96 protein-coding genes, 1 tRNA gene and 1 pseudogene (1 of these 98 running past the window's edge) are annotated in these 115,343 nt (G+C 62.7%); 45 read left to right on the top strand and 53 right to left on the bottom strand.

Features of this window, described 5'->3' with window-relative positions; translation table 11 throughout:
- From pqqC to AC07XM_RS06505, 5 genes are all read left to right on the top strand, one after another.
- On the top strand, positions 1-308 hold the 3' end of the coding sequence (pqqC, locus tag AC07XM_RS06525; protein WP_012270176.1) for a pyrroloquinoline-quinone synthase PqqC. 448 nt of this gene lie to the left of the window's left edge; only the last 308 of its 756 coding nucleotides appear in the window; its start codon lies off the left edge, out of view; its stop codon occupies positions 306-308.
- Positions 305-580, top strand: coding sequence for a pyrroloquinoline quinone biosynthesis peptide chaperone PqqD (gene pqqD, locus AC07XM_RS06520; protein ID WP_016484591.1), 276 nt, complete (start codon positions 305-307; stop codon positions 578-580). Before pqqC ends, pqqD begins: the two co-directional genes overlap by 4 nt.
- Positions 552-1,712, top strand: a complete 1,161-nt coding sequence (gene pqqE, locus AC07XM_RS06515) for a pyrroloquinoline quinone biosynthesis protein PqqE (RefSeq protein ID WP_102688932.1) — start codon at positions 552-554, stop codon at positions 1,710-1,712. Before pqqD ends, pqqE begins: the two co-directional genes overlap by 29 nt.
- Complete coding sequence (locus tag AC07XM_RS06510; protein ID WP_070086411.1) at positions 1,678-3,516, top strand: S9 family peptidase; 1,839 nt, start codon at positions 1,678-1,680, stop codon at positions 3,514-3,516. Before pqqE ends, AC07XM_RS06510 begins: the two co-directional genes overlap by 35 nt.
- A 156-nt stretch (positions 3,517-3,672) precedes the next feature.
- Positions 3,673-4,599, top strand: a complete 927-nt coding sequence (locus AC07XM_RS06505; protein ID WP_102688931.1) for a heparin lyase I family protein — start codon at positions 3,673-3,675, stop codon at positions 4,597-4,599.
- Positions 4,600-4,663: 64 nt separating this feature from the next.
- On the opposite strand, the gene AC07XM_RS06500 is transcribed toward AC07XM_RS06505, so the two are convergent.
- Together AC07XM_RS06500 and AC07XM_RS06495 are read right to left on the bottom strand one after the other, a co-directional pair.
- Positions 4,664-4,822 carry a YqaE/Pmp3 family membrane protein gene (locus tag AC07XM_RS06500; protein ID WP_003177654.1) on the bottom strand — a complete coding sequence of 53 codons (159 nt, stop codon included), beginning with the start codon at positions 4,820-4,822 and terminating at the stop codon, positions 4,664-4,666.
- A gap of 153 nt (positions 4,823-4,975) precedes the next feature.
- Complete coding sequence (locus AC07XM_RS06495; RefSeq protein ID WP_102688930.1) at positions 4,976-6,256, bottom strand: aspartate aminotransferase family protein; 1,281 nt, start codon at positions 6,254-6,256, stop codon at positions 4,976-4,978.
- A gap of 210 nt (positions 6,257-6,466) precedes the next feature.
- On the opposite strand from AC07XM_RS06495, the gene AC07XM_RS06490 reads away from it, so the two are divergent.
- Entirely contained in the window at positions 6,467-7,390 is a 924-nt protein-coding gene (locus tag AC07XM_RS06490) for a LysR family transcriptional regulator (RefSeq protein ID WP_016484586.1), read from the top strand.
- A 280-nt stretch (positions 7,391-7,670) separates the two neighbouring features.
- On the opposite strand, the gene AC07XM_RS06485 is transcribed toward AC07XM_RS06490, so the two are convergent.
- The 9 genes from AC07XM_RS06485 to bioB all read right to left on the bottom strand — a co-directional run bounded on the left by AC07XM_RS06485 (position 7,671) and on the right by bioB (position 18,076).
- The gene (locus AC07XM_RS06485; protein WP_102688929.1) at positions 7,671-9,449 is read right to left on the bottom strand and encodes an acyl-CoA dehydrogenase C-terminal domain-containing protein; all 1,779 of its coding nucleotides are present in this window, start codon (positions 9,447-9,449) and stop codon (positions 7,671-7,673) included.
- 124 nt (positions 9,450-9,573) lie between these two features.
- Positions 9,574-10,857, bottom strand: coding sequence for a GGDEF domain-containing protein (locus AC07XM_RS06480; RefSeq protein ID WP_016484584.1), 1,284 nt, complete (start codon positions 10,855-10,857; stop codon positions 9,574-9,576).
- 177 nt (positions 10,858-11,034) lie between these two features.
- The gene (locus AC07XM_RS06475) at positions 11,035-12,840 is read right to left on the bottom strand and encodes a phenylacyl-CoA dehydrogenase (RefSeq protein WP_016484583.1); all 1,806 of its coding nucleotides are present in this window, start codon (positions 12,838-12,840) and stop codon (positions 11,035-11,037) included.
- Between the two features lie 288 nt (positions 12,841-13,128).
- Entirely contained in the window at positions 13,129-13,425 is a 297-nt protein-coding gene (locus tag AC07XM_RS06470; RefSeq protein WP_016484582.1) for a hypothetical protein, read from the bottom strand.
- A 192-nt stretch (positions 13,426-13,617) separates the two neighbouring features.
- Entirely contained in the window at positions 13,618-14,298 is a 681-nt protein-coding gene (bioD, locus tag AC07XM_RS06465) for a dethiobiotin synthase (protein ID WP_016484581.1), read from the bottom strand.
- Between the two features lie 10 nt (positions 14,299-14,308).
- On the bottom strand, positions 14,309-15,127 hold the full coding sequence (gene bioC / locus AC07XM_RS06460; RefSeq protein ID WP_102688928.1) for a malonyl-ACP O-methyltransferase BioC: 819 nt from the start codon (positions 15,125-15,127) through the stop codon (positions 14,309-14,311).
- Positions 15,120-15,851, bottom strand: coding sequence for an alpha/beta fold hydrolase (locus tag AC07XM_RS06455; RefSeq protein WP_016484579.1), 732 nt, complete (start codon positions 15,849-15,851; stop codon positions 15,120-15,122). Before AC07XM_RS06455 ends, bioC begins: the two co-directional genes overlap by 8 nt.
- On the bottom strand, positions 15,844-17,016 hold the full coding sequence (gene bioF / locus AC07XM_RS06450) for an 8-amino-7-oxononanoate synthase (RefSeq protein ID WP_023047097.1): 1,173 nt from the start codon (positions 17,014-17,016) through the stop codon (positions 15,844-15,846). The genes AC07XM_RS06455 and bioF overlap by 8 nt, the downstream gene beginning before the upstream one ends.
- A 1-nt stretch (position 17,017) precedes the next feature.
- Positions 17,018-18,076 (bottom strand): biotin synthase BioB, encoded by a 1,059-nt coding sequence (bioB, locus tag AC07XM_RS06445; RefSeq protein ID WP_016484577.1) that lies wholly within the window; start codon positions 18,074-18,076, stop codon positions 17,018-17,020.
- Between the two features lie 89 nt (positions 18,077-18,165).
- Between bioB and AC07XM_RS06440 the strand changes: the two genes are divergently transcribed.
- The 4 genes from AC07XM_RS06440 (at position 18,166) to rarD (ending at position 21,812) form a co-directional block, all read left to right on the top strand.
- Positions 18,166-18,897 carry a ComFC family protein gene (locus tag AC07XM_RS06440; protein ID WP_102688927.1) on the top strand — a complete coding sequence of 244 codons (732 nt, stop codon included), beginning with the start codon at positions 18,166-18,168 and terminating at the stop codon, positions 18,895-18,897.
- Positions 18,898-18,956: 59 nt separating this feature from the next.
- Positions 18,957-19,721, top strand: coding sequence for a TOBE domain-containing protein (locus tag AC07XM_RS06435; RefSeq protein WP_016484575.1), 765 nt, complete (start codon positions 18,957-18,959; stop codon positions 19,719-19,721).
- 164 nt (positions 19,722-19,885) lie between these two features.
- A complete protein-coding gene (locus tag AC07XM_RS06430) occupies positions 19,886-20,860 on the top strand; it encodes a serine/threonine protein kinase (RefSeq protein WP_070086413.1) in 975 nt (324 codons plus the stop codon).
- Positions 20,861-20,924: 64 nt separating this feature from the next.
- Positions 20,925-21,812 (top strand): EamA family transporter RarD, encoded by an 888-nt coding sequence (gene rarD, locus AC07XM_RS06425; RefSeq protein WP_016484573.1) that lies wholly within the window; start codon positions 20,925-20,927, stop codon positions 21,810-21,812.
- A 249-nt stretch (positions 21,813-22,061) separates the two neighbouring features.
- On the opposite strand, the gene AC07XM_RS06420 is transcribed toward rarD, so the two are convergent.
- Positions 22,062-22,580 carry a glycine cleavage system transcriptional repressor gene (locus tag AC07XM_RS06420; RefSeq protein ID WP_102688926.1) on the bottom strand — a complete coding sequence of 173 codons (519 nt, stop codon included), beginning with the start codon at positions 22,578-22,580 and terminating at the stop codon, positions 22,062-22,064.
- Positions 22,581-23,029: 449 nt separating this feature from the next.
- Here AC07XM_RS06420 and AC07XM_RS06415 point away from each other — a divergent pair, with 449 nt between their 5' ends.
- Positions 23,030-25,207, top strand: a complete 2,178-nt coding sequence (locus tag AC07XM_RS06415; protein WP_016484571.1) for a malate synthase G — start codon at positions 23,030-23,032, stop codon at positions 25,205-25,207.
- Between the two features lie 120 nt (positions 25,208-25,327).
- On the opposite strand, the gene AC07XM_RS06410 is transcribed toward AC07XM_RS06415, so the two are convergent.
- Positions 25,328-25,867 (bottom strand): response regulator, encoded by a 540-nt coding sequence (locus tag AC07XM_RS06410; protein ID WP_060517998.1) that lies wholly within the window; start codon positions 25,865-25,867, stop codon positions 25,328-25,330.
- A gap of 116 nt (positions 25,868-25,983) precedes the next feature.
- Between AC07XM_RS06410 and AC07XM_RS06405 the strand changes: the two genes are divergently transcribed.
- From AC07XM_RS06405 to AC07XM_RS06370, 8 genes are all read left to right on the top strand, one after another.
- On the top strand, positions 25,984-27,921 hold the full coding sequence (locus AC07XM_RS06405) for a DUF294 nucleotidyltransferase-like domain-containing protein (protein WP_070086414.1): 1,938 nt from the start codon (positions 25,984-25,986) through the stop codon (positions 27,919-27,921).
- Positions 27,918-28,628, top strand: a complete 711-nt coding sequence (locus tag AC07XM_RS06400; RefSeq protein ID WP_102688925.1) for a 3'-5' exonuclease — start codon at positions 27,918-27,920, stop codon at positions 28,626-28,628. Before AC07XM_RS06405 ends, AC07XM_RS06400 begins: the two co-directional genes overlap by 4 nt.
- Positions 28,629-28,863: 235 nt before the next feature.
- Positions 28,864-29,382, top strand: a complete 519-nt coding sequence (locus tag AC07XM_RS06395) for an RNA polymerase sigma factor (protein ID WP_016484567.1) — start codon at positions 28,864-28,866, stop codon at positions 29,380-29,382.
- Complete coding sequence (locus tag AC07XM_RS06390; protein WP_016484566.1) at positions 29,379-30,335, top strand: FecR domain-containing protein; 957 nt, start codon at positions 29,379-29,381, stop codon at positions 30,333-30,335. The genes AC07XM_RS06395 and AC07XM_RS06390 overlap by 4 nt, the downstream gene beginning before the upstream one ends.
- A 148-nt stretch (positions 30,336-30,483) precedes the next feature.
- Positions 30,484-32,916, top strand: a complete 2,433-nt coding sequence (locus AC07XM_RS06385) for a TonB-dependent siderophore receptor (RefSeq protein ID WP_102688924.1) — start codon at positions 30,484-30,486, stop codon at positions 32,914-32,916.
- 55 nt (positions 32,917-32,971) lie between these two features.
- Entirely contained in the window at positions 32,972-34,084 is a 1,113-nt protein-coding gene (locus AC07XM_RS06380; RefSeq protein WP_016484564.1) for a PepSY-associated TM helix domain-containing protein, read from the top strand.
- On the top strand, positions 34,081-34,266 hold the full coding sequence (locus tag AC07XM_RS06375) for a hypothetical protein (RefSeq protein WP_102688923.1): 186 nt from the start codon (positions 34,081-34,083) through the stop codon (positions 34,264-34,266). The genes AC07XM_RS06380 and AC07XM_RS06375 overlap by 4 nt, the downstream gene beginning before the upstream one ends.
- Before the next feature lie 67 nt (positions 34,267-34,333).
- Positions 34,334-37,120 carry a dermonecrotic toxin domain-containing protein gene (locus AC07XM_RS06370; protein ID WP_102688922.1) on the top strand — a complete coding sequence of 929 codons (2,787 nt, stop codon included), beginning with the start codon at positions 34,334-34,336 and terminating at the stop codon, positions 37,118-37,120.
- 18 nt (positions 37,121-37,138) lie between these two features.
- Here AC07XM_RS06370 and AC07XM_RS06365 read toward each other — a convergent pair whose 3' ends face one another.
- The 8 genes from AC07XM_RS06365 to glnE all read right to left on the bottom strand — a co-directional run bounded on the left by AC07XM_RS06365 (position 37,139) and on the right by glnE (position 47,259).
- Positions 37,139-38,581, bottom strand: a complete 1,443-nt coding sequence (locus AC07XM_RS06365) for a lipopolysaccharide kinase InaA family protein (RefSeq protein ID WP_060518008.1) — start codon at positions 38,579-38,581, stop codon at positions 37,139-37,141.
- Positions 38,581-39,333, bottom strand: coding sequence for a lipopolysaccharide kinase InaA family protein (locus AC07XM_RS06360; RefSeq protein WP_016484560.1), 753 nt, complete (start codon positions 39,331-39,333; stop codon positions 38,581-38,583). The genes AC07XM_RS06365 and AC07XM_RS06360 overlap by 1 nt, the downstream gene beginning before the upstream one ends.
- Positions 39,330-40,064 (bottom strand): lipopolysaccharide kinase InaA family protein, encoded by a 735-nt coding sequence (locus AC07XM_RS06355; RefSeq protein WP_016484559.1) that lies wholly within the window; start codon positions 40,062-40,064, stop codon positions 39,330-39,332. The genes AC07XM_RS06360 and AC07XM_RS06355 overlap by 4 nt, the downstream gene beginning before the upstream one ends.
- The gene (gene rfaP, locus AC07XM_RS06350; RefSeq protein WP_102688921.1) at positions 40,064-40,870 is read right to left on the bottom strand and encodes a lipopolysaccharide core heptose(I) kinase RfaP; all 807 of its coding nucleotides are present in this window, start codon (positions 40,868-40,870) and stop codon (positions 40,064-40,066) included. The genes AC07XM_RS06355 and rfaP overlap by 1 nt, the downstream gene beginning before the upstream one ends.
- Positions 40,867-41,991: a glycosyltransferase family 4 protein gene (locus AC07XM_RS06345; protein ID WP_016484557.1), complete on the bottom strand. Its 1,125-nt coding sequence runs from the start codon at positions 41,989-41,991 to the stop codon at positions 40,867-40,869. Before AC07XM_RS06345 ends, rfaP begins: the two co-directional genes overlap by 4 nt.
- On the bottom strand, positions 41,991-43,049 hold the full coding sequence (gene waaC / locus AC07XM_RS06340) for a lipopolysaccharide heptosyltransferase I (RefSeq protein ID WP_016484556.1): 1,059 nt from the start codon (positions 43,047-43,049) through the stop codon (positions 41,991-41,993). Before waaC ends, AC07XM_RS06345 begins: the two co-directional genes overlap by 1 nt.
- A complete protein-coding gene (gene waaF, locus AC07XM_RS06335; protein ID WP_016484555.1) occupies positions 43,050-44,099 on the bottom strand; it encodes a lipopolysaccharide heptosyltransferase II in 1,050 nt (349 codons plus the stop codon).
- A gap of 226 nt (positions 44,100-44,325) precedes the next feature.
- A complete protein-coding gene (gene glnE / locus AC07XM_RS06330) occupies positions 44,326-47,259 on the bottom strand; it encodes a bifunctional [glutamate--ammonia ligase]-adenylyl-L-tyrosine phosphorylase/[glutamate--ammonia-ligase] adenylyltransferase (RefSeq protein ID WP_102688920.1) in 2,934 nt (977 codons plus the stop codon).
- 383 nt (positions 47,260-47,642) lie between these two features.
- Here glnE and aceE point away from each other — a divergent pair, with 383 nt between their 5' ends.
- The 5 genes from aceE (at position 47,643) to AC07XM_RS06305 (ending at position 56,388) form a co-directional block, all read left to right on the top strand.
- On the top strand, positions 47,643-50,288 hold the full coding sequence (gene aceE / locus AC07XM_RS06325) for a pyruvate dehydrogenase (acetyl-transferring), homodimeric type (protein ID WP_016484553.1): 2,646 nt from the start codon (positions 47,643-47,645) through the stop codon (positions 50,286-50,288).
- 13 nt (positions 50,289-50,301) lie between these two features.
- On the top strand, positions 50,302-51,924 hold the full coding sequence (aceF, locus tag AC07XM_RS06320) for a dihydrolipoyllysine-residue acetyltransferase (protein ID WP_102688919.1): 1,623 nt from the start codon (positions 50,302-50,304) through the stop codon (positions 51,922-51,924).
- A gap of 313 nt (positions 51,925-52,237) precedes the next feature.
- Positions 52,238-54,925, top strand: coding sequence for a putative bifunctional diguanylate cyclase/phosphodiesterase (locus AC07XM_RS06315; RefSeq protein ID WP_016484551.1), 2,688 nt, complete (start codon positions 52,238-52,240; stop codon positions 54,923-54,925).
- A gap of 167 nt (positions 54,926-55,092) precedes the next feature.
- Complete coding sequence (msrA, locus tag AC07XM_RS06310; RefSeq protein ID WP_016484550.1) at positions 55,093-55,761, top strand: peptide-methionine (S)-S-oxide reductase MsrA; 669 nt, start codon at positions 55,093-55,095, stop codon at positions 55,759-55,761.
- A 3-nt stretch (positions 55,762-55,764) separates the two neighbouring features.
- Positions 55,765-56,388 carry a glutathione S-transferase gene (locus AC07XM_RS06305; protein ID WP_016484549.1) on the top strand — a complete coding sequence of 208 codons (624 nt, stop codon included), beginning with the start codon at positions 55,765-55,767 and terminating at the stop codon, positions 56,386-56,388.
- A gap of 142 nt (positions 56,389-56,530) precedes the next feature.
- Here AC07XM_RS06305 and creD read toward each other — a convergent pair whose 3' ends face one another.
- From creD to rloA2, 4 genes are all read right to left on the bottom strand, one after another.
- Positions 56,531-57,859, bottom strand: a complete 1,329-nt coding sequence (gene creD / locus AC07XM_RS06300; RefSeq protein ID WP_095116640.1) for a cell envelope integrity protein CreD — start codon at positions 57,857-57,859, stop codon at positions 56,531-56,533.
- Between the two features lie 107 nt (positions 57,860-57,966).
- The gene (gene creC / locus AC07XM_RS06295) at positions 57,967-59,403 is read right to left on the bottom strand and encodes a two-component system sensor histidine kinase CreC (RefSeq protein WP_016484547.1); all 1,437 of its coding nucleotides are present in this window, start codon (positions 59,401-59,403) and stop codon (positions 57,967-57,969) included.
- On the bottom strand, positions 59,403-60,083 hold the full coding sequence (creB, locus tag AC07XM_RS06290) for a two-component system response regulator CreB (protein ID WP_023048955.1): 681 nt from the start codon (positions 60,081-60,083) through the stop codon (positions 59,403-59,405). Before creB ends, creC begins: the two co-directional genes overlap by 1 nt.
- A gap of 92 nt (positions 60,084-60,175) precedes the next feature.
- Entirely contained in the window at positions 60,176-60,676 is a 501-nt protein-coding gene (rloA2, locus tag AC07XM_RS06285; protein ID WP_095116636.1) for a retropepsin-like aspartic peptidase RloA2, read from the bottom strand.
- Between the two features lie 182 nt (positions 60,677-60,858).
- Between rloA2 and yihG the strand changes: the two genes are divergently transcribed.
- Both yihG and AC07XM_RS06275 read left to right on the top strand, forming a co-directional pair.
- The gene (yihG, locus tag AC07XM_RS06280; protein ID WP_016484544.1) at positions 60,859-61,746 is read left to right on the top strand and encodes a 1-acylglycerol-3-phosphate O-acyltransferase, YihG family; all 888 of its coding nucleotides are present in this window, start codon (positions 60,859-60,861) and stop codon (positions 61,744-61,746) included.
- Between the two features lie 242 nt (positions 61,747-61,988).
- Positions 61,989-63,338, top strand: a complete 1,350-nt coding sequence (locus AC07XM_RS06275; protein ID WP_102688918.1) for an APC family permease — start codon at positions 61,989-61,991, stop codon at positions 63,336-63,338.
- A 115-nt stretch (positions 63,339-63,453) separates the two neighbouring features.
- On the opposite strand, the gene AC07XM_RS06270 is transcribed toward AC07XM_RS06275, so the two are convergent.
- Complete coding sequence (locus tag AC07XM_RS06270) at positions 63,454-64,029, bottom strand: DUF2780 domain-containing protein (RefSeq protein WP_023048954.1); 576 nt, start codon at positions 64,027-64,029, stop codon at positions 63,454-63,456.
- Positions 64,030-64,195: 166 nt separating this feature from the next.
- On the opposite strand from AC07XM_RS06270, the gene AC07XM_RS06265 reads away from it, so the two are divergent.
- Complete coding sequence (locus AC07XM_RS06265; RefSeq protein ID WP_083283738.1) at positions 64,196-65,191, top strand: RHS repeat-associated core domain-containing protein; 996 nt, start codon at positions 64,196-64,198, stop codon at positions 65,189-65,191.
- A gap of 57 nt (positions 65,192-65,248) precedes the next feature.
- Here AC07XM_RS06265 and fdhA read toward each other — a convergent pair whose 3' ends face one another.
- The 7 genes from fdhA to AC07XM_RS06230 all read right to left on the bottom strand — a co-directional run bounded on the left by fdhA (position 65,249) and on the right by AC07XM_RS06230 (position 74,284).
- A complete protein-coding gene (gene fdhA / locus AC07XM_RS06260; protein WP_016484541.1) occupies positions 65,249-66,448 on the bottom strand; it encodes a formaldehyde dehydrogenase, glutathione-independent in 1,200 nt (399 codons plus the stop codon).
- Positions 66,449-66,719: 271 nt separating this feature from the next.
- The gene (purU, locus tag AC07XM_RS06255) at positions 66,720-67,577 is read right to left on the bottom strand and encodes a formyltetrahydrofolate deformylase (protein ID WP_016484540.1); all 858 of its coding nucleotides are present in this window, start codon (positions 67,575-67,577) and stop codon (positions 66,720-66,722) included.
- A gap of 12 nt (positions 67,578-67,589) precedes the next feature.
- Complete coding sequence (locus AC07XM_RS06250; protein ID WP_016484539.1) at positions 67,590-68,222, bottom strand: sarcosine oxidase subunit gamma; 633 nt, start codon at positions 68,220-68,222, stop codon at positions 67,590-67,592.
- Positions 68,223-68,403: 181 nt separating this feature from the next.
- Positions 68,404-71,418, bottom strand: a complete 3,015-nt coding sequence (locus tag AC07XM_RS06245; protein ID WP_016484538.1) for a sarcosine oxidase subunit alpha — start codon at positions 71,416-71,418, stop codon at positions 68,404-68,406.
- Complete coding sequence (locus AC07XM_RS06240) at positions 71,415-71,750, bottom strand: sarcosine oxidase subunit delta (RefSeq protein ID WP_016484537.1); 336 nt, start codon at positions 71,748-71,750, stop codon at positions 71,415-71,417. Before AC07XM_RS06240 ends, AC07XM_RS06245 begins: the two co-directional genes overlap by 4 nt.
- A gap of 14 nt (positions 71,751-71,764) precedes the next feature.
- Positions 71,765-73,015 (bottom strand): sarcosine oxidase subunit beta family protein, encoded by a 1,251-nt coding sequence (locus tag AC07XM_RS06235; RefSeq protein WP_016484536.1) that lies wholly within the window; start codon positions 73,013-73,015, stop codon positions 71,765-71,767.
- A 15-nt stretch (positions 73,016-73,030) separates the two neighbouring features.
- The gene (locus AC07XM_RS06230) at positions 73,031-74,284 is read right to left on the bottom strand and encodes a serine hydroxymethyltransferase (protein ID WP_016484535.1); all 1,254 of its coding nucleotides are present in this window, start codon (positions 74,282-74,284) and stop codon (positions 73,031-73,033) included.
- A gap of 319 nt (positions 74,285-74,603) precedes the next feature.
- On the opposite strand from AC07XM_RS06230, the gene AC07XM_RS06225 reads away from it, so the two are divergent.
- Positions 74,604-75,644, top strand: coding sequence for a threonine aldolase family protein (locus AC07XM_RS06225; protein ID WP_016484534.1), 1,041 nt, complete (start codon positions 74,604-74,606; stop codon positions 75,642-75,644).
- Between the two features lie 105 nt (positions 75,645-75,749).
- Here AC07XM_RS06225 and mcpH read toward each other — a convergent pair whose 3' ends face one another.
- The 3 genes from mcpH to AC07XM_RS06210 all read right to left on the bottom strand — a co-directional run bounded on the left by mcpH (position 75,750) and on the right by AC07XM_RS06210 (position 78,404).
- Positions 75,750-77,687, bottom strand: a complete 1,938-nt coding sequence (mcpH, locus tag AC07XM_RS06220; RefSeq protein WP_016484533.1) for a methyl-accepting chemotaxis protein McpH — start codon at positions 77,685-77,687, stop codon at positions 75,750-75,752.
- 187 nt (positions 77,688-77,874) lie between these two features.
- On the bottom strand, positions 77,875-78,177 hold the full coding sequence (locus tag AC07XM_RS06215; RefSeq protein ID WP_016484532.1) for a cell division protein ZapA: 303 nt from the start codon (positions 78,175-78,177) through the stop codon (positions 77,875-77,877).
- A complete protein-coding gene (locus tag AC07XM_RS06210) occupies positions 78,174-78,404 on the bottom strand; it encodes a hypothetical protein (protein WP_016484531.1) in 231 nt (76 codons plus the stop codon). Before AC07XM_RS06210 ends, AC07XM_RS06215 begins: the two co-directional genes overlap by 4 nt.
- A 276-nt stretch (positions 78,405-78,680) precedes the next feature.
- Between AC07XM_RS06210 and AC07XM_RS06205 the strand changes: the two are divergent.
- The 3 genes and pseudogenes from AC07XM_RS06205 to AC07XM_RS06195 all read left to right on the top strand — a co-directional run.
- Positions 78,681-79,451, top strand: a pseudogene (locus AC07XM_RS06205) (MCP four helix bundle domain-containing protein); the annotation flags it as partial.
- The gene (locus tag AC07XM_RS06200) at positions 79,434-80,306 is read left to right on the top strand and encodes a methyl-accepting chemotaxis protein (protein WP_408981009.1); all 873 of its coding nucleotides are present in this window, start codon (positions 79,434-79,436) and stop codon (positions 80,304-80,306) included. The pseudogene AC07XM_RS06205 and the gene AC07XM_RS06200, both read left to right, overlap by 18 nt.
- Before the next feature lie 408 nt (positions 80,307-80,714).
- Entirely contained in the window at positions 80,715-81,170 is a 456-nt protein-coding gene (locus tag AC07XM_RS06195; protein WP_102688917.1) for an REP-associated tyrosine transposase, read from the top strand.
- A gap of 121 nt (positions 81,171-81,291) precedes the next feature.
- Here AC07XM_RS06195 and gbcB read toward each other — a convergent pair whose 3' ends face one another.
- Positions 81,292-82,392 carry a glycine betaine monooxygenase reductase subunit gene (gbcB, locus tag AC07XM_RS06190; protein WP_016484528.1) on the bottom strand — a complete coding sequence of 367 codons (1,101 nt, stop codon included), beginning with the start codon at positions 82,390-82,392 and terminating at the stop codon, positions 81,292-81,294.
- 308 nt (positions 82,393-82,700) lie between these two features.
- Here gbcB and gbca point away from each other — a divergent pair, with 308 nt between their 5' ends.
- Positions 82,701-83,993: a glycine betaine monooxygenase oxygenase subunit gene (gene gbca / locus AC07XM_RS06185; RefSeq protein ID WP_016484527.1), complete on the top strand. Its 1,293-nt coding sequence runs from the start codon at positions 82,701-82,703 to the stop codon at positions 83,991-83,993.
- A 78-nt stretch (positions 83,994-84,071) separates the two neighbouring features.
- On the opposite strand, the gene AC07XM_RS06180 is transcribed toward gbca, so the two are convergent.
- From AC07XM_RS06180 to AC07XM_RS06150, 7 genes are all read right to left on the bottom strand, one after another.
- Positions 84,072-84,878 (bottom strand): RHS repeat-associated core domain-containing protein, encoded by an 807-nt coding sequence (locus AC07XM_RS06180; RefSeq protein WP_224372423.1) that lies wholly within the window; start codon positions 84,876-84,878, stop codon positions 84,072-84,074.
- 767 nt (positions 84,879-85,645) lie between these two features.
- Positions 85,646-86,416, bottom strand: a complete 771-nt coding sequence (gene etfB / locus AC07XM_RS06175) for an electron transfer flavoprotein subunit beta (protein ID WP_016484524.1) — start codon at positions 86,414-86,416, stop codon at positions 85,646-85,648.
- Between the two features lie 10 nt (positions 86,417-86,426).
- Positions 86,427-87,659, bottom strand: a complete 1,233-nt coding sequence (etfA, locus tag AC07XM_RS06170) for an electron transfer flavoprotein subunit alpha (RefSeq protein ID WP_016484523.1) — start codon at positions 87,657-87,659, stop codon at positions 86,427-86,429.
- Complete coding sequence (dgcB, locus tag AC07XM_RS06165) at positions 87,659-89,611, bottom strand: dimethylglycine demethylation protein DgcB (protein WP_016484522.1); 1,953 nt, start codon at positions 89,609-89,611, stop codon at positions 87,659-87,661. Before dgcB ends, etfA begins: the two co-directional genes overlap by 1 nt.
- Before the next feature lie 164 nt (positions 89,612-89,775).
- Positions 89,776-91,836, bottom strand: a complete 2,061-nt coding sequence (gene dgcA, locus AC07XM_RS06160) for a dimethylglycine demethylation protein DgcA (protein ID WP_016484521.1) — start codon at positions 91,834-91,836, stop codon at positions 89,776-89,778.
- 15 nt (positions 91,837-91,851) lie between these two features.
- Complete coding sequence (locus AC07XM_RS06155) at positions 91,852-92,382, bottom strand: DUF5943 domain-containing protein (RefSeq protein WP_012316656.1); 531 nt, start codon at positions 92,380-92,382, stop codon at positions 91,852-91,854.
- A 76-nt stretch (positions 92,383-92,458) separates the two neighbouring features.
- Positions 92,459-93,436, bottom strand: a complete 978-nt coding sequence (locus AC07XM_RS06150) for a dipeptidase (RefSeq protein ID WP_003255700.1) — start codon at positions 93,434-93,436, stop codon at positions 92,459-92,461.
- A gap of 283 nt (positions 93,437-93,719) precedes the next feature.
- Between AC07XM_RS06150 and AC07XM_RS06145 the strand changes: the two genes are divergently transcribed.
- Complete coding sequence (locus AC07XM_RS06145; RefSeq protein WP_060518030.1) at positions 93,720-94,121, top strand: lysozyme inhibitor LprI family protein; 402 nt, start codon at positions 93,720-93,722, stop codon at positions 94,119-94,121.
- Between the two features lie 161 nt (positions 94,122-94,282).
- Here the strand turns inward: AC07XM_RS06145 and AC07XM_RS06140 are convergent, their stop codons facing one another.
- Positions 94,283-95,227: a GlxA family transcriptional regulator gene (locus AC07XM_RS06140; protein WP_016484519.1), complete on the bottom strand. Its 945-nt coding sequence runs from the start codon at positions 95,225-95,227 to the stop codon at positions 94,283-94,285.
- 146 nt (positions 95,228-95,373) lie between these two features.
- Between AC07XM_RS06140 and choX the strand changes: the two genes are divergently transcribed.
- The 5 genes from choX to AC07XM_RS06115 all read left to right on the top strand — a co-directional run bounded on the left by choX (position 95,374) and on the right by AC07XM_RS06115 (position 99,319).
- Positions 95,374-96,318 carry a choline ABC transporter substrate-binding protein gene (gene choX, locus AC07XM_RS06135; protein WP_016484518.1) on the top strand — a complete coding sequence of 315 codons (945 nt, stop codon included), beginning with the start codon at positions 95,374-95,376 and terminating at the stop codon, positions 96,316-96,318.
- Between the two features lie 123 nt (positions 96,319-96,441).
- Positions 96,442-97,326, top strand: coding sequence for a 3-dehydrocarnitine:acetyl-CoA trimethylamine transferase CdhC (gene cdhC, locus AC07XM_RS06130; protein ID WP_016484517.1), 885 nt, complete (start codon positions 96,442-96,444; stop codon positions 97,324-97,326).
- A gap of 18 nt (positions 97,327-97,344) precedes the next feature.
- A complete protein-coding gene (locus AC07XM_RS06125; RefSeq protein ID WP_016484516.1) occupies positions 97,345-98,310 on the top strand; it encodes an L-carnitine dehydrogenase in 966 nt (321 codons plus the stop codon).
- A gap of 10 nt (positions 98,311-98,320) precedes the next feature.
- A complete protein-coding gene (locus AC07XM_RS06120) occupies positions 98,321-98,791 on the top strand; it encodes a thioesterase family protein (RefSeq protein WP_102688916.1) in 471 nt (156 codons plus the stop codon).
- A gap of 270 nt (positions 98,792-99,061) precedes the next feature.
- On the top strand, positions 99,062-99,319 hold the full coding sequence (locus tag AC07XM_RS06115; RefSeq protein WP_016484514.1) for a hypothetical protein: 258 nt from the start codon (positions 99,062-99,064) through the stop codon (positions 99,317-99,319).
- Between the two features lie 162 nt (positions 99,320-99,481).
- Here AC07XM_RS06115 and gbdR read toward each other — a convergent pair whose 3' ends face one another.
- A complete protein-coding gene (gbdR, locus tag AC07XM_RS06110; protein WP_016484513.1) occupies positions 99,482-100,588 on the bottom strand; it encodes a choline metabolism transcriptional regulator GbdR in 1,107 nt (368 codons plus the stop codon).
- Between the two features lie 493 nt (positions 100,589-101,081).
- On the bottom strand, positions 101,082-102,458 hold the full coding sequence (locus tag AC07XM_RS06105; RefSeq protein WP_016484512.1) for an L-serine ammonia-lyase: 1,377 nt from the start codon (positions 102,456-102,458) through the stop codon (positions 101,082-101,084).
- A gap of 453 nt (positions 102,459-102,911) precedes the next feature.
- On the opposite strand from AC07XM_RS06105, the gene AC07XM_RS06100 reads away from it, so the two are divergent.
- The 3 genes from AC07XM_RS06100 to choV all read left to right on the top strand — a co-directional run bounded on the left by AC07XM_RS06100 (position 102,912) and on the right by choV (position 105,964).
- On the top strand, positions 102,912-103,859 hold the full coding sequence (locus AC07XM_RS06100) for a choline ABC transporter substrate-binding protein (RefSeq protein ID WP_016484511.1): 948 nt from the start codon (positions 102,912-102,914) through the stop codon (positions 103,857-103,859).
- An 81-nt stretch (positions 103,860-103,940) separates the two neighbouring features.
- The gene (choW, locus tag AC07XM_RS06095) at positions 103,941-104,789 is read left to right on the top strand and encodes a choline ABC transporter permease subunit (protein WP_169725175.1); all 849 of its coding nucleotides are present in this window, start codon (positions 103,941-103,943) and stop codon (positions 104,787-104,789) included.
- Positions 104,786-105,964 carry a choline ABC transporter ATP-binding protein gene (choV, locus tag AC07XM_RS06090; protein ID WP_016484509.1) on the top strand — a complete coding sequence of 393 codons (1,179 nt, stop codon included), beginning with the start codon at positions 104,786-104,788 and terminating at the stop codon, positions 105,962-105,964. The genes choW and choV overlap by 4 nt, the downstream gene beginning before the upstream one ends.
- A 117-nt stretch (positions 105,965-106,081) precedes the next feature.
- Here the strand turns inward: choV and hisF are convergent, their stop codons facing one another.
- The 6 genes from hisF to AC07XM_RS06060 form a co-directional block, all read right to left on the bottom strand.
- Complete coding sequence (hisF, locus tag AC07XM_RS06085; protein WP_008091498.1) at positions 106,082-106,852, bottom strand: imidazole glycerol phosphate synthase subunit HisF; 771 nt, start codon at positions 106,850-106,852, stop codon at positions 106,082-106,084.
- Between the two features lie 10 nt (positions 106,853-106,862).
- Positions 106,863-107,600: a 1-(5-phosphoribosyl)-5-[(5-phosphoribosylamino)methylideneamino]imidazole-4-carboxamide isomerase gene (hisA, locus tag AC07XM_RS06080; RefSeq protein WP_016484508.1), complete on the bottom strand. Its 738-nt coding sequence runs from the start codon at positions 107,598-107,600 to the stop codon at positions 106,863-106,865.
- A 27-nt stretch (positions 107,601-107,627) separates the two neighbouring features.
- Positions 107,628-107,888: a DUF2164 domain-containing protein gene (locus AC07XM_RS06075; RefSeq protein WP_016484507.1), complete on the bottom strand. Its 261-nt coding sequence runs from the start codon at positions 107,886-107,888 to the stop codon at positions 107,628-107,630.
- Positions 107,889-108,527 carry an imidazole glycerol phosphate synthase subunit HisH gene (hisH, locus tag AC07XM_RS06070; protein WP_016484506.1) on the bottom strand — a complete coding sequence of 213 codons (639 nt, stop codon included), beginning with the start codon at positions 108,525-108,527 and terminating at the stop codon, positions 107,889-107,891.
- The gene (gene hisB / locus AC07XM_RS06065; RefSeq protein ID WP_023532883.1) at positions 108,528-109,121 is read right to left on the bottom strand and encodes an imidazoleglycerol-phosphate dehydratase HisB; all 594 of its coding nucleotides are present in this window, start codon (positions 109,119-109,121) and stop codon (positions 108,528-108,530) included. It abuts the gene before it with no gap.
- A 219-nt stretch (positions 109,122-109,340) separates the two neighbouring features.
- Positions 109,341-111,002, bottom strand: a complete 1,662-nt coding sequence (locus tag AC07XM_RS06060) for an OFA family MFS transporter (protein WP_102688915.1) — start codon at positions 111,000-111,002, stop codon at positions 109,341-109,343.
- Positions 111,003-111,386: 384 nt separating this feature from the next.
- Between AC07XM_RS06060 and AC07XM_RS06055 the strand changes: the two genes are divergently transcribed.
- From AC07XM_RS06055 to AC07XM_RS06040, 4 genes are all read left to right on the top strand, one after another.
- Positions 111,387-113,633 carry an AsmA family protein gene (locus tag AC07XM_RS06055; protein ID WP_070086619.1) on the top strand — a complete coding sequence of 749 codons (2,247 nt, stop codon included), beginning with the start codon at positions 111,387-111,389 and terminating at the stop codon, positions 113,631-113,633.
- On the top strand, positions 113,630-114,697 hold the full coding sequence (gene mutY, locus AC07XM_RS06050) for an A/G-specific adenine glycosylase (protein WP_016484502.1): 1,068 nt from the start codon (positions 113,630-113,632) through the stop codon (positions 114,695-114,697). The genes AC07XM_RS06055 and mutY overlap by 4 nt, the downstream gene beginning before the upstream one ends.
- A complete protein-coding gene (locus tag AC07XM_RS06045; protein ID WP_016484501.1) occupies positions 114,694-114,966 on the top strand; it encodes an oxidative damage protection protein in 273 nt (90 codons plus the stop codon). Before mutY ends, AC07XM_RS06045 begins: the two co-directional genes overlap by 4 nt.
- 90 nt (positions 114,967-115,056) lie before the next feature.
- Positions 115,057-115,132 (top strand) — tRNA-Phe (locus AC07XM_RS06040).
- The last annotated feature ends 211 nt before the right edge of the window (positions 115,133-115,343 follow it).

The raw sequence follows: 115,343 nt of genomic DNA, 5'->3' as shown, positions 1-115,343 counted from the left end.
CCCCGCAAATCCACCAGTCGCGCCTGGACAGCTGGCCGCAGCACTACCCGTGGATCGACCCGGCCGGCTACGAGTACTTCCGCACCCGCCTGGGCCAGGCCCGCCGTGACGTGGAGCACGGCCTGGCGATTACCCTGCAGCACTACACCACCCGCGCGGGCCAGGAGCGTATGCTGGAGATCCTGCAGTTCAAGCTGGATATCCTCTGGAGCATGCTCGACGCCATGAGCATGGCCTACGAGCTGAACCGCCCGCCTTATCACTCCGTCACCCAGGACCGGGTGTGGCACAAGGGGATCACCCTATGAGTTTTGATCGCAAGCAGGTGCCGAACTGGCGCCCTGGCTACCGCTTCCAGTACGAGCCAGCGCAAAAGGGCCATGTGTTGCTTTACCCCGAGGGCATGATCAAGCTCAACGAAAGCGCCAGCCTGATCGGTGGCCTGATCGACGGCCAGCGTGACGTGGCAGCAATCATCAGCGAACTCGAACAGCAATTCCCCGATGCTCCGGACGTAGCCGAAGACATCGAGCAGTTCATGGAGGTGGCCCGTGCCGAACACTGGATCGTCCTCGCCTGAGTTACCGCCCACGCCCGAGGTCGGGCTGCCGCTGTGGTTGCTGGCCGAGCTCACCTACCGCTGCCCACTGCAGTGCCCGTACTGCTCCAACCCGCTGGACTTCGCCGCCCAGGGCCAGGAGCTGAGCACCGAACAGTGGTTCAAGGTGATGGCCGAAGCGCGGGAAATGGGCGCCGCGCAAATCGGTTTTTCCGGCGGTGAACCGCTGGTGCGCCAGGACCTAGCCGACTTGATCGGCGAAGCCCGCCGCCTGGGTTACTACACCAACCTGATCACCTCGGGTATCGGCCTGACCGAAGCGCGCATCGCCGACTTCAAGAAGGCCGGCCTGGACCATATCCAGATCAGCTTCCAGGCCAGCGACGAGCAGGTCAACAACCTGCTGGCCGGTTCGAAGAAGGCCTTTGCGCAAAAGCTGGAGATGGCCCGTGCGGTAAAGGCCCACGGCTACCCGATGGTGCTCAACTTTGTCACCCATCGGCACAACATCGACAAGATCGACCGCATCATCGAGCTGTGCATTGCCCTGGAAGCCGACTTCGTCGAGCTTGCCACCTGCCAGTTCTACGGCTGGGCGCACCTCAACCGCCTGGGGCTGCTGCCGACCCGCGCACAGCTGGAGCGGGCCGAACGCATCACCAATGAGTACCGGGACCAGCTCAAAGCCGAGGGCAGCCCGTGCAAGCTGATTTTCGTCACCCCGGATTACTACGAAGAGCGCCCCAAGGCCTGCATGAATGGCTGGGGCAACCTGTTCCTCACCATCACCCCGGACGGCACCGCGCTGCCCTGCCACGGCGCCCGCCAACTGCCGGTGCAGTTCCCCAATGTACGCGACCACGACCTGCACCATATCTGGTATGAGTCGTTTGGCTTCAACCGCTTCCGTGGTTATGAGTGGATGCGCGAACCATGCCGCTCCTGCGACGAAAAAGAAAAGGACTTCGGCGGCTGTCGCTGCCAGGCCTTCATGCTGACCGGCGATGCCAGCAACGCCGACCCTGTGTGCGCCAAGTCGGCCGACCACGGCATCATCCTCAAGGCCCGCGAGGAGGCGGAAACCGCCCAGCTCGCCATTGAACAGATGACCTTCCGCAATGATCGAAACTCCCGTGTCATCGCCCGCGGCTGAATTCAGCGCGGCCCAGGCGGTAGCCGCCGGCACCGACTTCACGGAACTCAAAGTCAGTGCCGACGGGCTGTTCTGGATTGAATTTCGCCCGGCCGATGGTGCTTGCCGTATCTGGCACTGGCTGTACCACCAGGCTAGATGCCTGACCCCGGATGGCTTCAGCGTGCGCAGCCGGGTCTACGAGTATGGCGGGGGCAGCTTCTGCCTGGGTGGCGACGGGCTGGTGTTCGTCAACGAAAAGGACCAGCAGGTCTACACCCAGCCGCTGGACGATTTGCCACCGCGTGCGCTCACCCAGGACGGCAGCTGCCGCTACGGCGATGTGCAGTGGCACGGTGGCCAGGTGCTGGCCGTCGAGGAACGCCATGCCGAGCAGGTAGAGCATCGTCTGGTTGCGTTGGGTGACAGCAGCCGCGAGGTGTTGGCCGAGGGCGCCGATTTCTATGCCTCACCCACTGTGAGTGCCGATGGCCAACGACTGGCATGGGTCGAATGGGACCGCCCGGCACAGCCTTGGACCGTCACCCGGCTGATGTGCCGCGTCCGCGACAGCAGTGGCCATTGGGGGCCCGCGCAGTGCGTGGCCGGCGATGACGAATCGCTGCAGCAGCCGCGCTTCGATGACGAAGGCCGTCTCTACTGTCTGTCCGACCGCAACGGCTTCTGGCAGCCCTGGGGCGAAGTCGATGGCCACTGGCAGGTGTTGCCTGCGGAGCTTGCCGACCACGCGGCAGCGCCTTGGCAAATGGGCACCTGCACCTGGTTGGCGCTGGGGCCGCAAAGCTACCTGGCCAGCTGGTTCAAAGACGGCTTCGGGCAATTGGGGCTGCGTGCTGAAGATGGCCGCATGGCGCGTTACGCCAGTGCCTACACACGCTTTCGCAGCCTGGCCATGGACAGCGAACACCTGTATGCCATCGCCGCCTCGCCCATCAGCCCGCCGGCAGTGATTGCCATTGACCGCCGCAACCACGAGGTACGCGTGCTGGCCGGTGGTGCCGAAATACTGCCGGCGGAACAGATCAGCCTGCCGCAGTCTTTCCACTACGGCAGTGAAGGCGAGCAGGCGCATGGTTTCTTCTACCCGCCATCACAGTCGCAGGGCGCCGCACCGCTGGTGGTGTTCATCCATGGCGGGCCGACGTCAGCCTGCTATCCCGTGCTGGACCCACGCATCCAGTACTGGACTCAACGCGGCTTTGCCGTGGCCGACCTGAACTACCGGGGCAGCACCGGCTATGGCCGGGACTACCGCCAGGCGCTGCACCTGCGCTGGGGTGAGAGCGATGTGGCCGATGCTTGCGCGGCGGTCGAATACCTGGCTGCTCAGGGCTTGGTCGACCAGCACAAGGCGTTCATCCGCGGCGGCAGTGCTGGGGGCTACACCACCCTGTGCGCCTTGGCGTTCCATGACGTGTTCCGCGCCGGCGCCAGCCTCTATGGGGTCAGCGACCCGGTTGCCCTGGGCCGTGCTACCCACAAGTTCGAAGGGGATTACCTGGACTGGCTGATCGGCGACCCGCAGCAGGATGCCGAACGCTATCGCCAACGCACCCCTCTTCTGCATGCAGACAGCATCAGGGCGCCAGTGATTTTCTTCCAGGGTGAACTGGATGCGGTAGTGGTACCGGAGCAGACCCGAAAAATGCTCGCAGCACTCCAGGCCAAGGGTGTTCAGGCAGAGGGGCATTTCTATGCACTCGAACGGCACGGCTTCCGACAGGCAAATAACCTGGCGCATGCGCTGGAACAGGAGTGGCTGTTCTTTAGCAACGTGATCAACCCTCAACACAATAAAGTTTAAGTGTGCTTTGCATTCGGCAAACCCACGATTACCTGGCAATTCTGTCAGTAGACGTGTCTTGGTTCAGGCCCTAACGTCGCGGTATTCGCGCCGCCCTTGAATCTGAATGGATGCGCTATCAGGGCGGCGGCTATTGTAAATTGACAATGGGCCGCCATGATGGAAAAAGACGAACACGAAGCACTCCTCAAAGATCAAAAAAATGGCCATAAGCCTTTTGTAATGCGGGCATGGGCGCTATGGCTGCAATGGTTATCACCGTATAAAACCCAAGGTGCAATCCTTGAAAAGAACCAGCCGGAAGTTAAAGAGGAGCGCTGCCCACCCAGTGTCCCTGACAACTTTCTGATGTGGGTCGGGTCAACCACACCCCTCGACCGCACCCAGGAAGATGAGCAGAAAGCACCCAATGACCTGTTCAGAATGGTCGAAACAGGCGGTTCGGACACGGGTGCCAGCCTCAAGGTAGTCCACGATACCGAGCGAGGAAAAGTCTGGCTGTTTGACAAACCCGCCCACCCGACCAATTACCGGTGCGAGTCAAACTCCATCAAAGTGAATGTGGCACCCTACGAGGTCTATGAAGCCTGGGAAGAAAATCAGATTTACGACTTCTGTTGGAGCAGCAAGTTTCCGGACGTCGACAACGCGCCCTATGGCGATTATGTAATCTTTCAGTGGAAGTCCGAGGGCAGCAATATCTACCCTTTCTTCATGAAGGTGCAGGCCGGCCGGTTTGAAATGACGCACTACAACACCCGGCTTGATGGTGAAAAACACAAGGTCGTCTGGTGGACGCGAATTGAAGCGGACAAGTGGTACGACATCCGAATTCGGGTTCTGCTCTCCAGTGACCAAGATATCGGTACCGTTCAGCTCTTTCTGGATAATGCGCCCCAGAAATTCACGGCCGACCGGGAAGGAAAACCCAGGGAACCCGATGAAAAAGATCCTTGTACCCTCGTGTGCCAGACATTCTCTCCTGCCCGGCATTACTTGAAATGGGGCGCTTACAATACCGGGTTCCCACTGAACGCGCTGAAACACTACGTCGACAAACTCATGGTAAAACGCATTGCATAGTCAGCTTCGAAACTGATGGCTGTTGCGGGGGTGGAAGACCGGCATGTCTTCAACCCCGAGCGCCTCAGCGCTTGGCGATGATGTATACCGCGTGCACGATCCCTGGAATGTATCCCAGCAGGGTCAGCAGAATATTCAGCCAGAACGCCCCGCCAAACCCCACCTGCAGAAACACCCCCAGCGGAGGCAAAAGAATGGCAATGATGATGCGAATAAAGTCCATGCGAGTCTCTCCTGAAGGGTTACATCAAAGACTAGCCGCTCGCCACAGAGGTTCCACCAGCCAAAAAAAAACGCCCCGGGCCGAATGAAACAGGCCAGGGGCGATGCGCAGGAACGCCAGACGGTTCGTAGAATTCTCGGTCTTGCTAAACAGCTACGCCGGCACCTCGCGGCGGGCCTGCTGCTGGGCATGCAGGCGCGCAAAGGCGCGTGCCAGGCGCAACAGCATTTCATCGATGTTGCCCTTGCTCACGGTCAGCGCTGGCGAAAAACGCACCACATCCGCTTGCGGCGCATTGAGCAGCAGGCCTTCGTGCAGGGCGGCCGCCACCAGCTCGCGGGCCAGGCTTTCCTTTAGCTGCAGAGCCCACAGCAGGCCTTGCCCGCGTACTTCACCCTGGCCATAGCGCCCGGCCAGGCGGCTCAGGCCTTCGCGCAGGTGGCGGCCGTTATCCTGCACCTGGGCAAAAAAGCCCGGCTCCAGCACGGTGTCCAGCACAGCCATGCCGGCGGCGCACATCAGCGCATTACCGTGGTGGCTGCCTTCCAGTTCGCCAGGCGCGGCGCAGCATGCTGTACCCCGGGCAAGCAACGCAGCCAGTGGCACCCCGCCGCCCAGGCCTTTGCCCAGGGTGATGATGTCCGCGCGCACTCCGTAGAGCTCCTCGGCCAGCAGCGCGCCACAACGACCGATACCGGTCTGCACTTCATCGAGGATCAGCAGGATGCCCAGTTCACGGCACAGCGTTTCCACACCCTTGAGGTACTCCAGCGTGGCGGGGATAACACCCGCCTCGCCCTGGATGGGCTCCAGCATGATGGCCACGGTGCGCGAATCCACTGCGGCGTGCAGGGCAGCCAGATCATTGAACGGCACCTTGCTGAAGCCCGGCAGGCCAGGCTCGCAGCGGTTGCACGGCAACGGGTCAGACGCCGACAACGCACCCAGGCTGCGGCCGTGGCAGGCCTGGCTGGCAGTGATGATGTGGTAAGCGCCGTTGCGGTGCAGTTGGCCCCACTTACGCGCCAGCTTGATCGCACCTTCACAGGCCTCCGCACCGCTGTTAAGCAGGTAGGCCTGCTCGCTGCCGGTGCTCTGGCACAGGCGGTTGACCAACCCCAGCAAGCCACGGTTATGAAAGCCCGAACCCGGGTTGATCAGTGCCTGGGCCTGGTTGCCCAGCGCTTTCACCAGCACGCTGGGGCTGTGGCCCAGGCTGTTGACCGCACCGCCCTGGGTAAAGTCCAGGTAGGCATGCCCTTCGTTGTCCCACAACCAGGAGCCCTGCCCTCGCACGAACACCTGCGCTGCACGTTCGGCGCCGGGCATCAGGCGATCACGCGACAACTCATCAGCCTGCGGCACGATCACCGGCGCACGCTTGGGCTCGGCGACAGCGGCAGGTGCCGAACGGCGCAGGTTGAACAGGTTCATCAGGGCTCCAACCAATCACGGTAAAGGGCGGCCACGGTGCGGTCTTGACGCCGACACTCTATATTTTGCCTTGCCTATCAAAAGTGTTTTTCATCCTGGGTAACAATCAGCCTGATGACTGCTGTAACCCTTTGGAATACGGCGATAGACTAGGCTTCACGAGGGTTTTCGACCATTTCGTTTTTCCAGCATTTTCGATAAGTGTTACTTATGGATTTCCGCCAACTGCGTTATTTCGTCGCGGTGTACGAAGAAGGTCACGTGGGCCGCGCCGCCGAGCGCCTGTCGCTTTCCCAACCGGCGCTCTCCCAGCAAATCCGTCAGCTGGAACACAGCCTGGACCTGAGCTTGTTCGAGCGCAGCAACAAGCGCCTGCTGCCCACCCTGGCTGCCCATACCCTGTACAACCACGCCTTGCCATTGCTTGATGGCCTGCAACGCGCCCACGAGGCCATGCGCAACTTCAAGGGCCAGTCGCTGCGCACCCTGGCTATCGGCGTGTTGCAGACCGTGCGGCCCAGCCTGGTGCCACAGTTGCTCGAACGGCTGCGCAAAGCACAGCCGCACCTTGTCGTGCAGATATACGAGTTGTCGGGGCTGGAGATAGAACGACGGCTGCTCAACGGCAGCCTGGATATCGGCATCAGCTACCTGCCACCGCGCCAGCCAGGGCTGCATGGCCTGCTGCTGTACGAAGATGAACTGCAACTGGTCATACCCGATACCCACCCCCTGAAGGATTTCAAGAAGGTGTCCATCCGCCAGGCCGCCGAGTTGCCCATGCTGATGCTGGGTGAGGAGTTCCAGATCCGCCAGATCTGGCAGGCGCAACTGGCCAGCCAAGGCCGACGGCCACACGTGCAGGCAGAGATGAACAACATGGCGGGCATTCTCGACAGCCTGGCGCACACGGCACTGGCCACCATTTTGCCAGGGCGGGCCAAGGAGGCTGCCGAGGATGATCAAGGGCTGCTGTGGAAGCCATTGAGCGAGCCGCGGGTGCCGCTTAAGGTTGGCCTGGTGTTCCGCGATGCACAGCGCCAGCAGGCCTCTGTGGAACTGCTGCGCACGCTACTGGAGGAGGAGACGGACGCCCGCCTGTTGGGGGCGTCGCCGCTGGATGTGCTGGCCTGAAAAAACACGCGCACAAAGAAAACCCCGCCGAAGCGGGGTTTTCCAGACTGTTTCCCTGTGACATCCGTATCGCCCCGCCATCCTGGCAGGTGGTCCTTCGTCGTCTTCCTTGATCTGTCCTTTGCGCTTCCTGCGCAACGTCCATGTGGTAAAGATTAACCGTGGATCCAATCTTAGAACAGTGGTGAAAAGTCACCACGTCGTGTAGGAAAATGCTTACAAAGAGGATTCGTTCCCAGAAATGCCATGGCTGGGGGCCGCAAAGCGGCCCAAAAACATGTCAGAACTGCTCGGCATCCAGCAGGAACAGCGACTCACTCCCCGCCTTCACCGAAGCCACCAGCGAATCCACACGTGGCAACAACCGTGCAAAGTAGAACCGCGCCGTCCCCAGCTTGCCCGAGTAGAACGCCTCGTCCCCCTCACCCGCCTTGGCCGCCCGCGCCATCAGTGCCCACATGTAGGCATAGGCCACATAACCAAAGGCATGCAGGTACTCGACCGACGCTGCGCCGATTTCATTCGGGTTGCCTTTGGCCTGCTCCAGCACCCATTCGGTCAGCCCGTCGAGCTGGTTGAGGCTGGCAGCCAACGGCTTGGCAAACTCGTCCAGTTCGCTGCCTGCGCTGGCAATGAACTGGCGAATCTCGTCGGAGAACAGTCTGTAGTACGCCCCGCCGCTGGCCACCACCTTGCGCCCCATCAGGTCGAGGGCCTGGATGCCGTTGGTGCCTTCGTAGATCTGCGTAATGCGCACATCACGCACCAACTGCTCCTGCCCCCACTCACGGATGTAACCATGCCCACCAAATACCTGCTGGCCGTGCACAGTGCTCTCCAGCCCCAGGTCGGTGAGGAACGCCTTGGCCACCGGTGTCAGCAGTGCCACCAGCTCTTCGCTGCGCTTGCGCACGGCGGCGTCTTCGCTGTACTTGGCACTGTCCAGCTGCATGGCCACATAGGTCGAGAAGGCGCGGCCACCCTCGATCTGCGCCTTCATGGTCAGCAGCATGCGGCGCACGTCCGGGTGGACGATGATCGGGTCGGCGGCCTTGTCCTTGGCGTGCGGGCCGGTCGGGGCGCGGCTCTGCAGGCGGTCGCGAGCATATTCCACTGCGTTCTGGTAAGAGCGTTCGGCGGAGGCCAGGCCCTGGATACCCACGCCCAGGCGCTCGTAGTTCATCATGGTGAACATGGCCGCCAGGCCCTTGTTCGGCTCACCGACGATGTAACCGACCGCTTCGTCGAAGTTCATCACACAGGTGGCCGAGGCCTGGATGCCCATCTTGTGCTCGATCGAGCCGCATGTCGCCGGGTTGCGCGCGCCCAGGCTGCCGTCTTCATTGACCAGGAATTTGGGCACCAGGAACAGCGAAATGCCTTTCGGCCCCGCCGGGGCATCCGGCAGCTTGGCCAGTACCAGGTGGATGATGTTCTCGGTCAGGTCGTGCTCGCCGCCGGTGATGAAAATCTTGGTGCCGCTGACCTTGTAGCTGCCGTCGGCCTGAGGCTCGGCCTTGGTGCGGATGATGCCCAGGTCGGTACCGGCATGCGGCTCGGTCAGGCACATGGACCCAGCCCACACACCCGCATACATGTTCGGCAGGTACTTGGCCTTCAGCGCTTCGCTGGCGTGGGCATTGATCGACAGGCAGGCACCTGCAGTAAGCATCGGGTACAAGCCAAAGGCCAGGCTGGAGGCATTGACCATTTCCTCGACCTGAGCCGAGATGGCCTTGGGCATGCCCATGCCACCGAACACCGGGTCGCCGCCCACGCCTACCCAGCCGCCTTCGGCGTAGGTGTTGTAGGCCTCGATGAAACCGGCCGGTGTGCTTACCGCACCGTTGTCCCAGCGGCAGCCTTCTTCATCGGCGGCGCGGCTAAGCGGCGCGATGGTCTTGGCGGTGACCTTGCCGGCTTCTTCCAGCACGGCCATGGCGGTGTCGGCATCGACTACCTCTGCCAGCCCGGGCAACTGCGCCCACTGCTCGGCCACGTTGAAGACTTCATTCAGTACGAAGCGCATGTCGCGCAGGGGTGCTTTATAGTCAGCCATGACAACCTCTCACTAGTCGGGTCGGGGCGGTCTCGGGGAACCGCGACACTGGGGTTGATGGCAGTGTAACCGAACAACTTTTACGAGACATAGGGTCATCACTTGACCGCATAGTCTTCTACGGTCACGCCGTACGCACCGCCCCACGCTGCGATTGCTGCCCATGCACCATGACACAATTGCGCCCCGCGCCTTTAGCGCTGTACAGCGCCTGGTCAGCAGATTTCAGCACCGCTTCGGGGTTACGGTGGTCAACCTGGCGCTCGGCCACACCGATGCTGATGGTGACCGACACCGTCCCGCCGCTGCTGCCCGCCCGCCGCTGGCGCCCGCTGGTATCGTCCTGTGGACGGCTGTTCTGGTCGCGCAGGTGCATCACATAGTTGGCGATCACCTCGCGCACGGCCTCCACGTGGGGCACGCATTCCTCGGCCGTCTTGCCGGCGAACACCAAGGCGAACTCCTCACCGCCATAGCGATACGCGCGGCCACCGCCGGTCACCTTGGACAAGCGGCTGGCAACCAGGCGCAACACCTGGTCACCCACATCATGCCCGTGGGTGTCGTTGAATTTCTTGAAGTGGTCCACATCGGTCATGGCGATTACGTAGTTGCGCCCCAGGCGCTGCATGCGCTCGTTCAGCGCACGGCGCCCCGGCAGGCCGGTCAGTTCGTCACGGAAGGCCATCTGGTAGGCCTCGTGCGCAACCGCTGCGGCGATCATCAACATCACCTGGCTGCACATGATGTTCAGGGTGAACGGCAAGATGAAGGTCTGCGGCAGCATCCAGAAAATACCCAGCAACCCGGTTATCAACGCGGCGTGCAACGGCCGCGGTGCGCGCAGGTATTGCACCACCAGCAGGAGGAAAACGCCGATGAACAACGGGTAGACCATCTGGATCAGACTCATCCACTGGCCATGCAAGGTGGGCCAGCGGATTTCCGCCAGCCAGGTCAGCAATGCTTCAGGGTAGCTTTGTTCAAGGGCTACCGCCACGCTGCCCACTGCAAACAGCACGGCGCCGCGAGCGACCATGTCCTGTAGCAGGTGGGTACGTTCTTGCCAGGCGCCGTATAACCCGAACAGAGCGGGCAGCAGCAGGCACACCAGGTGGAAGATCACGGCCGCGTCCTCGCGCACGCGGCCATGGTCACGGTAGAAGTCGGTCTGGGTGTCGAGCAGGTAGTAGGCGATGTACACCGTGAGCATCATGAACAACTCACGCTGGCGACGGTAAACCGCGCAGTAGGCACCGCCCAGCAACAGGACCAAGGTGGGCAGGACGTTGAACAGCGATGTGAAAAAGACACTGAGGTCTCTCACATAGGCTGCGGCGAGCCCTGCCAGCAACAGGAACAGCGAAGGCAGGAAGTGGCTTGCGCGAACAGCGTTAAGACGAAACAAGGGTAATCTCCAACCCGGCAGATCAATAGTGGCATTGTGCCCTCACTTCATCGGCAGCGCACATGAACAGTTGAATTTCGTTTCAGATGCCATCCGGTGCAGGAACGCGCTGAACCTGAAAAATAAAAAAACCCGCCTGCCGGTGAGGGCAGGCGGGTTTTCGCTACAGCGGATAGATCAGTACGACAGGCCGAAGTGCTCTTCGTCCATCGCCATCAGGTTGTTGGCACCCGACAGCATGGTCGCCACATGCGTACGGGTACGCGGCAGGATACGTTGGAAGTAGAAGCGCGCAGTCTGCAGCTTGGCAGTGTAGAAGGCCTCTTCGCTGGTGCCGGCTGCCAGCTTCTCGGCTGCCAGGCGGGCGATGTCGGCCCAGAAGTAGGCCAGGCAAGCGTAGCCGGAGTACATCAGGTAGTCGACCGAGGCCGCGCCCACTTCCTCGCGGTCCTTCATGGCGGCCATGCCCACTTTCATGGTCAGCTCGCCCCACTCCTTGTTGATGGCCGCCAGCGGTTCGACAAACTCCTTGACCGCTTCATTGCCTTCCTGCGCCTGGCAGAACTTGTGCACGATCTTGGTGAAGCCCTTCAGCGCCTCGCCTTGGGTCATCAGCACTTTACGGCCGAGCAGGTCGAGGGCCTGGATGCCAGTGGTGCCTTCGTACAGCATCGAGATACGGCTATCGCGTACGTTCTGCTCCATGCCCCACTCGGCAATGAAGCCGTGGCCGCCATAGATCTGCACGCCGTGGTTGGCCGCTTCGAAACCGACTTCGGTCATGAACGCCTTGGCGATCGGCGTCAGGAACGCCAGCAGGGCATCGGCCTTCTTGCGCTCCTCTTCGTCCTGGCTGTACTTGACGATATCCACCTGCTTGGCGGTGAAGTACACCATCGCGCGGTTGCCTTCGGCAAAGGCCTTCATGGTCAGCAGCATGCGGCGCACGTCAGGGTGCACGATGATCGGGTCAGCGGCCTTGTCCGGGGCTTTCGGGCCAGTCAGGGAGCGCATCTGCAGGCGCTCGCGGGCGTACTTCAGGCCACCCTGGAACGCCACTTCGGCGTGGGCCAGGCCTTGCAGCGCGGTACCCAGGCGAGCCGTGTTCATGAAGGTGAACATGCAGTTCAGGCCCTTGTTGGCCGGGCCGATCAGGTAGCCGGTTGCAGCATCGAAGTTCATCACGCAGGTCGCGTTACCGTGGATGCCCATCTTGTGCTCGATGGAGCCGCAGCTCACGCCGTTGCGCTCGCCCACACCGCCTTCGGCGTCAGGCAGGAACTTCGGCACGATGAACAGCGAAATACCTTTGGTACCGGCCGGTGCATCCGGCAGGCGGGCCAGGACGATATGGACGATATTGCCGGCCATGTCGTGCTCACCGGCCGAAATGAAAATCTTGGTGCCCGACACTTTGTAGCTGCCGTCGGCCTGTGGCTCGGCCTTGGTGCGCAGCATGCCCAGGTCGGTACCGCAGTGCGGCTCGGTCAGGCACATGGTGCCGGTCCATTCGCCGGACACCAGCTTGGTCAGGTAGGTGTGCTGCTGCTCGGCAGTGCCGTGCGCAGAAATGGTGTTCATCGCACCGTGCGACAGGCCAGGGTACATGCCCCACGACCAGTTCGAACCGCCAACCATTTCGCTCAAGGCCAGGCCCAGCGACTCCGGCAGGCCTTGGCCGCCATGCTCGATGTCATGCGCCAGGCTCGGCCAGCCGCCTTCGACGAACTGCTCGTAGGCTTCTTTGAAGCCGGTCGGGGTTTTAACACCCGATTCGCTCCAGGTGCAGCCTTCCTGGTCACCCACACGGTTCAGCGGGGACAGCACCTGCTCACAGAACTTCGCACCTTCCTCAAGGATCGCGTCGACCATGTCAGGCGTGGCGTCCTGGCAGCCCGGCAGGCTCTGATAGTGCGCCTCATAGCCAAGCAGTTCGTCGCGAACGAAGCGGATATCACGCAAGGGGGCTTTGTAATCAGGCATTGCGATGAACCTCTGGGTCAGTTCTGTGGGGGTGACCAGCTCTTGGCGGCCGTCTATCAAACAGTTGTTTGAAACTTACGTTTAGCTCCGCCTTCTGTCAAGGTTGGACTATGGTGCCATTTACGCCACGAAAAATGGCGTTTACGCCACACCCAGAAAAACCGCCGCCTCTGTGGGAGCGGGCGTGCCCGCGAAAAGGGCCCGGCCAGACATTAAAGAAGCCTGACCTGACGCATTCGCGGGCACGCCCGCTCCCACAGGGGCTGTGTTTAATTGAAGGGGGATCTGTCAGGCGTAGGTGTCGATGATCCGGCCAAGCATTTCGTCGGATGCCTTGACCACCTTTGCGCCAAGTTCGACTTCGGTTTTGCCTACGGCCATTTGCACCACGCTGGTGGCCATGTCCATCTGCTGGCTGCGGTCGACCGAACGCAGGCGTTCGGCCTGAAAATCGCTGGACTGGCTGGTGGCGGTACGTTCGGCGGTGGTGTTGGCGATCTGGCCGGCGGCCTGATCGACGCGGTTCTGGCCGGTCTGGATAGCGCTCAGGCCCGCGTAATAAGCGGAGCTACCGGTGATTTCCATGTCAGGACTCCATTGACGCTGGATGACGAACAGGCCTAATTAAAACAGGCTGGGCGCGAAAAGGCCCGTTTAAAAGCATAATGGCCTGGTGCCAGTTGATAGGCCTTGGGTATTCCTGCACCGGCCCTATCGCCGGCAAGCCAGCTTCTACAAGAGCGGTTTCCCCCGCGAAGGGGCCGGGCGTGGAAACGGCTAATCCAGCAGATCCAGCTGAAGGTGTTCAGCCACCATATCGGCACTGGCTTGCTTCAATTTGGGCACCCGCCCAAGGCAAGGCGCCGGCAAGCGCTCCGCCAGGCTCGCCAGATTCTCTTCAAGTCGCGAAGTACGGGGCTCGATGATGTTGGCCACCCACCCGGCCAGTTGCAGCCCGTCACGCTCGATGGCCTCGGCGCTGAGCAAGGCATGGCTGATGCAACCCAAGCGCACCCCAACCACAAGAATCACCGGCAACTGCAGGGCAACGGCAAGGTCGGAAAGATTCTCCAGGCCCGACAGTGGCACGCGCCAGCCACCGGCCCCTTCGACCAAGGTGAAATCGGCATTTTGTTGCAGCACATTGCGCATTGCCGCCAGCAGCTCCGGAACAGCCAACGTAACCCCCGCCTCACGCGCCGCCACATGCGGGGCAATCGCAGGCTCGAAGGCAAACGGGTTGACCTGCTCATAGGGCAACTTGATCGTGCTTTCGTCGATCAACGCCTGGGCATCGCTGTTGCGCAAGCCTTTCGCTGTCATCGTGCAGCCGGAGGCCACCGGCTTGGCACCCAGAGTACTCATGCCCTGCAAGCGCGCCGCATGCAAAAGCCCGGCGGCGATGGTGGTCTTGCCGACATCGGTGTCGGTACCGGCAATGAAATAGGCCTGGCTCATCTCGCTCCCCTTACGCCTGTGGCTTGCGCAACACACCATAGACCACCTGATAGGTGGCTGGCAGCCCCTCGAGCTGGCGAAATGCCTCATAGGCCTGCAACAGGCCCTGCATGCGGGCGCGGCCGGTGAGGCCTGAGGGGCGACCCGGGTTGAGGTTGTGTGCGCCCAGCGCCTTCAGTTCATGGGTCAGGCTGCGTACATCCGGGTAGTGCAGCACATGCGGGCAGCGCTGTAGCCCAAGTTGTTCAAAGCCACTGTCGGCACACAGGCGCTGGTAATCTTCAAACCGGCGGAAGCGGTTTACATGCACCAGGCCGTCCACCGCCTGCCAGCTGGCACGCAATTCGCCCAATGTCCCCACGCACAGGCTGCTGAAGGCCATTACGCCTCCCGGGCGCAGTACCCGCAACGCCTCGGCCAGCACACTGGCGAACTGGTCGCACCACTGCACGGCCAGGCTGGAGAACACAAGGTCGACACTGGCATCTCGCAGCGGCAAACGCTCGGCGTCACCGGCCACGTAGTAGCGCGCCCCACCCTGTTCATGCCGGGCGTGGCGCAGCATGCCTTCGGCGATGTCCACTGCCACACCGCTGGCCTGTGCGAAACGCTCGGCCAGCTTTCGGCTGAAATGGCCAGTGCCACTGCCCAGGTCCAGCCAGTGCGACGGCTGCATGCCTGCTGGCAACTGCTGCAGCAGGTTCAAACCGACAGCGCGCTGCAAGGCTGCCACGCTATCGTAGCTGGCCGCAGCGCGGGAGAACGAAGCCGCCACCTGGCGTTTGTCGGGCAATGCGCCGGGCAGGGTCGGACGGGAAAGGTCAGTCATCGCCACTCTCATGCAGGAAACTCTTGATGCCCGCCGCCAACTCCTGTGGGTACTCCAGCAGGAACGCGTGGGAACTGTCTTCGACCAGGCCCACTTCCACATCAGGCAGCAGCTCGCTCAACGCCGTCGCTGCCTCTGCCGGCACCAATGCATCGCTGCCTGCGAACAGGTGCAATTGCGGGCCGCCATAGGCCTGCAGTGCTTCGCGGGTGTCCAGCTTGGCCAGCACCTCAAGGCCGGTGCCCAGGTACAGCGGGTCGGTGTCCGGCACACCAACTCCCAGTTGGCGTAGCAACGTGCGCGGCTGCAGGGCGCCATCACTGCATAAGGTACGGAAGCGTTTGAGGGTCACCTGTGTATGGCTGCGGCAGCCATCGAGGAAGGTGCCGAAGGTGTCTTCGGGCATGCCATGGGGCCAGTCTGGCCGGGCGACGAAACTGGGGTTGCTGGCCAGGGTCAGCAGGCCACAGCAGTAATCGCCGCGCTGTTTCGCCAGCGCGCTGGCCAGCATGCCACCGAGCGACCAGCCGCCCAGCCAGACATTGCTGGGCAGCTTGCGGTCCAGGTGATCCACCCAACCCTGCACATCGCTGTGGTCCAATTCCGGCAGTGGCATCAGCTCTACCTGCAGGCGGGTATCCTGGGCGCGCAGGCTGGCCGCCAGCGGCTCCAGTGAAGCAGTACCCAGCCCCCAGCCGGGCAGCAGTACAAGACGATTACGCATCGGCGTTCTCCAGTTGTGGATAACACTCGGCCAATGCATTCAACAATAGCTGCACCTGCGCCTCGCTGTGCGCGGCGCTCAGGGTTACCCGCAGGCGTGCGCTGCCGGCCGGTACGGTGGGCGGGCGGATGGCGGTCACCAGCAAGCCGCGCTCGCGCAACATACGCGACAGGCGCAGGGCCTGTGCGCTGTCGCCAATCATGATCGGCTGGATCGGCGTCGGGCTGTGCATCAACGCCAGCCCGATCTGCTGCGCACCTTCGCGGAACTGGCGAATCAACGCTGTCAGGTGCTCGCGACGCCAGGTTTCACGGCGCAGCAGCTCCAGGCTCTTGAGCGTGGCGCAGGCCAGCGCAGGTGGCTGGCTGGTGGTGTAGATGTAGGGGCGGGCGAACTGCACCAGTGTCTCGATCAACGCTTCGCTGCCGGCAACAAAAGCGCCCGCCGTACCGCAAGCCTTGCCCAGCGTACCGATCAGCACCGGCACATCTTCCAGGCCCAGGCCGAAGTGCTCGACGATGCCGCCGCCCTGTGCGCCGAGGGTGCCCAGGCCATGGGCATCGTCGACCATCAGCCAGGCACCGCGGGCGCGTGCGACCTTGGCCAGCGCCGGCAGGTCGGCCACGTCGCCGTCCATGCTGAACACGCCATCGGTCACAACCAGCGTATTGCCAACGGCCTTCTCCAGGCGGCTGGCCAGGCTGGCCGGGTCGTTGTGAAGGTAGCGGTTGAAGCGTGCACCGCTGAGCAGCCCGCCATCCAGCAGCGAGGCGTGGTTCAGGCGGTCTTGCAACACCGTATCGCCCTGCCCCACCAGCGCGGTGATGGCGCCCAGGTTGGCCATGTAGCCCGTGGAGAACAACAACGCACGCGGGCGCCCAGTCAGTTCGGCCAGCGCCTCTTCAACCTGGTGGTGCGGCGTACTGTGGCCCACCACCAAATGCGAGGCCCCTCCCCCCACACCCCAGCGCTCGGCGCCGGCCTGCCAGGCGGCGATCACCTCAGGGTGGTTGGCCAGGCCCAGGTAGTCATTGCTGCAGAAGGCCAGCAGCCGCTGGCCGTCGACCACCACTTCGGGCCCTTGCGGGCTCTCCAGCAGCGGCCGCTGCCGATACAGGTCTGCGGCGCGCCGTTCGGCCAGGCGCGCCGCCAGGTCGAAGGCCATATCAGGCCGATGCAGCGTTGTAGAACATCTCGCTGCTGCGCTGTTCGACCAACGCCTGCTCGATGGCCGCCTGATGCACTTCGTCGGCATGCTCCTCACGCGCTTCTGGCTTGATGCCCAGGCGTGCGAACAATTGCATGTCTTTGTCGGCCTGAGGGTTGGCAGTGGTCAGCAGTTTTTCGCCGTAGAAGATCGAGTTGGCGCCAGCCATGAACGCCAAGGCCTGCATTTGCTCGTTCATCTGCTCGCGGCCGGCGGACAGGCGCACATGCGACTTGGGCATCAGCAGGCGGGCGACGGCCAGCATGCGAATAAAGTCGAACGGGTCGACGTCCTCTTCTTCGGCCAGCGGCGTGCCGGCAACCTTGACCAGCATGTTGATCGGCACCGACTCCGGGTGCTCGGGCAGGTTGGCCAGCTGAATCAGCAGGCCGGCGCGGTCGTCCAGCGACTCGCCCATGCCCAGGATGCCGCCAGAGCAGATCTTCATCCCCGCATCGCGCACATAAGCCAGGGTCTGCAGGCGCTCGCTATAGGTGCGGGTGGTGATGATGCTGCCGTAGAACTCCGGTGAGGTGTCGAGGTTGTGGTTGTAGTAGTCCAGGCCGGCCTGGGCCAGGGCCCGAGTCTGCTCCTCGTCGAGCTTGCCCAAGGTCATGCAGGTTTCCAGGCCCATGGCCTTCACGCCTTTGACCATTTCCAGCACGTAGGGCATGTCTTTGGCCGACGGGTGCTTCCACGCCGCGCCCATGCAGAAGCGGGTAGAACCGATGGCTTTGGCGCGGGCAGCCTCTTCCAGCACCTTCTGCACTTCCATCAGCTTCTGTTTTTCCAGCCCGGTGTTGTAGTGGCCGGACTGTGGACAATATTTGCAATCTTCCGGGCAGGCGCCGGTCTTGATCGACAGCAGGGTCGACACCTGCACCCGGTTAGGGTCGAAATGCGCGCGGTGCACGGTTTGCGCCTGGAACAGCAAGTCATTGAACGGTTGCTGGAACAGCGCCTTGACCTCGGCCAGGGACCAGTCGTGACGTGTTGTTGCAGTTGTGCTGGCGCTCATCGGCGTTTCCTTGTTTAGGCTGAAGCTGGCGCCGGGACAGGAAAGCCCACAAGCGCATCACGGATAGCTCGCATAGTTACGGAAGGCCCATGAACTGTCAACCACACTGGAAAAGACTGGTTTACAAGTGCTCACTTATTAATCAATCGTGTTTATTGTGCGATGAGCCTGCCGAGCAGCACTACCCGTTGTGCATCGCCTGCGAGCAGGAACTGCCATGGCTGGGTGACCACTGCCTGCGTTGTGCCTTGCCCTTGCCCATGGCCGGCCTGACCTGCGCCCAGTGTTCCCAGCGCTTGCCGGCCTTCGATAAGGTCGTTGCGCTGTGGCATTTCGGTTTTCCGGTGGACACGTTGGTCAGCCGCTTCAAGCACAACCGTCAGTGGCCTCTGGGCCGGCTGATGGCTGAATTGTTGGGGCATGGGCTAATGCATCGCTTTGCCGAAGGGCTGCCCCGTCCTGACCTGCTGTTGCCTGTACCCCTGGCCAAGCGTCGACTGCGCGAGCGTGGGTTCAACCAGGCAGGAATGCTTGGGCGGTGGCTGGGGTCGCAATTGGGGGTAAATTGCAATGAGCGAATACTGGCGCGCACGCGCGAGACACCGGCACAGCAACGTCTGGACGCCAAGGCACGGCGGCACAATTTGCGTCAGGCGTTTGCTGTAACCCGTGAACTGGAAGGCAAGCATGTCGCCATCGTCGATGATGTATTGACCACCGGTGCCACTGCCCAAGCTATTGCCCAGGCACTACGCAGGGCAGGCGCGCGGCGGGTGGATGTGTATTGCCTGGCACGTACGCCCAAGCCGGGGTATATCTGACCAGGCGCGGATCGCCGCTCCTGCACACTATCCATTCTGACTATAACGACCGAACGCCCATGCCCCTACCCACGCTTCTCACCCAGCACATCGCCCGCCGCCCCCAGCGCATCGCACTGCTGCAGCACATTGCCGAGCAAGGCTCGATCACCCGCGCAGCGAAGGCAGCGGGTATCAGCTACAAGGCTGCCTGGGATGCCATCGACGAGCTCAACAACCTGGCCAGCCAGCCGTTGGTCGAGCGCAGCACCGGTGGCCGTGGCGGTGGTGGTGCGCGCTTGTCGCCGGAAGGCGAGCGGGTGCTGCGCTTGTATCAACGGCTGCAGACACTGCAGGCGCAAATGCTTGAAGCCGCCGAAGAATCCAGCGACCTCGACCTGCTCGGGCGCCTGATGCTGCGCACCAGTGCGCGTAACCAGCTGCAGGGCCAGGTCAGCGGCCTGCGTCGTGAAGGCCGATATGATCGCGTCAGCCTGGCATTAGGCGGCGGGCTGGAGATTGATGCGCTGATCACCCACGACAGCACCGCGCGGCTGGAGCTGACACTGGGGACGATGGTGGTGGCGCTGCTCAAGGCGGGATGGGTACGGTTGCTGGCGGAGGGGGAAGCCCCCGAAGCGGGCAGCAACTGCTTGAACGCAACGGTGGAAGAGGTGCTGGCAGAGGATGACGGGCCCAGTGAGCTCCGGCTGGCGTTGGGCAATGGGCAGACATTGTGTGCCATTGCCGAGGCGCACTGGTTGGCTGGGCAGCCGGTGGCGGCGGGCAGTGCGGTGCAGGTGCAGTTTCATCCGTCCTATGTGTTGATCGGGGTTCCTGCATAGCCTGGCCGCGCTTCAGCGCGGTTCGCGGGTAAACCCGCTCCCACAGGGAACGCGCCGCCTGAGACATGTGCACAAAACCTGTGAGAGCGGCTTTAGCCGCGAAGAGGCCGGTACAGGCATAACGCGTTACCATGGCCCCACGCTGCTTACCCTCCGGAGTCACCATGTCCCACCCCTTCGACACCCTCACCCCCGACCTGGTCCTGGACGCAGTGGAAAGTATCGGCTTTCTCAGCGACGCCCGGGTGCTGGCACTGAACAGCTACGAGAACCGCGTCTATCAGGTGGGCATTGAAGACGCTCAGCCGCTGATCGCCAAGTTCTATCGCCCAGGCCGCTGGACCGATGCGGCGATCCTCGAAGAACACAGCTTCACCGCCGAACTCGCCGACTGCGAGGTGCCTGTGGTTGCGCCGATGCAGCACGACGGCCGCACCTTGTTCGAGCACCAGGGCTTCCGTTTCACTCTGTTCCCGCGCCGCGGCGGCCACGCTCCGGAGCCCGGCAACCTCGACCAGCTCTACCGCCTTGGCCAGTTGCTCGGCCGCCTGCATGCCGTAGGCGCCACCAAACCATTCGAGCACCGTGAGGCCCTGGCTGTGGAGAACTTCGGCCACGCCTCGCTGAACACCCTGCTGGACGGTGGTTTTGTCCCGCGCGAACTGTTGCCGGCCTTCGAGTCCGTAGCACGCGACGTGCTCAAGCGTGTCGAGGACATCTACGCCCGCACACCGCACCAGCTCATCCGCCTGCACGGCGACCTGCACCCCGGCAACCTGATGCACCGAGACGAGGTGTACCACGTGGTCGACCTTGACGACTGCCGCATGGGCCCGGCAGTGCAAGATTTGTGGATGATGCTGGCGGGCAACCGCGAGGAGCGCCTGGGGCAACTGGCCGAACTGATCGACGGTTACAACGAGTTCCACGATTTCGATCCGCGCGAACTGGCCCTGATCGAGCCGTTGCGTGCCCTGCGCCAGCTGCACTATAGCGCCTGGCTGGCGCGGCGCTGGGACGACCCGGCATTCCCGCCCAGCTTCCCCTGGTTTGGCCAGCCACGCTACTGGGGCGACCAGATTCTTGCGCTGCGCGAGCAGATGGCTGCGCTGGATGAGCCACCCCTGAAATTGTTCTAGAGGTAGGGACGTCTCTGTCTACAATAGGGGTCGCTATATTTAGCTACCTAAGCAAGGATTCTGCATGCACGCCGCAAACCCGCGTCGCGGGTACATATTGGGCCTGAGCGCCTACATCATCTGGGGCCTGTTCCCCATTTACTTCAAGGCAATCCAGAACGTCCCGGCAGTGGAGATCATTGTCCACCGGGTGCTCTGGTCGGCACTGTTCGGCTCGCTGCTGCTACTGGTGTGGAAACACCCCGGCTGGTGGCGCGAACTGCGTGACAACCCGCGCCGGCTGGGCATTCTGGCGCTGAGCGGTGCACTGATCGCCGGCAACTGGCTGACCTATGTGTGGTCGGTAAACAACGGCCGCATGCTCGAGGCCAGCCTGGGTTACTACATCAACCCGCTGATCAACGTGTTGCTGGGCATGCTGATACTTGGCGAGCGCCTGCGCCGCCTGCAATGGCTGGCGGTGGGCATGGCCGCCCTAGGCGTAGCCCAGCAGGTGTGGCAGGTAGGCAGCCTGCCTTGGGTGTCGCTGGTGCTGGCGTTGAGCTTCGGCTTCTACGGGCTGATTCGCAAACAGGCGCCAGTGGCGGCATTGCCGGGCCTGGTGGTGGAAACCTGGATGCTGGTGCCGCTGGCCCTTGGCTGGCTGCTGCTGCACCCGGCGGCGATGAGTGCCCAAGGGGCGTTTTACACCAGCAGCGAAGCCTTGTGGTTGATGGCTGCCGGGCCGGTAACGCTGATACCGCTGGTGTGCTTCAACGCTGCGGCGAGGCACCTGCCGTATACCACCTTGGGCTTCCTGCAGTACCTGGCGCCCACCTTGGTGCTGTTGCAGGCCGTCCTGCTGTTCGATGAACATTTGTCGTCGAGCACCTTAGTGGCGTTCATGTTCATCTGGGCGGGTCTGGCGATTTACAGCGTTGATGCGTGGATGAGTTTGCGCAAGCGAAGCTGATCATTAAATGATCAAAACCATGCAGGCCACGTGTTTCGTGGCCTGCAGCGACATCTCCAAAGGTTATCCACACCCTCGTCCCCGTGCTTTGTGCACAAGCGGCTGGAACTTGGACGTTTTTTGATCAAAACCGTGCAAGGCACAGGGTACCTGGGCTGGAGCGCTACACCCCCAGGTTATCCACAGGGCCTTCCCCGTGATATCGGGATAACCGCGAGGGGCTGCAATGCAGCCCCCGGCAATGTCGGATCAATCCTCCGCCCGCAACTTCAACTCCACCATCAAATCATCCGCCAGGCTCTCCAGCTTCTGCTGCAGTTCATCCAGCGAAAGGGTCAACGGCAGCGCCAGCAAGGCATCTGCATGAAACAGTGGTTCGCTGCTCATCGGTGCCGGCCGTACCTCAGTGGTAAACCGCTCAAGGTTCACGCCCAGATCCGCCAGCAACCGGGTAATGTCGCGCACGATCCCCGACCGGTCATTCCCCACCAGCTCCATGGCAATCGGCTTCCAGGTGCACGACGGTTCAATACCGCTCTCGGCAATCAGCACCCGAATGTCATACCTCGCCAACCCCTGCAACGACGCCACCAGTTCAGCATAATTCTCTGCCGGCACCGCCACCCGCAAGATGCCGGCAAACTGCCCGGCCATGCGCGACATGCGGCTTTCCAGCCAGTTGCCACTGTGGTCGGCGATGCACTGGGCAATGCGTTCGACCTGGCCGGCCTTGTCAGGGGCGATAACAGTCAGTACAAGATGATCCACAAGCCCTTCCTCGTGTCGGACCGCGCCCGGCGGCAGTAAATCGGGGCATCGACTCAGTATAGGCAAGGCGCGGCAACCTGCCGCAGGGCGGCCAGCACAACGAATCGTGTACTGTTTCAAGATTTATCTGGAACAATCCACCTGTTTTTTGCGAACATACCCACTCCCAGCGTGACCATACGCGACCAACGGGTCGCATAACGGCGCTTTTAGTCTGATTTTGCCCCGCCTACTGCTTCATGTAGTATCCCGTGGCGCGGACTACAAAACGTCGTTTGGATGTCTGCCAAGGCGCCTGTGAAAATACGCACACTGCCTGCCGGCCTGTCTGGCAAGCCGCACCCAGCCGCGCCCGGTACAACCCGGGGGCACGCACTGGTGCCGTGTTTAGAGAAGCGCTACAGGCTTAATACAGAAGAGCGAAATAGCTGAGCAGAGTGAGGCAAGCAATGACTGGATACGTTCAAGTCGGTGGCCTTCAGGTCGCCAAGGTCCTGTACGACTTCGTGAACAACGAAGCCATCCCCGGGACCGGCATCGTCGCCGAGCAGTTCTGGGCGGGTGCAGAGAAGATCATCAATGACCTCGCTCCAAAGAACAAAGCCCTGCTCGCCAAGCGCGACGAGCTGCAAGCCAAGATCGACGCCTACCATCAGGCACGCAAAGGCCAGGCCCACGACGCCGTCGCCTACAAAGCATTCCTCCAGGAAATCGGCTACCTGCTGCCACAAGCCGACGATTTCCAGGCCACCACCCAGAACGTGGACGAAGAAATCGCCCACATGGCCGGTCCGCAGCTGGTTGTTCCGGTGATGAACGCCCGTTTCGCCCTGAACGCCGCCAACGCCCGCTGGGGTTCGCTGTATGACGCCCTGTACGGCACCGACGCCATCAGCGATGAAGGCGGCGCCGAAAAAGGCCAGGGTTACAACAAGGCCCGTGGCGACAAGGTCATCGCCTTCGCCCGCGCCTTCCTCGACGAAGCCGCGCCACTGGCTGCCGGCTCGCACGTCGACTCCACCGGCTACCGCATCGAAGGCGGCAAGCTGATTGTTGCCCTCAAAGGCGGCAGCAACACCGGCCTGCGTGACGATGCCCAGCTCATCGGCTTCCACGGTGATGCTGCTGCACCGACCGCCGTGCTGCTCAAGCACAACGGCCTGCACTTCGAGATCCAGGTTGATGCCAGCACTCCGGTTGGCAGCACCGACGCCGCTGGCGTCAAAGACATCCTGATGGAGTCGGCGCTGACCACCATCATGGACTGCGAAGACTCGGTTGCCGCCGTCGACGCCGACGACAAGGTCATCGTCTACCGCAACTGGCTGGGTCTGATGAAAGGCGATCTGGCCGAAACCGTGACCAAGGGTGGTAAAACCTTCACCCGCACCATGAACCCGGACCGCGAGTACGCCGCGCCCAACGGCGGCAGCGTGACCCTGCATGGCCGTTCGCTGCTGTTCGTGCGCAACGTTGGCCACCTGATGACCAACCCGGCGATCCTCGACGCCCAAGGCAACGAGATCCCCGAAGGCATCCAGGACGGCCTGTTCACCAACCTGATCGCCCTGCACAACCTCAACGGCAACACCAGCCGCAAGAACACCCGCAGCGGCAGCGTGTACATCGTCAAGCCGAAGATGCACGGCCCGGAAGAAGTCGCCTTCGCCGCGGAAATTTTCAGTCAGGTCGAAGACCTGCTGGGCATGCCGCGCAACACCGTCAAGGTTGGCATCATGGACGAGGAGCGCCGTACCACGGTCAACCTCAAGTCCTGCATCAAGGCAGCCGCCGAGCGCGTGGCGTTCATCAACACCGGTTTCCTTGACCGCACAGGCGACGAAATCCACACCTCGATGGAAGCCGGCGCCGTGGTGCGCAAGGGCGCCATGAAAAACGAGAAGTGGATCGGCGCCTACGAGAACAACAACGTCGACGTGGGCCTGGCCACCGGCCTGCAAGGGCGTGCGCAAATCGGCAAGGGCATGTGGGCCATGCCCGATCTGATGGCCGCCATGCTCGAGCAGAAGATCGCTCACCCGCTGGCCGGTGCCAACACCGCCTGGGTACCGTCGCCGACGGCCGCTACCCTGCACGCCCTGCACTACCACAAGGTGGACGTCCAGGCGCGTCAGCGTGAACTGGCCTCGCGCACCCCGGCATCGGTGGACGACATCCTGGCCATCCCGCTGGCCGCCGACACCAACTGGTCGGACGAAGAAATCCGCAACGAGCTGGACAACAACGCCCAGGGCATCCTCGGCTACGTGGTGCGCTGGATCGACCAGGGTGTGGGTTGTTCGAAGGTGCCAGACATCAACAACGTCGGCCTCATGGAAGACCGTGCCACCCTGCGTATTTCTGCCCAACTGCTGGCCAACTGGCTGCGCCATGGCGTGGTCAGCCAGGAGCAGGTGCTGGAAAGCCTCAAGCGCATGGCCGTGGTGGTCGACCAGCAGAACGCCGGTGACGCACTGTACCGCCCGATGGCGCCGAACTTCGACGACAACATCGCGTTCCAGGCGGCTGTAGAGCTGGTGGTGGAAGGTGGCAAACAGCCGAACGGCTATACCGAGCCGGTGCTGCACCGCCGTCGCCGCGAGTTCAAGGCGCGTAACGGGTTGTAAACCGCAAGGGGCCGCTTTGCGGCCCATTCGCGGCACAAGGCCGCTCCTACAGGGGAACGCATAACCCTTGTAGGAGCGGCCTTGTGCCGCGAATGGGCTGCAAAGCAGCCCCTTTGTGCATCACTCGATCTTCAGTTCTTTCTTCACCAGTTCCAGCAGCTTGCCCAGGTCGACCGGCTTGAGCAGGAAATCCACCACCCCCAGGTGCATCACGTCCACCGCCTCTTTCACATCGGTGTCGCCCGACACCACGATGATCGACAACGCTGCGCGCTCCGACTCGCGAATCTGCCGGATCAGGTCCAGACCGTCCTCTGGCTGCATGCGCAAATCGGTGATCATCAAAGCAATCCGTTGCTGGTAATGCAGGTACAACCTGGCTTCTTCTGCCCCGTCCGCCCCCACCGCATCGATGCCCCGGCTTTTCAGGTACACGATCAGCGCCTCGCGGTTAACCGCGTTGTCATCCACCACCAGCACCAACGGCCTGGGTGCCACAGGCGCACTCACCACGGCCAATGCCTCACGCTCGGCGTCGCTCAAGATGTCGGTGTGCTCAGGCATGCTCATCTCGTCAAAAAAATTCCGCTTCAGCCTTAGGACCACATTACTCGCGTAACCCGTTTCGCCTTTCGTCGGGTCTTTGACAGGGGCCTTCATAGACTTACGTCCAATGGGCACCACCCCGCCGCAAGCCGACCATGGAGGCAGAAAACAACAGGGCCGGCACCTATATATAGATATATATAGTTCGGCATAGCGATACGGTCAGTTTCATGAGCAAAAAGGACGCCTACAGCCAGGCGGGCAGGACAGCAGTACTGCAGAACATTCAGGGCACCCTGCAGTTCCTGCAGCGCTTTCCGCCGTTCAACCAGATGGAGCACAGCCACCTGGCCTACCTGGTCGAGCAGTGCCAGCTGCGCTTCTATGCCTGCGGCGAGAGCATCGTCAAGCCTGCCGACGGGCCGATCGAGCACTTCTACATCGTCAAGCAGGGCCGCGTGGTTGGCGAGCGCCAGCACCTGGTCAAGCCTGGCGTGGAAACCACCTTCGAAATCACCAGTGGCGAGTGCTTCCCGCTGGCGGCCCTGCTGGGCGAGCGGGCCACCCGCACCGAGCACCTGGCCGGTGAAGATACCTTCTGCCTGCAGTTGAACAAGGCCGCGTTCATCCGCGTGTTCTCGATGTCTGAAGTGTTTCGGGATTTTGCCCTGCGCGGAGTCAGCAGCCTGCTCGACCAGGTCAACCAGCAGGTGCGACAGCGTGCCGTGGAAACCCTCGGCACCCAGTACTCGCTGAACACGCCATTGGGTGAACTGGCCATGCGTCATCCGGTGGTGTGCAGTGGCGACATGTCTTTGCGCGAAGCCGTGCGGCTGATGCACGAGCAGCAGGTCGGCAGCATCGTGGTGGTCGACCCGCAGCGCTACCCCACCGGCATTTTCACCCTGCGCGACCTGCGCCAGGTGGTGGCCTCGGCGGATGCCGACCTGGGCGCCCCCATCGAGCGGCACATGACAGTCAAACCCTTCTACCTCAGCCCTCAGGCCAGCGCTTTCGACGCGGCCATGGCCATGACCGAGCGGCATATCGCCCATGTGTGCCTGGTGGAAAACCGGCGCCTGTGCGGTGTGGTTTCCGAGCGTGACCTGTTCTCGCTGCAACGGGTCGACCTGGTGCACCTGGCGCGCACCATCCGCCATGCGCCGCGGCTGGACACCCTGGTCTCGCTGCGTGGGGAAATCAGCCAACTGGTCGAGCGCATGCTCGCCCACGGCGCATCGTCCACGCAGATCACCCAGATAATCACCCTGCTGAACGACCACACCGTGTGCCGGGTGATCGAGCTGGCGCTGGCCGAGCGCGGCGACCCGGGCGTGCCGTTCAGCTGGTTGTGCTTTGGCAGCGAGGGGCGCCGCGAGCAGACCCTGCACACCGACCAGGACAACGGCATCCTCTTCGAAGCGCTAGACCGTACCGAAGCCGACGCCATCCGTGCCCGCCTGCTGCCGCTCGCGCAATACATCAACCAGTGCCTGGCCCAGTGCGGCTTTACCCTGTGCAAGGGCAACGTCATGGCGGGCAACCCTGACTTGTGCCTGTCGCGCAGCGAGTGGGCACGGCGCTTTGCCGGCTTTGTGCGCGAGGCCAGCCCGGAGAACCTGCTGGGTTCGAGCATCTACTTCGACCTGCGGGTGGTGTGGGGCGATGAGCAAGGTTGCGAGCAACTGCGCCAGGGCCTGCTGGAGCAGGTGGCCGACAACCGCATCTTCCAGCGCATGCTGGCCGACAATGCCCTGCGCCAGCGCCCACCGGTGGGCCGCCTGCGCGAATTCGTGCTGACCCGACAGGGCAACGACAAGGCCGCCACCCTCGACCTCAAGGTCCAGGGGCTGACACCCTTCGTCGACGGCGCCCGTCTACTGGCGTTGGCCAATGGCGTCGGTGCTTGCAATACCCTGGAACGGCTGCGCCAGCTGGTAGCCAAGGGCGTGATCGAGCCACTGGACGGCGCGGCCTATGAAGAGGCTTACCATTTCATTCAGCAAACCCGCATGCAGCAGCACCAACGCCAGGCGCGCGACAACCTGCCCTACTCCAACCGGCTCGACCCGGACAGCCTCAACCACCTGGACCGGCGCATCCTGCGCGAGTCCCTGCGCCAGGCCCAGCGCCTGCAAAGCAGCCTGGCCTTGCGGTACCAGTTATGAGCCTGTTCGCGTGGCTGCGCCCCAGCACGCCCGAGCTGGACCACAGCACACGCCAGCGCCTGGCCCGGTTACCCAAGCCCACGCCGCTGGGGGTGTGTACCCTGCGCGAACAGCGCTGGGTAGTGCTGGACCTGGAAACCAGCGGGCTCAACCCCAACCGGGACCAGGTGCTGTCGATTGGAGCAGTGGCCATCGAAGATGGCGCCATCGATTTTGCCCAGCAGTTCGAACGTACCCTGCACCGGCCTTTGCAGAAGACCAACGCCAGCGTGCTGATCCACGGCCTGGGCCCGAGCGCCCTGGCCGCCGGTTGCGACCCGGCCGAGGCCTTGCTCGATTTGCTCGACTTCATTGGCGACAGCCCGGTGCTGGCGTTTCATGCGCCATTCGACCAGCGCATGCTGGCCCGTGCGCTGAAAGAGAGCCTTGGGTATCGCTTGCAGTCACCGTTCCTCGACGTTGCCGAACTGGCGCCGATGCTCAACCCCGACACAGTGTTGCGCGAGGCCGGGCTGGATGACTGGGTGGCGCGGTTTGGTTTGCAGGTGGAGGAACGCCACCATGCCAGTGCCGATGCCCAGGTGACCGCAGAGCTGGCGCTGATCCTGTTCAGCCAGGCCCGGCGCCAGCAACTGGACAGCCCGTTGCAGCTGGAGCAGCGGTTGCGTGGGTGGCGCAGGCGTAACGTGCAGAGTCACGGCCTTTAGCTTTGTATTGGCCTTGCTGGCCTCTTCGCGGGCACACCCGCTCCCACAGGGATCTCACAGCCTTGAATACTGTGGAGTACCTGTGGGAGCGGGTTTACCCGCGAAGAGGCCGGCACAGGCAACACATCCCTAGTGGTGGCAATCCGATAAGCGTCCATTGCACCCACCCCCTCCCCTCTGCAACAATCGCGAATAATTATCGTTAGTTAATGCATTCGTTCCGGGGGGACGCTGCTTGTCTTCTGCACAGAGCCCACACGCCGATCTGGTCGGTGCGCTGTACCGCGACCACCGCGGCTGGCTGCTCGCCTGGCTGCAACGCAGCATGGCCTGTCGCCAACGTGCCGAAGACCTGAGCCAGGACACCTTCGTGCGCCTGCTCGGCCGTGACCAGCTGGATACGCCCCGCGAACCCCGCGCCTTTCTGGCCGCCGTGGCCAAGGGGCTGATGTTCGACCATTTCCGCCGCGCCGCACTGGAACAGGCCTACCTCGCCGAGCTGGCACTGATCCCGGAAGCCGAACACCCCTCACCGGAAGCGCTGCACCTTATCCTTGAAGACCTCAAAGCCATCGACCGCCTGCTCGGCAAGCTGTCGAGCAAGGCCCGCGCAGCGTTCCTGCACAACCGCCTGGACGGCATGGGCCATGCCGAAATCGCAGAGCGCCTGGGCGTTTCAGTATCACGGGTGCGCCAGTACATCGCCCAAGGCATGCGCCAGTGCTATGTGGCCCTGTACGGGGAGCCGACGTGAGCAATGCACCGGTTTCGTCCCAGGTCCTGGAAGACGCCATCGCCTGGAAACTCAGCCTCGGCGACGCCAGCGGCACGCCGGATGAGCGCAACGCGTTCATGCGCTGGCATGCCGCCAGCGAAGAACACGCACGTGCCTGGCGTCAGCTCGGGGCCATGGACCAACGCGTCAGCGCTGCGGCCGGCCCGGCACGCCAGGCTTTGCTGCAATCGCGCGCCGGCCTGCGTCGACGCATCGGTAAAGTTGGCAGCGGGCTGGCCAGCATGGTCCTGCTCGGTTCGTTGCTGGCCTGGGTCGGCGCACCGTCACTGGCCCCCAGCTACTGGCTGGCCGACCAGCGCACGGCCACGGGTGAGCTGCGGACCTTGCGCCTGGAAGACGGCACACTGCTGAGCCTGAACACCCACACCGCGGTAGACATCGACTACGCAGGCGAGCAGCGGGTCATCGTGCTGCATCAGGGCGAAATCTCGGTCGAAACCGGCCACCAAGACCCCCGCCCGCTGCTGGTACGCACCGACGACGGTCGCCTGCGTCCCCTTGGCACGCGTTTCCTGGTGCGCCGCGAAGCCGGCGGTACACGCCTGGAAGTGCTGCAAGCCTCGGTCGCCGCCATGCCGCATAACAGCGGCGACGAACAAGTGCTGCGTGAAGGCCAGCAAGTGCTGATGAACGCCAACGGCCTCGGCCAGGTCGGCGCAGTACCGGTCGGGGCCGATGCCTGGACCCGTGGCATGCTGGTGGTGGACAACGTGCGCCTGGGCGAACTGCTGGCCGCGCTGGGCAAATACCGCAGCGGCTACCTCGGGGTAGACGAGCAAGTCGCAGACCTGCGCGTGACTGGCAGCTTCCCGCTGACCGACACCAACCTGGCGCTGGAGTCGCTGGTGCCGGCCTTGCCGGTAAAGATCGAGCGGCATACCCAGTGGTGGGTGAACGTCGTTCCCAAGTAAACCTTCACTGCCCTGTTCGCGGGCTTGCACGCGAACAGGCCACTACACACTCCAAATAATTCTCAATATTTTTCAGATTCGCCCTGTCACTTTTCAGATCTCGCTCGGCAAGGAAGCAGCAAGCACTTACCCGTCGAGGAACCGCCGCATGTCCCGTGCCGTTGATCGTATCCTGCGCCCCAGCCTCATGGCCCTGGCCATCGGCTTGGCTGCCCCGCTGTCCAGCCCTGCCTTGTTCGCCGCCGAGCCATCCACTGCGCGCGCCTACAACCTGCCCAGCGCGCCGCTAGCCACCACCCTCAACCAGATCGTCAGCCAGGCGGGCATCGCCTTGGCCATCGACCCGGCACTGGTCAGCGGCCGCACTTCGGCCGCGGTGAGCGGCCAGTACGACGGCCTTGGCGCCCTGCAAGCCGCCCTGCGCGGTACCGGCCTGCAACTGCAACAGAGCACCGTGGGCAGCTACAGCCTGGTGGCGGTGCCGGATGGCAGCCTGGCGCTACCAGAAACCACCGTGAACGCCGCCAGCGTTTCTGAAAGTGCCTGGGGGCCGGTAGAGGGTTACCTGGCCAAACGCACCGCCGCTGGCACCAAAACCGACACCGCACTGGTGGAAGCCCCCCGCTCCATCTCCATTGCCACCCGCGAGCAGATGAAAGACCGTGGCGTGCACAGCCTGGATGACGCCGTGCGCTACATGCCGGGCATCGTGTCGGCCAGTTTCGGTAGCGACACGCGGTATGACTGGATGCGCGTGCGCGGCTTCGAGCCCACCCAGTTCCTCGATGGCCTGCCGCTGCCACGCGGCGTGTACGCCAACCCCAAAGCCGAAACCTGGAACCTCGACCGCCTCGCCCTGCTGCGTGGCCCGGCCTCCTCGATCTATGGCCAAACCCCGCCCGGCGGCCTGCTCGACATGGTCAGCCGCCGCCCGCAGGCCGAAAGCGCCCATGAGATCGAGCTGCAATATGGCAGCGACAACCATCGTCAGATCAACTTCGCCAGCACTGGCAAGATCGACGACGACGGCCGCTTTCTGTACGGCGTCAGCGGCGTGATCCGTGACAGCGGCACACAAATCGACCATATCGACAACAAGCGCTACAACATCGCGCCAAGCCTGACCTGGAACATCGACGAAGACACGACGTTGACCTTGTTGACCCAGTTCACCCGCGACGATACCGGCGCCACCAGCCAGTTCCGGCCCATCCAGGGCACCAAGATCAACATGCCGTTCGGCAAGATCTCGCACCACAAGAACCTGGGTGACCCGGATTACGAGTTCTACGACCGCACTTACTACGCGCTGGGCTACGCCTTCGAACACCGCATCAACGATGTATGGCAGTTCCGCCAGAACCTGCGCTACACCAAGTCGGACCTGTCGTTCCAGACCATCACCCCTGGCAGTTACTATTCGCCGGGCGGCCCGGTGCAAGACGACGGCACAGTCAGCCGCATGTCGACCAATACCGATGAAGACATCAGCCAGTTCGCGGTGGACAACAACTTCCAGGCCGACTTCGCCACCGGTGACATTACCCACACCCTGCTGATCGGCCTGGACCACCAGCGCGTCAATACCAACTACCTGTCGATCTTCGGCTTCAACGTGCCGGACAGCAACGTCAACAACCCGGTCTACGGGCTGCCGATCACCCGCCCGGATCGCTCGACCGCGTTTTATGACTACAACCAGAAAACCCGTCAGACCGGCCTGTATGTGCAGGACCAGATGGCACTCGGCAACTGGCGCCTGACGCTGGGCGGTCGCGAGGACTGGGTGCATACCGGCACCAAGTTCTTCAACCAGGACGATGCCACCAGTACCCAGCGGGACAAGAAGTTCAGCGGCAACGCAGCCATCAGCTATGTGTTCGACTCGGGCTTCGTGCCGTACCTGTCGTATGCCGAGTCGTTCCAGCCCTCCAGCAATGCCAGTGTGTCGGCAACGAACCCGCTCAAACCCACCGAGGGCAAACAGTGGGAGCTGGGCGTGAAGTACCAGCCGCCAGGCTCCAACACCCTGCTGTCGGCAGCCGTGTATGACCTGACCCAGAAAAACGTCGCGGTCACCGACACCGTTGGTGGGGTGACCATCACCAGCCAGACCGGCGAAGTGAAAGTCCGCGGCCTTGAGCTGGAAGCGGTTTCCGATGTGACCGAAAACCTGAAGGTGATTGCCGCCTACACCCTGGCCAAGTCCGAGGTGCAGGACGGCGATTTCAAAGGCAACCGCCTGCAGCTGATGCCGAACCAGCAGGCGTCCATCTGGGGCGACTACACCTGGCACTCGGGCGTGCTCGACGGCTTCGGCATCGGCCTGGGCGCGCGTTACACCGGCAACACCTACGGTGACCAGGCCAATACCTACCTGGGCAAAGCCAAGGCCTACACCGTATTCGACGCGTCGGTGCATTACGACCTGGGTCGCCTGAACAGCAGCCTGCAAGGCGCCTCGGTGGCGGTCAATGCCACCAACCTGCTGAACAAGGATTACCTCTCTACTTGCGACGGGTACTACTGCTACTACGGCGATGAGCGCAGCGTTGTCGCCAGCGCCACTTACAAGTTCTGAATGAGCGGGGGCCGCCTTGCGGCCCCAGGTTCCAACAGACAAAATCGGTACCGTGATGAAAAGCCCCACCATCCGCCGCTGGTCCGTGGTCCACACCTGGAGCAGCCTGGTCTGTACCCTGTTCCTGCTACTGCTGGCACTCACCGGCCTGCCGCTGATCTTCCACCACGAACTCGAACACCTGCTCGGCGACGCCCCCGAGCTGCGCGAAATGCCAGCAGGCACCCCGCACCTCGACCTGCAGCAGCTTGTAGTGAAAGCCGAACAGCATCGCCCCGGCGAGGTCATGCAGTACTTCGGCTACGACGAAGACGAACCCAACGGCGTGGTCGCCATCACCGCCGCCACTGCGGGCACCGACCCCAACCTGTCGCACACCTTCATGCTCGACGCCCGTACCGGCGAGGCAGTGGCCATGCCGGCCGCCAATGGTGGTTTCATGATGGTCATGCTGCGCCTGCACGTGGACATGTTCGCCGGCCTGCCCGGCAAGCTGCTGCTGGCCTTCATGGGCATACTGTTCATCGTCGCGATCGTCTCCGGCACCGTGCTGTATGCGCCGTTCATGCGCCGCCTGGCGTTCGGCACCGTGCGCCACGAAAAATCCCGCCGCCTGCGCTGGCTCGACCTGCACAACCTGCTCGGCGTGGTTACGCTGGCGTGGGCGTTGACAGTGGGCGTGACCGGTGTGATCAGTGCCCTGTCCGACCTGGTCATCGCCGCCTGGCGCAACGACAGCCTGGCAACCATGGTCGCACCGTATCGCAATGCCCCGCCGCTCACCGACCGCGCGCCAGCCACACGCCTGCTGCAGATTGCCGAACAGGCCGCCCCTGGCATGCGCCCGGACTTCATTGCCTTCCCCGGCACGCGCTTTTCCAGCGAGCACCACTACGCGGTGTTCATGAACGGCTCCACCCATCTGACCTCGCACCTGTTCACGCCGGTGCTGATCGACGCCCGTACCCTGGCAGTGACTGCCGTAGGCGATCGCCCTTGGTACATGGACGCCATGGGCCTGTCGCAGCCGCTGCATTTTGGCGACTACGGCGGGCGGCCGATGCAAATACTGTGGGCGGTCCTGGATGTGCTCACCCTCATCGTGCTCGGCAGCGGCCTCTACTTGTGGTGGGGCAAGCAGCGCAAACCCAGGGAGGCGCGGACATGAGCCACCAGTCGCAATCCACTGTGCGCCTTTTCGCCTGGCCAGCGGTGATTGCCCTGCTGGGCTTCGTGGGCCTGTTCGCCGCGCTGCTGGGGGACGGTGGTTGGGACGTGCTGGCCTGGGCCGGCCTGGGCCTTCCAGCCCTGCTGAGCCTGCGCGGGCTGTTCTGGCGTCGGCGGCGCTAGCCCGCTACCACCACGCAGTTGCGGGTATTGCCAAGCATGGGGTTTTCCTCAACCAAGGATCAGCCCCATGCGCCCCCTCGAACACCTGGAACAGATCGACCGACACATCGGTGACCTGCTCGACGGCCTCCCCACCATCGCCCTCAACCAACCCATCACCTCCGGCACGCGCACCTGGCTACACGGCGAGCTGGCCAGTTTCTGGGCCACAGCCGATGAACAGGGCAACACGCCCAGGCAGCAATTGCTGATACTGCGCAAGGCGCTGATGCTGGCCGAAATCGAATTGCGCGTGGCCGACCAGACCTTGAGCAACGGGCAAGCCGAACTCTTGCGCACCTGCCTGGAGAAGCCATTGCCCTCACAACGCAGGCACTTGCCTCTGGCCGAGCGGGCACAGGTGTACCGCGTACTGCTGGAAGACCGGCGGCCCAACTGGCGCAGCTACCTCCCAGGCACTCTGGTCATCGTTGCCAGTACCGTCGAGGGCCACATGCTCACGGCAGAAGACGCCGCAGGCAGCGCCTTGCTGTGCAGCCTGTCACAGGGTATCGAAGCATTCGATTCCCTTGCCGCACTGCACAAAGAGCTCTGCGAACGCCTGGAGGATCCGCTCCAGAGCCGGCCACTGCTGCACCTGTACCTTGAGGAACAGGCAGACCGCGCGCGCCGGTCGCATCGCCTGCGCTATGACTGGTATGCCGACAGCCTGCTGGAGGCTCAGGTCGACAGTGTGATCGAAGCCCAGCGCCAGCGGTTGAGTGATCCCGGGTTATGGAGCGTCGACATAACCGACCAGCACGCCCGGCTGAACAGGGCCATGGCGCTTCGGCACGAAGTCGGCGCCAAACCCATCCTGCAGACGCGCTATTCGCAACTGCTTGAAAAGAACCTGCCGAACTGGCTGCGCAATACCTCCGCGCAAGGCCTGAGCCATATCATGCAGACCATGCAGGAGCTGGTGGCAACTGCCGAGCGGGCTGCAGCCCCCGGCGTGCTTAGCCTCAACGACTTCAAGCAACGCAACAGCCTGCTGAGCTGGGCCAATGCACGCCTGCGCGAGCGCCTGAGCTACGACCTGGGGTACGACGCGGATCCGGGCGAGATTCAGGTGAGTATCGTCCGCGCCCGCCGTACCGGCGCTGTCATGCATCCCTTCGCCACCTCCTCCTACGTCACCTACGCCGGCATGCAGCGCGTGGGCGATGAGATGGTGGAAATGGTCGAGGAAAGCAACACGCTCGAACAGCTGGCGCTGAAGAACCTGCCATGGTTCGACACCGACTACTGGCTTACCGCGCGCATGGTCCATGCCCGAGGGTGTGCCATACCACCTGGCCTAACGGCGGAGTATGTGAAAAACATGATCCGGGAACTGAACGTGGGCGACAGCTACGCAATGTACCTGCATACCCAACTTATCGGTTCCAGAACCGGCAAGTGGCGCCAGGCCGCACACAGCCGGGTAAACCTGGCGCGCATGCGTGCAGAAGCAGTCAAGGCACGCTACGCCGGGCACTTCGGCGAAGACCCTTTCGAGCACGGTTACAACTGGGTGTGCGCCGTGCTGGATCAACCGCACAATACCTTGCGCGCCCCGGTGGCGGGCTACCCGGTCACGGTTCGACAATTGAACATCATGGGCCACACCCTGCAGGGTGTGCTGCTGCTCAACAGTACCCCCTACAAGTCCCAGGCATGCGTGTTGTATACGCCGGATGCACCGGACCGCAGGGCATGGCGCCGTTTTCGCACCACCCGCGAACTGCTTCGTACTGTGCGCCAGCAGCCCGGGCTGAAGGCGTACATTGCACAGCGCCTGCCATTGCTACCCGCAGCCACGGTGCAGCGCCTTCTGGACAAGGGGCGCCTGGGCACACATGTAAAAACCCCTGCAGTGAACGATGACCTGTTTTTTGTCTATTACCGGGCCGAGGTCCAGGCGCTGATCGCCCAGGCCGATGCCGACAGCATGACGACCCAGGAAGTGAATGCGCAAACGATCATCGCGCTGAGCTGGCGCCTGGTGGACTTCATCAGCCTGCTGCTGCCCAACCAAGCCCTGTTGGCATTGTCGATCGGCCGCATGGCCATCGACATCTGGGACGGCGTGCAGGCCTTCAAGCAGGAGGATGTGGAAGGGGTGATGCGCCACGCCTACAACGCCTTCAGCCACCTCAATGATGCAGCGATCAGTTATGTAGGCTCTGGCCTGCTGCGCCGTTCGCTGCGTGGCATGCCCAAGCAACCGCCATTGCCGTTGCCCGCGCGCTTCCAGGCGCAACCGGACAGCACCAACCTGCGCTATCGCATAGACGGCATCTACGGTGAAGGGGTATACGAACAGCCCACGGCCTTTGGCGGGCTGTCGCTGTACTTCGTCAAGGATAACGACAACCGCTACTACAAGGTCAGTTTCGACGGCTACCGCTGGCGGGCCATCGACCCTGACCAACCGGATGCCTACCTGCATCAGCCGCTCAAGCGCAGAGCCGACGGGCAATGGGTAATCGACTCATCGGTGCACTGGTACGACGGGCTGCCCGACCTGACGCAGCTGCTGCAGGACTGCTACCTGCAAGCGCCACTGGCGGGCACACCTTTGAACATCGAACAGGGGCTCTACCAGGCTGAAGATCAACTGTACCTGGCGCTCATGGGCGGGCAGTTACCTTTACGCCGCCACTTGCTGCCAGACCGTTACCACTTGCAGATGGCAGCCGCCAGCAGCGCTGGCGCGGCGCCGTGGGCGGTATTGCGCCACGAGAATGGCCAGTGGCTGATACGCGTTCGCCAGGCGGGGCGCAGCAGCGACTGGCTGGCATTGCCAGATCAGCCACTGCCAGCCCGCTGACTGCCCGCATCGACAGCCTTAATCGCCCAGCTTGGGCAATAACCGGTCCAGCCGCTGGTACAAGGCACTGCCACTCGGCCAGTTTCGCAACAGCCGCGCCCGATCCCGGGCGTAGGCCGGGGCGAAGCTGAGCTGGGTCGCGTGCTGGCACATGGCATCGAGGTCAATCAGCGACCACCGGCCATTGTCCCAGAACAGGTTATGGCCCTTGAAGTCGCCATGGCTGATGCGCTCGCGAATCAGCTGCTGCATCACATGCACCAGCGCATCCACCTGTTCCTCGGGCGCATCGCCATTTTCGACGTAGGGCGCAAAGCATGCCGTCAGGTCCGGGCCATCGACATACTCGGTGACCAGATAGGCACGGCTGCGCAGCCCCATGACCCGTTGCTCCAGCACCGCCAAAGGCTTGGGCGTAGCGATGTCGAGGAACTCCAGGCGGTGGCCTTCGATCCACGAATGCCAGGCACGGCTCGGGCGCCAGAAGCGCTTGAACCAGTGCGCGGTGTTCTTGATGTTGTAGCGTTTGAGCACAAGCTTGCGACCGTTCACCTCGATGCGCGCCACACTGGCGGCGCCACCGGTCTTGTACAGGTGGCCCCTGTCGATCAGTGCATCGGCCTGCTCCAGTACCGGCTGCATGGCCTCGACCTCACTGCGACGGATCGCCTGCAACCCCGAGAGTGTGCGCTGGACACTGAACAGGCTGCATTCGCGGCCCGCTTTGTCCAGGTAGTCCTTCTGGCGCCAGTTGCGCACCTTGTCCACCTGCTTTTGCAGGGCTTCCAGTGGCAACGCATGTTCGGCGTTGGCCAGCAGGTAGTGGACCAGCAGCTCTTCGATGAAAGGTTCCAGGCGCTTGGGCAGCTGGGCAAAGAATACGCCGAGGTTTTCCAGTACACGTGGGCGCGACAGCTGCTGGCCTGGCGTTTCAGCCTTGATACCGGCGCCATCGATCAGGTACAGCTTGCCGCCATGGCGCAGCAGGTTGTCCAGGTGCAGGTCTTCCTGCCAAAGGCCCTGAGCGTGCATGTGCGCGACAGCCGTGAGCGCTTCGCCCAGCACCAGGTGTTGTTCGTCGGCCAGCACCGGCAGGCTTTCCACCGCCGCCCAGGCATCGGCCAGGCTCTCAGCGCCGTCGAGGAATTCGAAGAGCAGCCAGCCGCCCTCGCCTTCCTTGAGGCCGTCGGCCAGCAGCTTCGGTGTGGTCAGGCCATGTTCGGCCAGCAATTTCACACCTTGCAGTTCGCGCTGGAAATGCCGGGCGGCGTTGCCGCCCACCAGCAGCTTGGCCAGCACCGGGATACCGCGCCACACACCAGCGCCCACATAGCGCTGCCCGGGCAGGACGCGCAGCAGGCTGAGCAGTTGCAGTTCGGCGCTGCCGGCGGCGTCCGCCAGGGTGATGCTCAGGGGCAACGACGGGCTGCGCCCGGCGTCCTTCAGTTCAGACAAACGCATCAGCGGGCCTCTTTTTCACGACGCCGTTGCGTCAGGCGTTGCAGCCAGGTATCGACCAGCGTGCTGTCAGCCGGCTGCGCCAGGTAAGTCGCCAGCATCGTGCGCACATCAGCCTCGCTCCAGGCGCGGGCGCGACGCAGCAGCGGCTCCAGGTCCTTGAGGCGGTCACGCATGCCAAACAGCAATGGCCGGGTCTTCTCCAGGTCGATCAGTTGTGCATCCCAGCCTTCTCGTCGCTGGCGCAGGAAAATGTGCTTGGGATAGAAGCAGCCATGCACCTGGCCGGCGCTGTGCAGGGTACGCGCCAGTTGGCCGCACGCCTGCAGGATGCCATTGCGTTCGGCATCGCCCAGCTGTGGCCAGTGGGCCAACAGGCTGTCGAGATCGGCCCACTCGTCCAGCGCGCGGGTCATCAGGATGGCGCGGTGCTTGCCGCCTTGCTTGCGCTCGCCATAGAACACCGCCTGCAAGGCCGGAATGTGCAGCTTCTGATAGCGGCTGATGTTGCGAAACTCGCGGGCAAAAGTGGGCTCGCCAAACGGCCGGTGCAGGGTGCGCGTCAGGTAGTCGCTCTGGCGCTTGAGGTAGTACCCCTTGCCTTCGAGTTCCAGGCGGAACACGCTGCTCCAGCCACCACGGCCGGTGTTGGGTTCATCCACCGCCTCCAGTTGCAGCGCCCACAGCGCCTCGAAGTCGTCCAGGCCATGGCGTTTGAGCAGCGCGAGGTCCGCGCTGGCCAGGTAATCGGTCATTCCCTTCCCTCGAAAAAGCCCAGCACCTGGCGAATGCGCTTTTTGTCGCGCACATTCAGCCGGTCGCGGCCACGGTATTGCAGATAGAAACGCAGGCGCTGGGTGGCCGACAGGTGGTATTTGGCCACCTTGTCCAGGCACGCCAGGTCCTTGATCATCCGGTGCCGCCACATGAAGCCGCGCCAGAAGTCGCCGGTGGGGCAATCGATGAAGAATAGCGTGCCCTGGTCGTCGACCAGCAGGTTGCGCCACTTCAGGTCATTATGGGCAAAGCGGTGCTCGTGCATGACCCGGGTGTGGCGCGCCAGCTGACGACTGAGATGGTCGACCCAGGCCCGGTCGGCCAGGCGTGTATCGTTGCGTTCGGCCAGCGCAGACAAGTCTTCGGTGTTCGGCAGCTCGCGGGTGATCATAGCCCCGCGCCCAAAGGCCAGGCCGTTGCGTTCCAGGCCCCAGGCCACCACTTCGGCAGTAGGGATACCCCACTTGGCGAACAGCTTGAGGTTCTGCCATTCGGCTTTGATGCGCGGCCGCCCCAGGTAGCGGCGCATGTGCTTGCCAGCCCCGGTGTAGCGCTTGACGTAGTAATTGACCCCGTCACGCTCGATGCGCACCACTTCGCTGAGCGGGTCGCGGGTCAGGCGCTCGCCTTGCAGGGCAAATACCGCATCGAGGCTGCCAAAGTCCGCCGCCAGGTGTTCGTAGCCTGGCGCCAGTGTCCAACCCGCCATCAGAGCGCGTCCCCATAGCGTTGTTTGCGATCGTAGAGTTTCTGCGCCTTGCACTCCAGCCAGGCGAGCAACCGGGCCTCGTCTTTGAGCACTTGCCGCAGCGGGCGATGGAAGTACCCCTGCAAAAAGCGCAGCTTGTCGCGCCGGGTGAGGCCGATGTCCAGCGCTGAGAAGTACAGCGCGGCCAGGTCCTTGTCGCGCCAGCGGCGGCTGATTGTCGCCCGGGTCTGGGCGCGGTGCAGGTCAATGACCGACAGTTTGAAGTCATCCGCCGTCACCGGGCGGTCGGTGTGCAGCAGGAAATGGCAGATGTAGCAATCGCGGTGGTTGACGCCGGCACGGTGCATGCCGCCGGTCATTTTTGACACTTCGGCGATCAGCGCACGCTTCAGACGCGGTTCGGGCGGCTGCTTGAGCCAGTCGATACTGAAGTCTTCCAGGCTGATGGTCGGCGCCAGCTCTTGGGTGATGATGAACGAGTGCTGCGTGGCCGGATTACTGCCACGCTCGCCATAGGCGACTGCGGTCATGGTCGGCACGCCCACCTCGTGCAGGCGCTGGATAGCCCGCCATTCCTGGCCGGCACCCAGCACCGGCAGCTTGGCGGTGAGCAGGTTTTTGAAGATCTCGCTCCATCCGATGCCGCGGTGGATCTTGACGAAAAAGCCCTCGCCAGCCACTTCGGTACGCAGTGTGCGCCGCCCTTCCAGCTCGCGATAGACCTCACCTTGCAGCGCCTCTACAGCATCGAAGGCATCACGCCCGGCCCACAGGCGCTTGAACGGTTCGGCCAGTATCAGCTTCATGCGGTTTTCTGCCCCAGGATCACGTCGGCAGCATGCTGCGGCATGCTGTACAGATCGGCGGTTTCAGCAAACGCCAGGCCGTTGCGCGACCAGCTGGCGCGGGCCTGCGGGTCTTCCAGCATGCGTTGCAGGTAGCCGTTGAGCTGTTCCTGTTCGAATGGCTCGTCCAGCACCAGGCCACAGTCGGCCTCGGCAATGTAATGGGCGTAGCCGCACACCTTGGACACCAGCACCGGAAGGCCAGCCACCAGCGCTTCAAGCAGCACCGTGCCGGTGTTCTCGTTGTACGCCGGGTGAATCAGCAGGTCGGCACCCAGCAGGAAACGCGGGATGTCGCTGCGGCCCTTGAGGAACTGCACCTGCTCACCCAGCCCCAGGGTGGCGCTCTGCAACTGGAACACCTTGGGGTCGTCCTGGCCGATCACCATCAGCTTCGTGCGCTTGCGCAGGGCCGATGGCAGCGCGGCCAGCGCCTTGAGGCTGCGGTCCACACCCTTGGTCTTGAAGCCCGAGCCAATCTGTACCAGCAACAGGTCGTCATCGCCCAAGTCGAATTCCTTGCGGAATTCGGCACGGATCTCGGCCGCATTGGCCGGCGCGCGGCGATCCTGGGAAATACCCGGTGGCAGCAGGTGGAAGCGCTCCACCGGGGTGCCGTAATGCTTGATGAACAGCGGCTGCTGCACCTCGGAAATCATCAGCACTTCGGTGTGGGCGTCCTTGGCGAACACCGCACGCTCGTACTCGGCAAAGTGCCGGTAGCGGCCCCAGCGGCGGTACAGCCCACCGCGCAGGGTCTGCGCCTTGTCTTCGAAGCAGCCGTCGGCGGCGTAGTACACGTCCAGCCCCGGCATCTTGTTGAAGCCGATCAGGCGGTCGACCGGGCGCTTGGCCAGGTCGGCGGCCATCCAGGCGCTGAGCTTCTCGTTGCGACGGTGGTTGAAAATGGCCTTGACCGGCGCCACCAGCACCTCGAAGCCAGGCGGAATGTCACCCTCCCAGATCAGCGTGTACACACGGATCTGGTGGCCCCGCTTCTGGCATTCCAGGGCAATGCGCATGAAATCGCGCTGCAGCCCGCCGAAGGGGAAATATTTGTAAAGCACGAAAGCCAGTTGCATCAACGGACATCCTCAGCCAGCAGCAACGCGCTCAAGCGGCCCGCCACATGCTCGGGATTCAGGCGAGTGAAGCACAGCGGCCACTCGCGTTTCAGATCGAACCGGCGCAGGTCGTCGGCGCTCGGTTTATAGGTGCACTTCTTCTGCAGGCAGGGAGCGCAAGGCCAGTCACTGGCCTGGTGAATCTGGGTCCGTCCGTAGGCACCGGTCAGGCCCGGGTTGGTCGGGCCGAACAGCGAAATGGTCGGCACATCGAGTGCCGCAGCCAGGTGGCCAAGGCCGGTATCGACCGCCACACAGGCTTTTGCCGCCGCCAATACACGGGCAACCCCGGCAAGGTTCAATTTGGGGAGCACCTGGCAGTTGTTCAAGCCCTGTGCAATGCGCTCGGCCCGCGCCTTCTCGGCGGCGTTGCCCCAAGGCAGGCGCACTTCCAGCTTGCGCCGACCCATGCGCTCGGCCAGCTCGCGCCAGTAGGCTTCGGGCCAATGCTTGGTCGCCCAGGTGGTGCCATGCAAAAACACCACGTAAGGCGCTGCTGGCGGCAGCTGCAGGCGCTCCAGGTCCAGCCCGTAATCGCCTATGCCCTCTGGCAAGTCGTAGGCCAGGGCCATGGCAAACAGCTGGCGCACCCGCTCCACCGCGTGCTGGCCGGTGGCAACCGACAGGCGCCGGTCATAGAAGCGGCTGGCCCAGCCTTCGCGGGCCGAGTAGCGGTCCAGGCCGGCGACCGGGGCCTTCACGTAGCGGGTGAGCCAAGCCGACTTGACCAAGCCCTGGGCGTCAATCACCAGGTCGTACTTGCGCTCGCGCACACGCTGTTTGAACGCCTTCCACTCGCCACTCTTGAGGGTCTGCCAAAGATTCTTGCGCCAGCGGCGGATGGCCACCGGTATAACCTGGTCGACCGCAGGGTGCCAGCCGGGGATTTCAGCGAAGCCTTCCTCCACCACCCAGTCGAAACGGATGCCCGGGATGGCATGGGCGGCATCGGTGAGCGCCGGCAGGGTGTGGATCACATCACCCAACGACGAAGTCTTGATGATCAGTACCCGCACTTAGTCGACCTCGGCCACGGTATCGATCAGGTCCGGCCCGCTCAGGCTGTGCAGGGCGGCGATGACTTTGCCCGGGTCCAGCAGGCGCAGGCAGTTGTAGTGGCCGAAACGGCAGGTACGGTCGAAGCATGGGCTGCACTCGATACCGGTACGCACCACCTCCACCTGGTCGGCCAGCGGCGGAGTAAAGCCGGGCGATGTGGAGCCGTACACCGCCACCAGCGGGCGGTTCAGTGCGGCGGCCACGTGCATCAGGCCGGAGTCGTTGGACACCACGGCATGGGCACAGGACATCAGGTCGATGGCCTCGGCCAGCGAGGTCTCACCGGCCAGGTTGGAGGATTCTTCGCGCAATCCCGGGATCAGCCGGTCACGGATCTGCTCGCCGACCGGGTGGTCGTTCTTCGAGCCGAACAGCCATACCTGCCAGCCCTGGCGGATCATCGCATCGGCCACGGCCGCGTAATGCTCGACTGGCCAACGCTTGGCCTCGCCGAACTCGGCGCCAGGGCACAGCGCCAGTACCGGGCGGTCCAGCTCCAGGCCGAACTTGGCCAGCGCAGCCTCGCGGCTTTGCGCTTCGATCTGCAGGCTGGGGCGCGGGTACGGCTGCGGCAGCTCGGCGCCGGGCGCGTACGCCAAGGCCATGAAGCGTTCGATCATCAGCGGGTAGCGGGCCTTGTCCAGCTTGCGCACATCGTTCAGCAGGCCGAAGCGCATTTCGCCGCGCCAGCCGGTGCGCTTGGGGATGCCAGCGAAGAACGGCACCAATGCCGACTTCATCGAGTTGGGCAGCAGGATGGCCTGGTCGTACTGGCCGACCAGGGATTTGCCGATGCGCCTGCGCGTGGCCAGTTCCAGCGCGCCGTGGCCGAGCGGGAAGCTCAAGGCCTGACGGACTTCGGGCATACGCTCCAGGATCGGCCGGCTCCACTCGGGGGCCAGCACGTCGATCACGCAGTCGGGGTGCTGCTGTTTCAGGCACTGGAACAAGGTCTGCGCCATCACCATGTCGCCGACCCAGCTGGGGCCAATGATCAGTATTCTCATGCTTAGTCCAGAAACGCTCGGGGAGGCTACAGGCTGCGGTACAGCCTGGCCTCCCCTCTTTATATTCAGGCTATGTGGCGGACAGTGTACCACCGGTGGTGAGGCATGAGCCTTCAGGGCTGCTTTGCAGCCCATTCGCGGCACAAGGCCGCTCCTACAGGAGATCGCATTCCCATGTGGGAGCGGCCTTGTGCCGCGAATGGGCCGCAAAGCGGCCCCAACAATCTCAAGTCAACCCCAGTTCACCCCAGATCCGCCGCACTTCACGGCGTTCATCGGCAAACTGCGTCGCATCGATCACCCCGGCCTGCTTCTGCAGGGCCTGGCGGTGCGAGGCCGAGCGGAACGCCTTGTACACTTCACGCAACAGCACCGCGTCACTGGCCGGCATCAGGTTCGCCTGCTCCAGCTCTTCCAGAATGCGGATGTTATCGGTCCATCGGAGTATGGCCGGATGGTCATGAGACCAGGCCAAAGCGGCGTATTGCACCATAAATTCGATATCGACGATACCGCCGGCATCCTGCTTGATATCGAAGGGCACACCGGCCTCGAAGGCGTTGGCCGCAGTACCGGCAGCCGTGGCCTTGGTACCGAGGTTGCCGCGCATCTTGGCGCGCATTTCACTCACTTCGGTGCGCAGTTTTTCCAGGTCGCGCGCCTGGCCCAGTACCTTGGCGCGCACGCCTTCGAACGCCGCGCCCACCTGTTTGCAACCCACCAGTACGCGGGCCCGCACCAGGGCCTGATGCTCCCAGGTCCAGGCTTCGTTCTGCTGATAGCGCTCGAAGGCGCCCAGCGAACTGACCAGCAGGCCGGCAGCACCGGACGGGCGCAGGCGCATGTCCACATCGTACAGCTGGCCCGAGTTGGTCTGGGTGGTCAGCAGGTGAATGATGCGCTGGCCCAGGCGGGTGAAGAACTGGGCACTGTCGATGGGCTTGGTGCCGTCGGTTTCCGCCTGCGGGTCGCCGTCGTGGATGAACACCAGGTCCAGGTCCGAGCCGTGGCCCAGCTCCAGGCCGCCGACCTTGCCGTAACCAATGATGATGAACCCTGGGTCGCACAGGCTGCCGTCGCTGCGCTTGGGCTGGCCGTGGCGGGCCACGGTCTGGCGCCAGGCCAGGGCGAGCACCTGGTCGAGGATGGCCTCGGCCAGCCAGGTCAGGTAGTCGCTGACTTTCATCAACGGCAGGTTGCCGCTTATTTCCGAAGCAGCCACACGCAGGCTGTGCGCCAGCTTGAAGTGGCGCAGCGCTTCCATCTGCTGCTCCAGGTCGTCCTCGGGGATGCGCGTCAGGCGTTCGCGCAACTCGCTGGCCAGCTCCGGGGCCAGTGGCGGGCTGAACAAGCGGCCTTCATTGAGCAGCTCGTCGAGCAACAGCGGGTACAGCGCAATTTGCTCGGCAATCCACGGGCTGGCAGCGCACAACGTCAGCAGACGGCGCAAAGCGCCGGGGTTTTCGGTCAGCAGTACCAGGTAGGCAGACCGCCGCGCCACCGCCTCGACCAGCGGCAACACACGCTCAAGCACCAGGTCAGGATTGTCATGCTCCACCGCCTGGGCCAGCAGCCGTGGGATGAAGGCATCCAGGCGCTCACGGCCGATACGCTGCATCGAGCGCAGCTGCGGGCTGGAGCGCAGGCCGGCCAGACGCCGCAGGGCTTCGACGGGCTGCTTGAACCCGGCCTCTTCCAACTGCCGGCCAGCGGCTTCCTCGTCCTGCGCCTGCTCCCATAGCGGCGACCATTCGCCCCCCACCACCAGTTCGCCCTCACCGTCTTCGTCATCCGGGTCGGCGATCACCTGGCGGAAGTGCCAGTCGATACGGCCACGCCAGTACATCAGCTGGTCGTGGAAGCTGTGCCAGTCGGCAAAGCCGAGCATATAAGCCACCCGCGCCTGGTCCGTTTCGCCTTCAGGCAACATTTGCGTCTGCCGGTCGGCGATGGCCTGGATGGCGTGCTCGGTATAACGCAGGAACTCATACCCCTCGCGCAGCTCGGCCACCACCGCCGGCGGCAGGTAACCCTGCCCCTCGAGGGTGGCCAGCACCTTGAGCAACGGCCGTTGCTGCAGGCTGAGGTCGCGCCCGCCGTGGATCAGCTGGAAGGCCTGGGCGATAAACTCCACTTCGCGGATGCCGCCGGCACCCAGCTTGATGTTGTCGGCCATGCCCTTGCGCCGCACCTCCTGCTGAATCAGCTGCTTCATGGTGCGCAGCGCTTCGATTGCGGAAAAATCCAGGTACCGGCGGTACACGAACGGCCGCAGCATTTCCTGCAACTGCGCGCCGGCCGCCTGGTCGCCCGCCACCACCCGTGCCTTGATCATCGCGTAGCGTTCCCAGTCACGGCCCTGGTCCTGGTAGTACTGCTCCAGGGCATTGAAGCTGAGCACCAGTGCGCCGGCCGAGCCATAGGGGCGCAGACGCATGTCGACGCGGAACACGAAGCCGTCGACGGTCACCGGGTCCAGCGCCTTGATCAGCCGCTGGCCAAGGCGGGTGAAGAACTCCTGGTTTTCCAGCGAGCGCTTTACCCCTTTGGTTTCACCGCCTTCGGGGAAACCGAAGATCAGGTCGATGTCCGACGACAGGTTAAGCTCCACCGCCCCCAGCTTGCCCATGCCCAGCACCACCATGTGCTGCGGCTGGCCGCTGCGGTTGCCGATGGGGGTGCCGAACTGCTGGCAATGGCGCGGGTACAACCATTGGTAGGCTTCGTCGATGGCGGCATCGGCAAGGTCAGACAGGTCGCGGCAGGTTTCGCCAAGCGCCGCCTGGCGGGTGATGTCGCGCCAGATGATGCGCAGCTGCTGGCGGTTGCGCGCGCGGCGCAGGTTACGCGCCAGCTCGTCGTCGCTTTGCGCAGCCTGGGCAGCCGCCGCGATTTGCCCGCGCAGTTGCCCCGGCGCATAACCCCGCTCCAGCTCGCCACTGGCCAGCAGATCGAAGAGCATGGCTGGCTCGCGCTGGGCCAGGCCCAGAACAAAGTCGCTGGCGGCAGCAACCTGATCGAATTGTTGCCGGTGCACCGTGCTCCAGGCGTTCAGGTCGAGGTCAGGGTGAGCGGCCACTGCATCGCTCAGGAATTGCTGGTTGCGAGCGACCAGTGGCTGGAGGGTGGCGGGCAGATCGGACGGCAAAGGCAGGCGCATGGTCTATCCTTGATCGGCGTGAAATAGAAGGGAAAAAGCGGCCAAGGGGAAGCCGGACCACGGTTGGACTGTCGTACAAAAGTTGGAAATAGCTGAAAAAAACGAAAACTTGGCAACAAACATCAAGAAGTACCCGTTCGCATCACAATGCCAACCACCATGAACGTTTTTCCTCACAAGCCAAGGTGCGACCAAACGTCGCAGAAATGTAGTTTTACTACTACTCATGTCGTGCAAAAGCATGAAATGCGCAAGCAAATGTAGTAAAACTACACGGCGCCGGATGACACCCCGGTAATCCAAGAATTCACGACGTCTGCCCATAAGGCCAGTCGCAATCTCAGGCAATCGATTCTGGTTGCCTTTCCGCCCTGGAGCAAGCCATGCAAGACCTCGATCCAATCGAAACCCAGGAATGGCTGGATGCCCTGGAGTCGGTCCTCGACAAAGAAGGCGAAGACCGCGCTCATTACCTGATGACCCGTATGGGCGAGCTGGCCACCCGCAGTGGCTCCCAGCTGCCGTATGCGATCACCACGCCATACCGCAACACCATCCCTGTCACCCACGAAGCACGCATGCCTGGCGACCTGTTCATGGAACGCCGCATTCGCTCGATGGTGCGTTGGAACGCCTTGGCCATGGTCATGCGCACCAACCTGAAAGACTCGGACCTGGGCGGACACATCTCCAGCTTCGCCTCCAGCGCCACCCTGTACGACATCGGTTTCAACTACTTCTTCCAGGCCCCGACCGAAGAACACGGTGGCGACCTGATCTTCTTCCAGGGCCACGCTTCGCCGGGCGTCTACGCTCGCGCCTTCATGGAAGGCCGCATCAACGAAGACCAGATGAACAACTTCCGTCAGGAAGTCGACGGCAACGGTCTGTCTTCGTACCCGCACCCATGGCTGATGCCTGACTTCTGGCAGTTCCCGACCGTATCGATGGGTCTGGGCCCGATCCAGGCTATCTACCAGGCGCGCTTCATGAAGTACCTGGAAGCCCGTGGTTTCATCCCGGCCGGCAAGCAGAAGGTCTGGTGCTTCATGGGTGACGGCGAGTGCGACGAGCCGGAATCCCTGGGCGCAATCGCCCTGGCCGGCCGCGAGAAACTGGACAACCTGATCTTTGTCATCAACTGCAACCTGCAGCGCCTCGACGGCCCGGTTCGTGGCAACGGCAAGATCATCCAGGAACTCGAAGGCGTGTTCCGTGGCGGCGGCTGGAACGTCAACAAAGTGGTCTGGGGCCGTTTCTGGGACCCACTGCTGGCCAAGGACACCAACGGTGCCCTGCAGCGCCGCATGGACGAAGTCATCGACGGCGAGTACCAGAACTACAAAGCCAAAGATGGCGCGTACGTTCGTGAGAACTTCTTCAACACCCCAGAGCTCAAGGCCATGGTCGAAGACCTGTCCGACGACGAGATCTGGAAGCTCAACCGTGGCGGCCACGACCCGTACAAGGTCTACGCGGCGTACCACCAGGCTGTGAACCACAAAGAGCAGCCGACCGTCATCCTGGCCAAGACCATCAAGGGTTACGGCACCGGTGCTGGCGAAGCCAAGAACACTGCGCACAACACCAAAAAGGTCGACGTTGAGAGCCTGCGTCACTTCCGTGACCGCTTCGACATCCCGGTCAAGGATGCCGACCTTGAGAACCTGCCGTTCTTCAAGCCGGAAGAAGGTTCTGCCGAAGCCAAGTACCTGGCCGAGCGCCGCGCAGCCTTGGGTGGCTTCGTACCACAGCGCCGTGCCAAGAGCTTCAGCGTACCGACCCCATCCCTGGAAACGCTGAAAGCGATCCTGGACGGCTCGGGCGACCGCGAAATCTCCACCACCATGGCCTTCGTGCGTATTCTGGCGCAGCTGGTCAAGGACAAGGAAATCGGCCAGCGCATCGTGCCGATCATCCCGGACGAAGCCCGTACCTTCGGTATGGAAGGCATGTTCCGCCAGTTGGGCATCTACTCGTCGGTCGGCCAGCTCTACGAGCCAGTCGATAAAGACCAGGTGATGTTCTACCGCGAAGACAAGAAGGGCCAGATTCTCGAGGAAGGCATCAACGAAGCCGGCGCCATGTCGTCGTTCATCGCTGCCGGTACCTCGTACAGCTGCCACAACCAGCCGATGCTGCCGTTCTACATCTTCTATTCGATGTTCGGCTTCCAGCGCATTGGCGACCTGGCCTGGGCCGCTGGCGACAGCCGCACCCGTGGCTTCCTGATCGGCGGTACCGCCGGCCGTACCACCCTGAACGGTGAAGGCCTGCAGCACGAAGACGGTCATAGCCACATGATGGCGGGTACCATCCCGAACTGCCGCACCTACGATCCGACCTACGGCTATGAGCTGGCGGTGATCATCCAGGACGGCATGAAGAAGATGACCGAAGAGCAGCAGGACATCTTCTACTACATCACCGTGATGAACGAATCCTACCAGCAGCCAGCCATGCCGGCCGGTGTCGAGGAAGGCATCATCAAGGGTATGTACCTGCTGGAAGAAGACACCCGCGAAGCCGCGCACCACGTACAGCTGATGGGCTCCGGCACCATCCTGCGCGAAGTCCGCGAAGCGGCGAAGATCCTGCGTGAAGAGTTCAACGTCGGTGCCGACGTGTGGAGCGTCACCAGCTTCAACGAACTGCGTCGCGACGGCCTGGCCGTAGAGCGCGCCAACCGCCTGAAGCCTGGCCAGAAGCCACAGCAGACCTACGTCGAGCAGTGCCTGAACGGTCGCAAAGGCCCGGTCATCGCCTCCACCGACTACATGAAGCTGTTCGCCGAGCAGATTCGCCAGTGGGTGCCGAGCAAAGAGTTCAAGGTCCTGGGTACCGACGGTTACGGTCGCAGCGACAGCCGCAAGAAGCTGCGTCACTTCTTTGAAGTCGACCGCCACTTCGTGGTACTGGCTGCCCTGGAAGCCCTGGCTGACCGTGGCGAGATCGAACCCAAGGTTGTGGCTGACGCCATCGTCAAGTTCGGCATCGACCCGGACAAGCGCAACCCACTGGACTGCTGAGGAGTATTTTTAAGTGAGCGAACTCATTCGCGTACCTGACATCGGCAGCGGTGAAGGTGAAATCATCGAGCTGTTCGTCAAGGTCGGTGACCGTATCGAGGCTGACCAGAGCCTGCTGACCCTGGAGTCCGACAAGGCCTCCATGGAGATCCCGGCTCCCAAGGCCGGCGTCATCAAGGAACTGAAGGTCAAGCTGGGCGACCGCCTGAAAGAAGGCGACGAGCTGCTGGTGCTGGAAGCTGAGGGTGCCGCTGCTGCGGCGCCTGAGGCTCCGGCCGCGGCCGCTGCCCCGGCAGCTGCGCCAGCGCCTGCCGCTGAAGCCGCCCCTGCTGCTCCGGCCGCAGCCCCGGCTGCTGCCAGCGTGCAGGACATCCACGTGCCGGATATCGGTTCGTCGGGCAAGGCCAAGATCATCGAAGTGCTGGTCAAGGTGGGCGACACCGTCGAAGCCGACCAGTCGCTGATCACCCTGGAATCCGACAAGGCCTCCATGGAGATCCCGTCGCCTGCCGCTGGCGTGGTCGAAGAAGTACTGTGCAAGCTGGAAGACGAAGTCGGCACTGGCGACCTGATCTTCAAGCTGAAAGTGGCGGGCGCTGCCCCAGCTGCTGCCCCGGCGCCAGCCAAGGCCGAGGCTGCTCCGGCCGCCGCGCCTGCAGCTGCTGCCCCTGCTGCTGCCCCTGCACCGGCTGCTACCGCACCGGCTGCTGGCAACAACGCCAAGGTTCACGCAGGCCCGGCTGTTCGTCAGCTGGCCCGTGAATTCGGTGTCGAGCTGGGCGCAGTTGCTGCGACCGGCCCGCACGGCCGCATCCTGAAAGAAGACGTGCAGGTTTACGTCAAGGCGATGATGCAAAAGGCCAAGGAAGCCCCGGCTGCCGCCGGTGCAACCGGTGGCGCTGGCATCCCGCCGATCCCCGCAGTGGACTTCAGCAAGTTCGGTGAAGTGGAAGAAGTGGCCCTGACCCGCCTGATGCAGGTCGGTGCCGCCAACCTGCACCGCAGCTGGCTGAACGTACCGCACGTTACCCAGTTCGACTCCGCCGACATCACCGAGCTGGAAGCCTTCCGCGTTGCACAGAAGGCCGTGGCCGAAAAAGCTGGCGTGAAGCTGACCGTGCTGCCACTGCTGCTCAAGGCCTGCGCCTTCCTGCTCAAGGAACTGCCGGACTTCAACAGCTCGCTGGCACCAAGCGGCAAAGCCATCATCCGCAAGAAATACGTGCACATCGGCTTCGCCGTGGACACCCCGGACGGCCTGCTGGTCCCTGTGATCAAAAACGTCGACCAGAAGAGCCTGCTGCAACTGGCTGCCGAAGCCGCTGCACTGGCCGAGAAGGCGCGCACCAAAAAGCTGTCGGCCGACGACATGCAAGGTGCCTGCTTCACCATCTCCAGCCTCGGCCACATTGGCGGCACCGGCTTCACGCCGATCGTCAACGCGCCGGAAGTGGCTATTCTGGGCGTCTCGAAGGCGACCATGCAGCCAGTGTGGGATGGCAAGGCCTTCCAGCCGAAGCTGATGCTGCCGCTGTCGCTGTCCTACGATCACCGTGTGATCAACGGCGCTGCCGCCGCGCGCTTCACCAAGCGTCTGGGCGACGTGCTGGGCGATATCCGCACCATGCTGCTGTAAGGCAGCCCGCTGCCCCTCCCCGGAGGGGCGGTACCCTTTTCGAGCTGCCACGCTCGTACCTCAACCCCGTCAATTGGCGGGGCTTTTTTTGTCCGGCGAAAGTATTCGGCGCCTGGGAGATCGAGCGCCGCCCGCGCGGCGGTCGATCTCCCAGGCGGCAAAAATCCCAAGGCGATCTAAGTTTTCCGCCCCACCCGCCGATAACCTGTCCACAGCATCAAGCATGGCCGCTTGCCAGCCCTCGGGACATGATGCAACCTTGCCGAATCCGCTGCCGCTACATGGCCGCGCTCCCTGTTCAAGCGAGTCTTCGATGAAAAGCCAAACCGATGCCGCCAGCCGTGTGGCGGCCGAGGTCGTCACGCCGTTACCCGTGCCCTCGCGGCTCGGTATGCTGCGTTTCGAAAGGCTCAACGAAGCCACCTGGGCCATGCTCTATCTGGACCCGGCCTGCGAGCGCCATTTTGGCCTGCACGCCGCCGACCTGTGTGCCCTGGTGGACGCGCCGTACGCCAGCCTGATGGAACCCGAGGCCCGTTACCGGCTGCACGACGAGATCCAGCTGCAACTGGCCCAGCGCGGCTACTACCGCGTGCGCTACTCCCTGCACACGCCAGGCAAGTTGCTGCGCCTGCTGGAGACCGGTGAAGCCTACAAGCAGCACAACCGCCAGCTGTTGCGCGGCTACATGAGCGTGCTCGACGACCAGCCCGACGACCCTGGCGAGAGCGCCAGCGACCTGGAGTCGCGCAACAACCGCCTGCAACTGGCCCTGCAACTGAACCAGCGTGCCCAGCAAGAACAACTGGAACACCTGGAGCGCGTACGCGGTCAGCAGGACCTCATCCTGCGCCTGGCGCGTCAGCGCTACAGTGCCGAGAACTCCCTGCTGGAAGCCGCCCAGCTGATCACCCAAAGCGCCTGCGAAATCTACAAGGTCGACAGCGCCAGCATCTGGCACCTGGACGACCAGCGCCTGGAACCGATCACCGCCTGGTACCGTGACGCACAGGAGCATCGCCAGCCTGAAGCTATCGATGCCAGCCGCTTCCCCGACTACCTCGAGGCGCTGCACGCCAGCCGCGCCATCGACGCCCACAACGCCGGCCACGACCCACGCACCCGCGCCCTGACGCAAAGCCTGCGCCCGGAAAACAAGGCCATGCTCGATGCCAGTATCCGCGTTGATGGCCAGGTGGTCGGCGTGCTGTGCCTGGAGCAGAGCGGCCAACCACGGGCCTGGCAATCGGACGAAATCGCCTTTGCCGGCGAGCTGGCCGACCAGTTCGCCCAGGTCATCACCAACCACAACCGGCGCGCTGCCGCCAGCGCATTGCACTTGTTCCAGCGTGCAGTGGAGCAAAGCGCCAGCGCCTTCCTGCTGGTCAATCGTGATGGCCGGGTGGAGTACGTGAACCCGAGCTTCACCGCCATCACCCAGTACAGCACTGACGAAGTGCAAGGCCGCCACCTGGGCGAACTGCCTGCACTGGAAAACCTGAGCGAACTGCTGTTCGACTCGCCCTCCAGCCTGGCCATGGGTAATAGCTGGCAGGGTGAGTTCAAGAGCCGGCGCAAGAACCTGGAGCCCTACTGGGGCCAACTGTCGATTTCCAAGGTGTACGGCGACAATCGTGAGCTGACCCATTACATCGGCATCTACGAAGACGTCACCCAGACCAAGCTGGCCCAGCAGCGCATCGAGCGCCTGGCCTACACCGACAACCTGACCAACCTGGGCAACCGCCCGGCGTTCATCCGCAGCCTGGACGAGCGCTTTGTCCGTGATGGCGAAAGCGCGATGTGCCTGCTGCTGGTGGACATCGACAACTTCAAGCGCATCAACGACAGCCTCGGCCACCAGACCGGCGACAAGCTGCTGATCAGCCTGGCCCGGCGCCTGCGCAACAGCCTGCACAGCGGTGGCATCCTGGCGCGCTTTGCCAGTAACGAGTTCGCCGTGCTGCTCGACGACACCAGCCTGCAAGATGGCCAGGGCGTTGCCTTGCAGTTGCTGAGCACACTCGACAAACCCATGTTCGTCGACAACCAGCTGATCAACGTCACCGCCTCGGTAGGCCTGGCCTGCGCGCCGCTGCATGGCACCGACCCGGCCAGCCTGATGAAGAACGCAGGCCTTGCGCTACACAAGGCCAAGGCCAACGGCAAGCACCAGGTGCAGGTGTTTACTGAAGTGCTCAACGCCGAGGCCAGCTACAAGCTGTTCGTCGAGAACAACCTGCGCCGCGCCCTGACCCAGAACGAGCTGGAGGTGTTCTACCAGCCCAAGATCTGCCTGCGCAGCGGCCGCCTGCTGGGGCTGGAAGCGTTGTTGCGCTGGAACCACCCCGAGCGCGGCATGATCCGCCCGGACCAGTTCATCAGCGTGGCCGAGGAAACCGGCCTGATCATACCCATCGGCAAGTGGGTGGTCCGCCAGTCGTGCCGCATGAGCAAGCAACTGCGTGAGGCCGGCCTGGGCAACCTGCACGTGGCCATCAACCTGTCGCCCAAGCAGTTCTCCGACCCGGACCTGGTGGCATCAATCAGCAGCATCCTCAAGGAAGAAGCCCTGCCCCCGCACTTGCTGGAGCTGGAGCTGACCGAAGGCCTGCTGCTGGAAGCCAGCGAAGACACGCACCGCCAGCTGGACGAGCTGAAGGCCTTGGGGCTGACCCTTGCCATGGACGACTTCGGTACCGGTTATTCATCGCTGAGCTACCTGAAGAAGTTTCCGATCGACATCCTCAAGATCGACCGTAGCTTCATCAACGAAATCCCGGATAACCAGGACGACATGGAAATCACCTCGGCGGTGGTGGCCATGGCCCACAACCTCAAGCTGAAGGTGGTGGCCGAGGGTATCGAGACGCCGGAGCAACTGGCGTTCCTGCGCCGGCACCGCTGCGACGTGGGCCAGGGCTACCTGTTCGACCGGCCGATCCCTGGGCGCGAGCTGGCCGAACGGCTGAAGCGTTATCCGCGCGGACCAGTGGCCTGACAGCGGCGTAATCCTCGGGCACTATAGAACCTATTCGGGCCCTATCGCCGGCAAGCCAGCTCCCACAGGGACCGCACAGATTTCCAGACCTGTGATATCCCTGTGGGAGCTGGCTTGCCGGCGATGGCCCAACACCTATCCCACTGAAAAAACACAGAGGAACGGCCATGGTCCTGCGTTCGGAAATCCTGGTGAACAAAAACGTCATGCCAACTGCGGAGCAGGCCCTGCCTGGCCGCGAAACGCCAATGAGCCTGCCCGAGTTCCACTACGTGTTCGAAGGCACCCCGCTGCTCGGCCCCTTCTTTGAAGGCGCCATCGACTTCGCCATCTTCGGCCTGGGTTGCTTCTGGGGCGCGGAGCGGCGCTTCTGGCAGCGCGAAGGCGTGGTCAGCACCGTGGTCGGCTACGCCGGCGGTTTCACCCCGCACCCTACCTACGAAGAAGTCTGCTCGGGCCTGACCGGCCACACCGAAGTGGTGCTGGTGGTGTTCGACAAAGACAAGGTCAGCTACCGCGAGCTGCTGGCGATGTTCTGGGAACTGCACAACCCCACCCAAGGCATGCGCCAGGGCAACGACGTCGGCACCCAGTATCGCTCGGCCATCTACTGCACCAGCCCTGAACAGCTGGAACAGGCCAAGGCCAGCCGCGACGCCTACCAGGCCGAACTGACCAAAGCCGGCTTTGGTGAAATCACCACCGAAATCGACCAGGCACCGACCGTGTATTTCGCCGAGGCGTACCACCAGCAGTACCTGGCCAAGAACCCGGACGGCTACTGCGGCATCGGCGGCACCGGTGTATGCCTGCCACCCAGCCTGCAAGGCAACTGAACCATGACCACGATGACCCTGTTCCACTCGCCCTTGTCACCTTTTGTGCGCAAGGTCATGGTGGTGCTGCACGAGACCTCGCAGCTTGAGCGGGTAAAGCTGCAAGCGGTAAACATCAGCCCGGTGAGCGGCGACCCGCAGCTCAACCAGGACAACCCGATCGGCAAGATCCCGGCCCTGCGCCTGGACGACGGCACCGTGCTGCATGACAGCCGGGTGATCTGCGAGTACCTCGACCTGCAACACGTCGGCCTGCCACTGTTGCCCCGTGAAGGCTCGGCGCGCTGGCGGCGCATGACCCTGGTGTCGCAGGCCGATGCGATCATGGATGCGGCGGTGTCGTCGCGCTATGAAAGCTTCTTGCGGCCAGAGGACAAACGCTGGGATGGCTGGTTGCAGGCGCAGAGCGACAAGATCCGCCGTAGCCTGGCCAACCTGGAGCAGGAGCACCTGCCCGAGCTGATGTCCGGGTTCGACCTGGCGGCGATTGGCGTGGCCTGTGCGCTGGGGTATCTGGATTTGCGTCAGCCGGAGTTTGGTTGGCGTGAACGCCAGCCAGGCCTGGCTGCATGGTATGCAGAGGTGGCCAAGCGGCCGTCGATGGTCGCCACATCTCCAGTTGCCTGACAGGGCCTCTTCGCGGGCACGCCCGCTCCCACAGGTAGAGTGCTGTGGGAGCGGGCGTGCCCGCGAAAGCTTCACCTAGGTAATGCAGGAAACAGCTGCCCAATCCTCAGGGCCAGCCACCGCCCGATTTCTCTGTCCTCCCTCATGCCGACCTCCCCACCCGCGCCCAGTCCAGCCGACGGGTCAGCACCATGAACACCCCCAGCAAGCCAAAGCACAGCAGCGATCCCATCAGCAGTGCATAGTCTTCGGCACTCAGCAGCCCATAAAGCAGCGCATACAGCGCCGCCAGCCCAGCCGCAAACCCGACCCCTCGTCCCAGGCTGCGCAACACATGGCTCAGGTAGAAGCCGATCAGCAGCACACACGCCGAAGCCGACAGCCCGTACGCCAGGCCAAAGCCAATGTGCTCGGACAACGACAGCAGCAGCAGGTAGAAGAACGCCAGCGCCACGCCGACCAGGATGTACTGCACCGGGTGCACACTCAGGTTCTTCAACACCTCGAACAGAAAGAAGCCGGCGAAGGTCAGCGCAATGAACAGCAACGCGTATTTGATCGCCCGTTCACTCTTCAGGTACTGGTCCACCGGGTCGACAAAGCTCACGCCGAAGCTGCGCTCGCTGAAATCTGCGCACTGCCCGGCGGTGGCGCACTGGCGCAGGGCATCCTCAAGGTTGGTGGCGAAGAACGACGTCTGCCAGTGGGCGCTGAAGCCCTGGGCATCGATGTCACGGCGGTTGGGCAGGTAGTTGCCGACAAAACTCGGATGCGGCCAGTTGGCGCGCATGTCCACGTTGCTGGTGCGCCCCACCGGCACGATGTGCAACTGGCCGGTGCCCTGTAATGCAAGGTCGAAGCCGTAGCTGAATTCCCGTGCCTGCATGCCGTCCAGCCCCGGCAGGCTGGCATGTACACCACCGCGCATCCAGTCGAGCTGGGTGCCAGCCTCGAACGGCACCTTGTGTTCGTCCAAGCTCAGCTCCAGGCCATTCTCGATGCCGCGGATATCGCTGATGCCCACCACCAGGAAGGGTTTGTCGAAGCGGTAGTCGTCGAAGTCCTTGTCGATGCCCCAGCGCTCCGGGAGCTTGAAACGGCCGCTGATACGCCCCTTGGCGTGGAACAGCCGGGCCTGGTAGATGCCGCGGGCACGCAGTTCGGTGTCCACGCCCAGGTCGGCGGCGAAGGTTTCCGGCAGGAAGTACAGGTGGCCGGCAATGGTGCTGGTTTCCTGTGTGCGCTCGCCGTCCTTTTCGATCCAGCGGCGCTGGTACTTGCGGTACGGCACCACCAGCAGCGGGCCGCTGAGCTGCTGGTCGAAGCTGGCACTTTGGGCGATGTCGCGCAGTACGTTGTCGCGCAGGGCCTGGCGTTCATCGATCAGGCCGTTGATCAGCAGCAGCGGAATGAGCAGCAGCAATATGAGCACCGCGATCATGCCGAGTTTGTAACCGAGGGTCTTGTTCATGGGGCCTCCAGTGGCAGTGGGCGCAGTGTCTGCGTCTTGCGTGGAGGCTGTGTGAAGAGCCTGTGTGGTTTGAGTGTATTTGGGGCTGCTGTGCAGCCCCGGCAATCTCAGCTGATACGCCGCACCGGCAGCCACAACCGCACCCGCACCCCGCCATCGACGTTATCCACCGCCAACGCCCCGCCATGCAGTTGCATCACCTCGGCCACAAAATTCAGCCCCAGCCCGGTGCTCTTGCGCCCGCTACCCGGCCGCGGCAGCGAGTAGAACCGCTCGCTGACCCGCCCGATGGCATATGCCGGTATCGCCTGCCCCTGGTTGAACAGGCTCAATGCCACCCGCTCGCCGTCGCGCTCCAGGTCAAACAGCAGGGCGCCACCTGCGGGGGTGAAATCCAGTGCGTTATCCAGCAGGTTGGCCAGCGCCTGGCGCATCAGGAACGGATCACACAGCAAGCGCAAACCCGCCGGCACCCGCTGACGCACGTGCAAACCGGCGCCTTCGATCCGCGCCCCATGAGCCAACAGCAACTCGTCCACCAGCGCCGCCAGCGCCACCTGCTGTTCATCCTCCAGGGCCTGCATCTGCTCGACCCTGGCCAGGTTGAGCAGGCGCTCGACCATCTGCTGCAAACGCTCGCTCTCGCGCTCGATGTTGCCGGCAAAGCGCGCGCGCTGGTCGGCGGGCATGCCCTCGTCCTGCAGCAGCTCGCAAGCCCCACGAATGGCCGCCAGCGGGCTTTTCAGTTCGTGCGTCAGGGTATGCACATAGCGCTCGACATAAGCCTTGCCCTCCAGCTGGGTGCGCATGCGTTCCACCGCCTGGGCCAGGTGCGCCAGCTCGCCGCCCTTGTAGTGCGGCAACGCGGCACGCTCGCCTTCGCTGACCGCCTGGGCATAACGCGCCAGCCGGCGCAGCGAGCGCGCCAGCCACCACGACAGCGCCGCGCCAATCAGCAAGCCCAGGCCGATCAGCCCCAGACCCAGCGTGAGCAGGCGCCGCTCGGAACGGTCGATGTACGGCTGCAGCGAGCTGTTGGGTTTGGCCACGGTGACCACGCCGATGATCTTGCCGTCGTCGATGATCGGTGCGCCGACGTGCATCACCGAGGTGTTTTCATCATTGGGGTCGCTGCGGGTGGAGCGGGCGCCGTACTGGCCGCGCAGGGTCAACAGCACGTCATTCCACTGCGAGTAATCTTTGCCCAGCGCCTCACCGCTGGAGTCCAGCAGCACGATGCCCTTGGCGTCAGTCACATAGATGCGGTGGCTGACCTGGTTCTTGGCCAGGCCCCAGATCTGCGCGCCCGGGCTGCGCGAGCCGTAGGCCTTGAGTACTTGCGGCAGGCGGCTCTGGCTCAAGGTGCCGGCCTTGACGTCATCGCGCAGGATCTCGGCCAACAGGTTGGCGGTGTCGACCAGTGTTTCTTCGGATGACTGGCGCACCACCGGGCGGATCTGTTCACGCACCGTGTTGAGCAGGAAATAGCCCGCCAGGCCGACGAACAGGAAGTACACCAGAAAAATCCGGATGCCCAGGCGCATCAGGCGTGGTCCGGGCTGTAGCTGTAGCCGAGGCCGCGGTGGGTCTGGATCGGCTCGGCGTCACCCGCTACCTGGCGCAGCTTGGCGCGCAGGCTTTTGATATGGCTGTCGATGGTGCGCTCGTAGCCTGCATCGGAGGCCACCCCCAGGGCATCAAGCAGCTGTTCTCGGCTGAATACCCGCTGCGGCTGCTCCAGCAGGGATTGCAGCAGGCGGAATTCGTGGCGGGTCAGCGTGAGTGGCTGGCCGCGATAGGTGATCTGCATGCGCAGGGTGTCGAGCTGGAACAACGCCGCATCGGTGGCAGACTCGGCCCTGGGGCCCATGCGTTTGAGGATCGCCCGCACTCGCGCAGCCACTTCACGCGGGCTGAAGGGTTTGACCACGTAGTCGTCGGCACCGATTTCCAGGCCCACCACCCGGTCGATTTCACCGTCGCGGGCACTGAGGAACATCACCGGCACTTCGGTGAAACGGCGCAATTGGCGGCAGGTTTCGAAGCCACTGATGTCGGGCAGGCCGATGTCCAGGATGATCAGGTCGGCTGGGCGCTGTCGCTGCTGGTCGAGGGCGGCGCCGCCCAAGGTCACCCATTCGGTGCTGTGGCCGTCGGCCTGCAGGGCATAAACCAAGGTGTCGGCGATGGCGGCTTCGTCTTCGACGATGAGGATATGGGGCATCGAGCTACAAGCCTCAAGCTGCAAGCTTCAAGTGAAAGCGGATCACGTGAACTTACACTGATCTGTTCTCACTTGCAGCTTGCAGCTACTGCTTAGCAGTCAGGCTTGCCAGCGGTAAACTTCTTGGCCGGGTTGACCGCGGCCTTGAACTCGCGCAGCGCCTTGGAGCCCACCAGCAGCGGATAATTGAAGGTGCTGCGGTCCACCAGGTTCACCTCCACGGTGCGTTTCACATCACCCAGACATAGCTCCAGGTCCACTACCGGGCGCTTGGAGATTTCCGGCGCATCGCCTTCTTCCTCTTCATCGGCACGGCCTTTGATCTTGCTGATGCGCGAGACCTTGTGCTCATACACCTTGCCATCGGAATCCTTGGTCGCCAGGCGGAAGCGCACCCATTCCTCGCCATCGCGGGTGAACAGCTCGATGTCCTTGGCCGACAGCGACGCGGTGAAGGCACCGGTGTCCATCTTGGCTTTCAGGGTTTCGCCCAGCTCGGGCAGGGCGATGTTCTCGTACCGGCCGTATATCGTAGGCTCGGCGGCCATGACTGGCAGCGCCAACAGTGACAACATGGCAAACAGAGATTTCACAAGCAGGCTTCCTTGAGAAGGGTCAGTGCTTAGACTGCACTGGCAGGATAGGTTCGCTGTGCCAAGCCTAATCAACATAATGTGAAACATTTGTTGCCGCCGCAGGGCATTGGACATTTGGCGTAGGCCACGGCCCTGCTTATCATTGCCAACCGTTAATCTCCCACAACAAGAGTCTCTTTATGCGTCGCCTGCTGACCGGCATTCTCACTGCCACTCTGCTGCTGCTCAATACGGTGGTGTTGATCTGCCCGCTGCTGGTCTTCGCCCTGCTCAAGCTGGTGTTGCCGGGCCGTGGCCGCGACTATGCCTCGTGGGCGGTGATGTGGGTGGCCGAAACCTGGTCGGAAATCGACAAGGCCATCTTCGCCCTGTGCATTCCTACCCAGTGGGACATCCGCGGCGTGGAGAACCTGCGCAAGGACACGTCCTACCTGGCCGTGAGCAACCACCAGAGCTGGGTCGATATCCCTGCGTTGATCGAAAGCCTCAACCGCCGCACGCCGTTCTTCAAGTTCTTCCTCAAGAAGGAGCTGATCTGGGTGCCGCTGCTCGGCCTGGCCTGGTGGGGGCTGGATTACCCGTTCATGAAGCGCTACAGCAAGGCGTTTCTGGAAAAGCACCCCGAGCTCAAGGGCAAGGACCTGGAAATCACCAAGGCGGCCTGCGAGCTGTTCAAGCGCCAGCCGGTGACCGTGGTGAACTACCTGGAGGGCACCCGGTTTACCGAAGCCAAGCGCCAGCAGCAACAGTCGCCGTACCGCTACCTGCTCAAGCCCAAGGCAGGGGGCGTGGCGTTTGTGCTCGCGGCATTGGGCGAGCAGCTGGATGCGTTGCTGGACGTGACCATCGTGTACCCCGGCAACCAGGCACCGGGGTTCTGGGCGTTGCTCAATGGCAGCATTAGCCGGGTGATTATCGACATTCAGGTGCGAGAGCTGGACCCGGCACTGTGGGCGGGGGATTACGAGAATGATCCGGCCTTCCGCCAGACTGTGCAGGCCTGGGTGAATCAGGTGTGGGTGCAGAAGGACCAGCGGATCGAGCAACTGCGCTCGGAGATTGGCTAAGCCGTCATCCTGGACCGGCCTCTTCGCGGGGCAAGCCCGCTCCCACAGATACTCCACCCTTCCCCAGGTGTGTGCGGTACCTGTGGGAGCAGGCTTGTCCCGCGAAGAGGCCAATGAATACCCGACAAATGCCCGATTAAAACCCAGGCTAATAATCGACATTAGGATTACTTCTTTGTCACACCCCACCTAAGTGGATAAAAATCGATCAAAGCACAATTACAAAAAGCCTGGATCGATCAATGGCCAACCCATCTAGCTCCACCCCCGCCCAGCTTCGCCGTGTCCTCGGCCTGCCCGCTCTGGTGTTCTTCGGCCTGGTCTACATGGTCCCACTGACCATCTTCACCACCTACGGCATCGTCACCGAACTCACCGGTGGCCGCACCGCCGGCGCCTACCTGGTCACTCTGGTGGCCATGCTGTTCACCGCTGCGTCCTACAGCTTCATGGTCAAACGCTTCCCGGTTGCAGGCTCGGCCTATTCCTACACCAACATGGCCTTCGGTCCCAACATCGGCTTTCTCGCCGGCTGGTCGTTGCTGCTCGACTACCTGTTCCTGCCGATGATCAACTACCTGCTGATCGGCCTGTTCCTCAACATCGCCTTCCCGGCAGTACCCGCCTGGGCTTTCGTGCTCGCCTGCATCGCCCTGGTGACAGTGCTGAACGTGGTCGGCATCAACTCGGTGGCAAAGACCAGCAACCTGATCGTTGGCGCGCAGATCGTGTTTATCGGCGTGTTTGTCGCGCTGTCCTGCCAGACATTGGCGGGCCAGCCGCTCGACCTGCTGTCGCCGCTGCTGGGTGACGGCAGCAAACCGGGCTTCGGCCACTTGATGGCGGGCGCAGCGGTGCTGTGCCTGTCGTTCCTGGGCTTCGACGCTGTGTCGACCCTGGCCGAAGAATGCCGCGATGCACGCCGCGACGTGCCAAGGGCGATCATCCTCACCACCCTGTTTGCCGGTTTGCTGTTTACCCTGCTGGCCTATGTCAGCCAGCTGGTGCTGCCGGGCAGCAGCTTTGCCAATGCCGATGCAGCGGCCAACGAGGTGATGTTCAAGGCGGGCGGGCAGTTCCTCACCAACTTCTTCACCGCCGCGTATGTTGCGGGCAGCCTGGGTTCGGCGCTGGCCTCGCAGGCGGCGGTGTCGCGCATCCTGTTCACCATGGGCCGCGACAACGTGCTGCCACGCCGTAGCTTTGGTTACCTGTCGCCGCGCTTTGGTACGCCAGTGTTCGCTATTTTGCTGGTGTCAGCCTTCTCGCTGCTGGCGCTGGTGATCGACCTGGCTACCCTCGCCTCGCTGATCAGCTTCGGCGCGCTGGTGGCGTTCTCGGCGGTAAACCTGGCGGTGGTGAAGACGCATCTGTTGGATGATGCCAGCCAGCGTAATGTAAAGGGGCTGTTTAGCTATGGCGTGGTGCCGCTGGTAGGGTTGGGGCTGACACTGTGGCTGTGGACCAGCCTGTCGGCGCTGACGCTGGTGATTGGCCTGTGCTGGTTTGCCTTGGGCCTGGCCTACTTGGCGATACTGACCGCAGGCTTCCGCCGCCCCGTGCGCCTGGTGGACTTCACAGAAGCCGCCTGACCCAATAGCCCAAGGCCTGCGCGGTCCCTTGTAGGAGCGGCCTTGTGCCGCTCCGCTCCTACAGGACGGCGCCAGCCTTCCACAGCGGTTATACCCACACTGCCCCTACAACCCCCTAGACCGAAGGCTGGGCCAACGGCGCCGGCGTAGTCCACAAACTACCCAAATTCTGCAATAACGACCCGGCAATCCCCTGCTGCCCCAGGTACTGCAGAATCAACGGCGCAAACTGCCCGATCATCCCCGTGTCCATCCCCAGCGCCTTGAACGCACTGTCCAGGTCGCTGCGGTTTTCCACGTTATTGCCCAGCGCGTTGCTCAGGGCCGACTGGCTTTCGCTGTTCTTGCCCAGCAAATCGCCCAAGCCACTCAAGCCGCCCAGCGCATTGGCCCCGGCCAGCAGGTCCAGGCCAGGTACCGCTTTGGTCAGTTGCCCATAGTCATCGGTACTCAGGTTATTGCGCGCCAAGCCCAGCATTGCCCCTGCCCCACCCACGGCCTGTTCGGGGGTGATCTTCAATTCGCTGCCCAAGGTGTTAAGCAAATTGGCCTGCGCCTCGGGTGCCTGCACTTGGCCTTGTTGTTTCTGGTTTTGCATAGCGGTCACGGCGTTAGCGGCGTCGCTGAGGTTGAAGGCGAACACCGGGCTTGCGGCCAGAGTCATCAGGGTTGCCAGGGTGAATGCTTTCATCAGGAGGGACCTCGTTGGCCGGGAGCGCTGGGGAAACGTGCGTATTGGACTCCAGGTGTAAGGGTTTGTTCCAAATGCCCAACCACCTGATAAATATGCTAGTTGTGCTGGCAAATTCGGGCATGCAAATTGAACACCCTAGATACATCTCCGAAGGCAACAAGCCATGACCGACAATCCAGTAGCTCAAATTTTAAAAAACGCTGATGTCGCAACGGTACGCCCCGAAAAATCGGCAACTTCAGATGTGATGCACTTTTACCAAAATGGGCACCTGGCATCTGAAATATCGGCTAAGGGACATCGGCAAATTATGTGGGCGCAAGAAACACCCGTTGCACAGCTCGCAACATCGGAAAAATCAAATTTACTGTCAATTGATCGTGCCAATTCAGTTCTCGGCATACAACTTGAGGCTGTGTCACTATCACCTTATGGATATCTCTCCTCCCAAGATATCAAAACACTAATCCTCTTCAATGGGCAATGGCGCGATCCGTTGAGCCAAATGGACATTTTAGGTAACGGACACCGTCAATTCAGTACGACACTCAGACGTTTTTGCAATCCGGATTTACATCAGAGCCCATTTGGCGATGGTGGCGTAAACGCCTATGCTTATTGCGAGAATGATCCGATCAACAAAATAGATCCATCTGGACAAGCGTCAATCTTGATTATCAGAGCGCTGAAGGGGCTCGGCAACATGATGGGCTTGAGAACTCCCTCTCGCAACCTTCCTACTACTCCCAATCGCCCCGCCAGCGGGGCTGCCAACAATTATTCAGCGGCTCCACAACGCCGGCCGAATGAAGGTAGACCACTGCCTCCCCCCCCGGCTGGAGCTAGACTTGCAGAATCGCGCACCAACCATCAATTAAATATTGGATATTCTTCCCCCAGTGATGCACGTCAAGCGATGTATCTACAGACCGAACTGACAAGTAGCGGAGATCGATTAGTTGCTCTAGGGGCGGAAAAAAGCAAACTTTCCTCAACAATAAACAGACAAAAGAGCGTCGGGAATAAGCCTACTCACGAGAAAAAATTACTTTCACAAATCAAACGAGATATTCACCTTGAAACCACAAAATACCGTCTAATTGAAAACCAAATAAAGACACTGAGATCAGGGCAAACCAACATACAAAATGCACGATAATTGAAAACAGCTAAAAAAAGCCCCTCAACTGGAGGGGCTCTTTTAGTTGAAGCCGAATTACGCCGCACCCCACATCTTGTGCGGGTCAATCACAAACTTCTTCGGCACACCCGCATCAAACTCGCCATACCCTTCCGGCGCCTGATCCAGGTTGATCACCTGCACCCCCACCACTTCAGCAATGTTGATACGGTCCCACATGATCGCCTGCATCAGCTGGCGGTTGTACTTCATGGTCGGGGTCTGGCCGGTGTGGAAGCTGTGCGATTTTGCCCAGCCCAGGCCAAAGCGGATGCTCAGCGCGCCGATCTTGGCGGCGGCATCTACCGCGCCTGGGTCTTCGGTCACGTAAAGGCCCGGGATACCGATGTTGCCGGCAACGCGGGTCACTTGCATCAGCGAGTTCAGCACGGTAGCCGGGGCCTCATGCTTGGCACCTTCGTGGCCATGGCCGCGGGCCTCGAAGCCGACGGCGTCGACGGCGCAGTCCACTTCCGGCTCGCCAAGAATGTCGATGATCTGCTCGTGCAGCGGGGTGTCCTTGGACAGGTCGACCACTTCAAAGCCCTGGGACTTGGCGTGGGCCAGGCGGGCCGGGTTCAGGTCGCCGACGATGACGCAGGCAGCGCCCAGCAGGCGGGCCGAGGCTGCAGCGGCCAGGCCGACCGGTCCAGCGCCTGCAACGTATACGGTGCTGCCTGGGCCTACGCCAGCCGTCACGGCACCGTGGTAGCCGGTGGGCAGGATGTCGGACAGGCAGGTCAGGTCACGGATCTTTTCCATGGCCTTGTCGCGGTCCGGCAGTTTCAGCAGGTTGAAGTCGGCGTATGGCACCAGCACGTACTCAGCCTGGCCACCGGTCCAGTCGCCCATGTCGACATAGCCATAGGCACCACCGGCGCGGGCTGGGTTGACGGTGAGGCAGACACCGGTGTGCATCTCTTTGCACGAGCGGCAGCGGCCGCAGGCAACGTTGAAGGGTACCGACACCAGGTCGCCGATTTTCAGGCGTTCGACGTCACGCCCCATCTCGACGATTTCACCGGTGATTTCGTGGCCCAGGACCAGGCCAACCTGGGCAGTGGTACGGCCGCGGACCATGTGCTGGTCGGAGCCGCAGATGTTGGTGGAGACCACCTTCAGAATGACGCCGTGTTCGATCTTCTTGCCGCGCGGATCCTGCATTTTCGGGTAGTCGATGTGTTGCACTTCGACCTTGCCGGCGCCGAGATATACCACTCCACGATTGCCAGACATTGCTTTTACCTCGCTTGATTTTTATTTATGCAGCGTTGGTTGAAGCGCCGCCATCCGTGGGCGGCATGTGTTACTGGAATGCAGGAGATTGTGGGCCTGATAGGGCGGGTTGCACTGACTGGAAGCGACAGAGGGATGTCTTTTAGCGGCAGGCACAAAGGTGTGAGGCCATTCGCGGGACAAGCCCGCTCCCACAGGCTCACCGCTCTTTCGAACATGGCGATGAACCTGTGGGAGCGGGCTTGTCCCGCGAAGAGGCCGGTACAGGATGTCAGAGAACGACAGTCCGATTTGCGTTGAGGAACACCCGCCGCTCGATGTGATACCCCACAGCACGCGCCAGGGTCAGGCATTCGATATCCCGCCCCTTGGCAATCAGGTCTTCCGGATAGTGGCTGTGGTCCACCACCTCGACCCCCTGGGCAATGATCGGCCCTTCGTCCAGGTCGTTGTTGATGTAGTGCGCCGTGGCGCCCACCATCTTCACGCCCTTGTTGTAGGCCTGGTGATAAGGCTTGGCGCCCTTGAACCCTGGCAACAAGGAGTGGTGAATGTTGATCGCCCAGCCATCCAGGCGCCGGCACAGCTCGGGCGACAGCACCTGCATGTAACGGGCGAGAATAACCAGCTCGGCGCCGGTTTCCTCGATCACTTGCAGGACCTTGCGCTCTTGCCCCGCCTTGTCATTGGGGTCGAGGGCGAAGTGGTAATAGGGGATCTTGTGCCAGTGCGCCAGGGGTTCGAGGTCGGGGTGGTTGGACACCACTGCAACCACGTCCATGCCCAGCTGGCCGATACGCTGCCGGTACAGCAGGTCGTTCAGACAGTGGTCGGCCTTGGACACCATGATCACCACTTTCGGGCGGTGGTTCGGTGCGGTCAGCTCGAAAGCCATGCCGAACGCTTCGCTGCGCTCGGCCAGGCCGGCACGGAAGCCCGTTTCGTCAAAATCGTCCGGCTGGCGGAATTCGACGCGAATGAAGAAGCGCCCCGACTGCCGGTCATCGAAGGAGTGGTGCTCCGTCACGTAGCAGCGCTGCTCGAAGAGGTAACGCGTCACCACGTCGACGGTGCCGAGCATGCTCGGGCAGTCGGCGGTGAGAATCCAGGTATCCGGTGCCCGACTCATGTTCTGCTCTCCTTAAGCCTCGATGCTCAGGCCGTATTCGGCCGAAGCGTCCTGCAACCACAGCCACCAGTAGTCGGCGAAGCTGCGGCGAATCACCAGCTCCCAGGTGTCTTCGGCGGTACGGCGGATCACCAGTTGCGACTTGGCGAACACAGTGCCCACGGCCTTGCCCACCGGGAAGTTGTTCGGGTGAACATCATAGCTGGTGGATTTCATCAGCACTTCGCGCACGTTCGGGCCGCGCAGTTCCAGCAGGCTTTGCCCGCCGCTGACGTTGACCACCTGAATATGCTGGCCTTCAAGGGCTGCACGCAGCTTTTGCTCGACCGCCAGTTCCTGGCCACCGGGCACGATCAGCAGCCACTCGTCGGGGCCGACCCATTGCAGCGACATGTCGTTATTGGCGACCACAGTCAGGGCTACTGGCAGCTCCAGGCCCAGGGCCTTGTGCACGCCGGCGGCGAATTCCGGGTTATGGCCGTCGCCACGCAGGGTCAGGTGGCCAAGGAACTTGCGTTCACGCAGGGTCACGCCTGCGTTCTTGCGGCCTTTGCCAACCAGGCTGGCCAGGTCGGCGTGGTGCAGTGGCGACTGGGCCTTGGCCTCGGCGCCGGGGTTTTGCTGGAAGACGTTGATAGCGCTCATTTCTTACCTGCCTTGAATTCTGTTGTCCGTAAGACCAGAGGTCACATGCAATGCCCGAATGCTAGCGGTGGCCTGTGGGAGCGGGCTTGTCCCGCGAAGAGGGCGGTGAGGCCACCATCGCATTCGCGGGGCAAGCCCGCTCCCACAGGGCTTGCATTTCAAGCAGACCTATCTCAGGGCCTTAGACGTTCTGCCGCTCACCCTTCGGATCGAAGAACACCGAAGACACGATTTCCGCTTCGATCACGCTGCCATCTGCCTGCGGCGAGTAGACACGCTCGCCCATGCGCTTGAGGCCGCCTTTGACCACACCCATGGCGAATGAATAGCCCAGGGAGTTGGACGCGTAGCTGGAGGTGACGTGGCCAACCATGTCCATCGGGATCGGCTGTTTAGGGTCGAACACCAGTTGGGCGCCTTCCGGCAGCCACTTGGTCGGGTCGACCGGCTTCAGGCCTACCAGCTGCTTGCGGTTCTCGCGCACGCAGTCTTCACGGTTCATGCCACGCAGGCCGATCCACGAGAACGGCTTGTTACGGCCAACGCACCAGCTCATGTTCAGGTCGTCCGGGTTCATCGAACCGTCGGTGTCCTGGCCCACGATGATGAAGCCCTTCTCGGCACGCAGTACGTGCATGGTCTCGGTGCCATACGGGGTCAGATTGTACTTTTTACCGGCCTCGATGATCTGTTCCAGCACGCCCATGGCGTAGTTGGCCTGCACGTTGACTTCGTACGACAGCTCACCGGTGAACGAGATGCGGAACACACGGGCCGGCACGCCGCCGACGTTGCCTTCCTTCCAGGTCATGAACGGGAAGGCTTCCTTGTCCATGTCGATATCGGTCAGCTCGCTGAGCAGCTTGCGGCTGTTGGGGCCGGACAAGGTCATGGTCGCCCAGTGGTCGGTAACCGAGGTGAAGTACACCTTCAGCTCCGGCCATTCGGTCTGGTGGTACAGCTCCATCCACTGCAGCACGCGGGCAGCGCCGCCGGTGGTGGTGGTCATGATGAAGTGGTTGTCGCCAACGCAGGCGGTTACGCCGTCGTCGAAGACCATGCCGTCTTCCTTGCACATCAGGCCGTAGCGGGCCTTGCCCACGTCCAGCTTGGTCCAGGCATTGGTATAGATGCGGTTGAGGAACTCACGGGCGTCCGGGCCCTGGATGTCGATCTTGCCCAGGGTCGAGGCGTCCAGCAGGCCCACGCTGTCGCGCACGGCCTTGCACTCGCGGGCCACGGCGGCATGGATGTCTTCACCGGCTTTGGGGAAGTACCAAGGGCGCTTCCACTGGCCAACGTCTTCGAACTCGGCGCCGTTCTTCACGTGCCAGGCATGCAGGGCGGTGAAACGCACGGGTTCGAACAGGTGGCCACAGTGGCGGCCCGCTACCGCGCCGAACGTGACCGGCGTGTAGTTGGGGCGGAACATGGTGGTACCCATTTCCGGGATGGTGATGCCGATCGAACGGGCGGCGATGGCCAGGCCGTTGATGTTGCCCAGTTTGCCCTGGTCGGTACCGAAGCCCAGCGCGGTGTAGCGTTTTACGTGCTCAACCGACTCGAAGCCTTCACGGGTGGCCAGCTCGATACCGGCGGCGGTCACGTCGTTCTGCTGGTCGACGAACTGCTTCGGCCCCTTGGTGCCTTTGTCGTGCGGCACCTGGAACAGTGCCACGGTGGCCTCTTCCTTGCGCGCCACGGTTTTTGGCAAGGTGCCGACAGAGGCTTTGAAGCCCGCCTCGGTGGCTGCGCGAACGCCGCCTTCGAAACCGTCGGCAATCACATCACCAAGGGCGTAGACGCCGTTGATACCACCCACGCACTCACGTTTCTGCGGTGCATCGCCCGGTACGAAGCCGAGGATGTCGTCACGCCATACCGGGCGACCGCCCAGGTGCGAAGCCAGGTGCACGATCGGGCTGTAGCCACCGGAGGTTGCGATCAGGTCGCACTCAAGGGTTTCGCCTGGGCTGGTGACTTTGTGCGCCTGCACATCGATGGCCGCCACGCGGGCGCCGGTGACATGCTTGCTGCCTTTGGCCTCGACCACGGCGCTGGAGGTGAGGATGCGGATGCCTTTGGCACGCGCCTCTTCAACCAGCGAGCCCCGTGGGTTGTGGCGGGCATCGGCGATGGCGACCACTTGCAGGCCAGCGTCGTGCCAGTCCAGCGCGGCGCGGTAGGCGTGGTCGTTGTTGGTCGACAGCACCAGCTTGCGGCCCGGGGCCACGCCGTAGCGGCGAACGTAGGTGGAGACTGCACCGGCCAGCATGTTGCCCGGTACGTCGTTGTTGCCGTACACCAGCGGGCGCTCGTGGGCGCCGGGCGCCAGCACCACGCGTTTGGCGCGTACACGGTGCACACGGTGGCGTACCTGGCCGATCGGTGCGCGGTCACCGAGGTGGTCGGTGAGGCGCTCGTGAATGGTCAGGAAGTTATGGTCGTGGTAGCCGTTGACCGTGGCACGTGGCAGCAGGGTCACGTCCGGCAGCCCTTCCAGCTCTTTGATCACGGCGTTGACCCAGTCGGCGGCAGGCTTGCCGTCGAGGGTTTCGCGGCTGTCGAGCAGGCTACCGCCAAACTCTTCCTGCTCGTCAGCCAGGATCACACGGGCGCCGCTGCGCGCAGCAGCCAGTGCAGCGGCCAGGCCAGCAGGGCCGGCGCCGACGATCAGCACGTCGCAGTGCTGGTTCATGTAGTCGTAGCTGTCCGGGTCGTTCTGCAGCGGTGCACGGCCAAGGCCTGCAGCTTTGCGGATGTACTTCTCGTACGTCATCCAGAACGATTTCGGGTACATGAAGGTTTTGTAGTAGAAGCCCGGCGGCATCATGCTGCCGCCCACCTTGCCGAGGATGCCCATCACGTCGTTGTTGACGTTCGGCCAGCCGTTGGTGCTGGTGGCGACCAGGCCGGCGTACAGCGCCTGCTGGGTGGCGCGCACGTTCGGGATCTGGGTGGCTTCGCTGGAACCGATCTGCAGGATGGCGTTCGGCTCTTCAGTGCCGGCAGCGATGATGCCGCGTGGGCGCGAATACTTGAAGCTGCGGCCGACGATGTCTACGCCGTTGGCCAGCAACGCAGCGGCCAGGCTGTCACCGGCATAACCCTGGTAGGTCTTGCCGTTGAAAGTGAAGTTCAGGACCTTGCTGCGGTCGATGCGGCCGCCGCTGGCGAGGCGATAGGTCTGGCTCATACTTTTTCCCCTTGGCCTTTGACGGTCGACGGTGCGTTCGCAGCTTTACCGTTGGCGGTCACTTGCGGCTTTTCGCCAATCTTGTAGGTTTCCAGAATTTCGTAGGTCACGGTGTCGCGGGTGACGTTGAAGTACTGGCGGCAACCGGCAACGTGGTCCCACAGTTCATGGTGAATACCGCGTGGGTTGTCACGGTAGAACATGTAGGTACCCCACTCCTCGTCGGAGCAAGCGGCAGGGTCCAGCGGGCGGGCGATGTGCGCCTGGCCAGAGGCGTGAAACTCTTCTTCGGAGCGCAGCTCGCCGCAGTGGGGACAGAAAATATGCAACATGACGGTGTCTCCGGTTAGTGGGCGACGGCGGCGGCGCCGTGTTCGTCGATCAGTGCGCCGTTGTAGAAACGGTCCATGGAGAACGGCGCGGCCAGCGGGTGCATTTCGCCCTTGGCCAGGCTCGCGGCAAAGACGTTGCCCGAACCCGGGGTCGCCTTGAAGCCGCCAGTACCCCAACCGCAGTTGAAGAACATGTTCTTGACCGGGGTCTTGGTGATGATCGGGCAGGCGTCCGGCGAGGTGTCGACGATGCCGCCCCACTGGCGGTTCATGCGCACGCGCGAGAGGTTGGGGAACATCTCGACGATGGCCTGCAGGGTGTGCTCGATCACCGGGTACGAGCCGCGCTGGCCGTAGCCGACCCAGCCGTCGATACCGGCACCGATTACCAGGTCGCCCTTGTCGGACTGGCTGATGTAGCCGTGCACGGCATTGGACATGATCACGCTGTCGATGATCGGCTTGATCGGCTCGGATACCAGCGCTTGCAGCGGGTGCGATTCCAGCGGCAGGCGGAAGCCGGCCAGCTTGGCCATGTGCCCGGAGTTACCGGCGGTGACCACGCCGACGCGTTTGGCGCCGATGAAGCCTTTGTTGGTTTCCACACCAATGACCGCGCCGTTTTCCTTGCGGAAACCGATCACTTCGGTCTGCTGGATCAGGTCCACACCCAGGGCGTCGGCAGCGCGGGCATAGCCCCAGGCCACGGCGTCGTGGCGGGCCACGCCACCACGGCGCTGAACGGTTGCGCCAAGGATCGGGTAGCGGGTGTTCTTCGAGCAATCCAGGTACGGGATTTCGGCCGCGACCTGGGCGGTGTTCAGCAGCTCGCCATCGACGCCGTTGAGGCGGTTGGCGCTGACGCGGCGCTCGGAGTCACGAATGTCCTGCAAGGTGTGGCACAGGTTGTAGACGCCGCGCTGGGAGAACATCACGTTGTAGTTGATGTCCTGGGACAGGCCTTCCCACAGCTTCATGGCGTGCTCGTACAACTGCGCCGACTCATCCCACAGGTAGTTGGAACGCACGATGGTGGTGTTACGGGCGGTGTTGCCGCCGCCCAGGTAACCTTTCTCGATCACGGCAACGTTGGTGATGCCGTGCTCTTTGGCCAGGTAGTAGGCCGTGGCCAAACCATGGCCGCCACCGCCGACGATAACCACGTCGTACACCTTTTTAGGGGTGGGCGTGCGCCACATGCGCTGCCAGTTTTCGTGGTGGCTGAGGGAGTGTTTGAAGAGGCCGAAGCCCGAGTAGCGTTGCATGGTCGTTTACTCCACTCAGCGGTAAACAGGGAAGTCTGCGCACAGCGCCGCGACGTTCTTCGCCACATCGGCTTCGACGTCTGCGTCACCGAGGTTGTCGAGGATGTCGCAGATCCAGCCGGCCAGGGCCACGCACTGCGCAACCTTGAAGCCGCGGGTGGTGACGGCCGGGGTACCGATGCGCAGGCCCGAGGTGACGAACGGCGACTGTGGGTCGTTCGGCACGGCGTTCTTGTTGACGGTGATGTGCGCGCGGCCCAGGGCGGCGTCGGCATCTTTGCCAGTGAGGCCCTGGCGGATCAGGCTGACCAGGAACAGGTGGTTGTCGGTGCCACCGGACACCACGTCGTAGCCGCGGTCGATGAACACCTGGGCCATGGCCTGGGCGTTTTCGATCACTTGTTGCTGGTAGGCCTTGAAGCCAGGCTCCAGCGCTTCCTTGAAGCACACGGCCTTGGCGGCAATCACGTGCATCAGCGGGCCGCCTTGGGCGCCCGGGAATACAGCGGCGTTCAGCTTCTTCTCGATCTCTTCGTTCGACTTGGCCAGGATCAGACCGCCACGAGGGCCGCGCAGGGTCTTGTGGGTGGTGGTGGTAACCACATCGGCGAACGGGATCGGGTTCGGGTACAGGCCAGCGGCAACCAGGCCGGCTACGTGGGCCATGTCGACGAACAGCAGCGCACCCACCTTGTCGGCAATGGCGCGGAAGCGTGGGAAGTCGAGGGTCTTGGAGTAGGCCGAGAAACCGGCAACGATCATTTTCGGCTTGTGCTCGACCGCGAGGCGCTCGACTTCGTCGTAGTCGATCAGGCCGGTGTCGGTGTTGATGCCGTACTGCACGGCGTTATAGAGCTTGCCCGAGGACGACACTTTGGCGCCGTGGGTCAGATGGCCACCGTGGGCCAGGCTCATGCCGAGGATGGTGTCACCGGCCTGCAGCAGGGCCAGGTAGACGGCGCCATTGGCCGACGAGCCGGAGTGCGGCTGTACGTTGGCGTAGTCGGCACCGAACAGCTGCTTGGCGCGCTCGATGGCCAGGGCTTCTACTTTGTCCACGTGCTCGCAGCCACCGTAGTAGCGCTTGCCCGGGTAGCCTTCGGCGTACTTGTTGGTCAGGCCGCTGCCTTGGGCCTGCATGACGCGCTTGCTGGTGTAGTTCTCCGAGGCGATCAGCTCGATGTGATCTTCCTGGCGCTGTTCCTCGGCATTCATCGCCGCCAGCAGTGCGTCGTCGTAACCCTGGATCTGGTCTTGCTTGCTGAACATCGTGTATCTCCCGGCAGCGATCGTTTTTTTGTCGTGGGGCACTGTGGCCCTTTGTGGCGATGGTATGACTGGCGGGGTCGGGTCAGATGCCTGCGCACGCCTTGCAATGGCGCGTTTACGACATTGCCTTTGGGTTGATGCTGCCGGCCTCTTCGCGGGGCAAGCCCGCCCCCACAATGATTGCTGTATGCATGGCCATTGTGGGAGCGGGCTTGCCCCCCGAAGAGGCCGACGCAGATCCCACTGAAAGCAGCTTGTATAGGCAACCGCTGAATCGATGGTTTAGAGTGCTGTTCTGCGTCGTTCACAGGACCGTGTCATGACAGATAAGAGCCAACAATTCGCCAGCGACAACTATTCCGGTATCTGCCCCGAAGCCTGGGCGGCGATGGAAAAGGCCAACCACGGCCACGACCGCGCCTATGGCGACGATCAATGGACCGAGCGCGCCTCGGAATACTTCCGCAACCTGTTTGAAACCGACTGCGAGGTATTTTTCGCCTTCAACGGCACCGCCGCCAACTCCCTGGCCCTGGCCTCGCTGTGCCAGAGCTACCACAGCGTCATTTGCTCCGAGACCGCCCACGTCGAAACCGACGAATGCGGCGCGCCGGAGTTCTTTTCCAACGGCTCCAAGCTGCTGACGGCCGCCAGCGTCGACGGCAAGCTGACGCCAGAGTCCATCCGCGAAGTGGCGCTGAAGCGCCAGGACATCCACTACCCCAAGCCGCGGGTCGTGACCATTACCCAGGCCACAGAAGTGGGCACCGTGTACCGCCCCGACGAGCTGAAGGCGATCAGCGCGACCTGCAAGGAGCTGGGGCTGAACCTGCACATGGACGGCGCGCGCTTTACCAATGCCTGCGCATTCCTGGGCTGCAGCCCGGCCGAGCTGACCTGGAAGGCCGGTGTGGATGTATTGTGCTTCGGCGGCACCAAGAACGGCATGGCGGTGGGTGAAGCAATCCTGTTCTTCAACCGCCAACTGGCCGAAGACTTCGATTACCGCTGCAAGCAGGCCGGTCAACTGGCGTCGAAAATGCGCTTCCTGTCTGCGCCATGGGTGGGGCTGCTGGAAGATGGCGCCTGGTTGCGCCATGGCAACCACGCCAACCATTGCGCGCAGTTGCTGGCATCGTTGGTGAGTGACTTGCCGGGGGTGGAGCTGATGTTCCCGGTGGAGGCCAACGGGGTGTTCCTGCAAATGCCGGAGCCTGCGATTGAAGCGCTGCGCGGCAAGGGGTGGAGGTTCTATACCTTTATCGGCAGCGGCGGGGCACGGTTCATGTGTTCCTGGGATACCGAGCAAGAGCGGGTGCGCGAACTGGCAGCGGATATCCGCAGTATCATCACCGCCTGACAGGCCCCAATCGCCGGCAAGCCAGCCCCCACATGGACCACACAAGGCTCAGGCCTGTGGTGATCCTGTAGGAGCTGGCTTGCCGGCGTTGAAGCCCACACCGATCTAAAGCCTGAACCCACCCATCTGCCGCGCCAGGTCATCAGCCAAGCCACGCAACGCCTGGCACTCTTCACGGCAGCCCTGAACTTCCGCCGCCGTCTCCCGGGCCAGGTCAGAAATCCCCTGCACCGTGCGGTTGATCTCTTCGGTCACCGCCGACTGCTCTTCGGTCGCCGTGGCCACCTGATGGTTCATGTCGCTGATGTGTTCCACCTGGTCGGTAATCGCGCCCAACGACGCCCCGGTACGCTGGCTTGATTCAACGCCACTGCCGGTCGCCTGCTGCCCCGCCTGCATCGAGCTCACCGCCGAACCCGCGCCCTGCTTCAGGCGCTGGATCATCTGCTGCACTTCGTCGGTGGACAGTTGCGTACGTCGCGCCAGCGTTCGCACCTCGTCGGCCACCACAGCAAACCCGCGCCCCATCTCCCCGGCCCGCGCCGCCTCGATGGCTGCGTTCAGCGCCAGCAGGTTGGTTTGTTCGGAAATGCTGCGGATCACCGCGAGAACTTCATCAATAGAGGCGACTTCGTTGGCCAGCTGGCTGACGGCATCGGCTGCCTTGACGATGTCGCCCGACATGCCCTCGATGCCCTGAATCGAACGCCGTACCACCTCACGCGCCTGCAAGGCTTCATCCCGTGCCGACTGCGAGGCCTGCGCCGCATCACCCGCATTGCGGGCAATGTCCTGCACCGTCAGGCCCATTTCGTGCACGGCAGTGGCAACCATTTCGGTCATTTCCTGTTGCCGCCCTGAGCGCTCGGCCGTGTTGTCCACCACTTGGGTTACCTGCTCAACCGCACGATGCAGCCGTTCGGAGGTGTGCAAAACCTCGCCAATCAGGCTGCGCTGGCTGTCGAGAAAGCGGTTGAAACCCCGGGCCAGGTCACCCAGCTCATCCTGGCGCGAGTCATCCAGGCGGTGGCTAAGGTCGCCTGCGCCACTGCCAATCTGCACCAGCGCAGCGGTAACGCGGCGGATAGGCCGCACCAGGCCGCGCGCCAGCAGCACCACCAGCAGCAGCGACACCAGGGCCACACCGCCACCGATCAGGCTGGTCAGCCATACCGCCTGATGCATTTGCGCGTAGATTTCCGACTCCGGCACCTCGGCCACCAAGGTCCAGTCAAGGTCGCGCAGGGGCAGGCCGAGTGCCAGATACCGTTCACCGTCACGGCTGAAGCGGCTGCTGCGCAGGCCTTCGCCGCCCGTCATTACAGCCTTGGCAGCGTCCGTACCGAGCTGCTCGGTGAGCTGGCGCTTGCCACTGAAGGCAGCGTCCGGGTGCACCTGGATCAGGCCATCGTTACGTACCAGAAAGACCTTGCCATGCTCGCCAAAGCTGAAGTCGTGAATCAGCTTCGACAGCTCGGTCATGCGCAGGCCCATGCCGGCCACGCCCACCAGCTTGCCAGCCTTTTCCACGCGATAATCGATGAACAGCGCCAGCTCCCCAGTGGCTCCGTCGATGTCGATGTTGATAAACCGCTCGGCGCCGCTGTCGATGTAGCCGTAGAACCACTTGTCCTTGGGGTTGCTGCGGCTGAGGGTACGGTCCAGGCCATTTTCGTTGTAGTAATGGCCGGTTTCGGTCGAGGCAAACAAGGTGGTGAAGGCGCGGTTGCGCTGTTTGGCGGCGCCCAGGTATTCGATGAATGCCGCAGCCTGGGCGGGGTCTTCACCGGCAGCCAGCCAGTCGCGCAGCAGCGTGTTGCCGGCAATGTCCGCCGCAGCCACCAGTGGCTGGCCGAGCATGCGCTCGATGTCATTGCGGATGGCCTCGACACTGGCAGGCAGGGCAGTGTCGACCAGGTAGCGGTCGGTGAGGCGGTTGAGCGCCACGGTGAAGATGATGACCACCACCAGGATGCTGGCCAACAGGGCTGCGCCCATGCTGGTGATCAACTGCCACTGGATGCTTTTACGCCAGATACGCATGCCCCTACTCCCCCGCACATTATTGTTTTGCGAGAAGTGTATACACTTGCGTATCCAGTTAATCCAGTGACCTGGAACAATGAGTTGGGGCTTTGGGGCTGCTGCGCAGCCCATTCGCAGCACAAGGCTGCTCCTACAGGGAGCGGCCTTGTGTCGCGATTGGGGCGCAAAGCGCCCCAGCTATCGATCAGGACTCTGCAATGGTCCGCACGATGGCGTCCACCGTGGCGTCGATCTGCGCCTGGGTACGCGCAAGGGTCTGCTGATGTTCTTTCTGCAGTTCAACCTGTTTGGAGCACAGGTTAAGGGCAGCCAGCACCAGCAATTTGTCACCGATCAGGGTCGGGTACTGACGCTTGGTTTCGTTCAGGGCGGTGTTGAGCATCCGCACCGCCTGGGCCAGGGTTTCTTCCTGGCCTTCGGGCGCCTTGATCGAATAGTCGATGCCGAGAATCGACACGACATTGACCGGCTGCTCTTGCAATCTCATGCGCCAGCAACGCCAGCGCTGGCGCGATCAACCAGGGCCTGCAGGCGGGCGGCGGTGCTGCCGTTCTTCTCTTCCTGCTCCATCAGCGACAGCTGCAGGGTTTCGTTTTCTTCCTTGGCCTGGGCCAATTGCGTGCCAAGGGCGGTGTTCTGCTCGGTGAGTTGAGCGTTCTTCTGCATCAGGTCGCTGACCAGTTGCTCGATTTGATTCAGGGAAGCTTCCAGCATGGGTCTATCTCAGGTTGTTGCGAGGGGCGCACACGATAAAGAAAAGCGCGGCCCATCGCCATTAAAAATCGGATTCACAAGGTGTCTGGCCCGCAGATTGACAGGGTAATCACCCCCTTGTTCCGACCTGGGTCAACCGCCGGTCAGGAAAAGGTTAGCGCGCTCACAAATTTAGCGGGGCGCGCTCAAGACTGGCCAGTCACGACCGATAGCCCGGCAAGTCATGTTTTGTCGCACTTCGCGCACTCTTTATCCCTTGCCTGGATCTTCCCCTCCATGTCTCTACGCAACATGAATATCGCCCCGCGCGCGCTGCTCGGCTTCGCGCTCATCGGCCTGCTGATGCTCGGCCTTGGTATCTTCTCACTGGTGCAAATGGGCAACATTCGCCACGCGGGCGTGGCCATCGAGCAAGTCAACGTGCCCAGCATCAAGATCCTCGACGAAATCACCGCGCTCAACCTGCGCATGCGCACCCTGTCCTATCGACTGCTGATCAACCGCGAGCCTGCCATCCAAAGCGATACCCTCAACCTGCTGGACCAGCGCAACAGCCAGATCGACCGTGCGCGCCAGGCCTATTTGCCGATGATCGCCGCCGGTGATGAACAGGCGGCGTTCGACCAGTACGGCCAGTTGCTCAACCAGTACCGCCAACTGGAATCGCGCATGCGCAGCCTGAGCCAGGCCGGCCGCGTCGACGAACTGCGCGACCTGCTCAACCGCGACCTGCTGGCCAACTCCGAGCAAATCAACAAGGTCATGGAAACCCTGGTGCGTATCAACACCGAACAGACCCGTTCCACCAACGAGAAGGCCGCCAGCCAGTACGACACTGCCTTCACCCTGGTGATCGGCCTGCTGGTTGCCGCTACCGTGCTGACATTCGCGTGCGCCCTTTTGTTGACCCGCAGCATCGTCAAGCCGATTGATGAGGCGCTCAAATGCGCCGAGCAGGTCGCCGACGGTGACCTGACCCACATCATCCGCGCCGAAGGCACCGACGAAGCCGCCCGCCTGCTGCGTGCCATGGCCCGCATGCAAGACAAGCTACGCGACACCCTGCAGCAGATCGCCGGCTCCGCCACCCAGCTGGCCTCGGCGGCCGAAGAATTGAACGCCGTCACCGACGAAAGTGCCCGTGGCCTGCAACAGCAGAACAACGAAATTGAACAAGCCGCCACTGCCGTGACTGAAATGACCAGTGCGGTGGAGGAAGTGGCGCGAAATGCCGTGAGTACCTCAGAGGCATCCAGTGAAGCCAGCCGTTCCACTGGCGACGGTCGTGACCTGGTGATGGAGACGGTGGGCGCCATCGAGCGCATGAGCGGTGACGTGCAGGCCACAGCAAAACTGATCACGCACCTGGCCGAACAGTCGCGCGACATTGGCAAGGTACTCGACGTGATCCGCGGCCTGGCCGACCAGACCAACCTGCTGGCGCTCAATGCTGCCATTGAGGCGGCGCGCGCCGGCGAAGCGGGCCGTGGCTTTGCCGTGGTAGCGGATGAAGTGCGTGCGCTGGCGCACCGTACCCAGCAGTCGACCAGCGAGATCGAACGGATGATTGGCAGCATTCAAGGCGGCACGGAAGAGGCAGTGGAGTCGATGCGCACCAGCACTGAACGCGCCGAGTCGACGCTGAACATCGCCCGCGGTGCTGGCTTGGCGTTGGACACCATTGCCGGGGCGGTGGCACAGATCAACGAGCGTAACCTGGTGATCGCCAGCGCGGCGGAAGAGCAGGCACAAGTGGCGCGGGAAGTGGACCGCAACCTGGTGAACATCAATGACCTGTCGGTGCAGAGTGCTACGGGGGCGCATCAGACCAGTGCGGCGAGTGCTGAGCTGTCGCGCTTGGCCGTGGACCTGAATGGGTTGGTGGCACGGTTCCGTACATGACAATGTTGGGGCCGCTGTGCGGCCCATTCGCGGGACAAGCCCGCTCCCACAGGTTCGGCGCTGGCTTTAGGGATTCTGTTAGCCTGCCAGAGGCTCGGCGCTGGCTTGAGGGATTCTGCTAGCCTGCCAGAGGCTCGGCGCTGGCTTGAGGGATTCTGTTAGCCTGCCAGAGGCTCGGCGCTGGCTTGAGGGATTCTGTTAGCCTGCCAGAGGCTCGGGGCTGGTGTGAGGGCTACGGTGAGCCTCCCCCAGGGTCTGTGCTGATCTGAAGGGTACGGTGAGCCTGTGGGAGCGGGCTTGCCCCGCGAAGAGGCCAGCGTTGCTACCCAACATCCAGAAAACATTCCACACCGCACGCCACTGACATCTCACCTAGTGTTGTCCCAGATCTCACATCAGGGACCCCACATGGACCGTGCCCAATCCCATCTGCTGCGCCGCGGCCGTTTTTCTCAGCCGGGGGGGCTTTACCTGCTGACCACGGTCACTCATGAACGTCAGCAGATCTTCACTCAATTCAACTACGCCCGTGGCGTGATCCTGCAACTGAGACAGGCGGAGCTCGATGGGCTTTGCCGGTCCCTGGCCTGGGTGGTCATGCCCGACCATGTGCATTGGCTGATTGAGTTGCAAAGTGGCACGTTGAGCTGCTTGATGCGCAGGTTCAAATCACGGAGTAGTCATGCGCTCTATCAGCGGGGCATGTCACGCAAGAAAATATGGCAGCCGGGCTATCAGAACCGGGCCTTGCGGCGGAAAGAAAGTGTGCTGCACGTGGCGAGGTACATCGTTGCCAATCCCATAAGAGCCGGGCTGGTTGACCGTGCGGGCGACTACTCACATTGGGATGCTGTATGGATCTGATGGCCCTTTCGCGGGACAAGCCCGCTCCCACAGGTTTACCGAAACCTTCAGACCAGGGGTAAACCTGTGGGAGCGGGCTTGTCCCGCGAATGGGCTGCAAAGCAGCCCCAGCATTACTGGATCAGTAATCGATCCGCACATCCCCTTTCGGCACGCTGCAGCACGACAGGATGTAGCCCTCGGCTTCATCCTCTTCGGTGATGCCGCCGTTGTGCTCCATCTCCACTTCGCCGCCCAGCTTGAGCACCTTGCAAGTGCCGCAGATGCCCATGCCGCAGGCTTTCGGGATCATCAGGCCAACCTTGGCTGCGGCCGCATGCACAGTCTCGCCCGGGGCGATGCGGATGCTCTTGTCGCTGCCGATGAACTCCACCAGGTTGAGGTCGGATACATCCAGCTCCGGTGCGTCGGCCGCCTGTTCGGCGTGCTCCACCGCATCGGCCTTGGCCTCGGCCGGCGTCGCACCAAACGACTCCTCGTGATAATTCTTCATGTCGAAACCGACGGCTTCGAGCATGCGCTTGACCGCCGTCATATAAGGCGTCGGGCCGCAGCAAAACACCACGCGCTCCATGTAGTCAGGGGCGATCAGTTCCATGAGTCGCTGATTCAGGTAACCGCGGTACCCCGCCCATGGCTCGCCCAGGCCATGCTTCTCGCAAATGATATGCAGGCTGAAGTTGGGGATGCGCGAGGCCATCTGTTCCAGCTCGCGATGGTAGATGATGTCCTTCGGCGAACGGGCGCTGTGCACGAACACCATGTCGACGTTGGCGTTGGTGTCATAGAACCAGCGCGCCATCGACATGACCGGCGTAATGCCGACACCGCCCGACAGGTACAGCGCCTTGCCCGCCGGGAAGTCGATGGCGTTGAACAGCCCCACCGGGCCGTGTACCGGCAGTTCGGCGCCTTCGTGCATGGTGTCGTGCAAGAAGTTGGACACCAAGCCACCCGGCACGCGCTTCACTGTGATCGAAAAACTGTAGGGCACCGACGGCGAACTGGAAATGGTGTAGGAACGCATCACCGGCTTGCCTTCGATCTCCAGCTCCAGGGTGACGAACTGCCCGGGCTTGAAGAAGAACATGATCGGCTGGTCGGCCATGAAGCAGAAGGTGCGCACGTCCCAGGTCTCCTGGATGACCTTGACGCAGCGCACGATGTGGCGGCCGTTGGCCCAGGTCTGGGTGGTGACCGGATTGAGGAAGGTATCGGACATGTTCATCTCCAGCAGCCGACTAGTGGGCTTTTTATGGCTTGGATAATGCGCAAGCTGAGAGCGACGTACATTCCTGCCAGCGACATCGGCGTGCTTATCGCGACCAGCCCCGCGCTACAAGGGCTGGCGCGTCGTAATTCAATTCGGCCATGTCGCCCATGGATACGGTTCGCGGCGTCTTCGGACGCACACTCCACGGCAAATAAACATGCCTGCTGTTTAAACAAAAAGCCGCTGATAACCGCCTTGCGGCAACAACAACGATTAGCCACCTTTTGCCGGCCGCACACGGCCCCGAGGAATACACGATGGACGTCACCGCAACCCTGAGCCTGGGCGATCCACTGGAACCTGCACGCAAGGCTACCGCCGAGATGCTGCAGACCCGCGAGCGCACCTACTCGCTGCCCCAGCCTTTCTACACCGACGAGCGTCTGTTCCAGATCGACATGCAGGAGATCTTCCAGAAAGAATGGTTGATCGCTGGCATGACTTGCGAAATTCCGGCGAAAGGTAACTACATCACCCTGCAGATCGGCAAAAACCCGATCCTGGTGGTGCGGGGTGCCGAAGGCAAGGTGCACGCCTTCCATAACGTCTGCCGCCACCGTGGTTCGCGTTTGTGCGTCAGCGACAAAGGCAAGGTGGCCAAGCTGGTCTGCCATTACCACCAGTGGACCTATGAACTGGACGGCCGCCTGCTGTTCGCCGGCACCGAAATGGGCGCCGACTTCGACATGAAGGAGTACGGCCTGAAGCCGGTGCATGTGAAGGTGGCCGGTGGCTATATCTTCATCAGCCTGGCAGAAAACCCGCCTGCCATCGACGAGTTCCTGGCTACCCTGGAACACTACATGGAACCGTACGACATGGAGAACACCAAGGTGGCGGTGCACACCACCTTGATGGAAAAGGCCAACTGGAAGCTGGTGCTGGAAAACAACCGCGAGTGCTACCACTGCAGCGGTTCGCACCCGGAGCTGCTGCAAACCCTGCTGGAGTGGGACGACACCAACGACCCGCGCGCCAGCCAGGAATTCAAGGACCACGTGGCCGCTTCGGCCGCCGCCTGGGAAGCCGAAAAGATCCCGTACCTGCACAAGAGCCATGGCCTGCGTAACCGTATCGTGCGCATGCCCCTGCTCAAAGGCACGGTATCGATGACCATGGACGGCAAACAGGCCTGCCAGAAGCTGATGGGCCGCATCAAGAACCCGGACCTGGGCTCGATGCGCATCCTGCACCTGCCGCACTCGTGGAACCACTGCATGGGCGACCACATGATTGTGTTCACCGTGTGGCCGATCAGCGCCCAGGAAACCATGGTCACCACCAAGTGGCTGGTGCACAAGGATGCGGTCGAAGGCGTCGATTACGACCCGGAGCGCATGCGCAAGGTGTGGGACGCTACCAACGACCAGGACCGCCGCCTGGCGGAAGAGAACCAGCGTGGCATCAACTCCACGGCGTACCAGCCTGGGCCTTACTCGAAGACTTACGAGTTTGGTGTGGTGAACTTCATTGACTGGTACAGCGACCGCGTGTTGGCCAACTTGGGCGCAGAGCCTGCTCCATACCTGAAAGAGGTGAAGGCGCAGTAAACCATCATCGGTGGCCTGGCAGCGCTCCGAACTTAACAGCGTGAGCGCGCCAGGCAAACCGTATGCTCGGAGATTTCCCTATACCTGGACATCATGAGGCACCGATCGTAACGACCTGATCCAGCTCGCAGCGGCTGCAAATCCTCTGCCTACATATGCCAACCCACGGCCTACGGTAGAGAGCATCTCGTCCAACATCGTCAAATCCATGAACGTATTCCCCAATAACCGGTGAGTGTCACGTGGATAAGTCCGCATGTAGTGGGCTACTTCACGTGCTGCGGCGAAATTTCCTGTCAAACCACCGCTCAGATTTGTGACCGTATTTCCTAGCGCGATGAGATCCACAGCGCTCTGAACGCTTGGGGTCACCCCGTTGGCAGCGGCGACCACCTGCCCGGCTACGCCAAAAGCGCCGGTCAAACTGAACTGCTGGTTCGAAATTCTGGCTGTAAGCGGTAGCTCCTGATAATCAGCGGGCACGCCGTTAGCCAACCGAGCAGCCGACCTGCGCCCGACCACATTCCTCATTGTTCGAACCGTCGCGCCCGAGAAGGTGGCACCGCTGGAGAGCAAGCCAATGCCCCTGAGTATGACGCCCCAGAATGCACCGTTTGGGTCATGCCGGTTTACCGGATCTCCGCCACAGTAGGCGTACCCATTGATACCCCCCTTGGAAAACGGGCTGAGCGAGTCACAGGTCGTAAAGCGCAAGAGGGTCGGGCTATAGAAGCGACGGCCATTGCCCAACGGATAATTGCCCGTGAGCGGATCACGATGCTGGCCACCAAAAGCCAGCACCGGTGCTGGGCTGGTTTTCATGAAGCCGTAAGGTGAATAAGCGTGCAGACCTGGCAACACGGAGCGCTGCAGGTCTGTCGTCAAAAAATGAGCCGCCATAGGTTATGCACAAGTTTTAATTGTTTGGAATACCGTAGCGGTGAATGAAAGGTGTGGCTACTGACATAAATATCAGGTGAATGACTGCTCATTTTTTGATCAAAGCCAGCAAGGCAGCCTAACTGTTGGGCCACAGAGGACTCCATACACCTTATCCACAGACTCACCAACAGAGTTTGTGAACAAAGCGCGAACATGCAGCGCGTCGGGTGTGGATAAGCGATTCAACGCCTTGAAAATCAGTGATCTGAAGATATCCATGCCCATTTGATCATTTCTTAATCAATCACTCACAAGCGAGTAGCTGCGCGGCTTTCAGGTAGCGCCGAACAGATTATCCACAGACCCGCTAACAGCGATTGTGGGCAAAACCTGTGGGACGCACGCATATCTGTGGCTGAGGAGCCGGCTCACATTTGATCAGTTTATGATCAAAACTCTCTAAGCCCCGTTATATATGGCCCCCAGCCATGCACCAACACTTTATCCACACCTTGGCGAACAGATTCCGTGGGCAAAACAGAGTTGCACCTGATGGTTGTGCCATTTCCGTCAAATCTGGCGGTGTGGTGGGGAAAAGGAGGGACTTATGCACAGGCGGAATGGGCCTGCAACAGATCAGGGGGTCGTTGTGGGAGCGGGCTTGCCCCGCGAAGCTGGCGACGCGGTGCATGGCACCGGCTGCGCCGGTGTTCGCGGGGCAAGCCCGCTCCCACAGAGTGAGGGGGGCTTGCCGAAGAGCGCGTAAGGCTTTAGCGCAGCACGCCCTCTTCCACCAGCAGCTTGAGGATGGCCTCAGCACCTTCCTGTGGCGAAACATCCTTCAGCACCTTGCCACCGCCGCCACTGGCCTTTGCCGTTGCTGCTTTCATGCGGTCCGCACCGCTCTTGGCCTTGATCACCTTCAGGCGCTTGGGCCGGGGACGGGCCGGTTGCAACTCGGCATCGGCCAGCAACTCATCTTCGACAATGGCCACATTACGCGCAGCCAGCACACCCCGTCGCGCGGGCCCGAATGCGCTCTGGCGCGGCTTGGGCGCAGCGTTATCCACAGTCGCCAGCAACGGCAGGCGCACTTTCAGCCGGCGCCGCTGGCCCCGCGGCAACGCCTGCAAGACCTGGGCGGTGCCGTTCTCGATCGACTCCACCTCGGCCAGCCCCACGATCAACGGCCAGCCAAGTTTTTCGGCCAGCAGGAAGGGCAGCATGCCCGAGCCTTCACCCGTCTCGGCCTGGCTACCGGTCAGCACCAGCTGTGCCCCGGCGTCGCGCAGGTAATCCCCCAGCACGCCCAGCACATCGGCACCGGCCGGCTGCTCCAGCACGTCAAGATGGTCCAGGCCCATGCCCAGGTAGGCGCGCAGCGCTTCTTCCTGTGGGTTGCCGGCATGGACCACCTGCAAGTTATCCCCAGCCAGCTGCAAACCCAGTTCCACGGCGCGGGCATCCTGCTCGGCGCGGCGGGCGCGCCCGGAGCTTGGGTGGGCACCGATGGAAACCAGGCTGATCACTTTCGTACTCATGCTCGTGCCCTTATGCCGCGTCGCGCTGGCCGCCGCTGCGGTAGTTGTCCACAGCCTCGATCAGTGCCTTGAGAATCGCCGAACTGTCGCCAATCACCGACAGGTCCGCCCGTTTGATCATGTCGCAGCCCGGGTCCATGTTGATCGCCACCACCTTGTCGCAGGCGCCGATGCCCTGCAGGTGCTGGATGGCACCCGAGATGCCCACAGCCACGTACACGCGCGCGGTGACCCAGGTACCGGTGGCACCCACCTGGCGATTGCGCGGCATGAAGCCGTCGTCCACCGCCACCCGCGAGGCACCTTCGGTGGCGCCAAGGGCTGCGGTGGCCTGGTGGTACAGGTCCCAGTCCTTGACCCCATTGCCGCCCGAGATGATGAACTCGGCCTCGGCCATGGCAATGGTGGCCGGGTCCACGGCCACCGAGCCCAGGTCTTCGATGCGCGACAGGCTGCGCGCCACGCGTGTGGACAACTCCACCGGCAAGGCTTCGTGACGGGTTTCGCTGACCGGCTCCGCGCACTCGGCGGCCGCCAGGATCAGCCGTGGCACGGCACGTTGCAGGTCTTGCTGGCCGGCGCCGGCGCGGCCGATGCACTGACCGTCCTTGACCTGCCACACCCGCGTGGCCGGGCGCTCGCCCAGCGCCGCGCCCAGGCGTCGGCCCAGTTCGCCGCCACCGGTGCGGCTGTCGGGCAGCAGCCAGTGGCGCGGGGTGAACTGGTTATCCACAGCCCGCAGGCCCTGCACCAGTTGCTCCGGTGCATAACCCTCGAAGGCCTCGCCCTCGATGACCAGCAGGCGGTCGACACCGGCTGTGGAAAAGTTGCTTTCCTTGTGCTCGTTAAAGACCACCGCCAGCACCGCGCCGTCACTGCCGGCCAGGCTGTGGGCCAGGCCGAGCAAATCGCGGTCGTGGCTGCTCAGGCGACCACCGACCATGTCCGGCACCACGGCGATGTAGAACGCCGGCGCCGGCACCTGGTGCAGCGGCAGCTTGACCTCTGCCGCCGCCGTGCGACGCCCGCCCACACCGGTACCCTGCTGGGCGCCGCTGCGGTCGATGCGCTTGATGCCGGCCGGGCCGATGAAGCCTGCGGCAATCGCATGGGGGTTCTTGCGGATCAGGCCATTGGGCCCCATCCAGCTGGTCTGTTGCGTCTGCATGGCCGCATGCAGCGGGTGCAGGCGGTTACGGGCGATCCACTCGGCGCGTGGGTCGCGGCGGATAATGTCGCTCATCAGTGCACCTCCGCAGGTTCACGTTTGGCCGTTTGCGGCTTTGCGGCAGAAGGCGCGTCCTCTTCGATCAGCACGTCGGCCACCAGCTCGGCCAGGTCCTTGATCTGCGGGCGCGGTTCGACCACGCCTTCGAGCATGGCGGTGCATTGTGGGCAACCCACGGCCACCAGCTCGGCCTCGGTCTCACGGATGTCGTCCATGCGCATGTCGGGGATACGCTGCTTGCCCGGGATGTCAGTGATCGGCGCCCCACCGCCACCGCCGCAGCAACGGGAACGGAAGCCCGAGCGCTGCATCTCGCGCACTTCAATACCCAGCGCCTTGAGCACTTCACGCGGTGCTTCGTACTCACCGTTGTAGCGGCCCAGGTAGCAAGGGTCGTGGTAGGTGACGCTGCCGCCCTTGTGCTGGCCGAGGTTGAGCTTGTTGGCCGCGATCAGTTCGGCCATGTAGGTGCTGTGGTGCTGCACCTGGTAGTCGCCGCCCAATGCGCCGTACTCGTTCTTCAGCACATGGAAGCTGTGCGGGTCGCAGGTGACGATGCGCTGGAACGTGTACTTGGCCAGGGTCTGGATATTGCGTTTGGCCAGTTGCTGGAAAGTCGCTTCGTCGCCCAGGCGGCGGGCAACGTCGCCACTGTCGCGTTCTTCCAGGCCGAGCACGGCAAAGTCCACGCCCGAGGCCTTCAACACTTTGACAAACGAACGCAGGGTGCGCTGGTTGCGCATGTCGAAGGCACCGTCGCCAACCCAGAACAGCACGTCGGTGGTTTTCACCTCCGACAGCAGTTGCAGGTTGAGGTCGGCTGCCCAGTTCATGCGCCCGCCGGGGGCGAAGCCGCCTGGGTTGTCAGTGGCGATCAGGTTGTCCAGCACCTCGGCGCCCTTGTTCGGGGTGGCGCCCTTTTCCAGGGTGAGGTGGCGGCGCATGTCGACGATGGCATCGACGTGCTCGATCATCATCGGGCATTCCTCGACGCAGGCACGGCAAGTGGTGCACGACCACAGCGTTTCGGCGTCGACCAGACCATTGACGATCGGCTGGTGCGGGTGGCCGCCATGCTCACCGATCGGCTTGCCCGGGTACGGGCTGCCGGCGAACTGGGCGTCCGTGCCGCCGGCCAGGCCGATGACCATGTCCTGAATGAGCTTTTTCGGGTTCAGCGGCTGGCCGGCAGCAAAGGCCGGGCACATAGCTTCACATTTACCGCACTGCACGCAGGCGTCGAAGCCCAGCAGCTGGTTCCAGGTGAAGTCCGCCGGCTTTTCCACGCCCAGCGGCGCGTTCGGGTCTTCCAGGTCCAGCGGCTTGAGACCGGTGGAGCGGCCGCCGCCGAAGCGCTCGGCACGGCGGTGCCAGGCCAGGTGCAGGGCACCGGCGAAGGCGTGCTTCATAGGGCCGCCCCAGGTCATGCCGAAGAACAGCTCCGACACACCCCACAGCACGCCCAGGCCGAGTACGGCGACCATCACCCAGCCGCCCGTGTTGGCGGGCAGGATGCCGGCGACCGGCAGGGTGGCAATGAAGAAGCTTGCGGCGAATACCAGCAGGCTCTTCGGCAAGCGCATCCACGGCCCCTTGGACAGGCGCGATGGCGGGTTGAGGCGGCGCTTGAAGACAAAGATGGCCCCGGTAAACATGATTACCGTGGCTACCAGTAACGCGTAGCCGAGGATTTTGCTCTGCAGGCCAAAGCCATGCACCAGAATCGCCAGCGCGGCCGACAGCACGAAGCCGCCTGCGGTAGCCACGTGGGTCTTGGACATGTACTTATCGCGCTCGACCACGTGGTGCAGGTCCACCAGGTAGCGCCGCGGCATGGCCAGCAGGCCGCCGATCAGGTCGACCTTGGAAGCCCGGCCACGCCGCCACATGCGCACCCGGCGCAGGGCGCCGAGCACTGCCAGGCCAAGGGCAGCGAACAGCAGGATGGGTAGAAGGGTGTTCAACATGGGAGGCTCCCACAACAACAGCTGAATTCTTGCGCCGCTATGCCCCTTGTGGGAGCGGGCTTGTCCCGCGAAGACGTCCGGCCTGACAACATCGTTGTTGGTGCTGACGCATTCGCGGGGCAAGCCCGCTCCCACAGGGGTCTACGGCGTTTAGGCGCGCGGGATCAGAAATCCTTGCACAGCCGCAAGGCGTCGTAGATCGCTGCATGCACGTTGCGCTGGGCCACGCAGTCGCCGATCCGATACAGCAGGTAGCCCTCGCCCGGCTGGCTGAGGATCGGCTGCGGCTTGATGGCGAACAGCGCCTCCACATCGATCTGGCCCTTGTTGCGCGAGCCGTCCTTCAGCGCGTAGTACAGTGCTTCATCAGGCCGCACGCCGTTCTCGATCACCACCTGGTCGACCACGCGTTCTTCCTTGGCGCCGGTGTATTCGTTCTCCAGCACCGCCACCAGCTTGTCGCCTTCGCGGTAGACCTTTTCCAGCATCATGTCGCCGGTCATGATCACTTCTTTCGGGTACATGCTGCGGTAGTAGGTCGGGAAGGTCGTGCCGCCCATGGCCACGCCCGGCTTGATGTCGTCGGTGACGATTTCAACCTGGCTGCCTTTGTCGGCAATGTAGTCTGCTGCCGACATGCCGGTGAATTCACAAATGGTGTCGTACACCAGCACGTTCTTGCCCGGCGCAACCTTGCCGTCGAGTACGTCCCAGCTGCTGACCACCAGCCCTTCGGCAGCGCCCCAGTGCTCGTTCTGCTCGACGAACGGATGGCCGCCCACCGCCAGCACGATCACGTCCGGGCGCAGGTCCTGGATGGCGTCCACGCTGGCAGCGGTCCCCAGGCGCAGGTCCACTTTCAGGCGCGCCAGTTCCAGCTGGTACCAGCGGGTAATACCGGCGATCTGGTCACGCTGCGGTGCCTTGGCGGCAATGGTGATCTGCCCGCCGATCTGGTCTTTTTTCTCGAACAGGGTCACGTCGTGGCCACGTTCGGCGGCCACGCGGGCCGCTTCCATGCCGGCCGGGCCTGCGCCAACCACCACCACCTTGCGCTTGACGCCGGTGGTCTTCTCGATGATGTGCGGCACCCCCATGTATTCACGGGAGGTGGCGGCGTTCTGGATGCACAGTACATCCAGGCCCTGGTACTGGCGGTCGATGCAGTAGTTGGCGCCGACGCACTGTTTGATCTGGTCAATCTGGCCCATCTTGATCTTGGCGATCAGGTGCGGGTCAGCCATGTGAGCACGGGTCATGCCGACCATGTCCACGTAGCCGCCTTCAAGAATGCGCGTGGCCTGGTTCGGGTCCTTGATGTTCTGCGCGTGCAGTACCGGGACCTTGACCACTTCCTTGATGCCGGCCGCCAGGTGCAGGAACGGCTCTGGCGGGTAGCTCATGTTCGGGATGACGTTGGCCAGGGTGTTGTGGGTGTCGCAACCCGAGCCGACCACGCCAATGAAGTCGAGCATGCCGGTGCCGTCGTAATACGCGGCGATCTGTTTCATGTCCTCGTGGCTGAGGCCATCAGGGTGGAACTCGTCGCCACAGATACGCATGCCCACACAGAAGTCGTCACCCACTTCGGCGCGCACCGCTTTCAGTACTTCCAGGCCGAACTTCATGCGGCCTTCAAACGTGCCGCCCCATTCGTCGGTACGTTTGTTGACCCGCGGGCTCCAGAACTGGTCGATCATGTGCTGGTGCACGGCCGACAGTTCCACGCCGTCCAGGCCGCCCTCTTTGGCACGCCGCGCGGCCTGCGCGTAGTTGCCGATGACGCGCCAGATCTCTTCCACCTCGATGGTCTTGCAGGTGGCGCGGTGCACAGGTTCACGGATACCCGACGGCGACATCAGGGTCGGCCAGTTGAAGCCGTCCCAGCGCGAGCGACGGCCCATGTGGGTAATCTGGATCATGATCTTGGCGCCATGCTTGTGCATGGCGTCAGCCAGGTTCTGGAAGTGCGGGATGATACGGTCGGTCGACAGGTTGACCGACGCCCACCATTCCTGCGGGCTGTCGATGGCAACAACGGACGACCCGCCGCAGATCGCCAGGCCGATGCCGCCCTTGGCCTTCTCTTCGTAGTACTTCACATAGCGGTCGGTGGTCATGCCGCCGTCAGTGGCGTAAACCTCGGCGTGCGCGGTGCTGAGCACGCGGTTGCGGATGGTCAGTTTGCCGATCTGGATCGGCTGGAACATTGCTTCGAATGCCATGACGCTATCTCCGGCTTACAACGGCTTTGTAACGAACAGGCCATCTTCGTGGCCTTCTTCCGACCCGCCGTAGACCTGTTCGGCCACGGTGCGGATCGAGCTGCCGCGGGCAGCGAGAATCTGGTCCATTGCGCCGGCGAACCAGCCGGTGAACATGTAGTCGACCTTGCGGCCACACTTGCCGTACACGTACACGAACGCCGAGTGCTTGAGCTTGACGCTGCAGGTGCCTTTGTCCAGGTCGATGTCCTGGATCTCGAACAGGCCCCAGCCACGCTGGCTCAGGCGCTTCATGTAGTGCTCGAACACCGCTACGCCTTCCAGGCCATGGCACTCAGCTTCTTTTTCACACCAGTGCCAGGCGGACTTGTAGCCGGCCTTGTAGAGGATCTCGGCATAGGCGTCGGCGCCCAGCACTTCCTCGATGCCCATGTGGTTGTTGACGAAGAAGTGGCGCGGCACGTACAGCATCGGCAAGGCGTCGCTGGTCCAGACACCGGTTTCGCTGTCGACTTCGATTGGCAATTGCGGGGCGATCTTGGCCATGGAAACTCAACTCCATAAAATTTTTATGTGGGTGCCCCGGCGTTGCTGGCAGGGGCTTTCAGGCTTGGAGAGCGGCTTACTCGCCCCAGACGTCCTTGAGGACGTTGACCCAGTTCTCGCCCATGATCTTGCGCACCACACGCTCGGAATGGCCGCGCTTGAGCAAGGTTTCGGTGAGGTTGGGGAATTCGCCCACGGTGCGGATGCCCAGCGGGTTGATGATCTTGCCGAAGTTGGTGAGGCGGCGGGCGTAGCCCTTGTCGTGGGTCAGGTACTCGAAGAAGTCCTGGCCGTGGCCCTGGGTGAAGTCGGTACCGATACCGATGGCGTCTTCACCGACAATGTTCATGGTGTACTCAATGGCTTCGGCGTAGTCGTCGATGGTGGAGTCGATGCCTTTGGCCAGGAACGGCGCGAACATGGTCACGCCGACGAAGCCGCCGTGGTCGGCGATGAACTTCAGCTCTTCATCCGACTTGTTGCGCGGGTGCTCTTTCAGGCCCGATGGCAGGCAGTGCGAGTAGCACACCGGCTTTTTCGATTCGAGGATGACCTCTTCGGAAGTCTTGGAGCCGACGTGGGACAGGTCGCACATGATGCCGACGCGGTTCATTTCCGCGACGATCTCGCGGCCGAAGCCCGACAGCCCGCCGTCACGCTCGTAGCAGCCGGTGCCCACCAGGTTCTGGGTGTTGTAGCACATCTGCACGATGCCTACGCCCAGCTGCTTGAACACGTCAACGTAAGCGATCTGGTCTTCGAACGCATGGGCGTTCTGGAAGCCGAACAGGATGCCAGTCTTGCCCAGCTCCTTGGCCTTGCGGATGTCGGCGGTGGTGCGCACCGGCATCACCAGGTCGCTGTTGTCACGGATCAGCTTCTGGCTGGAGGCAATGTTGTCGACGGTAGCCTTGAACCCTTCCCAGACCGACACCGTGCAGTTGGCCGCAGTCAGCCCGCCTTTGCGCATGTCCTCGAACAGCTCGCGGTTCCATTTGGCAATGATCAGGCCGTCGATGACGATGCTGTCGGCGTGAAGTTCGGCTGGGCTCATCAGGCTGTCCCCTTTTATTGAATGGTTGGCGCCAAACCTTGTGCCGGCGCTTTGGGGCCAGCATATGCCTGTGCCCAAAGGCGCCCCGATGCAAAAACGACAGGGGGTTTGCCGAAAGCGTCAATGCGCGACAACACGCCCTCTGGCACGCCGTCTGGCGATGAGAGACAGTCTCGATAACGACCTTTCTGGCGGCTTTATGAACATTTGGACAGGTGGCTACCACAGCGCCGTCGTCTGAGCGAGAATCCTGCGATTCGTCAGCCTGTTGAGGAGAAAAGGGATGAAATCATTGGCATGGCTGGTATTGCTGGCCGTCGTATCGGGCGCCCACGCCGGGGAGGAAGAAAGCACCCCGTGCGACAACGTCGAGACCGACCAGCAGACCTACGCCTGCGCGGCGTTCAACAAGCAGACGGCAGAGCGGGAGCTGAAGTCGGCTTACGATGACTTGATCCAGCGCATTCGCGATCAATATGCCGACGAAGGCGACCAGGCCACTGCCCTGATCGGGCGCATGGACGCGGCAGAGAAGCTGTGGATGCAACTGCGCGATGCTGATTGCAAGGTCGAGACCTATGCCGAAAAGGCGGGGAGCAAGGCATTCCAGGCGGCCTGGGATACCTGCGTGGCCCAGCGCAGTGATGACCGGTCGGAGTATTTGCAGTCCATTGGCCAGCAGTAAACCTGCACCGGCCTCTTCGCGGGACAAGCCCGCTCCCACAGGATCACCTCAGCCACTGAGGACTGCCATGGTCCTGTGGCCCAGGACTCAACAGAGCCTGAGAGATGTGGGGTCCCTGTGGGAGCGGGCTTGTCCCGCGAAGAGGCCAGCACTGACAAACATCAAACCGCCCTGGCCAACCTGTCCTCCCGCGGGCAACGATGATACCGGGCCCTATAACAGCGGGTAAAATACGAAGCCGACTCAAACCCACACGCCACGCCCACCTCCAGCACACTCATGTCGGTCTGGCGCAACAACTGCCTGGCCTTATCCAGCCGCAGTCGCAAATAGAAACCACTGGGCGTGTCGTCCAGGTGCACACGAAACAGCCGTTCCAGCTGCCGCCGGGTCACCTGCACCGCTTCTGCCAGCACCTGGGTATTGAGTGGCTGCTCGGTATTGCGCTCCATTTCGCCAATCACCTTCACCAGCTTCTTGTTGCTGATGCCATAGCGACTGGCGATCTGCATGCGCTGATGGTCTTGTCGCTGGCGGATACGCCCGAGCACGAATTGCTCCGACACCTGCACCGCCAACTCGCTGCCATGGGCCTGTGCAATCAGGTCGAGCATCAGGTCAATGGACGCCGTACCGCCAGCGCAGGTGATACGCCGGCGGTCGATCTCGAACAACTCCTGGGTCGCCTGCAGGCTCGGGTAGTTTTCCTTGAACGCCTCCAGCGCCTCCCAGTGCACGGTGGCGCGGTGGCCGTCGAGCAGGCCGGACTCGGCCAGTACAACGGCGCCGGTATCGATACCGCCCAGGATCACCCCGTCGTGGTCCAGGCGGCGTAGCGCCTGCTGCAGGCCCGGCCCGTAACAGGCCAGGGGATCGAAACCGGCCACGATCAGCAAAATGCCCGCAGGCTCGCCCGCGGCCAACGCCGCATCGGCGTTCACCGACATGCCGTTGCTGGCCTGCACCGCCCCGCCATCCAGGCTCAGCACCTGCCAGCGGTACGACGGGCCCTTGAACCGGTTGGCTACCCGCAGCGGCTCCAGGGCACTGATGAAGCCCATGGCCGAGAACCCGGGCAACAGCAGAAAATGAATGGTTTGCAGCATTGCATGCTCCACGGCAAAGGTGGTCGCCTCCGTGCAAGTGTTGGTCGCCAGGGTGCGATTTTTCACCCTGCCAGCAGCGTAGCGTGTTCACACGGTCCAGAGAGACCGAACCCCATAACAATATGCACTGCCGATGGAGAGCCACCATGCACAGCTTGATCCGCCGCAGCCTGTTGACCCTTGCCCTGAGTAGCATCGCCACTTCCCCGCTTTACGCCGCAGAGCCCGCGGCCTGCAAGAACGTGCGCCTGGGCGTGGTCAACTGGACCGACGTCATCGCCACCAGCGCCATGGCCCAGGTGCTGCTCGATGGCCTTGGCTACCAGACCAAACAGACCAGCGCTTCGCAGCAGATCATTTTCGCCGGCATCCGCGACAAGCGCCTGGACATGTTCCTGGGTTACTGGAACCCGATCATGACCCAGACCATCACACCGTTCATCGATGCCCAGCAGGTAAAGGTACTGGAAAAGCCCAGCCTGGAAGATGCGCGGGCGACCCTGGCAGTGCCGAAGTACCTGTATGACAAAGGCCTGAAGACCTTCGCCGACATTCACAAGTTCGAGAAAGAGCTGGGCGGCAAGATTTATGGCATCGAGCCAGGCTCGGGCGCCAACACCCAGATCAAGGCCATGATCACCAAGAACCAGTTCGGCCTGGGCAAGTTCCAGCTGGTCGAGTCCAGCGAGGCCGGCATGCTCGCTGCCGTCGACCGCGCCGTGCGCCGCAAGGAGGCCGTGGTGTTCTTCGGCTGGGCGCCGCACCCGATGAACGTGAACATCGACATGGCCTACCTGGGTGACAGCCAGGATGCCTTGGGCCCTGACGAAGGCCGCGCCACGGTATGGACGGTAACTGCGCCGGACTACGCCGAACGCTGCCCCAACGCCCACCGCCTGCTGGCCAACCTGAACTTCAGCGCCGAGGACGAGAGCCGCATGATGCAGCCGCTGCTCGACCACAAGGACGCACTGGAATCGGCCCGCCAGTGGCTCAACGACCACCCCGACGACAAGGCCCGCTGGCTCGAAGGGGTCACCACCTTCGACGGCAAGCCTGCGGCCGAGAACCTCAAGCTCACCGCCAACTGATCCGGCCTCTTCGCGGGGCAAGCCCGCTCCCACAGGTACAGCGTAACACTCAGGATCTCGCTGATCCTGTGGGAGCGGGCTCGCCCCGCGAAAGGGCCATCACAGACACTACAAGGAACCGCCATGAACCACGACGTCATCATCACCTGCGCCCTCACCGGCGCCGGTGACACCGCCTCGAAAAGCCACTTGGTCCCGGTCACCCCCAAGCAGATCGCCGAATCCGCCGTCGAAGCCGCCAAAGCCGGCGCCACCGTGGTCCACTGCCATGTCCGCGACCCGCAAACCGGCCGTTTCAGCCGCGACGTAAACCTTTACCGCGAAGTCATGGAACGCATCCGCGAGGCCGATGTGGACATCATCGTCAACCTCACCGCCGGCATGGGTGGCGACCTGGAAATCGGCCCAGGCGAAACGCCCCTGGAGTTCGGCCCGGGCACCGACCTGATCGGCCCGCTGGAGCGCCTGGCCCATGTCGAGGCCCTGTTGCCGGAAATCTGCACCCTCGACTGCGGCACGCTCAACTTCGGCGACGGCAATTCGATCTACGTCTCCACCCCGGCGCAACTGCGCGCCGGCGCCAAACGCATCACCGAACTGGGCGTGAAAGCTGAACTGGAAATTTTCGACACCGGCCACCTGTGGTTCGCCAAGCAGATGATCAAGGAAGGGCTGCTCGAAGACCCGCTGTTCCAGCTGTGCCTGGGCATTCCCTGGGGCGCACCGGCCGACACCACCACCATGAAGGCGATGGTCGACAACCTGCCCGCCAATGTCACCTGGGCTGGCTTCGGCATCGGACGCATGCAGATGCCGATGGCCGCGCAAGCTGTGTTACTCGGCGGCAATGTGCGGGTAGGCCTGGAAGACAACCTGTACCTGGACCGCGGGGTGCTGGCCAGCAACGGCCAGTTGGTCGAGCGGGCGGTGGAGATCATTTCGCGCCTCGGTGCCCGCGTGCTGACCCCGGCAGAAGGCCGGGAAAAGATGAACCTCAAACGCCGCTGATCACTTCAGGAGACTGATATGCCCTTCATCACCGAGATCAAGACCTTCGCCGCGCTGGGTAGCGGCGTAATCGGCAGCGGCTGGGTTGCCCGCGCCCTTGCCCACGGCCTGGACGTGGTCGCCTGGGACCCGGCGCCCGGTGCCGAGCAAGCACTGCGCAAGCGCATCGCCAACGCGTGGCCGGCGCTTGAAAAACAGGGCCTGGCCCAAGGTGCATCACAGGGTCGGCTGAAAGTCGTCAGCACCCTCGAAGAATGCGTACGCGACGCCGATTTCATCCAGGAAAGCGCACCCGAGCGGCTGGACCTCAAGCTCGACCTGCACGCAAAAATCAGCGCCGCCGCCAAGCCCGAGGCCATCATCGGTTCCAGCACTTCAGGCCTGCTGCCCAGCGAGTTCTACGAGTCGGCTACCCACCCCGAACGCTGCGTGGTCGGCCACCCGTTCAACCCGGTTTACCTGCTACCGTTGGTCGAAATCGTCGGCGGCAAGCGTACCGCGCCTGAAGCCATCGAGGCGGCAAAGACCATCTACACCGCGCTGGGCATGCGCCCGTTGCATGTACGCAAGGAAGTGCCCGGTTTCATTGCCGACCGCCTGCTCGAAGCGCTGTGGCGCGAGGCGCTGCACCTGGTCAACGATGGCGTGGCGACCACCGGTGAGATCGACGATGCCATCCGCTTTGGCGCAGGCCTGCGGTGGTCGTTCATGGGCACTTTCCTCACCTACACCCTGGCCGGTGGCGATGCCGGCATGCGCCACTTCATGTCGCAGTTCGGCCCGGCCCTCAAGCTGCCCTGGACGTACCTGCCGGCACCAGAGCTGACCGACAAGCTGATCGACGATGTGGTGGACGGCACCTCGGAGCAACTGGGCGAGCGCAGCATCGCCGCGCTGGAGCGCTATCGTGATGACACCCTGCTGGCGGTGCTGGAGGCTGTGAAGACCAGCAAGGCCACACACGGCATGGCCTTTGGCGATTGAGGAGTAAGCAATGCCCGCACTTGTGACCTACCGCACCCCAGTCCAGGAGGACTGGGTCGATTACAACGGGCATCTGCGCGATGCCTTCTACCTGCTGATTTTCAGCTACGCCACCGATGCGCTGATGGAGCGCATCGGCCTGGACGCCGACAGCCGTGGGCTAAGCGGAAATTCCCTGTTTACCCTGGAGGCGCACATCAACTACCTGCATGAGGTGAAGCTGGGGGCCGAGGTGTGGGTGCAGACGCAGATCATCGGGTTCGACCGCAAGCGCCTGCACGTCTACCACAGCCTGCACCGGGCCGGGTTCGACGAGGTGCTGGCTGCAAGTGAGCAGATGCTGTTGCATGTAGACCTGGCGGGGCCGAAGTCAGCACCTTTTAGTGAACAGAGTGCGCAATTGCTGCAAAACCTGGCAGATAGCCAGCGCGACTTGCCTGCTGCGCAATTCATCGGCCGCGTCCTGCAATTACCCCACTGAGCGCTCAAAAAAATAACCCCGGAAAGCCGTGAGCATCCGGGGTCAAGAGCGAGCAACATCCACTGTGCATGAGTGAGGGTGACCAAACCCTCGTGGACCGTGAATGACTGCAGTCTGCTGGCTTCCCGGAAGCGGCAATTAGCCGGGAACGACCTGTTCTTAGCCAAACCAGCCATTGCGACATTCAGCCCTTGCGGGCCTGTCGCTGCAGACACAGAATCGGTCGTAAATCACAGCAGCACTCTCTTCGCGATAAAAGGGACAACAGCCATGATGCATGCGGATTTGATTGATCAGGACGACCTGGCAGGCCACCTGCGCGCGCGCGGTTTCGACATCCCCGCCGGGGCCACTGCCGAGCAGGCCTGCGAGGCGGTGGTATGCGGGCTGACCGAGCCCAATGCGCGGGCACTGAAAGGGATGGTCGAGCAGATGTATACCGGCAGCGCGACGATTTTGCCGGCAGTGCGCCAAGCGATCGACAAGCAGTTGTTGCCGGCGTTGGCGGCGTTCAACAAACGCGCGTAACTCATTCATCCAGGACCGGCCCCTTCGCGGAACAAGCCCGCTCCCACAGGCTCAACGCCGGTTCACACTCAGCGGATGGCCTGTGGGAGCAGGCCACCGCTGGTTCAGCTTCAGCGGTCGACTCGTGGGGGCGGGCTTGCCCCGCATAAGAGTCGACTCGAATCAGAGCCTTACACTGGCAAAGGTCGACTCGTTGCGCGCCTGGCTCAGGGCCGCCATCGGCCCACTGTGCGGCGACAGGGTCATGGCCTGCGGAATCGGCATCATGGCCACCTGCTGCGCAGTGTTGGACCCCACGCGCTCGTCACGTGGCGGAATGCCGAAGTACTCGCGGTAGCACTTGGAGAAGTGCGGTGTGGACACAAAGCCGCACACCGACGCCACTTCGATGATCGACATCGGCGTCTGCTTGAGCAACTGCCGCGCACGAATCAGGCGCAGTTTCAGGTAGTAACGCGATGGCGAGCAGTGCAGGTACTTCTGGAACAGCCGCTCAAGCTGGCGACGCGACACCGACACGTACACCGCCAGTTCGTCGAGGTCGATCGGCTCTTCGAGGTTGGCCTCCATCAGCGCCACGATTTCCTGCAGCTTTGGCTGGTTGGTACCCAGCATGTGCTTGAGCGGCACGCGCTGGTGGTCCTGCTCGTTGCGGATGCGCTCGTACACGAACATCTCGGAAATGGCCGCCGACAGCTCGCGGCCATGGTCGCGGCTGATCAGGTGCAACATCATGTCCAGCGGTGCAGTGCCGCCAGAGCTGGTGAAGCGATTGCGGTCGAGGGTGAACAGCCGGGTGCTCATGTTCACCCGCGGGTAGGCCTCCTGCATGGCCGCCAGACACTCCCAGTGCACACTGCAATCGAAACCGTCGAGCAGCCCGGCACAGGCCAGGGCCCAGCTGCCAGTGCACACCGCGCCCAGGCGGCGCGACTGGCGGGCCTGGGCTTGCAGCCAGGTGACATGCTCACGGGTAACGGTGCGCTGGATACCTACCCCACCGCAGACGATCACGGTATCGATGGGCGGCGCGCTGTGCATGGCGGCATCCGGGGTGATCTGCAGGCCGTCGCTGGCCCAGACCTGGCCGCCGTCGACCGTCAGGGTGTGCCAGCGATACAGCTCGCGGCCGGACAGCTGGTTGGCCATACGCAGCGGCTCGACAGCCGATGCCAGGGAAATCAGGGTGAAATTGTCCAGTAGAAGAAACCCGATGGACTGGGGTGCTGTGCGGTTCTGGGTTGGGGTCCCGGAGGTGTACGACGTCATCGCGATTTCTCCTCACACAAATGCAGGGTGTGCCTCAGGCGGACACTGATTTCTTGTTATGACCCCTCGGTCATTTTCCGGGGGCATGTTTGCCAATATCAACGCAAAGGCCGTGCCTGAAATTGAACGGCTATCCAAAAAAACCTGAAAACGACACCTTCATCAGGCAAATCAGGGGCTTCGGCCGAGTTGGCAGACAGTCGCAAAACAGGCGTGCTAGGCGCCGTGCGTGTAACGGCTGAGCAATTCGGTGACACGTGCACTGCAAGTTGCCCAGAAACGACACTCTTGAGTGTCACCGACAATGCCCACACTGATAGCGACACCCGACGATCGGTAGGCGCCGGGCGCACCATAAGGAGGCATTGGTGGTTATGTTGCACCTGCATCAACCTTCAAAGGCCGCTTCGCGGGTGAACCCGCTCCCACAGGTACTGCACAATTCCTGTGGAAGCGGGTTCACCCGCGAAGGGGCCAGCAAACCTGGTAGTGATCAGCACTCGATAACGCTGACCGCCAGGCCACCGCGCGAGGTCTCTTTGTACTTGTCGTGCATGTCGGCCCCGGTGTCACGCATGGTGCGGATCACCTGATCGAGGGAGATGAAGTGTTCGCCGTCACCGCGCAGCGCCATTTGCACCGCGTTGATGGCTTTTACCGCAGCAATCGCATTGCGCTCGATGCACGGCACCTGCACCAAACCGCCGACCGGGTCGCAAGTCAGGCCGAGGTTGTGTTCCAAGGCGATTTCGGCCGCGTTCTCCAACTGTGGCGGGGTAGCGCCCAGCACTTCGGCAAGCCCTGCCGCCGCCATGGCGCAGGCTGAGCCGACTTCACCCTGGCAGCCCACTTCGGCACCGGAAATCGACGCGTTCTTCTTGCACAGGATGCCAACGGCAGCCGCAGCCAGGAAGTAATCGACAACGCTGCACTCGTTCACCTCATCGCTAAAGCGCATGTAGTAGTGCAGCACTGCCGGGATGATGCCAGCCGCGCCATTGGTAGGCGCGGTAACCATGCGGCCACCGGCGGCGTTCTCTTCGTTGACTGCCAGGGCGAACAGGTTGACCCACTCCATGGCACTCATCGTCGAGCCGATCACGTTGGGCTTGCCGATCTCCTGCAGGCTGCGGTGCAGCTTGGCGGCACGGCGGCGCACGTTCAGCCCGCCGGGCAGCGTACCCTCGGCTTTAAGCCCATTGTTGACGCATTCCTGCATGGCTTCCCAGAGCTTGTGCAGGCCGGCGCGGATCTCTTCCTCGCTGCGCCAGACCTTCTCGTTGGCCATCATCAATTGCGACACGCTGAGGTCGTTTTGCTTGCACAGGCGCAGCAGTTCGGCAGCGCTGTTGAAATCGTACGGCAACACCGTCTGGTCGGCATCCAGCACACCGCTGGCGGCCTGGGCGGCATCGACCACAAAGCCGCCCCCCACCGAGTAGTAAGTGTCGCGGTGCAACTCGCCCTGCTCGCCTTCGGCAACCAGGGTCATGGCGTTGGGGTGGTACGGCAGGTTTTCGTCCAGCAGCAGCATGTCGCGGGCCCAGATGAACTCGATGGGCAGGCGGCTATCCAGCTGCAGGGTGTTGGTTTCGCGCAGGTCGGCGATGCGCGGGACGATGCAGGTGGGATCAATGGCGTCAGGCCACTCGCCCATCAGGCCCATGATGGTGGCGTTGTCGGTGCCGTGACCGATGCCGGTGGCCGACAGCGAGCCATACAGGCGCACTTCGATCCGTTTTACACGGTCCAGCTCGCCGCGTTCGCGCAGGCCCTGAACGAACAGGGCGCCAGCACGCATGGGGCCGACGGTGTGGGAGCTGGAGGGCCCGACACCGATCTTGAACAGGTCGAACACGCTGATGGCCATTGTCGAATCACCTCTTGCTGGGCTTGTCTCTGCGCGCCATGCGCAGGGCGGGGCAGCTGCTAGGCTCAAACAGCGGGCCGCCTTGAATGCCAGCATCATCGGGCTTTTACCGCACCCCTCGCCGTCTGCAACCGACGTACTTTTGTCCAGCCGCGCCGCGCTGTTTTTGCTCAAGGAGCGGCCCTCACCACGCCGCTTTCCGGCGGCCAGGTGACGCAAAAATGCGGCCGAGGGGGTGGATAAACCTATAAGCGACATCGCCCTTACTGGATACGACCCGTTCCGTACTGGATACGACCCTACCAGTAGGCGATTGCCCGGCGCTGGAGGATTATCGAAAGCGACTCGTAAAGCACGGCCACGCATCCTGCCCTCTGCAGGCCTGGTCGACCGGACCCTCAGAAAGCCCGGCGACCCACGCGAACCCGAAGACAATATCTCAGGAGTCCATCCATGAAAGGTTCACCCTCGCTGTTGCTGGTTGCGTTGCTGTCCACGCCCTTGCTGGCCCAGGCCGCCGAACCCGAGCAGTGTCAGACGGTACGTTTCTCCGACGTCGGCTGGACCGACATCACAGTCACCACCGCGACCACCAGCGTTGTGCTCGAAGCCCTGGGTTACAAAACCCACACCACCATGATCTCGGTACCGGTGACCTATAAGTCGCTGGCCACCGGCAAGGACCTGGACGTGTTTCTCGGCAACTGGATGCCGACCATGGAGAACGACATCAAGCAGTACCGCGACGCCGGCACCGTGGAAACGGTGCGCGCCAACCTGGAAAACGCCAAGTACACCTTGGCCGTGCCCCAGGCGCTGTACGACAAGGGCCTGAAAGATTTCGCCGACATTCCCAAGTTCAAGAAGGAACTGGACAGCAAGATCTACGGCATCGAGCCCGGCAACGATGGCAACCGCACCATCCAGAGCATGATCGACAAGAACGCCTTCGGCCTGAAAGACGCCGGTTTCAAGATTGTGCAATCGAGCGAGGCCGGCATGCTGTCGCAGGTCGACCGCGCGCAGAAACGCGGCGAGGCGCTGGTATTCCTGGGCTGGGAACCGCACCCGATGAACACCCGTTTCAAGATGCAGTACCTCACCGGCGGGGACGACTTCTTCGGCCCCGATTTCGGCAAGGCAACCGTATTGACCAATACCCGCAAAGGCTACACGCAGGAATGCAGCAACGTTGGCCAACTGCTCAAGAACCTGTCGTTCGAGCTCAAGGATGAAAGCACCATGATGGGCTATGTCCTGGACGACAAGATGAAACCCGAAGCAGCCGCCAAGAAGTGGCTTAAAGACAACCCCGGCAAGCTGGACACCTGGCTTGCCGGCGTTACCACTGTTGATGGCAAACCCGGCCTTGAGGCGGCCAAGGCCAAGCTCGCGCAATAACGAACCACGCAGTAGCGCTACCTCGGGGCAGGACCGTGCCTGCCCCGGGTTGATTTCAATCTATGCAGGTGGAAGCTCGCTATCATGCTTATCGATCAGAAAATACCCCTGGGCCAGTACATCGCGTCGTTCGTCGAGTGGCTGACTCAGAACGGCGCGAATTACTTCGACGCCATCGCGCAAGGCCTGGAATTCATGATCCATGGGGTCACCAGTGCCCTGACCTGGTTCAACCCGTTCGTCCTCATCGCCCTGTTCGCCGGCCTGGCGCACCTGATCCAGCGCAAGTGGGGGCTGACCGCGTTCGTTGCCCTTTCATTCCTGCTGATCTTCAACCTGGGTTACTGGCAGGAAACCATGGAAACCCTGGCGCAGGTGACCTTCGCCACGGTGGTATGTGTGGTGATCGGCGTGCCGCTGGGCATCCTTGCCGCCCACAAACCGATGTTCTATACCGCCATGCGCCCGGTGCTCGACCTGATGCAGACGGTGCCCACCTTCGTCTACCTGATCCCTACCCTGACCCTGTTCGGCCTGGGTGTGGTACCGGGGCTGATCTCTACCGTGGTGTTCGCCATCGCAGCGCCAATCCGCCTCACCTACCTGGGCATCTGTGACGTCCCGCAGGAGCTGATGGACGCCGGCAAGGCGTTTGGCTGCTCGCGGCGCCAACTGCTCACCCGTATCGAACTGCCGCATGCGATGCCAAGCATCGCCGCCGGCGTCACCCAGTGCATCATGCTGTCGTTGTCGATGGTGGTGATCGCCGCCCTGGTGGGCGCCGACGGCCTGGGCAAACCTGTGGTCAACGCACTGAACACCGCTGATATTTCCCTGGGCTTCGAAGCGGGCCTGGCGATCGTGCTGCTGGCAATCATGCTCGACCGTATCTGCAAGCAACCGGAACTGCCGGTAAGGGGTGAGGCATGAGCATCATTCGTTTCGAAGACGTCGACGTCATTTTCTCCAACAAGCCGCGTGAAGCACTGTCGCTGCTGGACCAGGGCAAGACCCGCGAACAGATCCTCAAGCAGACCGGCCTGGTGGTCGGCGTCGAAAAGGCCAACCTTGATATCAACAAGGGCGAGATCTGCGTGCTGATGGGCTTGTCCGGCTCGGGCAAATCGAGCCTGCTGCGCTGCATCAACGGCCTCAACACCGTCAGCCGCGGCAAGCTGTTTGTCGAGCACGAAGGCAAGCACATCGACATTGCCCACTGCAGCCCGGCCGAGCTGAAAATGATGCGCACCAAGCGCATTGCCATGGTGTTCCAGAAGTTCGCCCTGATGCCCTGGCTGACGGTGCGCGAGAACATCAGCTTTGGCCTGGAAATGCAGGGCCGCCCTGAAAAGGAACGGCGCAAGCTGGTCGACGAGAAGCTTGAGCTGGTGGGCCTGACCCAGTGGCGCAACAAAAAGCCGGACGAGCTGTCTGGCGGCATGCAGCAACGCGTGGGCCTGGCCCGGGCGCTGGCGATGGATGCCGACATCCTGCTGATGGACGAACCGTTCTCGGCCCTCGACCCGCTGATCCGCCAGGGCCTGCAAGACGAACTGCTGGGCCTGCAGGCCAAGCTCAGCAAGACCATCGTGTTCGTCAGCCACGACCTGGACGAGGCACTGAAGCTGGGTACCCGCATTGCAATCATGAAGGACGGGCGGATCATCCAGTACAGCAAGCCAGAGGAGATCGTGCTCAACCCGGCCGACGAGTACGTGCGTACCTTCGTCGCCCACACCAACCCGCTGAACGTGCTGTGCGGCCGCAGCCTGATGCGTAGCCTGGACAACTGCAAGCGGGTCAATGGCTCGGTATGCCTGGACCCAGGTATCGATTCATGGCTGGACCTGGGCGAAGGTGGCGCGCTCAAGCGTGCACGCCAGGGCCAGAACGGGCTGGACATGCAAAACTGGGCACCAGGGCAGGATGTGGAGCTGCTGCAGCGCAGGCCGACCGTGGTGCACGCCGACATCGGCATGCGCGAGGCGCTGCAGATTCGTTATCAAACCGGCAACAAGCTGGTGTTGCAGGATAACGACAGGGTGGTGGGGATTCTTGGGGATACCGAGCTGTATCACGCGTTGCTCGGCAAGAACCACGGTTGAGGCAATTGGGGCCGCGTTGCGGCCCTTCGCGGGCACGCCCGCTCCCACAGGTTTGGAGAGATCCCTGTGGGAGCGGGCGTGCCCGCGAAGGGCTGCAAAGCAGCCCCAATCAATGGATCAGCGAACGACGATCCCGCGCGAAGCCATGTAGGCCTTGGCCTCCGGCACCGTGTACTCGCCAAAGTGGAAGATACTGGCCGCCAGCACCGCGCTGGCATGCCCTTCCAGAATGCCGTCAGCCAGGTGCTGCAGGTTACCCACACCACCCGAAGCAATGACCGGAATGCCCAGCGCATCACTGATGGCGCGGGTAACACCCAGGTCGAAGCCGTTCTTCATCCCGTCCTGGTCCATGCTGGTCAGCAGGATCTCGCCTGCACCCAGGCCTTCCATCTTCTTCGCCCATTCGACCGCATCCAGCCCGGTCGGCTTGCGCCCACCGTGGGTGAAGATTTCCCAGCGCGGCGTTTCACCTGGCCCGGACACCTTCTTGGCATCGATGGCGACAACGATGCACTGCGAACCGAAACGGTCCGCTGCCTCGCCCACAAACTCCGGGTTGAACACCGCAGCCGTGTTGATCGAAACCTTGTCGGCACCAGCATTGAGCAGGTTGCGGATGTCCTGCACGGTACGCACGCCACCGCCCACGGTCAGCGGGATGAACACCTGGCTGGCCATGCGCTCGACGGTATGCAAAGTGGTATCGCGGCCATCGACGCTGGCGGTGATGTCGAGGAAGGTGATTTCGTCGGCACCCTGCTCGTTGTAGCGACGGGCAATTTCCACCGGGTCGCCGGCATCACGGATGTTCTCGAACTTGACGCCCTTGACCACCCGGCCGTTGTCCACGTCCAGGCAAGGGATGATGCGCTTGGCCAGTGCCATGGTTCAGTCCTCAGCCTTGGTAGTTGTCGCAGAAGGCCTGGGCCTCGGCGACATCGAGGGTGCCTTCGTAGATGGCACGGCCGGTGATGGCGCCGATGATGCCGGGTGCCTTGGCGTCCAGCAGGGCCTTGATGTCGCCCAGGTTGTGGATGCCGCCCGAGGCGATCACCGGAATACGGGTGGCTTCAGCCAGTGCCTTGGTGAAAGGCACGTTGCAGCCCTGCATCATGCCGTCCTTGGCGATGTCGGTGTAGACGATCGCCGAGACGCCATCGGCCTCGAAACGCTTGGCCAGGTCGATGACCTGCACGGTGCTGACTTCGGCCCAGCCGTCGGTGGCGACGAAGCCGTCCTTGGCATCCAGGCCAACGATGACCTTGCCTGGGAAGGCCTTGCACGCTTCGGCCACGAACTCCGGCTGCTTCACCGCCTTGGTGCCGATGATCACGTAGCTGACGCCAGCCTTGACGTAGTGCTCGATGGTTTCCAGCGAGCGGATGCCACCGCCGATCTGGATCGGCAGGGTTGGGTAGCGCTTGGCGATGGCAGTCACCACTTCGCCGTTGACTGGCTGGCCTTCGAAGGCGCCATTGAGGTCGACCAGGTGCAGGCGGCGGCAGCCACCCTCGACCCACTTGGCGGCCATGCTCACCGGGTCGTCGGAAAAGACCGTGGAGTCTTCCATGCGGCCTTGGCGCAGGCGCACGCAGGCACCGTCCTTCAGATCGATAGCGGGGATAATCAGCATCTTGGGAACCTGTCTGTTCTTAGGGTTTCAGGGCTTTTCGAGCGCCCACAGATCGCTTTCGATGCTTTCGAACCGCTCCTTGAGGTGCAGTTGAACATCGGCAATCGCCCTGTTGTAGTAAAGGGGTGCAATTTCTTTGCTGAACAGCTCAAGCACCTCGGCCACCTCGAACGACCCCAGCTCCAGCTCGAAACGGTCTTCGAGAAAGCGCTTGAGCGTGTCGAGCGCATCGCGCTCCTGCTCGGGGGCCAACGTCATGACCGGGGCCTTGGCTTTCGACCTGCTCATTTACCAGCGCCCGTCCCAGGCGACGAAGTTCTGCAGCAACTGCAGGCCATGGGTATGGCTCTTCTCCGGGTGGAACTGCACGGCAAAGCGCGAGCCATCAGCCAGCGCAGCGGCGAAGTCGACACCGTAGTGGCCGCGGCCGACAACCTGACCCGGCTTGCCGGCATTGATGTAGTAGCTGTGTACGAAGTAGAAACGTGCGCGATCAGGGATGTCGTGCCACAGCGGGTGGTCGATGGTCTGGCTGACTTCGTTCCAGCCCATGTGCGGCACCTTCAGGTGCTCACCGTCTTCTTGCAGGTCTTTGCCGAAGAAGCGCACCTGGCCGGGGAACAGGCCAATGCAGTCGACGCCGGTGTTTTCCTCGCTGTGTTCGAGCAGCGCCTGCATGCCTACGCAGATGCCGAGGAACGGGCGGTCCTGGCTGACTTCGCGCACCAGGCTATCGAAGCCCAGGCGACGGATTTCGGCCATGCAGTCGCGAATCGCGCCCACACCCGGGAACACCACACGGTCGGCCTCGCGAATGACCGCGGCATCACTGGTGACCAGCACTTTACCGGCACCTACGTGCTCAAGCGCCTTGGCTACCGAGTGCAGGTTGCCCATGCCATAGTCGATTACGGCTACCGTCTGCATTTACAGGCACCCTTTGGTCGACGGCATCTGCCCGGCCATGCGCTCATCGAGGGTGACAGCCATGCGCAGCGCGCGGCCGAATGCCTTGAACACCGTTTCGATCTGGTGGTGGGTGTTGTGGCCACGCAGGTTGTCGATGTGCAGGGTTACCAGCGCGTGGTTGACGAAGCCTTGGAAGAACTCCTGGAACAGGTCGACATCAAAGCCGCCAACGCTGGCACGGGTATACGGCACATGCATCTGCAGGCCTGGGCGGCCGGAGAAGTCGATGACCACGCGCGACAGCGCTTCGTCCAGCGGCACGTAGGCGTGCCCGTAACGGAAGATACCCTTCTTGTCACCGATGGCCTGGGCAAATGCCATGCCCAGGGTAATACCGACGTCCTCGACGGTATGGTGATCGTCGATATGCAGGTCACCCTTGCACTCGATATCCAGATCGATCAGCCCATGGCGGGCGATCTGGTCCAGCATGTGTTCAAGGAAAGGCACACCGATATCGAATCGGGCCTTGCCGCTGCCATCGAGGTTGATCGAGCACTTGACCTGGGTTTCCAGGGTATTGCGCTCGACGGAAGCCTTACGTTCGACCATCACCAGCTCCGCAAAATCATTGGGCGAAAAGGGCTCCATTATAGGCCCAGAACGCGCCAGCTTGAAACGCGGATGACATATGGCAAAGCAAGCAATTACGGGGGCGGGATGCCGCTACAGGTCTATACAACCGGGTAATCGCGGCATGTGCTCTCTGTGGGAGCGGCCTTGTGCCGCGAATGGGGCGCAAAGCGCCCCTTGGGCCTGCCCAGCATTACATCAATGGAACAGCACCGCGGTCTTCTGCAAGGTAACCCACACCCCCCAGGCCAGCGGCACGACCACCACCGCCCAGGCCAGCAGCACCAGCGCCAGGCTCCCCGGCGCCGCCTTCCACTCCAGCGACCGCGCCCCATCGGCGCCCTTGTCATGGCTCAGCGCGCGTTCGGCCGCCAGTTCGGCGTCGCTCATAAAGTGCTTGTCGGCCACCGGGCGCACCAGCATGTTGCAGATAAAGCCCAGCACCAGCAGGCCAGCGAGTATGTACAAGGTCATGTCGTAAGCCGCTGCCCGCTCCACCCCCGCGGCCAACTGAGACTCGCGCAGGTAAGTGATCAACACCGGCCCCAGCACGCCCGCCGCAGCCCAGGCAGTCAGCAGGCGGCCATGAATGGCGCCGACCATCTGTGTGCCGAACAGGTCCGCCAGGTACGCGGGCACGGTCGCGAAACCGCCGCCATACATCGACAGGATGATGCAGAACGCGGCCACGAACAGCGCCACGTTACCCAGGTGCCCCATGTTCGGCACCAGGCTGTAAAGGCCAACACCCAAGGCAAAGAAGGCGAAGTAGGTGTTCTTGCGGCCGATGTAGTCGGAGAACGACGCCCAGAAGAACCGCCCGCCAATGTTGAACAGGCTCAGCAGGCCGGTGAAGCCGGCGGCGATCGCGGCAATTTGGGCCAGCTGGGCCGCATTCAGCTGGCTGAAGGTCAGTTCGTTGCCCAATAATTTGCCGGCGAATACTTCCTGCAGCAGGGGCGACGCCATGCCCAGAATGCCGATGCCCGCCGACACGTTCAGGCACAGCACCAGCCAGATCAGTGCGAACTGCGGGGTTTTCCAGGCGACGCTGACGTGTACATGGCGGTCGGTCACCATGGTGTTACCGGCTTTTTTCGCCGTGGCGGTCCAGCCTTCGGGCTTCCAGCCGGTCGGCGGCACGCGGTAAGCCAGCGCGCCGGCAGTCATGAACACGAAGTAGATTGCCGCCATGGCGACGAAGCTCTGCCATACGCCCACTTCGTGCTCGTTGCCAAAATGCCCCATCAGCGCGGTGGCCAGCGGTGCACCCACCATGGCCCCGCCACCGAAGCCCATGATCGCCATGCCGGTGGCCATGCCGCGCTTGTCCGGGAACCACTTGATCAGCGTGGACCCAGGGGAGATATAGCCCAGCCCCAGGCCGATACCGCCGATTACGCCGGAGCCCAGCCACATCAGCCACAGTTGGTGGGTTTTTACACCAATGGCCGAGATCAGCATGCCGCCGCACCAGCACAGTGCCGACACCAGGCCGGCCTTGCGCGGCCCGGCGTGCTCCAGCCAACCGCCCAATACTGCCGCCGAGCAACCGAGGAAGACAAAGAACAGGGTGTAGATCCAGCTCAGCATCGAGATCGGCCAGTCGCATTCGGCGCTGAACATCCGGGCCATGAAGCTCATGTCTGCCGCACAGGCAACGGGGGCGGTAATACCAAGGGCTTGCGACAAAGGCAGCCAGAACACCGAAAAGCCGTAGGCCATACCAATGCACAGGTGGATGGCCAGGGCAGCTGGCGGAACCAGCCAGCGGTTGAAGCCCGGGCGGGCGATGATGCGCTCCTTCGACAGGAAGCCTGGCACACTGGCCGAGGCCCCCGCCGCGACGGTACTGGTCATGGATCTGATCCTTCTTATGGTGGGTGCTCGCAAAGCGGCGCAAGATTAGCAGAGCCAAGTGGCGTGAAAGCAATCTGATATCGTGATTTTTTGCTCGGCTGAAACGGTCATGTCCGCTGCACCGGCCCTATCGCCGGCAAGCCAGCTCCCACAGGGATCTCACCGTCTTCCAGGCCGGTGCCGTACCTGTGGGAGCTGGCTTGCCGGCGATAGGGCCGGTACAGGCGATACATACGGAACTGACAAAATCCTGCCTGTCGAAAGCCGTACCATCTGCTGCAACCGTAGGAAATGGCCTGTATCTCTAGTCGTATAAGCAGGCACAACCACTGCGGCGTTATACTCTGCCGCCTGAATTCACTAACGGACTACAAGGACTCGCCCATGAAAGCGTTCGGCAAAATCCTGGGGCTGGGGCTTCTCGGGTTGCTGCTGATCATCGTGGCGCTGGGCTTCGCCCTGACCCACCTCTTTGATCCCAACGACTACAAAGACGAGATTCGCCAGCTGGCACGGGACAAGGCTCACGTCGAGCTGACCCTCAACGGCGACATCGGCTGGAGCCTGTTCCCGTGGCTGGGCCTGGAGTTGCACGACGCAAGCATCGCCACGCTGGCCAAACCCAAGGAGCCGTTCGCCGACCTGCAGATGCTCGGCCTTTCCGTGCGCGTGCTGCCGTTACTGCGCCGCGAAGTGCAGATGAGCGACGTGCGCGTCGAAGGCCTGAACCTGACCCTGGCGCGCGACGAGCAGGGCCATGGCAACTGGGAAGACATCGGCAAACCGCTGCCTGCGCAGAACGGTGCAAACGCCGAGGCACCTGCCCAGGCATCTGCCGAGCAGAAGCCTGCGACAGCCGACAGCAACGACCGCGCCGTCAAGCTGGACATCGACAGCCTGACCGTGAACAACGCCCGCGTGCAGTACACCGATGCCAAGACCGGCCAGAGCTACAGCGCCGAGAGCATCCAGTTGAGCACTGGCCCGGTTCATGAAGGTGCGAACATTCCACTCAAGGCCAGTGCCTTCCTCAGCGCCAGTCAGCCGAACATCAAGGCCCGCACCGAGCTGGCCGGCGAACTGCGCTTCGACCGCAAGCTCAAGCGCTACAACTTCGAAGACATGCGCCTGTCGGGCGAAACCTCGGGTGAGCCAACCGGCGGCAAGACCGTGACCTTCGCCGCCCAGGGCCAGCTGCTGGTCGACCTGGCCGCCAATGTCGCCTCGTGGAGCGGCCTGAAAGTCTCGGCCAACCAGCTGCGCGCCCTGGGCGAGCTGAACGTGCGTGACCTGGACAAGGCCCCACAGCTAAGCGGTGGCCTGTCCATCGCCCAGTTCAACCTGCGCACGTTCCTCGACAGCATTGGCCGCCCACTGCCGGCCACCAACGACCCGGCAGCCTTCGCCAAGCTGGAGCTGGTCACCCGCCTGCAAGGCACAGCAAACAGCCTGGCCCTGGAAGACCTGGCCGTGAAGCTGGACGACAGCACCTTCAGTGGGCGTGTGGCCGTGGAAGACTTCGCCAAGCAGGCCCTGCGCCTGCAGCTCAAGGGCGATACCTTCGACGCTGACCGCTACCTGCCAGCCAAGAGCGAAGAAGCCAAGGGCGCCACTGCCGCGCGCCAGGCCGAGGTCAAGCAGCAAGAAGCCAGCGCCGTGGCCGGTGCCGGCACCACACCGCTGCCCAACGCCCCGACTCAAGTAGCGTGGAGCGACGACAAGCTGCTGCCGGTCGACCGCCTGCGCGCCCTCGACCTGCAAGCCGACCTGGCCTTTGGCTCGCTGACCCTGGACAAGCTGCCGATCAAAGACGCCCAGCTCAAGGCCATCGGCCAGGGCGGCCTGCTGACCCTGCAAACCCTGCGTGGCGAGCTGTACAACGGCACCTTCGAAGCCAAAGGCACAGTCGATGTGCGCCCTGCCGTACCGCAACTGGGTGTGAACACCAACATCCAGCGCGTGCCGGTAGAGCACTTCATCAAGGCCGAAGGCAAGGACCAGGTTCCACCGGTCAAAGGCCTGCTGACCCTGACCAGCGACCTGACCGCCACCGGCAACAGCCAGAAAGCCCTGGTCGACACCCTCAACGGCAGTGCCAACTTCACCATCAATGATGGTGTGCTGGTCAACGCCAACCTGGAACAGCAGCTGTGCCAGGCCATCGCCACGCTCAACCGCAAGACCCTGAGCGGCGAGCCACGCGGTAAAGACACCCCGTTCCAGGAACTGCGCGGCAGCCTGGTGGTGCGCAATGGCGTTGCCAGCAACCCGGATCTCAAGGCGCGAATTCCGGGCCTGACCGTCAACGGCCATGGCGACCTCGACCTGCGTGTGCTGGGCATGGACTACAACGTCGGTGTGATTGTCGAAGGCGATCAGCGCGCCATGCCGGACCCGGCCTGCCAGGTCAACGAACGCTACGTGGGCGTTGAAGTGCCCCTGCGCTGCCGTGGCCCGCTGGAGCTAGGCGCCAAGGCCTGCCGCCTGGACCAGGGCGGCATGGGCAAGGTTGCCGCCAAGCTGGCCGGCAACCGCCTCAAAGACAAGATTGATGAAAAGCTCGAAGAGAAACTTGGAGACAAAGTGAGCCCGGAATTAAAAGACGCACTCAAGGGGCTGTTCAAGCGATGAGCCCCGAGCAGTTCTCCAGCGCTGTGCTGGACTGGTACGACGAGCACGGCCGTCACGACCTGCCCTGGCAACAGGGCATCACCCCGTACCGGGTGTGGGTGTCGGAAATCATGCTGCAGCAGACCCAGGTCAGCACCGTGCTCAACTACTTCGACCGGTTCATGCAGGCCCTGCCGACCGTGCAGGCCCTGGCCGAAGCGCCGGAGGACGAAGTGCTGCACCTGTGGACGGGGCTGGGCTACTACACCCGCGCACGCAACCTGCAAAAAGCGGCAAAGATCGTGGTCGAGCAACATGGCGGCGAATTCCCGCGCAGTGTCGAGCAGCTCACCGAGCTGCCCGGCATCGGCCGCTCCACCGCCGGCGCCATCGCCAGCATCAGCATGGGCATTCGCGCGCCGATCCTGGACGGTAACGTCAAGCGTGTGCTGGCGCGCTACACCGCCCAGGCCGGCTACCCAGGCGAGCCCAAGGTAGCCAACCAGCTGTGGGCCACGGCCGAGCGTTTTACCCCGCTGCAACGCGCCAATCACTATACCCAGGCCATGATGGACATGGGCGCCACGCTGTGTACCCGCAGCAAGCCCAGTTGCCTGATCTGCCCATTGCAGCGCGGCTGCGAGGCACACCTGCACGGCGAAGAAACCCGCTACCCAGAGCCCAAACCGCGCAAGGCGCTGCCGCAACGGCGCACGCTGATGCCACTGCTGGCCAACCACGAAGGCGCCATCCTGCTTTATCGCCGCCCCTCCAGCGGGCTTTGGGGTGGTTTGTGGAGCCTGCCGGAGCTGGACGACCTCGCACAGCTCGACGACCTGGCCTATCAGCACGGCTTGCGCCTGGCAGGCAGCCAGGCCATGGAAGGCCTGACCCATACCTTCAGCCACTTCCAGCTGGCAATCGAGCCCTGGCTGGTGCACGTCGACTTGGTCGGCGAGCACGTGGCCGAGGCCGACTGGCTCTGGTATAACCTCGCCACCCCGCCGCGCCTGGGCCTTGCCGCCCCGGTGAAAAAACTGCTTGAACGCGCGGCCGACGAACTGATTGCAGGAGACGCCCGATGACCCGCACCGTGATGTGCCGCAAATACAAAGAAGAACTGCCAGGCCTGGAGCGCCCGCCCTACCCCGGCGCCAAGGGCCAGGACATCTTCGAACACATCTCGCAGCAAGCCTGGGCCGACTGGCAGAAGCACCAGACCATGCTGATCAACGAAAAACGCCTGAACATGATGAATGCCGAGGACCGCAAATTCCTCCAGGCAGAGATGGACAAGTTTTTCGCCGGCGAAGAATACGCACAGGCGGAAGGCTACGTTCCACCGGCCGAATGACCCTAAAAATCGTAAGCGACGGAATTAATTTAAAATTTTTTCAAAAAGTCGTTGACGAGCGGTCCGGAAATCTATTTAATTCACCTCGTCGCCCAGATAGCTCAGTCGGTAGAGCAGAGGATTGAAAATCCTCGTGTCGGCGGTTCGACTCCGTCTCTGGGCACCACCTTCAAGCTTCTGGTGGTTGCAAAGTTACCCGAAGCGACAACAAGAAACCCGCCTAGTGCGGGTTTTTTGTTGTCTGTAATATTTGCTCATTGACCAGCATCAAATAGCCATCACTCGCTCACCTTCATAATCGAAGACGGATACCCGTATCGACCAGCAAGGACCTCCATGAGCGAAGAATCCCCCCTCCTGCTCCCCGCCCCCAGCGA

The organism is Pseudomonas sp. GW460-LB5 (assembly GCF_059423245.1).
This window is presented reverse-complemented; position numbering and strand designations above follow the sequence as displayed.

Excerpts from the sequence above, each read along its gene's own strand:
- pqqD (WP_016484591.1), top strand. The coding sequence starts at position 305 with ATGAGTTTTGATCGCAAGCAGGTGCCGAACTGGCGCCCTGGCTACCGC.
- AC07XM_RS06510 (WP_070086411.1), top strand. The coding sequence starts at position 1,678 with ATGATCGAAACTCCCGTGTCATCGCCCGCGGCTGAATTCAGCGCGGCC.
- AC07XM_RS06505 (WP_102688931.1), top strand. The coding sequence starts at position 3,673 with ATGATGGAAAAAGACGAACACGAAGCACTCCTCAAAGATCAAAAAAAT.
- AC07XM_RS06500 (WP_003177654.1), bottom strand. The coding sequence starts at position 4,822 with ATGGACTTTATTCGCATCATCATTGCCATTCTTTTGCCTCCGCTGGGG.
- AC07XM_RS06495 (WP_102688930.1), bottom strand. The coding sequence starts at position 6,256 with ATGAACCTGTTCAACCTGCGCCGTTCGGCACCTGCCGCTGTCGCCGAG.
- AC07XM_RS06490 (WP_016484586.1), top strand. The coding sequence starts at position 6,467 with ATGGATTTCCGCCAACTGCGTTATTTCGTCGCGGTGTACGAAGAAGGT.
- AC07XM_RS06485 (WP_102688929.1), bottom strand. The coding sequence starts at position 9,449 with ATGGCTGACTATAAAGCACCCCTGCGCGACATGCGCTTCGTACTGAAT.
- AC07XM_RS06475 (WP_016484583.1), bottom strand. The coding sequence starts at position 12,840 with ATGCCTGATTACAAAGCCCCCTTGCGTGATATCCGCTTCGTTCGCGAC.
- AC07XM_RS06470 (WP_016484582.1), bottom strand. The coding sequence starts at position 13,425 with ATGGAAATCACCGGTAGCTCCGCTTATTACGCGGGCCTGAGCGCTATC.
- bioD (WP_016484581.1), bottom strand. The coding sequence starts at position 14,298 with ATGAGCCAGGCCTATTTCATTGCCGGTACCGACACCGATGTCGGCAAG.
- bioC (WP_102688928.1), bottom strand. The coding sequence starts at position 15,127 with ATGACTGACCTTTCCCGTCCGACCCTGCCCGGCGCATTGCCCGACAAA.
- AC07XM_RS06455 (WP_016484579.1), bottom strand. The coding sequence starts at position 15,851 with ATGCGTAATCGTCTTGTACTGCTGCCCGGCTGGGGGCTGGGTACTGCT.
- bioF (WP_023047097.1), bottom strand. The coding sequence starts at position 17,016 with ATGGCCTTCGACCTGGCGGCGCGCCTGGCCGAACGGCGCGCCGCAGAC.
- bioB (WP_016484577.1), bottom strand. The coding sequence starts at position 18,076 with ATGAGCGCCAGCACAACTGCAACAACACGTCACGACTGGTCCCTGGCC.
- AC07XM_RS06440 (WP_102688927.1), top strand. The coding sequence starts at position 18,166 with ATGAACTGTCAACCACACTGGAAAAGACTGGTTTACAAGTGCTCACTT.
- AC07XM_RS06435 (WP_016484575.1), top strand. The coding sequence starts at position 18,957 with ATGCCCCTACCCACGCTTCTCACCCAGCACATCGCCCGCCGCCCCCAG.
- AC07XM_RS06430 (WP_070086413.1), top strand. The coding sequence starts at position 19,886 with ATGTCCCACCCCTTCGACACCCTCACCCCCGACCTGGTCCTGGACGCA.
- rarD (WP_016484573.1), top strand. The coding sequence starts at position 20,925 with ATGCACGCCGCAAACCCGCGTCGCGGGTACATATTGGGCCTGAGCGCC.
- AC07XM_RS06415 (WP_016484571.1), top strand. The coding sequence starts at position 23,030 with ATGACTGGATACGTTCAAGTCGGTGGCCTTCAGGTCGCCAAGGTCCTG.
- AC07XM_RS06410 (WP_060517998.1), bottom strand. The coding sequence starts at position 25,867 with ATGAAGGCCCCTGTCAAAGACCCGACGAAAGGCGAAACGGGTTACGCG.
- AC07XM_RS06405 (WP_070086414.1), top strand. The coding sequence starts at position 25,984 with ATGAGCAAAAAGGACGCCTACAGCCAGGCGGGCAGGACAGCAGTACTG.
- AC07XM_RS06400 (WP_102688925.1), top strand. The coding sequence starts at position 27,918 with ATGAGCCTGTTCGCGTGGCTGCGCCCCAGCACGCCCGAGCTGGACCAC.
- AC07XM_RS06385 (WP_102688924.1), top strand. The coding sequence starts at position 30,484 with ATGTCCCGTGCCGTTGATCGTATCCTGCGCCCCAGCCTCATGGCCCTG.
- AC07XM_RS06380 (WP_016484564.1), top strand. The coding sequence starts at position 32,972 with ATGAAAAGCCCCACCATCCGCCGCTGGTCCGTGGTCCACACCTGGAGC.
- AC07XM_RS06375 (WP_102688923.1), top strand. The coding sequence starts at position 34,081 with ATGAGCCACCAGTCGCAATCCACTGTGCGCCTTTTCGCCTGGCCAGCG.
- AC07XM_RS06370 (WP_102688922.1), top strand. The coding sequence starts at position 34,334 with ATGCGCCCCCTCGAACACCTGGAACAGATCGACCGACACATCGGTGAC.
- AC07XM_RS06365 (WP_060518008.1), bottom strand. The coding sequence starts at position 38,581 with ATGCGTTTGTCTGAACTGAAGGACGCCGGGCGCAGCCCGTCGTTGCCC.
- AC07XM_RS06360 (WP_016484560.1), bottom strand. The coding sequence starts at position 39,333 with ATGACCGATTACCTGGCCAGCGCGGACCTCGCGCTGCTCAAACGCCAT.
- AC07XM_RS06355 (WP_016484559.1), bottom strand. The coding sequence starts at position 40,064 with ATGGCGGGTTGGACACTGGCGCCAGGCTACGAACACCTGGCGGCGGAC.
- rfaP (WP_102688921.1), bottom strand. The coding sequence starts at position 40,870 with ATGAAGCTGATACTGGCCGAACCGTTCAAGCGCCTGTGGGCCGGGCGT.
- AC07XM_RS06345 (WP_016484557.1), bottom strand. The coding sequence starts at position 41,991 with ATGCAACTGGCTTTCGTGCTTTACAAATATTTCCCCTTCGGCGGGCTG.
- waaF (WP_016484555.1), bottom strand. The coding sequence starts at position 44,099 with ATGAGAATACTGATCATTGGCCCCAGCTGGGTCGGCGACATGGTGATG.
- glnE (WP_102688920.1), bottom strand. The coding sequence starts at position 47,259 with ATGCGCCTGCCTTTGCCGTCCGATCTGCCCGCCACCCTCCAGCCACTG.
- aceE (WP_016484553.1), top strand. The coding sequence starts at position 47,643 with ATGCAAGACCTCGATCCAATCGAAACCCAGGAATGGCTGGATGCCCTG.
- AC07XM_RS06315 (WP_016484551.1), top strand. The coding sequence starts at position 52,238 with ATGAAAAGCCAAACCGATGCCGCCAGCCGTGTGGCGGCCGAGGTCGTC.
- msrA (WP_016484550.1), top strand. The coding sequence starts at position 55,093 with ATGGTCCTGCGTTCGGAAATCCTGGTGAACAAAAACGTCATGCCAACT.
- AC07XM_RS06305 (WP_016484549.1), top strand. The coding sequence starts at position 55,765 with ATGACCACGATGACCCTGTTCCACTCGCCCTTGTCACCTTTTGTGCGC.
- creD (WP_095116640.1), bottom strand. The coding sequence starts at position 57,859 with ATGAACAAGACCCTCGGTTACAAACTCGGCATGATCGCGGTGCTCATA.
- creC (WP_016484547.1), bottom strand. The coding sequence starts at position 59,403 with ATGCGCCTGGGCATCCGGATTTTTCTGGTGTACTTCCTGTTCGTCGGC.
- creB (WP_023048955.1), bottom strand. The coding sequence starts at position 60,083 with ATGCCCCATATCCTCATCGTCGAAGACGAAGCCGCCATCGCCGACACC.
- yihG (WP_016484544.1), top strand. The coding sequence starts at position 60,859 with ATGCGTCGCCTGCTGACCGGCATTCTCACTGCCACTCTGCTGCTGCTC.
- AC07XM_RS06275 (WP_102688918.1), top strand. The coding sequence starts at position 61,989 with ATGGCCAACCCATCTAGCTCCACCCCCGCCCAGCTTCGCCGTGTCCTC.
- AC07XM_RS06270 (WP_023048954.1), bottom strand. The coding sequence starts at position 64,029 with ATGAAAGCATTCACCCTGGCAACCCTGATGACTCTGGCCGCAAGCCCG.
- AC07XM_RS06265 (WP_083283738.1), top strand. The coding sequence starts at position 64,196 with ATGACCGACAATCCAGTAGCTCAAATTTTAAAAAACGCTGATGTCGCA.
- fdhA (WP_016484541.1), bottom strand. The coding sequence starts at position 66,448 with ATGTCTGGCAATCGTGGAGTGGTATATCTCGGCGCCGGCAAGGTCGAA.
- purU (WP_016484540.1), bottom strand. The coding sequence starts at position 67,577 with ATGAGTCGGGCACCGGATACCTGGATTCTCACCGCCGACTGCCCGAGC.
- AC07XM_RS06250 (WP_016484539.1), bottom strand. The coding sequence starts at position 68,222 with ATGAGCGCTATCAACGTCTTCCAGCAAAACCCCGGCGCCGAGGCCAAG.
- AC07XM_RS06245 (WP_016484538.1), bottom strand. The coding sequence starts at position 71,418 with ATGAGCCAGACCTATCGCCTCGCCAGCGGCGGCCGCATCGACCGCAGC.
- AC07XM_RS06240 (WP_016484537.1), bottom strand. The coding sequence starts at position 71,750 with ATGTTGCATATTTTCTGTCCCCACTGCGGCGAGCTGCGCTCCGAAGAA.
- AC07XM_RS06235 (WP_016484536.1), bottom strand. The coding sequence starts at position 73,015 with ATGCAACGCTACTCGGGCTTCGGCCTCTTCAAACACTCCCTCAGCCAC.
- AC07XM_RS06230 (WP_016484535.1), bottom strand. The coding sequence starts at position 74,284 with ATGTTCAGCAAGCAAGACCAGATCCAGGGTTACGACGACGCACTGCTG.
- AC07XM_RS06225 (WP_016484534.1), top strand. The coding sequence starts at position 74,604 with ATGACAGATAAGAGCCAACAATTCGCCAGCGACAACTATTCCGGTATC.
- mcpH (WP_016484533.1), bottom strand. The coding sequence starts at position 77,687 with ATGCGTATCTGGCGTAAAAGCATCCAGTGGCAGTTGATCACCAGCATG.
- AC07XM_RS06215 (WP_016484532.1), bottom strand. The coding sequence starts at position 78,177 with ATGAGATTGCAAGAGCAGCCGGTCAATGTCGTGTCGATTCTCGGCATC.
- AC07XM_RS06210 (WP_016484531.1), bottom strand. The coding sequence starts at position 78,404 with ATGCTGGAAGCTTCCCTGAATCAAATCGAGCAACTGGTCAGCGACCTG.
- AC07XM_RS06200 (WP_408981009.1), top strand. The coding sequence starts at position 79,434 with ATGGCCCGCATGCAAGACAAGCTACGCGACACCCTGCAGCAGATCGCC.
- AC07XM_RS06195 (WP_102688917.1), top strand. The coding sequence starts at position 80,715 with ATGGACCGTGCCCAATCCCATCTGCTGCGCCGCGGCCGTTTTTCTCAG.
- gbcB (WP_016484528.1), bottom strand. The coding sequence starts at position 82,392 with ATGTCCGATACCTTCCTCAATCCGGTCACCACCCAGACCTGGGCCAAC.
- gbca (WP_016484527.1), top strand. The coding sequence starts at position 82,701 with ATGGACGTCACCGCAACCCTGAGCCTGGGCGATCCACTGGAACCTGCA.
- etfB (WP_016484524.1), bottom strand. The coding sequence starts at position 86,416 with ATGAGTACGAAAGTGATCAGCCTGGTTTCCATCGGTGCCCACCCAAGC.
- etfA (WP_016484523.1), bottom strand. The coding sequence starts at position 87,659 with ATGAGCGACATTATCCGCCGCGACCCACGCGCCGAGTGGATCGCCCGT.
- dgcB (WP_016484522.1), bottom strand. The coding sequence starts at position 89,611 with ATGTTGAACACCCTTCTACCCATCCTGCTGTTCGCTGCCCTTGGCCTG.
- dgcA (WP_016484521.1), bottom strand. The coding sequence starts at position 91,836 with ATGGCATTCGAAGCAATGTTCCAGCCGATCCAGATCGGCAAACTGACC.
- AC07XM_RS06155 (WP_012316656.1), bottom strand. The coding sequence starts at position 92,382 with ATGGCCAAGATCGCCCCGCAATTGCCAATCGAAGTCGACAGCGAAACC.
- AC07XM_RS06150 (WP_003255700.1), bottom strand. The coding sequence starts at position 93,436 with ATGAGCCCAGCCGAACTTCACGCCGACAGCATCGTCATCGACGGCCTG.
- AC07XM_RS06145 (WP_060518030.1), top strand. The coding sequence starts at position 93,720 with ATGAAATCATTGGCATGGCTGGTATTGCTGGCCGTCGTATCGGGCGCC.
- AC07XM_RS06140 (WP_016484519.1), bottom strand. The coding sequence starts at position 95,227 with ATGCTGCAAACCATTCATTTTCTGCTGTTGCCCGGGTTCTCGGCCATG.
- choX (WP_016484518.1), top strand. The coding sequence starts at position 95,374 with ATGCACAGCTTGATCCGCCGCAGCCTGTTGACCCTTGCCCTGAGTAGC.
- cdhC (WP_016484517.1), top strand. The coding sequence starts at position 96,442 with ATGAACCACGACGTCATCATCACCTGCGCCCTCACCGGCGCCGGTGAC.
- AC07XM_RS06125 (WP_016484516.1), top strand. The coding sequence starts at position 97,345 with ATGCCCTTCATCACCGAGATCAAGACCTTCGCCGCGCTGGGTAGCGGC.
- AC07XM_RS06120 (WP_102688916.1), top strand. The coding sequence starts at position 98,321 with ATGCCCGCACTTGTGACCTACCGCACCCCAGTCCAGGAGGACTGGGTC.
- AC07XM_RS06115 (WP_016484514.1), top strand. The coding sequence starts at position 99,062 with ATGATGCATGCGGATTTGATTGATCAGGACGACCTGGCAGGCCACCTG.
- gbdR (WP_016484513.1), bottom strand. The coding sequence starts at position 100,588 with ATGACGTCGTACACCTCCGGGACCCCAACCCAGAACCGCACAGCACCC.
- AC07XM_RS06105 (WP_016484512.1), bottom strand. The coding sequence starts at position 102,458 with ATGGCCATCAGCGTGTTCGACCTGTTCAAGATCGGTGTCGGGCCCTCC.
- AC07XM_RS06100 (WP_016484511.1), top strand. The coding sequence starts at position 102,912 with ATGAAAGGTTCACCCTCGCTGTTGCTGGTTGCGTTGCTGTCCACGCCC.
- choV (WP_016484509.1), top strand. The coding sequence starts at position 104,786 with ATGAGCATCATTCGTTTCGAAGACGTCGACGTCATTTTCTCCAACAAG.
- hisF (WP_008091498.1), bottom strand. The coding sequence starts at position 106,852 with ATGGCACTGGCCAAGCGCATCATCCCTTGCCTGGACGTGGACAACGGC.
- hisA (WP_016484508.1), bottom strand. The coding sequence starts at position 107,600 with ATGCTGATTATCCCCGCTATCGATCTGAAGGACGGTGCCTGCGTGCGC.
- AC07XM_RS06075 (WP_016484507.1), bottom strand. The coding sequence starts at position 107,888 with ATGAGCAGGTCGAAAGCCAAGGCCCCGGTCATGACGTTGGCCCCCGAG.
- hisH (WP_016484506.1), bottom strand. The coding sequence starts at position 108,527 with ATGCAGACGGTAGCCGTAATCGACTATGGCATGGGCAACCTGCACTCG.
- hisB (WP_023532883.1), bottom strand. The coding sequence starts at position 109,121 with ATGGTCGAACGTAAGGCTTCCGTCGAGCGCAATACCCTGGAAACCCAG.
- AC07XM_RS06060 (WP_102688915.1), bottom strand. The coding sequence starts at position 111,002 with ATGACCAGTACCGTCGCGGCGGGGGCCTCGGCCAGTGTGCCAGGCTTC.
- AC07XM_RS06055 (WP_070086619.1), top strand. The coding sequence starts at position 111,387 with ATGAAAGCGTTCGGCAAAATCCTGGGGCTGGGGCTTCTCGGGTTGCTG.
- mutY (WP_016484502.1), top strand. The coding sequence starts at position 113,630 with ATGAGCCCCGAGCAGTTCTCCAGCGCTGTGCTGGACTGGTACGACGAG.
- AC07XM_RS06045 (WP_016484501.1), top strand. The coding sequence starts at position 114,694 with ATGACCCGCACCGTGATGTGCCGCAAATACAAAGAAGAACTGCCAGGC.